This is a genomic window from Streptomyces rugosispiralis, from assembly GCF_024505145.1.
Lineage (GTDB): Bacteria > Actinomycetota > Actinomycetes > Streptomycetales > Streptomycetaceae > Streptomyces > Streptomyces rugosispiralis.
This window is the reverse complement of the sequence record NZ_JANIAA010000023.1, coordinates 1-115,343: the sequence shown is the minus strand read 5'-3', so window position 1 is coordinate 115,343 and position 115,343 is coordinate 1. Positions and strand designations below refer to the sequence as shown.

Here is a 115,343-nt window from a genome sequence, read left to right as displayed (position 1 = left end):
TGATGCGGAAGTTCGCGCCCGAGCGGTTCCAGGGCGACATGCTGCTGTTCCGGGCCGTGGAGGAGATCCCCGGCTACCGGCGTGATCCGCTGCATGTGGCGGACGCCTGGCTCTCCTTCGTGGACGGCGCCCTGGTGGTGCACGGCGTCCCCGATCACCACTACCGGATGATGCGGGAGGAGTCCCTGGACCGGATCGGCCCGGTGGTGGCGGCGGCGCTGGACCGCGCCCGGAGCTGACGGGCCGGGCCTCGATGCCCGGGTCGGGGCCGCTCCCCCGGGGGCGGACCCGACCCGATTTCGCCGATCGGGCCCTCGCCGATCACAATTCAGCCAGGCGACCCATCTCGTTCCCCTGCTCTCCTACGCAGGTGAGCAGGGTGGGCGCCTTCATGTGGAGAAGGAGATGAGCTCCCAGCGAGGAGGCACGTAGTTGGAAGGAAGGCTGGCCATGACAGTGGACGCAACGGACGAGGTGGAGCGGTTCATCCTGGGGGACCGGTTCGCCTGCCTGGCGGGACGCTCCGCCTGGCGCAAGGGTGGCATCACCCATCGTCACTACGACCTGATGGGATCCGACGATTCGGCCCGGCTGATGGCACTCGATCTCGCGGATTTCGTGGCCTCGGCCGACTGGAGCCACCGGTCGTTCACGAGCTTCATCGCGACCTTCGAGCAGCCTCGCGGGGTGGATGAGCTGCGGTTCGAGGAGCTGCTGTGGGAACAGCTCCAGCTACTCCACGAACAGGACGCCCGGTCCTATCGCTGGGCCGAGGGCCGTTCGTCCGACCCGCAGACCAGGGAGTTCGCCTACAGCGTCGCCGGGCACCCCTTCTTCGTCATAGGTCTGCACGAGACCCACCGCCGCTGGGGCCGCCGCCCTCCCTTCCCGATGCTGGCCTTCAACTCGCATGAGCAGTTCGACCGCATCAAGGGCGCCAAGATGTGGGACCGGCTCGCGGAGAAGATCCGCAAGCAGGACATCCAGCTCCAGGGCGACATAAACCCCAACCTGCTCGAGTACGAGGAGCTCTCCGAGGCCCGCCGCTACTCCGGCCGCCCGAAGCCGGCCGACTGGCAGTGCCCGTTCGCCGCCCGCGAGGACGAACGCGAACCCGCTCTGACGGGCCGGCCCCCGGCCTGAGCGGAGCACCTGTCACCGGCGGGCGGACGGCGCCCGCCGGTGACGGACCCGGCACTGGCCCGGTGGTGCGAGGCGTGGCCCGGACGGACGGCCGTCAGCGCACGGGGAAGCCGAAGTCGTAGCCCTGCTGCTTCAGCCACGGCAGGACCTGGCGCAGGGCCTCGACGGTCTGGCCGCGGTCGCCGCCCGCGTCGTGGAAGAGCACGGTGGGGCCGCTGGAGATCTCGTTCTTGACGGTGTTGACCATGGCCTCGACCCCCGGCTTCTCGAAGTCCTTGGAGTCCACGTTCCAGCCCAGCGGCCGCATGCCCTGGGAGGCCGCGATCTGGCGGCTGTACGGGGTGAACGCGCCACCCGGGGCGCGGTAGTAGAGCGGCTTGACGCCCCCTGACGCCTTGGTGATCAATCGCTGGGCGTCGAGGATCTCCTTGGACTGGTAGGCGGATGACTTGGTGTCCATCGTCGTGTCGTGCGACATGGAGTGGTCGCACAGCCGGTGCCCGTCCGCGACCACGTCCTTGACCAGGTCCGGATGGGCCTGGGCCTGCGGGCCGACCATGCAGAAGGTGGCCTTGACGCCGTTGGCCTTGAGCACCTGGAGGACCTGCGGGGTCCAGGTCGGGTCCGGACCGTCGTCGATGGTGATGTTGACGCCCTTGTCGCCCTTGTCGGAGGCGTGGGCCAGGTCCATGTTGACCACGGGGGCGGGCAGTTCGGGGTCCGGCTTGGAGGTCTGGCCCACGATCGGCGTCGGCTTCCGCGTCGGTGACGCGCCCGACCCGGCCTCGGCGGTTCCGGCCTGGGCGGTCCACACGGCGGCCAGGGCGGTCACCCCCATCACACCGAACGCCGCCACCAGTATTCGGCTGTTCGCCCCCAGGACCCGGTGCCGTGCCATGTCCGCCTCGCTCCCCATGTCTCCTGTGCCGCTTTCGCAACCATGAGGATGGAGTTGGGGCGGGAAGGGATCCCTCTGTTACACGTCTCGGACAATTCCGCGCCCGCACGCGTCTGGCGCATTTCCGCGCCGGGGAAGGCGAGGCGCGGGCGGCGAGCCCTCCCGCGGCCTCTTCCGCCGGGCGCCCTAGGGCCTGTCTGGGGTCGTGATCTGGGCTCGCGGGGCGTGGCACGTACGCTCGCGGCGTTGCCGAAACGCCCTAGTAGCTCCGCTACGAGGGCCTTCCGGCGCCTTGCGATCGCACGCACCACGCCCCGCTCCCTGATCCAGATCACAACCCCAGACAGGCCCTAACCCCGGTTGACGACCGCCGCCTGGGGGCGGATCGGGAGGCGGTTGACCGGGCGGCCGGTGGCCGCGCGGACCGCCGCCGCCACCGCCGCCGGGGTGGTGACCACCGGCACCGCGCTGGCCGGTTTGGCGCCGAAGGGCGCCACCACGTCCCGCTCCTCGACCAGCTTGACGATGCGGACGTCGGGGACGTCCAGGGCGGTCGGCAGGGCGTAGCCGGTGAGGTCCGGGTGCCGGACCACACCGCGTGAGGTGCGCAGGTTCTCGGTGAGGGCCGCGCCGATGCCCTGGGCGACACCCGCCTCGATACGGGCCTTGAGCTGACGCGGGTTGAGGACCCGGCCCACATCCTGGGCCACCGTCATGTCGACGACCCGTACCGCACCGATCTCGATGTCGACGTCCACCACGGCGCGCACCGCGCAGTAGGCGAGCCCGACGAAGGCGTCGCCCTGGCCGGTCTCGTCCAGCGGCTCGGTGGGGTGCGGGCGGCACTGCGCGGTGGCCCACAGCTCCTTGCCCTCCAGGGCCTCCTCGACGGTGGTGCTGAGCACCCCGTCATACGAGGTGATCTTGCCGTCGGCGATGCTGAGCAGCTCGGTGGACATGCCGAACGTATGCGCCAGCGGCTGCAGCAGCTGGGTGCGGACCATCTTCGCGGCGCGCTCGACCGCACCGCCCGAGACCCAGGTGTGGCGGCCGCGCGAGGCGGGCCCGGCCGGGGGCTGGTCGGTGTCGATGGGCGCCACATGGACCTCCTCGATACCGAGGACGTCCTGGACGATCTGGCGGGCCAGGGTGGTGAACCCCTGGCCGGTCTCGACCGCCGCGCAGATGACGGTGGCCACCGGCCCGGTGACCTTGACGGTGGCGGTGGAGACCTCGTCGGTCCCCTCCGCGCCGAGCATGTGGACCATGCCCAGGGCGTAGCCGACCCCGCGCCGCACCGCGGCCGGTTCGCCCGCGCCCTCCAGGCCGCCCGGCAGCAGCCACTCCTCCTCGGGGTCGTCCTTGGGGAGGGGGGGCAGCGGTGCGTCCCTTACGGCCTGCAGCAGCTCGGCGACCGGGGCCGGGCAGGTGACGGTCTGTCCGGTGGGCAGCAGATCGCCGGTGGCCATCACATTGCGCATCCGGATCTCGACGGGGTCGAGGCCCAGCTTGGCCGCCAGCTTGTCCATCTGGCCCTCGTACGCGGCGCACACCTGCATCGCGCCCTCGCCGCGCACATGGCCGGAGGGCGGGTTGTTGGTGCGCACCGCCCAGCCCTCGATGAAGGCGTGCGGGACGACATAGGGGCCGCAGGCGAAGGAGACGGCGGCGGCCAGCGTGTCCGAGGAGGAGTCGGCGTAGGCGCCCGCGTCCAGCAGGATCTGCGCCTCGACCTTGACCAGCTTGCCCTGGGAGTCAGCGTGGTGGCGGTAGCGCAGCAGGGTGGGGTGGCGGTGGGCGTGGCCGAGGAAGGACTCCTCACGGGTCGCGGCCAGCTTCACCGGATGGCCGGTGCGCAGCGCCAGCAGCCCCAGCGGAAGCTGCATCCCCGGGTCCTCGCGCTCACCCATGGCGCCGGGGACACCGGTGACGACGACCTTCACCCGCTCCGGCTCAAGACCGAAGCAGGCGGCGGCCAGATCGCGGTCGGCGTGCGGATCGGTGGAGGCGGTGTAGATCTCCACCCCGCCGTCGGGGCGCGGCACGGCCAGGCCCGCCTCGGCGCCGATGGGCGCCGGGTCCTGGCGGCCGATGCGGTACAGCCCCTCGACGATGACCTCGCCGACCACGTCCGGGTCGCCGAAGGACAGCGGGATGTGGCGGACCAGATTGCCGTCGGGGTGCAGCGGCTCGGCGGAGAACGCCTGCTCGGGGTCGGTGACCGGCTCCAGCACCTCGTACTCGACGGCGATGGCGGCGGCCGCGAGACGGGCCGTGTCGGGGTGGTCGGCGGCGACCGCGGCGATGGGCTCGCCGTGGTGGCGGACCAGGTCCTTGGCGAACACCGGACGGTCGGCGACCCGGCGGCCGTGCGAGGCGTCGCCGGGCACGTCGGTGTGGGTCACCACGGCCCGTACGCCGGGCATCTCGACGGCCTGCTTGGTGTCGATGGAGACGATGCGGGCGTGCGGGTGCGGGGCGCGCAGCACGGCGGCCCACAGCAGCCCCTCGGCCCACAGGTCGGCCGCGTACGGGAAGGTGCCCGAGGTCTTGGCCGCCGAGTCGGTGGGCGGCAGGGACACACCGAGGCCCATGGTGGACGGGGTCTTGACGGGCGTTCCGGCGGCTGGGGTGGCGGTGACGGCGCCCGCGCCGTCCGCGATTCCGGTCATGCCGATGCCCTTCCGCTGCCGCTTCCGTTGACGCTCCCGTTGCCGGTGATGCCGTGCGGTCCCGTCTGGTGCGGGATGCGGGCCGGGTCCTGGTGGGCGTCGTGTCCCTCGTCCGCCTCGGCGTCCTCGGCGGCCTCGCGGCCCGCGACGACCTCGCGGACGGCGTCGAGGACCCCGCGGTAGCCGGAGCAGCGGCAGAGGTTGCCGGAGATCGCCTGGCGGGTCTCCTGGTCGGTCGGGGCGTGGTTGCCCTCGAGGAGGTCGTGCACGGTCATCGCGAGTCCGGGCACGCAGAAGCCGCACTGCACGGCCCCGCACTGGGCGAGCGCACGCTGGACGTCGGAGGGCTGTCCGCCGGTGGCGAGGCCCTCGACGGTGCGGACCTCGCTGCCCGCCGCGGTGGCGGCGGGCACCAGACAGGAGGCGACGAGCCGCCCGTCCACCTGGACCGAGCAGGCCCCGCACTCGCCCTGGGAGCAGCCGTCCTTGGCCCCGGCGAGGCCGAGGCGCTCGCGCAGGACGTAGAGCAGCGACTCGCCGATCCAGACGTCGGTGACGGGGCGGTCGGCGCCGTTGACGTGCAGCACGTACGAGGCGAGCGGATGCTCGCTGTGGCTCGGGCCCTCGTCCGCGGCCGCGGCGGCCTCGGCGAGGACGGGCTCCGCAAGGGGCTCGACGGGGGTGTCAGCGGCCTCGGGGACGTCGGCGGGGGTCCCGGCCGAGGCGGAGGCTCCGGCGGCGTCAGGCGCGTCCGTGAACTCGCCCTCGGCGGCGGCCGGTTCGGGCTCGGCCGCGGGCTCGGGTTCGGCGTCGTCCGGCACCGTCCCGGCGGGGGCCTCGGCGGCGCCCGGCGCGGCGTCGGCCGCGTCGGTGTGGCCCGTGCCGTCCTCGGGGCCGGGGTGCGGGGCGTGCCCATGGGCGTCCCCCGCGAGGTCCCCAGCGAAGGGGGCGCCCGGCAACCGGTCGTCCGCGAACCGGTCGTCCGTCAGCCGGTCGTCCGTCAGCCGGTCGTCCGTCAGCCGGTCGTCCGTCAGCCGGTCGTCCGCGAACGCACCATGCCAGGACGCCTCCTGGGGCAGCCCGGGTGCCGGGCTGCCGTGCGGCGGGGTCTCCAGCCCGGCGTGCTGCCCGTCGACCGGGAAGTCGACCGGGAACTCGCCGGAGTCCCCGGCGGCCGGATCGCCCGGCCGCCGGCCGGGGTCGTCGGCGGCGGGCCGCCGCTCACCGGGCGCGGGGCCGCCGTGCGGCGGGGTGCCGTGCGAGGGCGTGCCGTGCGGCGGGGTGCCCCGGGGCGGGGTGTGCAGCCCCTGGTGCCCGTCGGTCGCGAACTCGCCGGAGTCCCCGGCGGCCGGGCCCGGCCACGCCGGGTCCGCGGCCGGGGCCCGGTTCGGCTCGTCGCGGTCGGGCATGCGCAGCCGACGGCGGGCGGGCGGCGGCATGGGCGCGGCCGGCGGCGCGGACGCGGCCGGGCCCGGGTGGCCCTCGACCGCGTACTCCCCGGAGTCCTCCGCGCCCTCGTCGACGGCCGGGACCGACCACTGGCCGGAGTGCCCCTGCTGCTGCCCGGACTGGGGCTGGTGCGCTTGATGGGGCTGGTGCGCTTGATGGGGCTGGTGCGCTTGATGGGGCTGATGGGGCTGCTGCCGGGGCGGCGCCTGCCCGGCGAACGGCATCCGCAACTGGGCCGTCGTCTGCGGGTCCTGGGGGCCGTCCGGGTGGCCGCCGTACGGAGGGGCGGCCGGGCCTGGGTGGTCGTCGACGCGGTACTCACCGGTCTCGTCCACACCGTCGTCGCCCGCGACTGGGATGGTCCACTGGCTGGTGTGCACGGGCCCGCCGGCGCCGTCGTCGGACGGGGCGGGCACCGGCCAGTCGTCCACCGGCTCCTCGGCCGCCGGAGCCGGCCAGTGGCCGGTGTGCGGCGGGTGGTGGCCCTGCTGCCGGCCCTCGGCGGGCACCGGCCACTGGCCGGAGCCGTGATGGGGGTCGTGGTGGCCGCCGTAGAGGTAGCCGGCGTCGGTCTCGGCGGTGGTCCAGTGACCGGTCATGCCCTGGTCGTGGGGCGCGCCCTGGCCATGGCCGGACGGCTGCCAGTGGCCGCCCTGGGACGGGTCACCGTGCCCGGCGTCCATGGGCGGGGGCGCGTAGCCCGTACCGGGCGCCGCGAGCGGGTCCCAACGGCCGGAGGGGTCGGTCGGGTCCGGGTGGGCGTAGTCGGGCGGCAGTTGGACGAAGGCCGTCGACTCGGCGTCGTACTCCGGGCCGTGCGGCATCGGCTGCCATCCGCTCCCCGGCTCCGGCCGGTGCGGCTGCTGTTCGTCACTCACGCGAGTGCCCTCCCCAGTGCTCGGCGGGCCAAGGCTGCCACGGTACGCCTCAGATGGATCGCGGCAGGCGGCAGGGGGATCGGCTCGCCGCCGTCCTGCGGGGGCGGCGGATCGGGGATGCACGCGGCGGCGACGTACTCGCCGAAAGCGGTCGTGACCTGCGGGTCCAGATGGCCGCGGTCGCCGTCCCAGTCGATGAGCGAGGCGACCCAGCGCTCGGCCTCCAGGGGGCGCAGCGGCATCGGCGCGACCGCGCCGACGGCACAGCGCACCCCGCGCCGCGCGGGGTCCAGGACGAGGGCGACGGAGGCGGTGGACCGGCCGGGCCCGGTGCGCCCGGTGGCCTTCAGGAAGGTCTGCGGGGCGTGCAGCAGCGGAACCCGGACGAATCCGACGAGTTCGCCGGGGTTCAGCAGATCGACCCCGGCGAGCAGATGGCTGACCGGGATCTCGCGGCGGGCCCCCTCGGGCCCGGCAATGATCACCGTGGCCTCCAGCGCGGCGAGCACCGGCAGCGCGTCGCCGGTGGGGGCGGCGGTGACGATGTTGCCGCCCAGGGTGCCCGCGTTGCGGATCTGCGGGGGCCCGGCGGCACGCGCGGCCGCGGCCAGCGCCGGGATCAGCGCGGCGAAGTCGGGGCGGCCCATCCGGGCGTGGGTGAGTCCGGCGCCGAGGAGGGCGTGCCCGTCCAGATAGCGCCAGCCGCGGATTTCGCTGATCCGGCCGAGGCCGACGAGCGCGGCGGGCCGCAGCAGGCCGGAGTTGACCGCGGCCATCAGATCGGTACCGCCCGCCACGGGCACGGCGGCGGGCATGGCGGCCAGTGCCGCCACGGCCTCGTCGAGCGTGCCCGGCAACGTCACCGTGTGCGCCGCCTGCGGTGCGTGCGTGGTCAACCCAGCTGCCCCTTCCCCGGTGTCCCGGCTGTTGCGCCGTACGGTACGTGCTGACAGCCCGGACGTGGCAACTCTGGCACATCTTGCGAGCCCGCCGTCGCGGGGGTCCGTGATCCGTGGATCCGTCCCTGACCTGGGGGATGGTACGGGTTTCTTACGACGTCTCCGTCGGGAGTGGATTGCCACGTTTCAGGGACCCTTGTGCGATTTGGGCTTGCGCCGGTGGGACTACGCTCCCAGGGGCGGCGGAGCGCGGTGCGCACCTTACGGGCGGCTCACACGATCGGGGGCGCCCCCTCGCGCGGGCGTCCGAGAAGGCCGGGGCGCCGCTGCCAGGGAAGCGGCCCGGCGGGCGGGCGGTAGCTCACGCCCAGCGCGTCCAGGCGCGCGTAATGCGCCTCCATGCGCCCCTGGAACGCCTCGAAGTCCCGTTCGGGAGAGGGCGGCAGCGCCGACCAGACGACCTCGGCGAAGGCGGCGAGCCGGGGGAACGCCTGGTAGTCCACCCGCCTGCGGTCCTCCATCACCTCGGTCCAGAGGTTGGCCTGGGCGCCCAGCACCCGGTCCGCGTCGGCGCCGGTGAGCTGCGGGGGAACCGGTTCGAAACGGTAGACGTCCTCCAGGGTGCGGACATAGCCGATCGGCACCGGCTCGTCCTCGCCCGGGGCCTGCCGGTGGTCGAAGTACACCTGCTGCTCGGGGCACATGACGACGTCGTGGCCGGCCCGCGCGGCGGCGATCCCACCCGCGTAGCCACGCCACGAGGAGACCGCGGCGCCCTCGGGCAGCGGGGCGTCGGCCGCGCCGCCCTCGAGGATCTCGTCCCAGCCGATCAGCCGGCGGCCGCGCTCGGCGAGCCAGTGGCCGAAGTGGCGGATGAACCAGCTCTGCAGCTCGTCCTCGTCGGCCAGGCCCAGGGCACGGATGCGCTCCTGGGCGGCCGGGGACGCCTTCCACTGGTCCTTGGGGCACTCGTCGCCGCCGATGTGGACGAAGCCGCCGGGGAACAGCTCCAGGACCTCTTCGAGCACGTTCTCGTAGAAGTGGAGCGTGTTGTCGGTGGGGGCGAGTACGTTCGGGTTGATGCCCCAGGTGGTCCAGACTCCGAGGGAGGCGGTGTCGATGACGTCGGTGTTGCCCAGCTCCGGGTACGCGGCGATGGCGGCCTGCGAGTGTCCGGGGATGTCGATCTCGGGCACGACGGTGATATGCCGCTCGGCCGCGTAGGCGACGATCTCGCGGATGTCGTCCTGGGTGTAGTGGCCGCCGTGCGGCCGCTCGTCCCACAGCGGGGACGCCCGGTGGCCCAGCTTGGTGCGCTCGCGCCAGCCGCCGACCTCGGTCAGCTTCGGGTAGCGGCGGATCTCCACGCGCCAGCCCTGGTCGTCGGTGAGATGGAAGTGGAACACATTGAGCTTGTGGGCGGCGAGCAGGTCCAGATAGGCCAGGACGCCGTCCTTGGGCATGAAGTGGCGGGCCACGTCCAGCATCAGCCCGCGCCAGGCGAACCGCGGCGCGTCCTCGACCGTCCGCTCCGCCAGCTCCCAGCCGGTCTCCGCGCCCCTGACCGGGGCGCGGCGGAAGGCGTCGGGGCCCAGCAGCTGACGGAGGGTCTGCGTGCCCCAGTGGACGCCCGCGGCCGTGCCGCCCGCGATCTCCACCCGGCCGTCGGCCACGGTGAGCCGGTAGCCCTCGGGCTCCAGCTCGGCGTCGATCCGCAGGCCGATGGTGTCGTCGCCGCCGGGCTCGCCGTCCGGCAGGGACAGGCCGAGCGCCTGGCCGAGGGTGGTGCGCAGCAGCCGCGCCACCCCCTCGGTGCCGGGGCCCGCGGCCAGGGCGGTGCGCCGCGGGTGGATCCGCGCGCCCGCGCGGCCGGGACGGCTCTGGTCATGGCGGGGCGCGGGGATCAGCCCCGCGGCGTCGTGAGTCATCTGCTCCCCTGTCGGCGCCTCGTCAGCTCTTGTCGGCGCTCTTCGGTTCTTGTCAGTGCTCTTCGGCTCTTGTCAGTGCTCTTCGGTGCTCGTCGGTCCTCGGTACCCGTCAGTCGGTCCTCGGTACCCGTCAGTCCTTCACCGCGCCGCCGAGCCCGGAGACCAGCCGGCGCTGGACGAGTACGAAGAAGATCAGCACCGGGATGGTCATGACGGTGGACGCCGCCATGATCCCTCCCCAGTCGTTCCCCTCGTCCTTGAAGAAGACCAGCAGCGCCATCGGAAGGGTGGAGTTCTCGGTCGCGCTGATGATGAAGGACTTGGCGAAGAGGAAGTCGTTCCAGGCGGAGATGAAGGAGAAGACGCTCGTCGCCACGAGTCCGGGGAAGACGAGGGGGAAGAGGATCTGCCACAGGAAGCGGGAGCGGCTGGCCCCGTCCAGATAGGCCGCCTCCTCCAGCGCCTCGGGCACCGCCTTGACGAAGCCGCGCAGCATCCAGATGGCGAACGGCAGCGAGAAGGCGATATGCGGCAGGATCAGCGAGCCCAGCGTGTTGAGCCCCACCCCGGGCACCGACTCCCCCAGATCGCGCATCAGGAAGAACATGGGGATGGTCAGCGCCTCGATCGGCACCATCTGGGCGACCAGGAACATGATCAGCAGCGTGGTGCGGAAGCGGAAGTTGAAGCGGGTGACCGCCGTGGCCGCCAGGAAGGCGATCAGCGCCGAGGCGACCACCACCACCCCGGCCACGAACAGGCTGTTGAGGAAGTAGCGCCCGAAGTCCTCCTGCTGGAAGACGCGCCGGAAGGAGTCCAGCGACGGGGACGCCGTCCACGGCCGGGGCTCGGTGGACTGGATCTCCCCCTCCGGCTTGAAGGCCGAGAGCACCATCCAGTACAGCGGGAAGGCGACCACGGCCGCCACGGCCAGGGCGGTGGCCTCGGCGGCGAACCGCCAGGGACGGCGGATGCGCAGCGAGACGCGCGAGTGGCTCACAGTTCTTCTCCCTGGCGTCGCAGCAGCCGCAGATAGACCAGCGTGACGGCCAGCAGGATCAGCAGCATCACCACGCCGATCGCCGAGCCCAGGCTGTACTGCGAGGACGCGAACGCCTTCTGGTACGCGTACACGTTGAGCACCATGTTCTGGCCGGCGATCCCGCCGCCGTTCGTCATGACGTAGATCTGTGTGAAGACCTTGAAGTCCCAGATGATGGACTGGATGGTCACCACGACGAGGATCGGCCGCAGCATCGGCGCCATGACCGTGCGCCAGATCCGCCAGGTGGAGGCGCCGTCGAGGGCGGCGGCCTCCAGCACCTCGGTGGGGATGGCCCGGATGCCCGCGTAGACGGTGACCATGACGAACGGGAACGAGCACCACACGACCTCGAACAGCACCAGGGCGAAGGCGCTGTAGCGGTCGTAGGTCCAGGAGTAGTCCTCGAAGCCGGAGAGGCCGAACCACACCAGGACCCTGTTCACCGGCCCGAAGTCGGGGTCGAAGAGGAAGACCCAGACCGTCGAACCGGTGATCGCCGGGGTGGCCCAGGCGCCGAGCGCGGCCAGCATCAGCGCCAGCCGCGGAATCGCCCGTACGCGCGTCAGCAGCACCGCCAGCGCACAGCCGACCGCGAGGGTGGACACCACGCAGACGGCGGCGAAGAGCAGGGTGGCGACGACGACGTTCCAGAACTCGCGGTCGCCGAACAGCTCGGCGTAGTTGGCGAACCCCTGGAAGGTGGTCGGTTCACCGCCGCTGACCTGCGCCTGGGTGTACTCCAGGAAGGAGATCAGGCCGAGCTGGTAGATGGGGTAGACGAGCAGTCCGCCCAGGACGACGAGCGCCGGGGCGAGATAGAGCCAGGGGGTCCAGGTGCCGCGCCGGGAGCCCTTCCCGGACCGGCGCCCGGCCGGGACGGTGGCTCCCGGCCGGGACCGGCGGCCCTTGGTGGGGGCTCGCCGGGCGTGCTGTGCGGTGCCGGCGCTCACTGCTTGAATGCCTCGTCCATCTTCTTCGCGGCGTCCTGGGTGGCGGCCGGCACGCTCTTACGGCCGCTGACGATCTCCTGGAACATGGTGGGCAGGACGAGCTGCGCGTCGATGGACGCCCAGCCGGGCGAGGCGGGCACGAACTTGGCGCTGTCGTTGAGGGTCTTCACGAAGGGCTTGACGAAGGCGTCCTTGGCGGCGACGTCGCCGCGCACATCGGTGAAGGTGGGTAGGAAGCCCATGGCGTCGTAGAGCTCGCGCTGGGTCTGCTTCCCGGCGAGCGTCTTGAGCAGGTCCACGGCGATCGTGCGGTGCGAGGTGCTCTTGAGCACCCCGAGGTTGTTCCCGCCCGCGAAGGCCGGTGCGATGTCGCCCGCCTTCACGCCCGGCAGCGGCACGACCTTGTACTTGCCCTTGGCCTTGCCCTCCTCGATGGCCTGGCGGCTGAAGTCGCCGCCGATCGCCATGGCCGCCTTGCCCGAGGCGAACGCCTCGACGGTGTCGTTGCCGCCCCACTGGGCGCACTTGGCCGCCGGGCAGTTGTCGTTGCCGAAGAGTGAGGTGTACGCCTTGACGCCCTTCTGGGCGTTCGCGCTGTCGATGGCCGCCGAGTACTCGTTGGAGCCGAACTTGCCCTTCTCGTCGGCGAGGTCGCCGCCGTTGGCCCAGATGAAGGGCATCGCGCCGTAGGTGTAGGCGCCGCCGACCGCGAGACCGTACAGATCCGGCCGCTCCGAGCGGATCTTCTTCGCGGTCGCAATCAGTTCGTCCTGGGTGGCCGGCGGCTTCAGGTCGAGCTCCTTGAAGACGTCCGTCCGGTAGTACAGCGCCCGTACGCCGACGAAGAGCGGGGCGCCGTAGACCTTGCCGCCGATGGTCAGCGAGTACTTCGCGGTGGGGTCGACATTGGTCGAGTCGACCCAGGCGCCGAACTCCTTGCTGATGTCCAGCAGCCCGCCGTCCTTGACATAGCCGGCGGTGTCGGTGTTGCCGAACTCGATGACGTCGGGAGCGCTCTTGGGGTCGTTGAAAGCCGCCTTGATCTTCTGCGCCCGGGTGTCGACGGGGATGTAGGTCACCTCGACATCGGTTCCGTCGTGCTCCTTCTCGAAGCCGGCGACCGCCGCGTCGATCACCTTTTTCTTGGGCGCGTTATTGACCTCCTGGAAGAGCCAGACACGCAGCTTGCCGCTCTTCTCGTCCTCCTTGGAGCTGTTGTCGGAGGTGGAGGGGGCGCATCCGGTCACGGCCAGCCCGGCCAGGGCGAGTGCCACCACGGGCACGGTGACGCGGGAGGACAGCCGGGAAACGGAGAGATGGGACGGCTTCATGGGAACCCTTAACCATTTGGCGTTGCAAGTAATGCAACGCATGTTTCGCTCAGCACAATATGCGTGAGGCTAGGGAACCTTGAGCGACCCCACAAGAGGTCTGAACCACTCGGCGAGAAAACGAACCGAACCACTCCGCGACAAAAGGGAATTCGCGCTAGCGACGCGGCAACTCCTCGCCCGGATAGGCGGGTTCAACATACGGCACGGCCTCAACCCGCGCACCCGCTTCGGCCAGGCACTCGACCACCCGGTCCCAGTCCGGCCAGGTCTTCCGGAACCGCTCCAGAACGCGGTCGCTGGCCACCAGCACCACCTCGGCGCCCGGGTCCTCCGCCCACTCCAGGAGCCTGGGAAGGGTCGGCTGGGCGACCGACATCACGCAGCCGCCGGAGAGCCGGTAGCCCCGCTCGGCGGCCAGCCGCCCGCACCGCTCCAGCTGGGCGTCCCAGTCCTTCTCGAACTGACAGTAGGCGCTGGCGCCTTCCGCTTCGGGCTCGTCGACCTCACGCGCCCCGAACACCAGATAGGCGGCCCGCGCCACCCCGTTCTCCGTACGCCCGCTCATGGGCCGACCCTACTGGGGCCGTCCGGCGCGCGGCAGGGCGCACAAGGCACGGCACGCCCGGCCCGCGACCCCGTCTCGGGGTCGCGGGCCGGGCGCGCCGTCTGTTCGCGCGAGGCTTTTCGTCAGCGCCCAGGGCCGACGGACCGGCTACTTCTTGCCGTCGCCGTCCTTGCCCTTGTCGCCACCGGCGCCCATGCCCTCGAAGATCTCCTTGCACATCGGGCAGACCGGGTACTTCTTCGGGTCACGACCCGGGACCCAGACCTTGCCGCAGAGTGCGACGACGGGAGATCCGGAGAGGGCGCTCTCCATGATCTTGTCTTTCTGCACATAGTGGGCATAGCGCTCGTGGTCGCCGTCACCGTGCGACACCTGTGGTGTCGGCTCAACGAGGGTCCCCGTGCCTGCCCCGCGCTCGGGCTCAAGAGTGCTCATACAGCCCTAGGGTACTCATGCCTAGTTGAGAGAAGGGTCGTCCGGATACGTGGCGACCATGGCCAGCTCACTGCGCTGGCGGCGGAGCACCGCCCGCCACAGCCGCTCGGGGGCGGGCGAGGACACATCGCCCGGCTCGGACTCCACCACGTACCACGCGCCCTCGGCCAGCTCCTCCTCCAGCTGACCGGGCCCCCAGCCCGCGTAACCGGCGAAGATGCGCAACGAGCCCACGGCCGCCGCCAGCAGCTCGGGCGGCGCCTCCAGGTCCACCAGGCCGATCGCGCCGTGCACCCTGCGCCAGCCGAGTGGCCCGTCCTCGGTGCGCGCCGAGGACCTGCCGGACTCGCCCGGTACGACGGCCACGCCCAGCGCGGAGTCCAGCGAGACGGGACCGCCCTGGAAGACCACCCCCGGCTCCCCGGCAAGCGAGGCCCACGACTCCAGGATGTCGCCCACCCCCACCGGGGTCGGGCGGTTCAGGACCACGCCGAGCGAGCCCTCCTCGTCATGGTCGAGAAGCAGCACCACCGCACGGTCGAAATTCGGGTCAGCAAGCGCCGGTGTCGCGACAAGCAGCCGTCCTGTGAGCGAGGACACCTCGGTCATGGCCACATGATCCCCCATTTCCGGGCCGGAGGGGGAGTGGAAGTCGAGTCCCGTATGAGAGCAGGTCGGGGCGCAAGACAGCAGATGCGGCGCACATGACCGTGGGCCTTCCGGCCGAAACGGAACGTGTTCTGTCGCCTACGGGGTGACGCAAAGGGTGCAAGAGCCTTACGGAGGCGGTCTCCGGGGCTATTACTCTTGCCCTTTGGCCCTTGTGCCTTTTGGCCCTTGCCCGTCTCAGGAACGCGAGACCAGATGACCCGCTCGAACGATGTCCTGCTCGTCCATGGCGGCACCCCGCTCGAAGGCGAGATCCGTGTCCGCGGCGCGAAGAACCTCGTGCCGAAGGCCATGGTCGCCGCCCTGCTCGGCAGCGCGCCGAGCAGGCTGCGCAACGTCCCCGACATCCGCGATGTGCGGGTGGTGCGCGGGCTGCTGCAGCTGCACGGCGTGACGGTGCGCCCCGGTGACGAGCCCGGTGAGCTGGTGCTCGATCCCACGCACGTGGAGAGCGCCAATGTCGCCGACATCGACGCACACGCAGGTTCCTCGCGGATCCCGATCCTCTTCTGCGGCCCGCTGCTGCACCGCCTCGGCCACGCCTTCATCCCGGGCCTGGGCGGCTGTGACATCGGCGGCCGGCCGATCGACTTCCACTTCGACGTGCTGCGCCAGTTCGGGGCGACGATCGAGAAGCGGGCGGACGGCCAGTACCTGGAGGCCCCGCACCGGCTGCGCGGCACCAAGATCCGGCTGCCGTACCCGTCGGTGGGCTCCACCGAGCAGGTGCTGCTGACGGCGGTGCTCGCCGAGGGTGTGACGGAACTCTCCAACGCGGCGGTCGAGCCGGAGATCGAGGACCTCATCTGCGTGCTGCAGAAGATGGGCGCCATCATCTCCATGGACACCGACCGCACGATCCGGATCACCGGTGTCGACCAGCTCGGCGGCTACAACCACCGCGCCCTCCCGGACCGCCTGGAGGCCGCCTCCTGGGCCAGCGCGGCGCTGGCCACCGAGGGCAGCATCTATGTGCGCGGCGCCCGCCAGCGCGAGATGATGACCTTCCTTAACACCTACCGCAAGGTCGGCGGCGCCTTCGACATCGGCGACGAGGGCATACGGTTCTGGCACCCGGGCGGCAAGCTCAACGCGATCGCCCTGGAGACCGACGTCCACCCCGGCTTCCAGACCGACTGGCAGCAGCCGCTGGTGGTGGCCCTGACCCAGGCGTCGGGCCTGTCCATCGTCCACGAGACGGTCTACGAGTCCCGGCTGGGCTTCACCTCGGCGCTCAACCAGATGGGCGCGCACATCCAGCTCTACCGCGAATGCCTGGGCGGCTCCGCCTGCCGGTTCGGCCAGCGCAACTTCCTGCACTCCGCGGTCGTCTCGGGCCCCACCAAGCTCCAGGGCTCCGACCTGGTCATCCCCGACCTCCGCGGCGGCTTCTCCTACCTGATCGCGGCCCTGGCCGCCCAGGGCACCTCGCGGGTCCACGGCATCGACCTGATCAACCGCGGCTACGAGAACTTCATGGAGAAGCTCGTGGAACTGGGCGCGAAGGTGGAGCTCCCGGGCGACGGCAACGCCGTGTAGTGCCTCCCCCCCGGCCCGACAGCCGGACCCCAACTCCACCTCAGCCCGCCCCGGCACCCCCCGGGGACGGGCTGTCCCATCCCACGCCCCCGAGCCACGACGACGCCCCGGCTGGGGGTCCGGGGGTTATCCCCCGGGGGGACACAGCATGGAGAAGCTCGTGGAACTGGGCGCGAAGGTGGAGCTCCCGGGCGACGGCAACGCCGTGTAGTGCCTCCGCGGGCCTCGTAGCGGCTCATGGACGGGCCTCAAGGGCCCGTACGAGCGCCAAAGGGGCGGCCACCCTCCCGGGTGGCCGCCCCTTTCATTCGCGGGGGCTTACTTGCCCTTGGCGGCTTCCTTGAGCTTGGAGCCCGCGGAGACCTTCACGCTGTAGCCGGCCGGGATCTCGATCGGCTCACCGGTCTGCGGGTTGCGCGCGGTGCGAGCGGCACGGTGGGTGCGCTCGAAGGTCAGGAAGCCGGGGATGGTGACCTTCTCGTCGCCCTTCGCGACGACCTCACCAGTCACCTCGGCGAGGGCGGCCAGCACGGCGTCGGCGTCCTTTCGGGTCACCTCGGCGCGCTCGGACAGAGCGGCCACCAGCTCACTGCGGTTCATGTTGTACTCCCGTGTTCATCTTGCCAATGAGGCGTGAGATCGAAGCCGATGCTGCCAGGGCCCTCGGACAGTCCCCGGACCCGGGTCTGCTGTTCAGACCCTCGCGCCCGGAACGCATCCTGCCCCCACCTGTGGCGGGAAAGCCAATCCGGAGCCCTGGAGAGTCACACGAAAAGCGCCGTGGCGGTCGTTTTCCTGCCCGCCACCCTATGGCCGCTTCCGGGACCCCGGAGCGCGCGACGCGCCGTGCCCCGCCTAGACCGCAGTGGTACCGGTCACAGCGCGGGCCGCGTCCCGCACGGCTCCGGCCACCGCCCCCGCGACCTTGTCGTTGAAGACGCTCGGAATGATGTAGTTGGCATTGAGCTCGTCGTCGTGAACGACGTCGGCGAGCGCACCGGCAGCAGCCAGCATCATCTCGGTGTTCACCGTACGCGACTGCGCGTCCAGCAAACCACGGAAAACGCCCGGGAACACCAGGACATTGTTGATCTGGTTCGGGAAGTCCGAGCGTCCGGTGGCGACCACCGCGGCGGTCTGGCGGGCGATCGCCGGGTCCACCTCGGGGTCCGGGTTGGCCAGTGCGAAGACGATCGCGCCGTCCGCCATGGCGGCCACGTCGTCGCCGGAGAGCACGTTCGGGGCCGAGACGCCGATGAAGACGTCCGCGCCCCGCACGGCCTCGCGCAGGGTGCCCGTGACGCCCTCCGGGTTGGTGTTGTCGGCGATCCAGCGCAGCGGGGACTCCGGGTCGGCGGCGACCAGGTCCTGGCGCCCGGCGTGCACCACACCGTGGATGTCGGCCACCACCGCGTGCCGCACGCCCGCGGCGATCAGCAGCCGCAGGATGGCCGTGCCGGCGGCGCCCGCGCCGGACATGACGACCCTCACATCCTCGATCTTCTTGTCGACCACCCGCAGCGCGTTGGTGAGGGCGGCCAGCACCACGATCGCGGTGCCGTGCTGGTCGTCGTGGAAGACCGGGATGTCCACGGCCTCGCGCAGCCGCGCCTCGATCTCGAAGCAGCGGGGGGCGGAGATGTCCTCCAGGTTGATCCCCGCGAAGCCGGGGGCGATGGCCTTCACGATCGCGACGATCTCGTCGGTGTCCTGGGTGTCCAGGCAGATCGGCCAGGCGTCGATGCCCGCGAACCGCTTGAAGAGGGCCGCCTTGCCCTCCATGACCGGCAGGGCGGCCTTGGGGCCGATGTTGCCGAGGCCCAGCACCGCGGAGCCGTCGGTGACGACGGCCACACTGTTGCGCTTGATGGTGAGGCGGCGGGCGTCCTCGGGGTTGTCCGCGATGGCCTGGCAGACCCGGGCCACGCCCGGGGTGTAGACCATCGAGAGGTCGTCACGGTTCCGGATGGGGTGCTTCGACGACATCTCGATCTTGCCGCCGAGGTGCATCAGGAACGTACGGTCGGAGACCTTGCCGAGCGAGACACCCTCGATGCCCCGCAGCTTCTCCACGATCTCCTGGGCGTGCGCGGTCGAGGTCGCGGCGATGGTCACGTCGATACGGAGCTTCTCGTGGCCGGACGCGGTCACATCGAGGCCCGTTACCGAGCCACCGGAGGACTCCACGGCCGTGGTCAGCTGGCTGACCGCGGTACCGCTCGCGGGCACCTCCAGCCTGACCGTCATCGAGTACGAGACGCTGGGCGCCGTTGCCATGGCCTGCTTCCTCTGCTTTCCCTTGTTCATGCTCTCCGGGCCGCGGGATACCGGGCCACGTCCTCAGATGGTTACACCTACCTCTGGGTACGGGGTAACCCGGCCCGACTTTCGGACATATTGTTCTGACATAGCAGAGTGGGGTCACCCGAGTGGAAACCCCCACTCCTTCGCGGGAACGCCTGGCGAGGCGGGCCGTCCGCCGCAGCCGCCGCCCTAGGCTCTGGCGCGCTACAGCGTCGTAAGGACGTCGAGGAAGAGACAACGAGGAGCGCGGGCATGGCTCAGGGCACCGTGAAGTGGTTCAACGCCGAGAAGGGCTACGGCTTCATCGCCCAGGAGGACGGCGGACCGGATGTCTTCGTCCACTACAGCTCGATCGACGGCAGCGGCTACCGCAGCCTGGTCGACGAGCAGCGGGTCGAATTCCAGATCGTGCAGGGCCGCAAGGGCCCCCAAGCGGAAGAGGTCCGCGTCCTGGGCGGCTGATGCCGCCGGGCGCGGACCTCACGGAAGAGATGAAAGGTGGCACCGACCCGCCATGCTCGCCTCGCGGCAAGTGGTCGCTCGAAGCGACGAAGGTTGGGCCCGGGGGCTTGGATCGGGCCGGTGCCACATCAAGGCTAACAAACAGGCCCGGGAAGGGATTCCCCTCCCGGGGGTGGATTTTGGAGCGGCTGAGGAGCGCCGGGCGCCGGGGTCCTCCGGCCGGGGTGGTGGTCAGTCCCGCAGCAGGTCGGGGACGGCGTTGCCGTCCGGCTCGTCGCGGTCGCCCGACACGACCGTCAGCCGCTGGGTGGCGCGGGTGAGCGCCACGTACAGCACCCGGAGCCCCGCCGGGGACTCGTCGGCGATCTCGGCGGGCGAGACCACGACCGTCGCGTCGTACTCCAGCCCCTTCGCCTCCAGGCTGCCCAGCGCCACCACCCGGTCGCCCAGGCCCGTCAGCCACTGACGGGCCTGGGCGCGCCGGTTCATCGCGACGACGACGCCGACGGTGCCGTCCACCTCGGCCAGCAGCCGGACCGCCTCGCGGCGCGCGGCCGCGCCGAGGCCGCCGTCCGCGCCGGGTACGAAGCGCGGCGCCACACCCGTGGAGCGGACCGCCTCCGGGGCGGGGGTGCCGGGCATGGCGAGGGTGAGGACCTTGCTGGCGAGTTCGGCGATCTCCGCCGGGTTGCGGTAGTTGACGGTGAGGGTGAAGCGGCGGCGCGGGCGGCTGCCGAGCGCCTCGTCCCGGGCCCGCCCCGCCTCGTCCGGGTCGGACCAGGAGCTCTGGGCCGGGTCGCCGACGACCGTCCAGGTGGCGTGGCGGCCCCGCCGTCCGATCATCCGCCACTGCATCGGGGTGAGGTCCTGCGCCTCGTCGACGATGACGTGGGCGTAGTCGGCGCGCTCCCGCTCGGCCCGCTCGGCGCGGCTGCGGCGGGGGCTGACCCGGTCGGCGTACGTGGTCAGCTCGTCCAGACCGGTGAGCTGGTCCAGCGGGTCGGCCTCGCGGGCGGCCGCGGGGCGGGCCGGGGTGCCCAGGAGGGTGATCAGCTCGTCCAGCAGCGCCACGTCGTGGACCGACAGCGCGCCCTGCCCGTCCGGGCCGAGCCGTCCGAGCGACCGGGCCACCTGACGGACCTCACGGGGGTTGAGCACCCGCCGTGACCAGCGGCTCAGCCGCCTCTCATCGGCCATGGCGGCGAGGACGGAGCGGGGGGTGAGCTCGGGCCACCAGGCGTCGAGGAACTCCTGGAAGGAGTCCTCGGAGGAGATGTCCTCGTCGAAGCCCTCCCGCGCCTCGGCGGCCAGTTCGGGGTCGGTGTACCGCCTGGGGGCGCCGGAGCGGGTCCACAGCGCGTCCAGGAGCAGCCGGCGGGCGCGGGGGCGCAGCAGATTGACGGGCGCGGTGCCGCCCAGCACGTTCTGGCGGATGGCGCGCAGTTCCTCGGCTTCCAGCTCGATCCGGGCGCCGAAGGCGACCACGCGCAGCCGCTCGGGCGGGCCGCCGGGTCTGGCTCCGGAGCCCGCGCCGGGTCTGCCGCCGTGGGCGTCCAGCGCCCCGTCCACCGTCAACTGGCCGTTGTCGGCGGACGAGGGCGAAGTCGGCGACGAAGCCGAGCCGGTGGGCGCGGCGGCTCCCCGCGGCAGCTCCAGCGCGCCGCGGGCGGCCTTGCGGAGCACCCTCAGCATCCGGGACGAGCCCTTGACGCGGGCCACCGCCGGGGTGTCGTACGTGGTGGCCTCGGCGCCCTCCACCAGCGAGCCCACCGCCCGGATGGCCACCTGGCCCTCCTCGCCCAGCGAGGGCAGCACGCCCTCGGTGTAGGCGACCAGCAGCGGGGTGGGGCTGACCACGAGGATGCCGCCCGCGTAGCGCCGCCGGTCCTGGTAGAGGAGGTACGCCGCACGGTGCAGCGCGACCGCCGTCTTGCCGGTGCCGGGGCCGCCCTCGACCTCGGTGACGGAGGCGGCGGGGGCGCGGATCACCTGGTCCTGCTCGGCCTGGATGGAGGCCACGATGTCCCGCATGGTGTGGCCGCGGGCCTGGCCGAGCGCGGCCATCAGGGCGCCGTCGCCGACCACCGGCAGCGCCCCGCCGTCGAGGGTGGCGCTGAGCTCCGGGCGCAGCAGGTCGTCCTCGACGCCGAGCACCCGGCGGCCCTTGCTGCGGATCACCCGGCGGCGGACGACCCGGCCGGGGGCCACCGGGGTGGAGCGGTAGAAGGGCGCGGCGGCGGGCGCCCGCCAATCGATCACCAGCGGGGCGTACTCGGCGTCCAGCACGCCGATGCGGCCGATGTGCAGCGTTTCGGCGATCTCCGCGCGGTCGCCGTCCGGGCCGGTGCGGATGGCGTCGTCGGCGGGCTCCACGGAGGTGTAGGCGCCGTCGGGGCCGCGCCGGCCGTCCTTGCCCGGCAGCAGATCGATGCGGCCGAAGAGGAAGTCCTCGAACTCGCTGTTCAGCCGGTTGAGGTGGACCCCGGCCCGGAAGACCTGGGCGTCCCGTTCGGCGAGCGCGCCGGGCGTGCCGACCTGACCGCGCTTGGCGGCGTCGTCCATGAGGAACTCCGCCTCGTGGATCTTCTCCTCGAGGCGGTGGTACACCCGGTCCAGATGCGCCTGTTCGATCCGGATCTCGCTGTCCCGGACCCCGTCCCCGCGGTCCTCCCGCGGTGCCGTCCGGTCGTCATGCGTGGCGTTGTGCGCGGCCACCCAGGGCCCCCTTCTGTGTTCTTAAGGGCAGCCGTCAACCGTACACCTGAAGGGGAGGGGGTTTCTCAGAGCCTGACCTGCGCCAGGCGCCGGCCGTCCAGGGTGCGGACCTCGAACCGCTCGATCTCGTTGGTGTTCATGGCGGCGCCGCCCTGGGCGTAGAGCGGTTCCTTGCTCCAACGGGAGCCGTCCCCGTCCTTGACGCCGTAGCCCGAGGTGGGCACGGCCCAGGTGGTGATGGTCTCCTCGTGGCCGTCCTTGCCGATGGCGACCAGGTCGCAGGTGCGCGGCCCCTTGAGGTTGCCCAGCTTGAGGGCGACGGAGGTGCCCCAGCCCTTCTGCTGCACCGAGACGGAGGCGTCCACCTTGGTGACGGGGTCGACCGCGCTGAACTTCTCGCCCTGGTCGTACACCTGCTTGGAGGAGGAGGCCACCACCTGTCCCTTGCCCCCGCCGTCGTCGGAGTTCGCGGTGATGGCCGCTCCCGCGAGCGGGCCGCCGACGATGAGGACGGCGGCCGCGGCGACGAGGAAGAGACGCCGTCTGCCGGAGGCTTTCCGGCTCGCCGCGACATCGTCCAGCAGCCGGTCGAGCAGTTCGGGCCCCGGGCGGGCGGTGACCACCGCCGGATCCGGGAGCGCGGTGCCGTCGGCGGCGGTGGCGTACTCGGCCAGCAGCGGCGGGAGGCCCATCAGCTCGTCGAGCTCGGCGGCGCACCGCTCGCACCCGATGAGGTGGTCCTCGAAGCGCGCCGCGTCGGCGGGGTCGAGCACCCCGAGCGCATAGGCGCCGACCGCGGTGTGCTGCTGGTCGTCCGCTGCCGGCATCATGCCGTGACCCCCCGTTCCTCGAGCGAAAGCTTCAGGGAGCGCAGCGCGTAGAAGACCCGGGACCGTACCGTCCCGGCGGGAACGCCCAGCACTTCGGCCGCCTCACTCACCGTCCGTCCCTTGAAGTATGTCTCGACGAGCGCCGCTCTATGTGCGTCGGTGAGGTCATTCAACGCGTCGGAAATGGTCATCTGACGCAATGCGCGGTCGATGTCGTCCGCGGCGGGCATCACATGGAGCGGCGCCGCGTCCACTTCGTGGGGGCGTGCGCGGCGTTGGCGGTGGCCGTCGATGACGATGCGGCGGGCCACGGTCACCAGCCAGGGCCGTAGCGATCCTCCGGAGCGCCGCAGTTGGTCGGCGTTGCGCCAGGCGCGCAGGAGGGTCTCCTGGACCACGTCCTCGGCGCGGTGCCGGTCGCCCGCGACCAGGCGCAGGACGAAGGCGAGAAGCGGGCCTGCGTGCTCCGCGTAGAGCGCTCGCATGAGCGCGTCGTCCGGTGTCGTCCTCTCGGTCACGAGGGCATCTTTGCGTACGCAAGCCGTCGGGTCGAGGGGGGTACGGGCTGGAAACGCTCGGCGTTCATCGACCATCGTGTGATGTACATCCCATTTTCCGGCTGAACATCTCCCGCTGTGCGGTGCGTACTTGAGTCCGAGTAAGGCCGACGCCGGGCGGGCGACGGCCGCCAGGAAGGGCTCCCTCCCCAAATCCGCCCCGCAGGCCCCGGTCCCCCCATCCGGGGCCTGCGTCATGTCCGGGTCGTGTCCGGGTCATGACTGAATATCGCTCATGTTTTGCTGATGCTCGGGTTTACCCGACGGCGGTGACGGGCAACCCGCTCGCGGTTTCCGCAGACCTCGCTGGAGCACCAGCGCCTGCGGCGGCCGCGCGAGGTGTCGAGGTAGACCAGCGAGCAGGTCTCCCCCTCGCAGCGGCGCAACTGCCCGCGCGCCACCGGGTCGGTGAGCAACTGCACCGCGTCCCGGGCGATCTGGGAGAGCAGCGCGCCGCAGTCCGGCTTCCCGGCGAGGGCGCGGGCCAGGGCGCCGTCGGGGGTCCGTACGGCGCGCAGGGCGGGCGGGGCGGTGGCGGCCAGCGCGTTCATCCGCTCCAGATCGGCGGCCGCGGCACGGCCCTCGACCTCGTTGTGGACGATACGGTGCAGCAGGTCGCGGGCGGCCCGGAAGCGGATGAGCCAGCGGTGGTCCACACCCTCGAGCGAGGTGCCACCGGGCACCAGACCGGCGCCCAGCAGCCACGCTCTGAGGGGCTCCACCCCGCCGAGCCGCTCGACGGGCGCCTCGCTGAGCCGGCCGCCGACCGTGGCCACCAGGTCCAGGCAGATCCGCCCCGAGTCGAACCGCAGGTCGTAGGCCGACGACGCCGACGCCATGTTCCCGTCACTCCTTCGGGGAAGGCCCGATCCGGTCACCCCTCAGAGTGCCCGCCCCGCCTGTCCCCCGTAACCCCTCGGGGGCTGAACTCCAGCCCCTCGGGGGCGGAACACCAGCCCCTCGGGCGGAACCCCAGCCCCTCCGGCGTTTGAGGAGCGGGGCCCGGGGCGGAGCCCCGGCAAACAGCTACGCGCCGCCCCCATACTTCGTGTCGGCCGAAGGATCGAGCGCCAGCCGATACCCCCGCTTGACCACCGTCTGGATCAGCTTGGGCGACCCAAGAGCCGTCCGCAGCCGAGCCATCGCCGTCTCCACCGCATGCTCGTCCCGCCCCGCCCCCGGCAACGACCGCAGCAGCTCCGACCGCGCCACGACCCAGCCGGGCCGGCGGGCCAGAGCCCGCAGCAACGCCATCCCGGCGGGCGGCACCGTACGCAGCTCACCGTCCACGACCACCGCGTGGCCACGGATCTCCAGCCGCCGCCCGGCGACCGGCAACGGCCGCACCCGCCCCGGAAGTTCCGCGGTCAGCAGCTGCGCCAGCGGCCCGAGCCGGAACCGTTCGGGCTGGGAGGTGGGAATGTCGTGGGCCTCCAGCGGCAGCGCGGTGACCGGCCCGACACACGCGGGCAGCACATCATGGCGGAGCGCGTCCACCAGCTCCTCACGCATCCCGCGCCGCCCCGCCCGGTCCAGCAGACTCGCGGCGGCGGGCGCGCTCGTGAAGGTGACGGCGTCCAGGGCCCGCGCGACCGTCGCGTCCAGCAGCCGGTCCACCGGCCCGATGTCCTCCGGTGGCATCCAGCGGTACACCGGCACCCCGACCACCTCCGCTCCCCCGGCCCGCAGCGACTCGACGAAGCCGGGCAGCGGCTCGCCGTGCAACTGGACGGCGATGCGGTGCCCCTCGACGCCCTCCTCCAGCAGCCGCTCGAGCACCTCGGCCATCGACTCGGAGGCCGGGTACCACTCCTCGGTCAGCCCGGCGGCCCGGATCGCCCCGCGCACCTTGGGCCCGCGGGCCAGCAGCCGCACCTCGCGCAGCCGGTCGAGCAGGGCGTCGCCCAGGCCCCAGCCGTCGGCGGCCTCGACCCAGCCGCGGAAGCCGATGGCGGTGGTGGCGACCACGACATCGGGGGCGCTGTCGATCAACTGCTTCGTGGCCGCGAGGAGTTCGGAGTCGTCGGCCAGCGGCACGATCCGCAGCGCGGGCGCGTACATCACCTCCGCGCCGCGGCGCCGCAGCAGGGCGCCGAGCTCATCCGCGCGGCGCGCGGCGGTGACCCCAACGGTGAATCCGGCGAGAGGGCCGACGGGCACCTCGTCGCCCGCGGCTCCGGTCTGTTCTCGGTGCATGGCTCTCGTCCCGATCTCCCGTTCTCCCGTTTCACTCGGGTATGGGCGCCTTCGGTTCCGCATCCTGTCGCCGTCCCGTGTCGGTGGCGGTTCACGGAGGTTTCCCAGGCGTAACGGAGTGGACGGCCGGGGGCTTCCCCAACCCGCCGTACGGGCGTTCCCCGACCCGCCGTACGGGCTCCCCCGGCCGACCGTACGGGCTTCCGCCCGGCCGTACGGACTCCCCCGGCCGACCGTACGCCCCGAGCCGCGGGGGACGCCCGTCCAGACGCCCCCTCAGCCGCCCCGAGCCGTCCGCTCAGACGTCCGCTCAGACGTCCGCTCAGACGTCCGCGTAGGCGGGTTGCCGCTCCGTCCGCGGATCATGCGCACCCGCCTGCGCGCCGGACACCGTGGCCGGGCGGCGGGCGCCACGGAGGTATACGGCCCAGGTGACCGCGGAGCACACGGCGTAGAAGGCGAGGAAGGAGACGAAGGCGGGGGTCCCGGAGTGGGCGCCCGCGAACGACTCCCGGAAGGCGAGGTTGATCCCGAGCCCGCCGAGCGCGCCGACCGCCCCGATCAGCCCCATCGCCGCGCCCGACAGCCGCCGCCCATAGGCCGCGGCCTCCTCGCCGGTCAGGCCGCGGGCCACGGCCTTCGCCTGGAAGATGCCGGGGATCATCTTGAAGGTGGAGCCGTTGCCGAGCCCGCTGAGCACGAAGAGGGCGATGAAGCCGACGAGGAAGACGGACAGCGACTTCTGCGCGGAGGCATAGACCACCACGACGGTCGCGGCGGCCATGGCGGCGAAGGTCCACAGCGTGATCTTCGCGCCGCCGTGGGCGTCGGCGAGCCGACCGCCGACGGGGCGGATGAGCGAGCCGAGCAGCGGGCCGATGAAGGTGAGCGAGGCGGCCTGGAGCGGGGTGCGGTCGAACTGGTTCTGCAGCACAAGACCGAAGGCGAAGCTGTAGCCGATGAACGAGCCGAAGGTGCCGATGTAGAGCAGCGACATGATCCAGGTGTGGGCGTCCCGCGCCGCCTCCCTGGCCGCCCCGGCGTCGTTGCGCACGGGCGCCAGGTTGTCCATGAACAGCGCCGAGAGCGCCGCCGCGACGACGATCAGCGGGATGTAGACGGCGAGCACGAGGCGCGGATGGGCCGCCCCGGCGGTGCCGATCACCAGCAGCCCGACCAGTTGGATCACGGGCACGCCGATGTTGCCGCCGCCCGCGTTGAGCCCGAGCGCCCAGCCCTTCCTGCGCAGCGGGTAGAAGGAGTTGATGTTGGTCATGGACGAGGCGAAGTTGCCGCCCCCGACCCCGGTGAGCGCCGCGACCACCATGAACGTGGTGTACGAGGTGCCGGGCTCCATCACCACGGCGGCGGCGATCGCGGGCACGAGCAGCAGCCCCGCGCTGACGATCGTCCAGTTGCGCCCGCCGAACCGCGCGACGGCGAAGGTGTACGGCACCCGCAGCACCCCGCCGACCAAGGTGGGCATAGCGACCAGGAAGAACTTCCCGGCCGGGTCGACCCCGTACTCCGGCCCCATGAACAGCACCATCACCGACCACAGGCTCCAGATCGAGAACCCGATGTGCTCGGAGAGGATGGAGAAGACCAGGTTCCGGGCGGCTATCCGCTCCCCCTTCTCCCGCCAGAAGCTCTCGTCCTCCGGGTCCCACTGCTCGATCCAGCGGCCCCCCTTGCGCGCGGTGGTGGTGGTGGTGGTCGGGGCAGTCATCACGCCTCCACAGTTCTCGGTGTCGCTGCTCGACGGTAGGGACGGTGGATTTCCGGGCTGTGGCGGCAGGTGACGCGGACGAAACCTTGCTCTCACCCGGGGGGCCGGGCGGCGGTGAGGGGTACCACATGCGGTGGGTGGAGACTGATGCGCTCACCGTGTCGCGCGGTTCCCGGTACCGTACGCGGTGCACCGCCCGCCCGCCCCGCCGGAGGACCGCATGAGCGCTCAGCCGGAGCACCCGCACGCGCCCGTCATCCCACAGCCGCCGATGACTCGGGACGCCTTGCGGGAAGCGGTCAAACGGCTCGACCTCGTGCGCATCGCCGAGTTCGACCGCGAACTGGGCGAGGCGTTCGACCGCGCTGTACAGACCGCCTCGACCACGCCGATGCGGCTGTTCCTGGAGAAGTGGGCGACCGTCGTCGCGATTGAACGCCATCCCGGCAGGTTCTACGCCATGCGCGAGGCGGAGCGCGTCACCGGCGATCCGCAAGCCACGGAAGAGGAGTTCCGGGCCGCGCAACAGACCATCGCCCGCATCCTCCGCGAGGCGTCCGCCGAGACCGGGGCCGCCGGGTGAGCGCACGCGGCGAAGGCGTCGAGGACGCCGTCGGCTGGGCCTGGGAGTACAGCCCGACGCCGAGTGGGTCCTCGGCGGCATGAAGGAGACGGACCGGTGCGCGGTCGAGGTGATCGGCAGCGCTCTGGCCGATCTCGCGGCCCAGGGGCTCGGCCCGGACGGTGTCCTCGACGACGACCCCGAACCCCATCGGCTGCGCACGTACAGCGTCGAGACGATGCTCGTCTGGTACCAGGTGATTCCGCATCGCGAGCGCGTTTACATCAACCGCGTCAATCTCTGATCATCACCCCCGCCTCGGGGCGCGGCAGCCAGGAGCCCGGTGGCCGGTGCAGCCAGCCGGACGTGGTGGCGAGCGCACGGGCCGCCGCGTGGAGGGCGTCCAGGCCGGGGTGGACGAGGCCCTTGCGCCACACGATGGAAACGGGTGAGAGCGGAACGGGCTCGGCGAGCGGCCGCAGCACCGCGCCGGGCAGGTGGGTGAACACCTCACTGGCCAGCACCGACCAGCGGCGCTTGGTCACCACCCGGATGAACTCCTCGTCCCCGTCGATCTCCGGGAACGGCTCCGCCATCGCGATCCCGCGCCCCGCGAAGAGCTGGGCGGCCAGGTCCGTCCACTCGGTGGTGGTGTCGTTGCCCGCCGCCGCGTACAGGGGCTCGCCCGCGAGCGCGGCCAGCGGGATCTCCTCGAGCCGGGCCAGCGGATGGTCCTCGCGCAGGACCACGGCGATGCGTTCGTAGCGGATCAGCCGGTGGTCCAGCCGGGCGAGCACGGCGGGGTCGAGGCCGCGGGCCCGGCCGAAGGACACGTCGAGGCGTCCGGCGAGGAGCTCGGCGGCGGCCCCGGCCAGCCCGCTGTGGAAGCGGGCCACCAGCTCGGTCTCGGGGCCGATGCGCCGCCGCGCCTCCGCCACCACCTGGCTTCCGGTGCTCACCGGGGCGCTCACATCCACCAGCAGCGGACGGCACTCGGCCCCGCTGAAGGCCGCCGCCAGGTCGTCCTGGGCCTGGAGCACCCGCCGGGCGTACGGCAGCAGCCGTTCGCCCGCGGCCGTGAGGGCGACCTGGCGGGTGGTACGGACGAACAGCTCCGCGCCCAACTCCCGCTCCAACCGCCGGATGTCGCGGCTGAGGGCCTGCTGGGCGATGTAGAGGCGGGCGGCGGCGCGGGTGAAGTGCAGCTCGTCGGCGACGGCGGTGAAGGCGCGCAGCAGGCGCGGTTCGATGTCCCGGTTCACCCGCACATGGTGACCGACGCGCCCCTCGATCCCCACCCCACCAGCATTGACAACGGAGATGCGTGAATGGCCCCCGATCAGGTGTTGGACCGCCCCCGGCCGGGCCCGGGACCGTAGTGGCATGATCCTCTTCCTCGCCTCCCGCCCCGTCGTCCCTCCCCGCCCCGGCACCACCCCGCCGCGCCGCCGCCGCTCCCCGCTCACCACCCTCGCGGCCTTCGCCCGACGGCTGCGTCCCTAGAACCGCAGCCGCGCGGCCGAGCCGTCCCCGCGTGGTTGCTTGGTGATCACACCCGAAGCGTCAGGGCGGCAGGGACCGCCCTCCGCCGCGTCGGCCTCCGCCAGGAAGGGCCTGAGCAGGGACAGCAGCGGGCCGGGGCGTTCCTCGGGAAGGAAGTGGCCGCTGTCGTCGATCACCGCGCCGCGGGTCGCCGGGGCGACCCGGCCGAGGCTGTGGACGGGGGCCGCGCCGCCGGCCCGGCCGCAGCCGATGGCCAGGGTGGGCATCGGGAGCGGGGTGCGGCCGAGTTCGGTGAGGGCGGCGGTGTCGGCGGGGGCGTTGCGGTAGTACGCGAAGCCGTTGGCCAGCCGGCCCGGCCGGGTGTAGGTGCGCAGATAGGTGTCGACATCGGCGGGGCGGATGGCCCCGGTCTCCAGGGCGTGCCCGTAGAAGTGCTCCAGCAGGATCCGCTCCCGGCCCTCCGCCAGTTTCTCCGCGAGCCCCGGCACCGAGAAGAAGCCAAAGTGCCAGAGCCCGGCGCGGGCGATCAGCTCGCTCAGCCCGAAGCCGTGCAGTGGCACGGCGAGCAGGCTGAAGCTGCGGACCCGGGCGGGGTGGGCGGCGGCCCACGCGTAGCCGATGGGTCCGCCCAGGTCGTGGCCGACGACATGGACCCGGTCCAGGCCCAACTCGGCGCGCCAGGCGTCGAGCAGGCCGGCGGCGATCCGGACCCCGTGGCCGCGCGGGGAGGAGCCCGAATCGCCCAGGCCCGGCAGGTCCACCGCGAACACCTCGTGGTCGCGGGCGAGTTCGGGGATCACCTTGCGCCAGGCGTACCAGGTCTGCGGCCAGCCGTGGAGCAGCACGACGGGGGTCCCCGGCCCCGCCGCCCGCACCCAGTGCAGCCGTACGCCCTCGATCGTCGTCTCGCGGTGTTCCAGCGTTTCCCGGTGTTCCAGCGTTTCGCTCATGCGGGCCAGTCGAGCACCGGCGCGACGATGCTTTCCTCTTTGATATATGAGAGGTGAAGGGATTATTCGCGATCAGATATAGGCTTGACCCTTATGGAGCTGCGCCACCTCCGCTACGCGCTCGCCCTCTCCGAGCACGCCCACTTCGGCCGCGCCGCCACCGCGCTGGGCATCCGGCAGCCCCCGCTGTCCCAGCAGATCAAGGCGCTGGAGACCGAGCTGGGCGTACAGCTCTTCGACCGCACCGGGCACGGGGTGCGGCCCACCGCCGCGGGTGAGGCGTTCCTGGCCCGGGCCCGGCAGGTGCTGGACCATCTCGACCTCGCCGTACGGGACGCGGCCGACGCCGGGCGGGGCGAGACCGGTTCGCTCGCCATCGGCTTCCTCGGCACCGCGCTGGCCGCCGTGCTGCCCGAGGTGCTCACCGCCTTCCGGACCCGCCGTCCGCAGGTCCGGCTGGAGCTGCGGGAGCTGCCCAGCGCCCGGCAGATCGAGGCGCTGCTGGACGGCAGCCTGGACGCCGGGGTCATCTGCGGCCCACCGCCCGCGGCCGCCCGGCGGCGGCTGACCAGCCTGCCGCTGGGCCGGGAGACCCTGGTGGCGGCGGTGCCGTCCGGCCACCCGCTGACCAGCGCCGCGGCCGTGCCCGTACGGGCACTGGACAGCGAGCCGCTGATCCTCTCCTCGCGGCAGGCCGAGCCCGCCGCCGCCGATGTGGCGCTGGCCGTATGCCGCGCCGCCGGGGTCGAGCCGCGGATCGCGCATGAGGCGCACAATCTGCACACCCTGCTGGGGCTGGTCGCCTGCGGGCTCGGCATCGGCATCGGACCGGCGGGAATGCGGCGCTTCCGGCATGTGGGGGTGACCCTGCTGCCGCTGGAACCGGCCGCCGCCGGGCTGGAGTTCCACCTCGCCCACCGCTTCGGCCCGGTCCCGAGCGTCCTGGGCGCCTTCCTCCGCACGGTGCGCCAGGTGCATCGGGGCTGAGGCCCCCGGCGCTTCCGGGTGTGCCCGTTTTGTCAACGGCATTGACATATCTCTACCACCCCTCGTATACCTCTCCCCATCGAAGCGCTTCGACGAACGTTGCACCTGCGCCCTTCCTTCCAACCCTTCCGGAGGCAGCGGATGTTGACGGCACGGAAACGAACGAAACGAACGGTGGCCCTCATCGCGGCCGCACTCGCGGCATCCCTGGTCATGGCGGGTTGCGGGGACGGCGGGGACGAGGCCGGGGACGGCAAGTCGCTCAAGCTGTGGCACTACGAGGCACCCAACAGCGCCATGGGCATCGCCTGGAAGCAGGCGATCGAGGAGTTCAAGAAGAGCCATCCGGGCGTCACCGTGAAGGTCGAGGAGAAGGGCTTCGAACAGATCCAGAAGACCGCCTCGATGGTCCTCAACTCCGGTGACGCACCCGATCTGATGGAGTACAACAAGGGCAACGCCACCACCGGGCTGCTCTCCAAGCAGAGCCTGCTCACCGACCTCACCCCCGAGGTCACCAAGCGCGGCTGGGACAAGCCGCTCAGCCCCGGCGTGCGCACCACCAGCCGCTACGACGCCCAGGGCGTGATGGGCTCCGGCAATTGGTACGGGATCCCCAACTACGCCGAGTACACGATGGTCTTCTACAACAAGACCCTCTTCGCCAAGCACCACATCGAGGTCCCGACGACCTTCGCCGAATTCACCGCCGCCCTGAAGGCGTTCAAGGACAAGGGCGTCACCCCGCTCGCCGGCGCGGGCGCCGAATACCCCGCCCAGCAGTACGTGTACCAGCTCGCCCTCTCCAAGGCCGACCGCTCCTGGGTGGACGCCTACGAGCAGTACCAGGGCAAGCCGGACTTCCACGACGCCGCCTGGACCTACGGCGCCACCACCTTCGCCGACTGGGTGAAGAAGGGCTATATCGCCAAGAGCTCGAGCGGCGCCAAGGCCGAGGACGCGGGCGCGGCCTTCATCGCGGGGAAGTACCCGATGTTCTTCTCCGGCAGTTGGTGGTTCGGCCGCTTCAAGTCCGAGATGAAGGACGAGTGGGGCACGTTCCCCTTCCCCGGCTCCAAGCTCACCCTCGGCTCCGGCGGCAATCTCTGGGTCGTCCCCAAGGGCGCCAAGAACAAGGAGCTGGCCTACGACTTCATCGACATCACGATGAAGAAGGGCATCCAGAACACCCTCGGCAACAACGGCGGAGTGCCCGTGGCCGCCGATCCCTCAGCGATCACCGACCCCAAGTCGAAGGCCCTGATCAAGGACTTCACCAGCTACGCCGACGGCGACGGCCTGGCCTTCTACCCCGACTGGCCGGTCCCCGGCTTCTATGACGTCCTCGTCTCCGAGACCCAGAAGCTGATCACCGGCGACGCGGGGCCCGACGCCTATCTGGACGCGCTGAAGAAGGCGTACGACGCGGGCGCGCCGAAGGGGTGAGCCCCCGATGAGTTCCCACAGCAAGGCATCGCCGCTACGGCGCCGCGAGTATCCGTACGCCCTGTTCCTGCTCCCCGGGGCGCTGGCCTTCCTCGCCGTCATCGTCATCCCGTTCCTGATGAACACCGGGATCAGCCTCACCCACTGGCAGGGCGTGGGCAGCCCGAAGTGGGCCGGGCTCGCCAACTACCGTGAACTGCTGGACGACTCCGCCTTCTGGGAGTCCTTCCGGCACAGCCTGGCCATGGTGGTGGCGATGGCGGTACTCCCCACCGCCCTCGGCCTGGTGCTGGCCGCCGCACTCTTCGACTACATCGCCAAGCACATCGGCACCCGCGCCGCGAGCGTGCTGCGCGCCTGCTTCTATCTGCCGCAGGTGCTGCCGATCGCGGTGGCCGGAATCGTCTGGAGCTGGATCCTCGCCCCGGAGAACGGCGCGCTCAACGAGGCGCTGGGCGCCGTCGGCCTCGGCTCGCTGCGCCAGGACTGGCTGGGCGACCCGGACTTCGCGCTCTACAGCGTGATGGCCGTGATGGTGTGGGTCCAGCTCGGCTTTCCGCTGGTGGTCTTCATGGCGGGGCTGCAGCGCGCCGATCCGTCCCTGCACGAGGCGGCCGAGCTGGACGGGGCCTCGTGGTGGCGGCGGTTCTGGCATGTGACGCTGGTGCAGATCCGCCCGGAGATCTATGTCGTGCTGCTGTGGTGCACCATCGCGGCGCTCAAGGTCTTCGGCGCGGTGTATGTGCTCACCAAGGGCGGGCCCGGTGGGGCCACCAACGTCCCCTCGTACTTCTCCTTCCAGTCCTTCTTCGAGAAGACGCAGGTCGGGTACGGCTCCGCGGTCTCCACCGCCCTCACCGTGATCATCCTGGCGCTGGCCCTGGTGGCGTTGCGCCTGCAAACCCGGGCGGAGGACCAGTGAACGCCGTCAAGCGACATCAGGCCCCGGCCCGCTTCCCGGTGCTGGCCGCCCTCATCGTGGCGGCCGCCCTCATGGTGCTGCCCTTCCTCGTGGTGGCACTCAACGCCGTGAAATCGCCCGCCGACTACTCCGCGAACGGCCCGCTGAGCCTGCCCGAGGGGATCCACCTCGACGGCCTGCGGGACTTCTGGCAGCGGGTCGACTTCGGCCGGAAGCTGTTCAACTCCGCGCTGATCTCCGGCTCGGTGGCGGTGCTCGCCGCACTGCTTTCGGTGCTCAACGCGTACGCGATCGGCATCGGGCGGGTCAGGGGCCGCCCCTGGGTGCTGGCCTTCTTCGTGCTGGCCAACATGCTGCCGCAGGAGGCCCTGGTCTACCCCGTCTACTACCTGTCCAAGCAGGCCGGCCTGTACGACACCCGGCTGAGCGTGATCATCGTCTTCACCGTGATCCAGTCGGCCTTCGGCACCTATCTGCTCTCCTCCGTGCTCGGCGCCTTCCCCAAGGAGGTCATCGAGGCGGCCCGGATCGACGGCGCCACCAAGTGGCAGGTGCTGTGGCGGGTCGTGGTGCCGGTCAGCCGCCCCACCATCGGGGTGCTGCTGGTCTTCTTCTTCATCTGGACCTGGAACGAGTTCCTGCTGCCCCTGGTGATGCTGATCTCCAACGACAACCAGACGGTCTCGGTGGCGCTCGGCGTCCTCCAGGGCCAGCGGCTGATGGACGCGACCATGACCAACGCGGCCGCCCTGCTGGGGGTGCTCCCCGCGTTCTGCTTCTTCCTGATCTTCCAGCGGACCCTGACCCGTGGCATCGCCATGGGCGCGGTCAAATGACGAGGAGGGCCGCATGAAGTTCAGCGACGGCTACTGGAGACTGCGCGAGGGCGTCCAGGCCGCGTACCCCCAGGGGGTGCTCGACGTGGAGACCGGCCCCGGCACCCTCACCGTCCACGCCCCCACCCATCCCGTACGTCACCGAGGCGATCTGCTCAAGGGTCCCGCCCTCACCCTGACCTGCACCGCCCCCATGCCCGATGTGATCGCCGTCCGGATCACCCACTTCGCGGGCCGGGTCGAGCGCGGCCCGTCGTTCGAGATCGCCCGCGAGACGTACGACGCCGAGGTGAGCTGCGACGACGGGGAGGCCCGGCTCACCTCGGGCGCGCTCTCGGTGCGCTTCGCCCGCACCGGGCCCTGGCGGATGGACTTCGAGGCCGCCGGGCGTGCGCTCACCAGCAGCGGCGTCAAGGACATGGGCATCATGGAGACCGCCGACGGCGGCCACCACCTGCGTGAACGGCTCGCGCTGCGGGTCGGCACCTCGGTCTACGGGCTCGGCGAGCGCTTCGGCCCGCTGGTGAAGAACGGCCAGGCCGTGGACATCTGGAACGCCGACGGCGGCACCGCCACCGAACAGGCGTACAAGAACGTCCCGTTCCTCCTCACCGACGCGGGCTACGGCGTCTTCGTGGACCACCCCGGCCGGGTCTCCTTCGAGGTCGGCTCGGAGGCGGTCTCCCGGCTCCAGTTCAGCGCCGAGGACCAGGAGCTGACGTACTACGTCATCCACGGGCCCACCCCCAAGGAGATCCTGCGCCGCTACACCGCGCTCACCGGTCGCCCCGCGCTGCCGCCCGCGTGGTCCTTCGGGCTGTGGCTGTCCACCTCCTTCACCACCTCCTACGACGAGGAGACGGTCACCGGATTCGTCGACGGCATGGCGGAGCGCGCACTGCCGCTGTCCGTCTTCCACTTCGACTGCTTCTGGATGCGCGAGTACCAGTGGTGCGACTTCACCTGGGATCCACGGGTCTTCCCCGACCCGGCGGGCATGCTGCGGCGGCTGCGCGAGCGGGGCCTGAAGATCTCCGTCTGGATCAATCCGTACATCGGCCAGCGCTCCCCGCTCTTCGCCGAGGGCAAGGCGGCCGGGCATCTGCTGAAGCGGCCCGACGGGTCCGTATGGCAGTGGGACCTGTGGCAGCCGGGCATGGCGCTGGTGGACTTCACCAGCCCCGCCGCCCGCGCCTGGTACGCGGCCAAGCTGACCGCGCTGCTGGACATGGGCGTGGACTGCTTCAAGACCGACTTCGGCGAGCGGGTGCCGTTGGACGTGGTCTACGCGGACGGCTCCGACCCCGAGCGGATGCACAACTACTACACCCACCTCTACAACCGCACCGTCCACGAGGCGCTGAGCGAGCGGCGCGGGGAGGGCGAGGCGGTGGTCTTCGCGCGCTCGGCCACGGCGGGCGGCCAGCGGTTCCCGGTGCACTGGGGCGGCGACTGCGAGTCCACCTACGAGGCGATGGCCGAATCGCTGCGCGGCGGGCTCTCGCTGGGTCTCTCCGGCTTCGGCTTCTGGAGCCATGACATCGGCGGCTTCGAGGGCACCCCGGACCCGGCCCTGTTCAAGCGGTGGATCGCCTTCGGGCTGCTGTCCTCGCACAGCAGACTGCACGGCTCGTCGTCGTACCGGGTGCCGTGGCTCTTCGACGAGGAGTCGGTCGAGGTGCTGCGCCACTTCACCCGGCTGAAGCTGCGGCTGATGCCGTATCTGTACGAGGCGGCGCGGCAGGCGCACACCGAGGGCCTCCCGGTGATGCGCGCCATGGTCCTGGAGTTCCCGGACGACCCCGGGTGCGCGGGCCTCGAGCGGCAGTACCTGCTCGGCGGGGATCTGCTGGCCGCCCCGGTCTTCGACGACGAGGGCGAGGTGACGTACTACGTGCCCGAGGGCGTCTGGACGCATCTGCTGAGCGGGCGGACGGTGCGCGGCCCGCGCTGGGTGCGCGAGACCCACGGCTTCCTCAGCGTCCCGCTGCTGGCCCGCCCCGGTGCGGTGATCCCGTTCGGGGCGGCCGACGACCGCCCCGACGCCGACTGGGCGGACGGGATCACGCTACGGGTGTACGAACCGGCGGCGGGCCCGGTCACGGTGCGGGTGCCGCGCCCGGACGGCACGACGGCCGCCACCTTCACCGTCGTCCGGGACGGGGCGGTGCTGCGCGCCGAGGCCACCGGCACCTCGGCGCCGTGGCGGCTGGAGGTGGCCGGCGGTCCCTCCGCGGAGGCGGCGGCGGGGACGGCGGTGCTGACGGTGCGGCTTCCGCCTGGCGGCGGCGGGGCCTGACCTCAGCTCAGCGCTGGGGCTTGGCCTCAGCAGTTCCGGGGCCTGACCTCAGCGCCGGTGGGGCCTGACCTCACCAGCGGCGGGGCTTGGCCTCAGCAGCGGTGGGGCTTGGCCCAGGAGCACTCGCGTCCGGCGTCGGCCGTGGCGGCCGTGGCACCCGTGGCGTCGTCCCGTACGGCACGGGGCCGCACCGCCTCCGCATGGCCCGCGCCGGACGTCGCGAGCGTCACCACGATCGCGTCGTTGTTGGACAGCTTCTTGACTTCCTCCCCCGCGTAAACGAGGGGGATTCCTACGGCTCGCGCCGTGGCGCTTCCTGCTTCGTCACCGACTGCCCCGTCCGGGAGGACTCCCGTTGAGGTCTTACACCGGCTCCACAGGCCGACACCGCCAGTCCGGCGGCCAGAAGGTTCTTCGCCGCGTTCACGTCCCGGTCGTGGGTCGCACCGCAGTCGCACGTCCAAATGCGGATGCCCAGCGGCATCCTATTTTGCAGGGTGCCGCATACGGAGCACAGCTTGGAGGAGGGGAACCAGCGGTCGACCGCGATCACTTCGCGGCCGTACCAGGCAGCCTTGTACTCCAGCATGCTCCGGAACTGCGACCATGCCGCGTCGGAGATCGCCCGGGACAGCTTGCCGTTCTTGAGCATGTTCCGGACGGTGAGATCCTCGATCACGAGCGTTTGGTTTTCACGCACGAGTCGAGTGGTGAGCTTGTGCAGATGGTCACGGCGCCGGTCGGCGATGCGGGCGTGGACCCTGGCGACCTTGCGGCGTGCCTTGGCCCGGTTGGCGCCGTCGCCCCTGGCCTTGCGGGCGAGGTCGCGCTGGGCGCGGGCGAGGCGGACGCGGTCGCGCCGCTCGTGCCGGGGGTTGGTGATCTTCTCACCCGTGGACAGGGTGAGCAGGTGGTCGAGCCCGGCGTCGATACCGACCGCCGAGCCGCCGGCGGGAAGCGGCTGGACGGCGGGGTCCTCGACCAGGAGGGAGACGAACCAGCGCCCGGCCGCATCCTGGGAGACGGTCACCGTGGACGGGAGGGCGCCGTCCGGCAGGGGACGCGACCACACGATGTCCAGCGACTGGGCCATCTTCGCCAGCGTCAGCTTCCCGTCCCGAAACCGGAACGCGCTGGAGGTGTACTCGGCGGACTTGCCGGACTTCTTACGCGACTTGAACCGCGGGTACTTCGACCGCCGAGCGAAGAACGCGGTGAACGCCGCCTGGAGGTGCCGCAGGGCCTGCTGAAGCGGAACCGAGGACACATCATTGAGGAAAGCCAGTTCCTCGGTCTTCTTCCACGCCGTCAGCATGGCCGACGTTGCGTTGTAGTTGACCCGCTCCTGACGCAACGCCCACGCCTCAGTGCGGGCCGCGAGCGCCATGTTGTAGACCTTCCGCACGCATCCGAACGTGCGCGACAGCTCCGCTGCCTGCGCATCGGTCGGATAGAAGCGGTACCGATACGCCCGCTTCACGTGAGTGGCCACGGCTCACAAACTAGCACATCAGCATGTGACTACCTGACATATCGTCAGCGGCGAAGACGGATTTACCCCGGCGACCATTCGCCTTTCCCCGCCCTGCTCCGCAAGAGTCCGGTACTTCCGCCGCCCGAAGGCGGCGGCTCCCCTCGGAGGTCCCCGATAAAGGGGACGAGCGGAACGGCTGCCAGGCCACGGATCACCGGGGTGCGCCCGCAACGGCGTCCGCCGGGACCAGCGCGTGGCGCGGCCGTCAGCGGGGCGTGACCGTCAGGGCGAGACCGCCGGGGAGGGCGGCGACGGCCTCGCGGAGGCGGTCGGCCAGGTCGTCGATGGTGGGCGGCTCGATACCGCTCACACCGCCCGCCGCCGCCTCATCCACCCGCGCCACCCAACTCGCCAGCGCCCCGTGGAACGCGGCGACCAGCATGTCCACGGCCAGCCGCGGCCGGAGGTCGCCCGGCGCCCCGAGGCCGAACCGGCGGTGCAGGATCGCCAGCGCCTCCTGCGTGGTGGCCTCGCAGAACTGCAGCCCGTGCGCGCCCATCGACGGCGTCCGCTCAGCCAGTCGCCGGCTGAGCAGCATCCGGTGGGCCCAGCCCTCGTCGTCCATCCGCGCCAGCGCGGCCAGCAGCGCGTCCCGCCCCAGCTCAACCACCGGGAACCCGGCCGGGTCCACGGTCTCCAGCTCCTCCAGGAAGGCCCGCCACAGGTCCTGGTCGGGGGCCATCGCGACATCTTCCTTGCTGGTGAACGTGCGGAAGAAGGTGCGCTTGGAGACCTCCACCTCCTCGCACAGCTCATCCAGCGTGACCCCGCCGAAGCCGCGCTCGGTGAACAGCTCCAGCGCGGTGTCGATCAGCGCCTGGCGGGTGCGCCGCTTCTTGCGTTCGCGCAGTGAGGAGTTGGGAGCGGCAGTCACGGCGAAAAGTCTAGCCGTCACCGGTGATGCCACTTGCGCGCGTTTGCCACTCAGTGGCATAACTGATGCCGCCACCATTCACCGGAAAGGCGAACCGCCATGCGCGCCCTGCTCGTTGACCACTCCGCCCCCTCCGGCCTCCGCCTCGGCGCGGCCGCCGACCCCGAACCCGCCCCCCACCAGGCACTGGTCCGGGTGACCGCCACCTCCCTCAACTACGGCGAGGTCGCCCACCGGACCGAGGCCCCCGACGGCACCGTGCTGGGCTGGGACGCCGCCGGAGTGGTCGAGCGCGCGGCCGCCGACGGCTCGGGACCGGCCGCCGGAACCCCCGTCGTCACCCTGGGCACGGACGGCGGCTGGGCGGAACTGCGCGCCGTGGACACCGGGCTGCTCGGCGTCCCGCCCACCGGCGCCGACCCCGGCGCGATCAGCACCATCCCGGTCGCGGGCGGCAGCGCCCTACGCGCACTGCGCCGGATCGGCGACACCCTCGGCCGACGCATCCTGGTCACGGGCGCCACCGGCGGGGTCGGCCGGTACGCCGTCCAGCTCGCCCACCTCGGCGGCGCCCATGTCATCGCCACCACCGGCGACCCCACCACCCACGGCGACGCCCTACGGACACTGGGCGCGCATGAGGTGCTCGCGGACCCGGAGGAGATCGGCGAGCCGGTGCACGGAGTGGTGGACATGGTCGGCGGACCGCAACTGGTGTCCGCGTACGACAAGCTCGCCGCGCACGGCACCCTGGTGTCCGTCGGCCATGTCACGGGCCAGCCCGAGACCTTCCCGTTCGGCGCCCTCTACGGCAACGAAGGCCGCCACAACCGCTCCATCGTCACCTTCTACCTCCTGGACCGCCCCGACATCGGCGCGGACCTCGGCTGGCTGGCGGAACGCGTCGCGACGGGCGACCTCGACCCCCAGATCACCTGGCGCGGCGGCTGGGACCGAGCCGAGGAGGCCGTCACCGCCCTCCTGGACCGCCGCCTCCACGGCAAGGCGGTCCTGGACATCGGCTGACCATCACCGTGAGAACAGGCGCCTCCGGCGATGACTGCGCGGTGCCCACCGCCCGATATCCCCACGCCACGTAGAGCGCCCGCACCTTCCCGTCCCGGTTCAGGGGGTTGACCATCAGCGAAGCTTGCGACTCGGGCCGCCCGGCCAGCAGGACGTCATGCAGCCCACGGGCGATCCCCTGCCTCCGCCACTGCTGGCGAACCATCATCTCTTTCACCGCGACGGTCGAAGCACTCGCGATGCCCGGCTCGGGCTCCGGGCGCGTGCGGCGCCACCAGCGGTCCTCCGCTCCGGTGAGCCGGTTGGCGTAGATATAGCCGATGGGCTCACCGGAGGCGTAGGCCACCACGGCCTCCCAACCCGGTTCGGCGGCGTGCCGGTGCAAGCGCTCCCCGAATGCCTCCGGGGCGTAGTGCGGCAGGGGGCGTGCGGTGGGGAGATCGCCGCGACGGTGAGAGGAAACACCCATCCAAGCCGCGAGACAGCGGGAAGCTGCTCAGCGCCTCGTCTCATACCTGGTCAGGACCACGCCGCCGGAAAGCGTCCGCGTCTCCACCAGGTTCAGGTTCACCCAGCTGTCCAGCGCCGTGAAGAACGGCGTGCCGCCCCCCACCAGGACCGGATGGGTGGCGATCACATACTCGTCGATCAGCCCGGCGCGCATGGCCGCCCCGGCGAGCGTTGCGCCGCCGATGTTCATGGGGCCGCCGTCCTCGGCCTTGAGCCGGGTGATCTCGGCGATCGCGTCGCCGGTGACCAGGCGGGTGTTCCAGTCGACCTTGTCGATCGTCGAGGAGAACACCACCTTCGGCGTGTCCCGCCAGTTCCGCGCGAACTCGATCTCCGCCGGGGTGGCGTTGGGCCGCTGGTCGCCGGTCGGCCAGTAGGAGCTCATCGTCTCCCATAGCTTGCGCCCGTACAGCGACAGGCCACTCGCCCGCTCGTGGTCGAGCCACCACTGGAACAGCTCGTCGCTCGGCGGTCCGCTCCAGCCGATGTCGTCGCCGGCCGCGGCGATGTAGCCGTCCAGGGTCAGGTTCATGCCGTAGATCAGTTTCCGCATGGCCCAGCCTTCCGTCCGTGGGTGTCCGGCGTATAGACCGGCGCGGCGCGGGAAACTCATCGGTGCGCGATCTGGGCTCGCCGGTAGTCCTCGTGCTCGGAGGCTCGGCTGAGCACCGAAACGCGACGAGGGGCCCCGCCATCCGGCGGGGCCCCTCGTCGTACATGGGATGAGTGGAGATGGCGGGAATCGAACCCGCGTCCAACGGTGCGGAATCAGGGCTTCTCCGAGCGCAGTCCGCTGTGATTTTCTCGGCCCCGGAGATCACGCGGACAAGTCTCCGACGGGCTCAGTCACTGTTTGATTTCCCACTACACCCCGTGACCGGGTCTAGTGGTTTAGTTCCCTAGTCGATGCCAGGATCCGGGTCGGGAACAGCCCCGGGCTGACACTTCGCAAAGTCGCTACTTAGGCAGCGAGGGCGAAGGAATCGCGCTTGGTGTTGGCGATTATTGGTTGCGACATATGGTTAACGAGATCATTGCCGCTTCCTCGGCTCGCTTCCCCTGCTTCGACAGCCGCTGTCGAAACCGATCATCCCCATGTGTATTTTTCAAAGGTGGTGCCGCGCCCTCGTAGGGGCACAACGCCATCATAGGTGAACAACGCGCGACGGGGCCACACCATTCCCGCCGCCCGGGGCGCGCCTTCCGGCTGGTCAGGCCCGCTGCCGCCGCCGCACCGCGGAAATCGCCCGCTCGGCCTCGCGGCGGTCCTGCTTCTCGCGGAGGGTCTGGCGCTTGTCGTACTCCTTCTTGCCCTTGGCCAGCGCGACCTCGACCTTGGCCCGGCCGTCCTTGAAGTAGAGGGCCAGCGGCACCAGGGTGTGGCCGGTCTCCTGGGTTTTGCCGAGGAGCTTGTCGATCTCCGCCCGGTGCAGCAGCAGCTTGCGCCGGCGGCGGGCCGAGTGGTTGGTCCAGGTGCCCTGGCTGTACTCGGGGATGTGCACGTTGTGCAGCCATGCCTCGCCGCCGTCCAGCTGGGCGAAGCCGTCAGCGAGCGAGGCCCGCCCCTGGCGCAGCGACTTCACCTCGGTCCCGGTCAGCACCAGACCGCACTCGTAGGTGTCCAGGATGTGATAGTCGTGCCGCGCCTTCTTGTTCTGCGCGATCAGCTTGCGACCCGTCTCTTTAGCCATGGTCAGGCCATTCTCGCACTAAGCCCCGCCCCCGAGGCCACTCAATACCGTGCGCGCCCGCGCCTCCGCGGACGGGCCGTCGTCGCCCTTGACCGTCAGGTCCGGGTCGATGCCCGCGCCGTCGACGTTACGCCCGGCGGGGGTCCGGTAGTGGCCGACGGTGAGCTCGGCGACCGAGCCGTCGGGAAGCTCGCTGGGCATCTGGACCGAGCCCTTGCCGAAGGTCCGGGAACCGACGACCACGGCGCGACCGCGGTCCTGGAGGGCGCCGGTGAGCAGCTCGGCGGCGCTCATGGTGCCGCCGTCGACCAGCACCACCAGCGGGGTGTCGGTGTCGCCGCCCGATCGCGCGTCGAGAACTCGCTGGTCACCGCGGACGTCATAGGTGGCGACCAGGCCACCGTCGAGGAAGGAGGAGGCGGCGGTGACGGCCTCGGAGACCAGCCCGCCGGAGTTGCCCCGCAGGTCGAGCAGTACGCCGTCGCCCCGGGGGATGGAGCGCACCGCGTGCCGGATCCGCTCTCCGGTGCCCTTGGTGAACGAGTCGACCTTGATCCGGACGGTGCCGGGTCTGTGGTCGTCGTAGCCGCTGAGCCGGTCGACGGTGACCGGGTCCGTGGTCAGCCGGGCCCGGCGGAGCTCCTGCGTCCATTCGTGGCCGCCGCGCCGCAGCCCGAGCTCCACCCGGGTGCCCGGGGAACCGTCGGCGGGGCCGCGCAGCAGGGCCACGACCTCGGTGACGGGCCGCCCGGTCACGGCTCTGTGATCGACCGTGCGCAGTCGGTCACCGGCCCGGACCCCGGCCTTCTGGGCGGGGCTGCCGGGCTCGACGCGCTCCACCGCGATCCGGCCGTGGGCGTCCCGGCGGGCGGAGATCCCGACGCCGACGTAGGCGCCGTCCAGGGTCTGGCGGTAGCCCTCGTACTCACGGGCGCTGTAGACCGCGCCCCACCGGTCTCCGCTGCGGCTCACCACCTCGCGGGCGGCCTGGGAACCGGACTTCCCGTCCTCCTGGGCCGCGGCCGCGGCCGCCTTGACCTGGTCGCTCTCGACCGCGCCGACGTAGGCGCGGGCCGGTATCCGGGCGGCTTGGGGGGCCCGGCGCGAGCCGGGCTCGATCCCCCAGGAACCGACGGCCGCCCCGGTGGCGAGCACGCTGGCGAAGACCAATGTCAGGGCGGCCCCGCGGCGAATGCGGCGGGGCTGGACGAACAAACACGGGCCCGACATGCCGGTGAGTGTAGGGCACCAAAAGGCGCCGTACCGGGGGTTGTCCGGTACGGCGCCCTAGGCGAATGTCACACCTTGAGGTACTTGCGGAGCGCGAAGAACGCCGCGAGAGCGGGCATGAGCAGGCCAATCGCCAGCACCAGTGGCAGCTTCGCCAGCACCGCGTCCCAGCCGATGAAGTTGATCACATCGATCTTGTCCACCAGCCAGTTGTTGACCAGGAAGTACTGTCCGCTCACCAGCAGTACACAGGCGAAGCCCGCGCCCAACAGCCCCGCGATGGCGGCCTCCATGATGAACGGCATCTGGATGTAGAAGCTGGACGCGCCGACCAACCGCATGATCCCGGTCTCCCGGCGGCGGCTGAACGCCGACACCCGCACCGTGTTGACGATCAGCATCAGCGCGACGATCAGCATCAGCGTCATCACGCCGAGCGCCGCGAAGTTCATGCCGTTGAGCAGATTGAACAAGTCGTCGACCAGGGCCTTTTGGTCCTGGACCTCCTGCACACCGGGCCGGGCGGCGAAGGCCGTGGAGATGACGTCATAGCGCTCGGGGTCCTTCAGCTTGATACGAAAGGACTCCTGCATCTGGTCCGGGGTCAGGGAGTCGGCCAGCGGCGAGTCGCCGAACTGCTCCTTGTAGTGCTTGTACGCCTCCTCACTGGTCTCGAAGTGCACCGACTCGACGATGTTCATCTGCTTGAGCTCGGACTCGATCTCCTGCTTCTGCGCCTCGGTGACCGCGCCCTTGGCGCAGTTGGCGGAGGTCTCCTTGTCGTTCTTGTTGCAGAGGAAGATCGAGACGTTGACCTTGTCGTACCAGTAGCCCTTCATCGTGCTCACCTGCTCGCGCATGAGCAGGGACCCGCCGAACAGGGCGAGCGAGAGGGCCACGGAGACGATGACCGCGAAGGTCATCGTGAGATTGCGGCGGAGACCGACGCCGATCTCCGACAGGACGAACTGGGCGCGCATGGCGTCCTTTCAGTGCTGGTAGCCGTAGACGCCGCGGGACTGGTCGCGGACGAGGCGGCCCTTCTCAAGTTCGATCACGCGCTTGCGCATCTGGTCCACGATCTGCTGGTCGTGCGTGGCCATGACGACCGTGGTGCCGGTCCGGTTGATCCGGTCCAGCAGCTTCATGATGCCGACGGAGGTCTGGGGGTCCAGGTTTCCCGTCGGCTCGTCGGCGATCAGCAGCATCGGACGGTTGACGAACGCGCGGGCGATGGCCACCCGCTGCTGTTCACCACCGGAGAGCTCGCCGGGCATACGGTCGTCCTTACCGCCAAGACCCACGAGATCGAGCACCTCGGGGACGGTTTTCCGAATGGCGCCGCGCGGCTTGCCGATCACCTCGAGCGCGAAGGCGACATTCTCCCCGACCGTCTTGTTGGGGAGCAGCCGGAAATCCTGGAAGACGGTCCCCAACTGGCGGCGCATCTGCGGCACCTTCCAGTTGGACAGCCGTGCGAGATCCTTGCCCAGCACATGGACCGCGCCATGGCTGGCGCGCTCCTCGCGGAGCAGCAGCCGGAGGAAAGTGGATTTTCCCGACCCCGAGGAGCCCACCAGGAAGACGAACTCGCCCTTCTCGATCTCGAGCGAGACATCCCGGAGTGCGGGACGGTTCTGCTTGGGGTAGGTCTTGGATACGTTGTCGAATCGGATCACTGGAGCACCACGGTCGACCTGGGTAGCGGTACGGGCTGCAGCCGAAGCGGCTCCCGTCGGTGAGCGTGACCATACGCGAAGCGCGCATGGCCGCGCAGTCCGCCGTCCGGCGTGGGTGGGTTTCTTCACTGCACTATTGGGGTCAAACGGTTGACAAACCGCCGGTCGGCGCGGCTGAAACGGCCACGAAACCGGTACGGATGCGGCACGGAATCGTGCGGGGCGCGCCGAACCGGACGGAAGCTGGCACAGTGGAAGGGGAACCAACCCATTTCCCTGAGCGTTGGCCCCGTGTCTACTGCGGCACCGCCGCGCGGGAGGAGAAAGCGCATGACGTACGACAGGCTCGTCTGCGCCAACTGCGCGAGCCCCGTCAGCGAGGGCCGCTGCCCGGTCTGCCGGGCCAGCAGGGAGCGGCTCCAGCACGAGGGCATGTTCGGCGGGCTGAACCCGGCCGCGCTGATAGCGCTGCTGGTGGCGCTCATCGCGGTGGCCGTGCTCGCGCATGAGATGGCGACGGCGTAACGGAACGTAACGGCACATCAACGCACAAGGGGCCCGGAGCGCTGAGCGCTCCGGGCCCCTTACCGTGCGTAGGGCGCCCGATCAGGCCACGTTGTTGCGGTTCACCAGACGCGGCACAAAGCGGAAGCCGATACCACCGGCGATCATCGTCGCGGCGCCGACCAGCAGGAACGTGGTCTCGGAGGCACCGGTCTCGGCCAGCTGCTCCTTGGCCTTGCCCTGCTCCACCGGCTTGGAGCCGACGTTGTCGGTGCCGGTGTTGTCGTCGCAGTTGGTGCTGTCGAGATCCACCGTGCAGGTGCTGTCGTCGCCACCGGCACCGCCGGTGCCGCCCTGGCCGGGCGTGCTCGGCTGGGCGGTCGGGCCGTCGGTGGGCTCGCCGGTCGGCGGCTGAGTCGGTTCGCCGGTCGGCGGCTTGGTGGGCTCGCCGGTCGGCGGCTTGGTGGGCTCGTTCGTCGGCGGCTTGGTCGGGTCTTCCGTCGGCGACTGAGTCGGCGGAGTCGGCTCGGGAATCCCGGTCGGCTCGTCGGTCGGCGGCTGGGTCGGGTCCTCGGTCGGGTCGTCCTTGCCGATGCCGACGCCGACGTCCAGGCCCTTCTCGTCCGCGTTGGCCGAAACGTTCACGCCACCGATACCGACATCAACACCAACGGCCGATGCGGCGCCGGCGGCGGTGAGCGACGCGCCGGCGGCGATCACCGCGCCGGCTGCTATTCGCGCAACGCGCAGCCGCGTCTTCTTCGTCATCTGCCTGCTACCCCCAGTAGCTGTACTCGTCAATGGAGCAGCTATGCACGGGGCAACGGCTCGGGGTTCTCAGTCTCCGCGGGCCCCTATCCCTCCGAGGCGGTCCGCCGGCCCCCGTTCACACGCGCCCCAGTCATACGCATGCCGCGCGTCAGCCTTCCCAGTTTTCAAACCACCGTCAAGGCCATTGCATGCGAGATGTCCGCTATGGAAGCGCTTGCCGCATGCATGGGTACAGGACTGTGACCAAAAACGCGGTGGTCGCGGCCCGTTGGGGCGAGCGGGAAGGTTACTTCTCCTGCTCCTGCTGCTTGCGCCAGCGGATTCCGGCCTCCAGGAAACCGTCCAGCTCACCGTCGAGCACCGCCTGCGGATTGCCGACCTCGAATTCGGTGCGCAGGTCCTTGACCATCTGGTACGGGTGCAGGACGTACGAACGCATCTGGTTGCCCCAGGAATTGCCGCCGTCGCCCTTGAGCGCGTCCATCTTGGCCTGCTCCTCCTGGCGGCGCCGCTCGAGCAGCTTGGCCTGGAGGACGTTCATCGCGGTGGCCTTGTTCTGGATCTGCGAGCGCTCGTTCTGACACGAGACGACGATGCCGGTGGGGATGTGGGTCAACCGCACCGCGGAGTCGGTGGTGTTGACGCCCTGGCCGCCGGGGCCCGAGGAGCGGTAGACATCCACGCGCAGCTCGGACTCGTCGATCTCGATGTGGTCGGTCTGCTCGACGACCGGCAGCACCTCGACGCCCGCGAAGGAGGTCTGGCGGCGGCCCTGGTTGTCGAACGGCGAGATCCGCACCAGGCGATGGGTGCCCTGCTCGACCGAGAGCGTCCCGTAGGCGTACGGGATCTGCACGGCGAAGGTGGTCGACTTGATGCCGGCCTCCTCCGCGTACGACGTCTCGTAGATCTCGGTCTTGTAGCCGTGGCGCTCGGCCCAGCGCAGATACATCCGCTGGAGCTGCTCGGCGAAGTCGGCGGCGTCCACCCCGCCCGCCTCGGCGCGGATGTTCACGACCGCTTCACGGGAGTCGTACTCGCCGGACAGGAGGGTGCGCACCTCCATCTCGTCGACCGCCTTGCGGACGGCCTCCAGCTCGGCCTCGGCCTCGGCACGGGCGTCCTCGTCGTCCTCGTCGGAGGCCAGCTCGAACAGCACCTCGAGGTCGTCGATCCGGCCGCGCAGTTCCTCGGCCCGGCGCAGCTGCCCCTGGAGATAGGAGAGCTTGCTGGTGATCTTCTGCGCGCTCTCCGGGTCGTCCCACAGGGACGGGGCCGCCGCCTGCTCCTCGAGCACGGCGATGTCGGCCCTCATCTTGTCGAGGTCCAGGACGGCCTCGATCGACCCCATGGTCGAGGAGAGGGACTTCAGCTCTTCGGATACATCGACGACTGCCACGGGACCAGCGTAACCGCTACGGAAGACTGGCCGTCCCCGGTCATGGCGTACCGGGGTCCTGGGAGGCGGAGTGCTCACCGCCCTTGGGCGGGTCGCCGCCGTCGTCGCCGCTCGCCGCCAGCCATCCGCCGAGCGCCACCGCGACCAGCACGGCCAGGATGACCGCGGCCACCTTCAGCCGGCGGCGGCGCAGCGCGCCCGCGACCGCGGGGTTGCGGGCCGAGCCCGCCCGGCGCTGGCCGTGCACCCGGGGGGCGCGTGCGGTGCCGTGGGCGCCGCCCGCGAGCTCGTCCGCGCTGGGCACCCGCATGCTGGTGTGGGTCTCCCGGCTGGAGTCCGGCACCGCGCCGGGGACCAGCGGCACCGCGCCGCGCCGCCGCGGCGGCGTATGCGGCGCGGGCCCGGAGGCGGGGACGGAGACGCCGCGGTGCGGGGTCTCGGCCTCCGCGCCCTCCCGCTCGCCGCCCTCCTGCTGCTCATCGGGCTCGTCGATGTCCAGCGGCGGATATCCGGCCAGGCCGGGCAGCAGCTCGCGCAGCCGGGCGGCCAGCTCGGAGGCGCGCAGCCGGGAGGCGGGCGCCTTGGCCAGGCACTGCAGCAGCAGTTGCCACAGCTCGTCGGGGATCCCGGGCAGCGGCGCCACGGTCTCGGTCACATGGCGGCGCAGGATCGCGCCCGGGTGACCGCCGCCGAAGGGCGTGAAGCCGGCCAGCATCTCGTACAGCACCGTCGCCAGGGCGTAGACATCCACGCTGGCCCGGGGCGGCAGCCCCTCGACGATCTCGGGGGCGAGATAGTCCGGAGTGCCGATCACGCTGCGCGGGTTCGGCGAGCGGCCCTGGGAGGACTGCCGGTCGCGGGCGGGCTGGGCACGGATCGGGGTCGGCTCGTCGACCAGCCGGGCGATGCCGAAGTCGGTGAGCAGGGCGGGGTGCGCACCGCCGGGGCCGAGCGGGCCCTGCATGTCCAGCAGCACGTTCTCCGGCTTGACGTCGCGGTGGACGACCCCGGCGGCGTGCGCGGCGGCCAGCGCGTCGGCGACGTCCGCGGCGATCGCGACGGCGGCCTCGGGGGCGAGCCTGCGCTCGCGGTCGAGGCGGGTGCGCAGATCCGTACCGCGGATCAGGTCCATGACCAGTGCGAGGTCATTGCCGTCGACCACCAGGTCGCGCACCCCGACCACCCGGGGGTGGTCGAGGCCGAGCAGTGCGGTGCGCTCCTGGACGAAGCGTTCCACGAGCTCCTGGTCGGAGGAGAGGTCCTCACGCAGGAGCTTGATGGCGACGGGTCCCTCGGGCCCGTCACCCAGCCACACCGCGCCGGCGCTGCCGCGCCCCAGGAGCTGATGCGCGGTGTACCGACTGCCGATCTTCCGTGACAAGACTGCTCCGAATCCTCCGACAAGGGGGGCACGTTGGCGACAAAGCTACGCGGCTACTGGCGCGTTGGGTGCACCAGACAACGCCAACTGTCACTTCTGCGGCGGAAAACACCCTTCGGATGTCGACAAATCACCGCAGTGGAAGGTACGGAGGCGGAGATACGTGGTCACAAACGGGCCCGGGACCCGGAACCTGACACGGGCCCGGGACCTGACACAGGCCCGGGCCCGGACACGGGCCCCGAAACCGGGCCCGAATTGCGCCGGGGTGGGGCGGATCAGCCGCCGGGGCCGCTGGGCCCGCCGAGGTCCTTGATCCACTGGCCGATGTCGCTGGCCCAGCCCGAGACCGCGTCCCAGTAGCCCTTGCCGTCGGCGATCCAGTCCTTGAGCGGGCTCAGCTCCCAGACCAGCCAGGAGCCGATGACCAGGACCACGATCACGAACAGGCAGCCCTTGAGGCACCCCAGGCCCGGGATCTTCATCCGGTTGGGGTTGGAGCTCCGCTGCCGGGGCTCGCGGCGCGGCTCCGGCTGCTGCGGCGGCGGGGCGTAGCGCTGCGGCTGGGGCTGCTGCGGATGGTGCGGCGCCGGGGCGTACTGCTGCGGCTGCTGGGCGTACGGCGGCGGCTGCTGGCGGCCCCGCTGGCGCTGGGGCGGCTGCTGGGGCTGCTGGTACTGCTGCGGCTGCTGGTACTGCTGTTGCGGCGCGGGCCGGTGGGGGCGGCGGCGCAGCGGGTCCTCGCTCGGGTCGAGGTACTGGACCTGGGTCTGCTCATTGCGGTCGCGGGCCGCCCGCATCTGGTTCTGCCAGGGGTGCGGATCGTCCTGGCCGGGCCCACCGGGCGGTACGGGCGGCATGGCGCGCGTCGGGTCGGCGCCCCCGGCCGGTCCGGAGCCGCTCGGCAGCACCTGGGTGGGGTCGGCGTTGGCCCCGGCGTTCGCGCCCGTGGTGGGCATCACATTGGTGGGCGCGGCGGGGTCGTACGAAGGGGTGCCGCCCGCGGCGTTCGTGGGGAGCGCCTGGGTCGGGTCGGCCGCGCCCGCGGGCGCGGTGTCCGGGACCGGCGCGGGCGCCGGGTCCGGGGCGAGCAGCGCGGCCACACCGAGCGCCGCCTCGGCCTGCGCGGCGGAGGCGTGCACCCCGACACCGGCGGCGACCACGCGCAGCGCCTGGGCCAGGTTCTCGGCGCTGGGGCGCTCCTCGGGCCGCTTGCGCAGACAGCGCTCTATGACGGTCCACAGCGGCTCGGGCACGGTCGAGGGGCGGCGCGGCTCCTCGCTGAGGTGGCGGTGGAGCACCTCGAGGGCGGTGTTGCCGGCGAACGGCGGACGGCCGGTGACCAGCTCGTAGAGCATGATGCCCGCGCCGTAGATGTCCACCGCGGAGGTCTGCGGACGGCCCTCGGCGGACTCCGGCGCCACATAGGCGGGGGTGCCGACGAACTCCTGGGTGCGGGTGAGGCCGGGCGAGTCGGCGAGGCGCGCGATGCCGAAGTCGGTCAGCATCGGGTGCATCTCCTGGCCCTCGCCGGTGCCCGCGAGCAGCACGTTGGCGGGCTTCAGATCGCGGTGCACCACGCCGTCGGCGTGGCTGGCGGCGAGCGCGTCGGCGATCTGGGCAGTGAGCAGGGACGCGGCCACCGGGGTGAACGGGCCGTTGCTGCGCAGGTACTTGTGCAGGTCCGGGCCGTCGATCAGATCCATGACCAGGGCCAGCAGATCACCCTCGACCACCAGGTCGCGGGTGCGGACGATATTGGGGTGGGTGAGCCTGAGCAGCACCGAGCGCTCGCGGAGAAAGCGCATGACGATATCCGCGTCGTTCGCGAGCTCCTCCTTGAGGACCTTGATCGCGACGGTCTCGCCGGGCTGCCCGGCCACGGCCGCCTCGGCCCCCGCCGTCTCCCGCTGGCTGGCTCGCCAGACGGTGCCCGTGGCTCCGCGCCCGAGCGGCTCCTCGAGCAGGTATTTGCTGCCTACCGGCCGCACGTCATGCGCTCCCTGATCGTGGTCTTACATCGGTGGACTGCGATGGTCTGCTGGGTGTTCTGCTGTGTGGGTCTGCTCTGATGCTCGTCTTGTGATGCTCGTCCGCCCCACTGTAATGGCGACGCACGGTGAGCCCTATCCGATCACCACACGAGGGTCCGGAACGGGGTCCGGCGCGGGTGTCCGGCGCGGGTGTCCGGCAAAGGTGTCCGGCAAGGGTGTCCGGCGCGGGGGAAGACGTGTGATCCGGCCGGATGGTTGCCAACGGTGGTCCGGGTCGCTCGTTGACCGCTCAATCGCCGCTCAAACGGGCGCGGAGGGGCGCGATCGGGCGGCTTCCGTCACCTCGAGGGCGACCCGAGGACGGCCGTTCCGGTCGCAAACAGCCAGTTTCGGCCGACTAGCCGACCAATCAAGATCATGTAGCGCCGGGCGGCGGGCGAAGTGTCGGTGGCAGGTGCGAGGATGCAGGCAGCACGGAAGCGCCGAGCGGCGGGAGGCTCACGCTCCGTGACCCGTACGACCCCGTACGGACCTGTACGTGCCGAAGGGCCTGGGGGCGGTGGTGGGGGTCGGCACCCCTGCCCGGCCCCCCGGACAGAAGGGACCGTTGACGGCGATGCAGATTCGGCTGACCGTCCTCGGGCCGCGCAGCGCCCACCCGGGCCGTTCCGGCCACCATCCTGCGCCCGCGTCCGGGCCGCACGCCCTCGTGGGCGCGGTGGACGTCCTGGTCACCGCCCCCGTCGGCACGGCCCTCGCCGCGGTGGCCGGCGGGCTGGCCGACGCGGTCGCCGCGGCCGGGTACGAGGCGGGGGGCGGCAGCGGTGGCGGCGGCACGGCGGTGCTGTACGCGGGGGGCGAGCGGCTGGACCCGCAGCGCTGTGCGCTCGGCGAACCGCCGCTGGTGGACGGCGCGGTGCTGTCCCTGCACGGCCCGGCCGCCCCCGACTCCGACCACTACCCCGGCTATCCCGGCCTGCCCGAGACCGCCGTCGCCGACGCCACGGTCCACCTGGACGTGGTCGCGGGGCCCGACGCGGGCGGCGTCCATCTGCTGCACGGCGGCCAGGTCCGCATCGGCCGCTCCGCCGACGCGGACGTCCCCCTGGACGACCCCGACGTCTCCCGGCTGCACTGCGCCGTCACGGTCGCCGAGGACGGCCGCGTGACCATCGCCGACCTGGGCTCGACCAACGGCACCGCCGCCGACGGCGTCCCGGTGGGCCCCCAGCCGGTGCCCCTGGAGCCCGGGGCGCTGCTGCGGATCGGCGAGTCCGCCCTGCGGCTGCGCGTCCCCGCCACGGCGGCGGCGACCTCGGCCCCCACCCGCCTCCCCGTCCGGGCGGACGGCGAGGGCCACCTCCGCGTCACCCCCGCCGGTGACCATCCCACCCACGCCAAGGCCCCCTGGACCGGCGCCCCTCAGCCCACCACCCCCACCCACACCGCCCAGGGCCCCTGGACCCCTCCCGCCCGCCACCCGGGCACGGGCTGGACGAGGGTGGGCCAACCCGGTGACGAGCCTCACGCGGCATACGACCGGCCCGCCGCCCACGGGGATGCCGACGGCTGGGGCCAGGGCACGGCTGCGGCCCCCGGGCCGCGCGGCGACGCGGGCACCGGGGCCCCCGACGGACCACGTTCCGGCCGCCGGAACGACGACGGGTGGGGGCCCGGTGCGGGCGCGGCCCCCGGGCCGCGCGGCGACGCCGCCGGACGCGGCCGGGGCCCCTCGGCCGCCGGCGACCAGCCGTACGAGGACCCGTCCACCGCCCGCACCCGCCGCACTGAGCGCGCCCCCGGGGCCGGAGCCGCCGGGCAGGGCCCGGCGGGGCAGCCCGCGCGAGGCGCCCAGGGCCGGTCCGGCGCGGGCGGCGGCGCGCATCAGGGCCACGGCCCGCGGCCGACCGGCAGCCGCCGCCCGGACGCCGCCCAGGACCACCGGCCCACACCGCGTGGAACCACTGGCGACCCGGCGGGTCCCGGTGGTGCCCCTTACGACGGCGCGGCCGCGGGCCGCGGCGGGCCGGGCGAGGCCGAGGCGGGTTACGGCCCGGCGGGTTACGGCGACGCCCGGCGCGGCGGTCAGCCGTACGGCCGAGGACGCGGTCAGGAGGGCCCGCAGGGGGCCTCCGCCGACGGAGGCTACGGCGGGGCGCCGTACGGCGGCCGTACCGCCGGTACGGGCCACGGCGGCGCCCCCGGGCAGCGGGGCGCCGGGGAGCGTACGCATGGCGCGGGGTATGCGCTGGACGCGCCGGGGGCGCAGGCCCGGCGGCGGGGGATAGGGGCCTGGGTGCGGCAGTTGGCCGGGGGGAAGGCGGCCGAGCGGGGCACGGGGGTGCCGGAGGACCGGGGCGCGGCGGCGCGTGCGGCCGCCGAGGCGGAGGCGCTGCAGCGGCGGTGGCCGGATCCGGCCACCCTGCTGATGACGGCGCTGGGGCCGGGCTCGCGCCTCTGGGAGCGCGCCCCCGGCCATCCGGACGCGCTCACCGTGCGGCTGGGCTCCGCCGACCACCTGGCGGCCGACGGCGGGCTGCTGGCCGCCGCGCCCGTGACCGTCGATCCGCGGCAGTGCGGTTCGCTGGGGCTCGCGGGCCCCCGGGCGCGGGTCGCGGGGCTCGCCCGGTCCGTGGTGGCGCAGCTGGCGGCCCTGCACTCACCGGCCGCGCTGGAGATCGTGCTGATCAGCGGCGAGGAGCGGCTCGCCGAGTGGTCGTGGCTCGGCTGGCTGCCGCACGTCCAGCCGTCGCGCGGGCAGGACTGCCGGCTGCTGCTCGCGTACGACGTGGAGCAGGCCACGGCCCGTACGGAGGAGCTGACCCGGCGGCTGGAGGACGGGCCGCTGGGCCCCGGCTGGGCGAGTGCCTCCCCGGCCGCCGCGCAATCCGTGGCGGCGCGCCACTTCGGGCCGTACACCGTGGTGGTCGTGGACGGCGCCCCCGGTCCGGCGGCGCTGCACAACACGCTCGCCCGGCTGGCGGTGAGCGGTTCCGCGGCCGGAATCCATCTGCTCTGTCTGGCCGAGGCGCCCGCCGCGTCGCCCACGTCCCCGCTGCCCATGAGCTATGAGGCCGCGCGTTCCGCGTCCGCCGCCTTCGCGGCGTGCGGGGTGGCGGCCGTGCTGAGCGGCGACGTGGCCACGGGTCTCCAGATCGTGCACGGGAACGGGACCGCGCCCGGCACGAGTGGGGTCGACGGGATCACCGGCGCGACCGGCGCCACCACGACCGTGACCGTGGACGCGGTGTCGGCGGCGTGGGCCGAGCGGTTCGCGCGGGCGCTCGCGCCCCTGCGCCCGGCCGCCTCCGCGCAGGACGGCGCGTTCGGCGGCTCCGAGGGCCCGCCGACCGTCCCGCTGCCGGACTCGGCGCGGCTGCTGGACGAGTTGGGGCTGGCGCGGGCCACGCCCGCGTCGCTGCTGGCCCGTTGGGCGGCCGCGGCGGACGAGGTCCCGGCGGGCGGCCGGGCGCTGGCGGTGCTCGGCGCCGGGCCGCGCGGCCCGCTCGCGGTCGATCTGGCCGCCGAGGGGCCGCACGCGCTGATCGACGGCGCGGCGGGCACCGGTAAGACGGAGCTGCTGCGCTCGTTCGCCGCCTCGCTCGCGGCCGCCGAACGGCCGGACCGGCTGGAGCTCATCCTCATCGACGGCGCCGGGTCCGGGGCCGGGTCCGGAGCGGGCGAGGGGCTGCGGGTGTGCACGGACCTGCCGCATGTCTCGACGCATCTGTCGGCCACCGACCCGGTACGGATGCGGGAGTTCGCGCAGGCGCTCAGCTCGGAGCTCAAGCGCCGCGCCGAACTGCTGGGCCGGGAGGACTTCACGGCTTGGCACGACCGGCCCCACCACCCCGGCGACGGCGAGGGCATCACGGATCCGGGCGGCACCATGGGCGCCAACACGGGCGCGCCCGGCCCCGGCGCGCCGGGCGCGGCCGGTGGGCCCGGTACACGCCGTACATCCGGGGTGCCCGGTGCAGCCGGTACGCCCGGTACGGCCCGCGCAGCCGGTGCGCCCGGCTCACCCGGTACATCCGGCGCCAGTTCGCCCGGTACGCCAGGTGGAGCCGGCGCACCCCGTACAGCCGGTTCGTCTGGCGCACCCGTCGCCGGTTCGCGCGGTTCATCCGGCGCACCCGGCACTGGTACGCCCGGCGCACCCGGCTCAGCCGGTACACCCGGCCCAGCCGGTACCCCCGGTGTCGCCCGCGCCGCCCACACGGGCGGTGCGCCCCGAGTCGTCGCGCCCCGCCCGCCCGGCGATATCGACCCTCCCCCGAGCGACACCCTCCGCACGCTCAATCTGCGCGCCCAGCGCGCCGCGAGCGCGGCGCCCGCCCGTCCTCGTTCCCTCCTCCCCCGGCTCGTCGTGCTCGTCGACGACTTCGACGCTCTGGTGGCCCCGGCCCTCGGCAGCCCCGGCCGTCCGGCGTCCGGTTCGGTCGTCCGCGCGCTGGAGGCGATCGCCCGCGACGGCGCACGCCTCGGGGTGCATCTGGTCGTGGCGTCCGGCCGTCCGGACCGTACGGCGGACACGGCGGCCGTCGAGCGGGCCGCACTGCGGATCGCCCTGGACGCGCGCCCGCTCAACCCCGCGCCCTCGGCGACCTCCGCGCGTCCAGCCGGCTCCGCCCACCCCGGCGAGCCCGAAAGATCCGAGACATCCCCCGCCGCCTCGACACGCTCGGTCACCTCCACCCCCGGCGCCGCAGCCGCCCCGGGCGGCGACCCGGCACCGGGCCGTGGGCGGCTGTTCCGCCCGGATGACACCGCCGGAACGCCGTTTCAGGCGGGTCGGGTGACCGGACGGATACCGCGCACCGCGACCCAGCGGCCCACCGTCGTACCGCTGGAGTGGCGGCGGATGGGCGATCCGCCCGCCCGCCGGCCGCTGCGCGAGCTCGGGAACGGCCCCACCGACCTGGCGCTTCTCGCCAGTGCCCTGCAGCGCGCCGCGCAGTCGGCGGACGCGCCCACCGCACCCGCGCTGATCTGACCGACCCCGCCCGCCACCGCCCACACTCTGCCCGATATCTGTCCGATTCCCGCCCGTTTCGCGCCGGTTGCCGTCACCCCTGGCCGGGTTTCCGATCCGTTCCGGCCATCCCCATCCTCCCGTCTGTCCCACCTGTACCGTTTCACGGCCGACCCTTCATCACGGCCCGGTCACGATCCGTGAGTGAACGCCGGACGCAGTATTGCCACGTTCGGTGACCGGGCGTAGGACTACTCAGCACGGGACACGGCCGCGCGGGGGCGGCCGGCATCGGAGGGAACACGGGGATGCACGTATCGCTTCCTGCGAAGCGTTCGACACGAGCCGCGGTGGCCCTGCTGGCGGCGGGAGCACTCATGCTCACCGCCGCGGGCTGCGGCGGCGACGACGGAGACACGGTCAGCGGCGGCCCACCGCCCAACACCGTGCGGCTGCCACCTCTGAAAGGGCAGAAACTCCAGGTCACAGCGGTCTGGACGGGCACCGAGCAGGAGAACTTCACCAAGGTGCTCAAGGAGTTCGAGAAGCGCACCGGCGCCAAGGTCTCCTTCGTACCCAGCGGTGACGACATGGCGGGCTTCGTCGGCTCGAAGGTCGCGGGTGGCGCCCCGCCGGATGTCGCGATGGTCGGACAGGTCGGCGTGATGCGCGAATTCGCCCAGAAGGGCTGGGCGAAACCGCTCGACGCCGCCGCCAGGGCCGAGTTGGCCAAGAACTTCGCCAAGGGCTGGCAGGACCTCGGCTCGTACCAGGGCAAGCCCTACGGGGTGTATTTCAAAACCAGCAACAAATCCCTGCTCTGGTACAACACCTCCGCGTTCGACTACGCGGGTGCCAAGGTGCCCAAGACCTGGCGGGAATTCCTGGAGCAGGCCCAGCTGATCTCCGACTCCGGCACCGACGCGGTCGCGATCGGCGGCCAGGACGGCTGGACGCTCACCGACTGGTTCGAGAACGTCTATCTCTCCCAGGCGGGCGCGGAGAAGTACGACCAGCTCGCCCAGCACAAGATCAAGTGGACCGATCCGTCGGTGAAGAAGGCGCTCGAGACGCTCGCCGAACTCTGGGGTACCAAGGGCCTGGTCGCGGGCGGCCGGAGCGGCGCGCTCCAGACCGCGTTCCCGGACTCCGTCACCAAGGCGTTCGGCAACAAGGCCGAGCCGGACGCGGGCATGGTCTTCGAGGCCGACTTCGTCGCCGCCAACGTCGCCGACGCGGGCGCGGAGCTGGACCAGGACGCGAAGGTGTTCCCGTTCCCGGCGGTGGGCGAGGACGCGCCGGTGGTGACCGGCGGCGACGTCGGCGTGGCGCTGAAGAACAGCAAGGCGGCGCAGGCGCTGCTCACCTTCCTCGCCTCGCCCGACGCCGCGACCATCTGGGCCCAGTCCGGTGGCTTCATCTCGGCGAACAAGAACGTCAAGTTCAGCGCCTATCCCAATGCTTCGATGCGCAAAATCGCACAGGCGCTGATCGCGGCGGGCAACAACTTCCGGTTCGACATGTCCGACCAGGCGCCCGCCTCCTTCGGCGGCAAGCCGGCGCAGGGTGAGTGGAAAGCGCTCCAGGACTTTCTCAAGAACCCGAGGAATGTCGAAGGCATCCAGCGCCAGCTGGAGCGGGATGCCGCCAAGGCATACAAGAACTGACGACTCGACCGGGAGAACCACATCATGTCGACCGCGACAGCGGACGGCGCGGCCACACCTGGCCGGGCATCGTCCTCCCCACCGGCCAATCGGCCGAGCGCAAGTGCGCGGAAGAGCCTCATGGGCACCCGGCCCTGGCTGGCGGCGGTCTTCCTGCTGCCCGCCCTGGTGCTGCTCGGGGCGCTCGTCGTCTATCCGATCGTCTACTCCGTCTACCGGAGTTTCTTCGACGCCTCGGGCAATGGCTTCGTCGGCCTGGACAACTACCAGGAGATGTTCTCCGACGACGCCACCAAGACGGCCATCAAGAACAATGTCATCTGGCTGATCCTGGCCCCGACCGTCTCCACCGCGCTGGGCCTGATCTTCGCCGTGCTCACCGAGCGGGTGCGCTGGGCCACCGCCTTCAAGCTGGTCGTCTTCATGCCGATGGCGATCTCCATGCTGGCGGCGGGCATCATCTTCCGGCTGGTCTACGAGCAGGATCCGGACAAGGGCGTGGCGAACGCCATGTGGGTGAGCGTGCATGACTCCTTCAGCGAGTCGCCGCCGTTCCCCGGCGCCCATCCGCGTCCCACCGCCGGGCTGACCGAGGCGCCGAACGGCTCGTTCACCACCAAGGACACCGTGCGCGCCGGCACCCCCGCCTCGCTGCCGCTGGTCGCGGCCAAGCGCGGGGACATCAGCGGGGCGCAGGACGCCAAGGCCGCCAAGGCCGAGCCCGGGAAGATCACCGGCACCGTCTGGTTCGACTTCACCCGGGGCGGCGGTGGCGAGCAGGGCGTCCTCGACAAGGGCGAGAAGGCGATGGCCGACCTCAAGGTGGAGGCGGTCAAGAACGGCAAGGTGGTCGCCAGGACCACGACGGCGGCGGACGGCACGTACTCCCTCCCCGCCAAGGCCGAGGGCGCCCAACTGCGGCTGCCCGCCTGGAACTTCTCCGAGCCGTACAACGGCGTGGACTGGCTCGGCCCGTCCCTCGTCACCCCGGCCATCATCGGCGCGTACGTCTGGATCTGGGCCGGTTTCGCGATGGTGCTGATCGCGGCGGGGCTCGCGGGGGTGCCGCGTGAGCTGATGGAGGCCGCGCGGATGGACGGCGCCAATGAGTGGCAGGTCTTCCGGCGGATCACGGTGCCGATGCTGGCGCCGGTGCTCTCGGTCGTCGTCGTCACGCTGATGATCAACGTGATGAAGATCTTCGACCTCGTCTACATCATCGCGCCCGGCCCCTCCCAGGACGACGCCAACGTCCTCGCCCTTCAGCTCTTCCAGTCCTCCTTCGGCACCGACGTCAACCAGGGCCTCGGCAGCGCGATCGCCGTGCTGCTGCTGTTGCTCGTGCTGCCCGTCATGTTCATCAACATCCGCCGGATCCGAAGGGAGAGCCGCCGATGACCAGCGCGGACACGGTCGTACAGGCGAAGCAGTCCCCGGTCGCGCGGATCGCCGCCCGCGCCGGCGGCGGGGCCCTGCGGGTCGTCCTGATCCTGGTCGGCCTGCTGTGGCTGATGCCCACCGCCGGACTGCTGCTGTCCTCCCTGCGGGACCCGTCGGAGGTGGATCTCTCCGGGTGGTGGAAGGTCTTCACCGACCCCGGACAGCTCACCTTCAGCGGCTACGACCATCTGCTGGGCAACCAACAGATCACCGACTCCCTCTGGACCACCCTCGCGATCACCGTCCCGGCGACCCTGCTGGTCGTGGTGATCGGCGCCCTGGCCGGCTACGCCTTCGCCTGGATGGACTTCCCCGGCCGCGACGTGTGGTTCCTCATCGTGGTCGGCCTGCTGGTGGTCCCGGTCCAGGTCGCGCTGATCCCGGTGGCCAAGCTCTTCGGCGAGATCGGCATCTTCCAGACCACCACCGGTGTGGTCCTCTTCCACACCGCCTTCGGCCTCCCCTTCGCGATCTTCCTCCTGCGCAACTTCTTCGCGGAGATCCCCCGCGAACTCCTGGAGGCCGCCCGCCTGGACGGCGCGGGCGAACTGCGGCTCTTCGTGCGCGTCGTCATGCCCCTCGGCGGCCCGGCCATCGCCTCGCTGGGCATCTTCCAGTTCCTCTGGGTCTGGAACGACATGCTGGTCGCCCTGATCTTCGCCGACAGCGGCAACCCGCCGATCACGGTCGCCCTCCAGCAGCAGGTCCGCCAGTTCGGCAACAACATCGACATCCTCGGCCCCGGCGCCTTCGTCTCGATGCTGATCCCGCTGGCGGTCTTCTTCGCCTTCCAGCGCCAGTTCGTGGCGGGCGTGATGGCGGGCGCGGTGAAGTAACGCACCCCGCGACGGCAGGCGGCCCGGCACCCCTTCGGGGGCGCCGGGCCGCCCCTTTTCACCTCACGGCGCACCGCACTCCGCCCATACCGTCTTGCCGACGGGGATACGAGGTGTCGTCCCCCAGCGGGTGGCCAGCAGATCCACCAGGAGGAGCCCACGGCCCGATTCGTCATCGGCCGTCAGCGTCGCTGGAATGGCCGGGAGCCGGTCCTCGCGGGCGTCCGAGACCTCGATACGGATGATCCGCGTCGCGGTCGCGCAGGCGAGGCGGAACCGGAAGTCCCGCCCGGTCACCCGGCCGTGCCGTACGGCGTTCGAGGCCAGCTCCGCCACCAGCAGGGCCACCGTGCAGGACGCGTCCGACGCGGGCGGATAACCCCACTCCTCCATCCGCCGCACGGCAAGCCGTCGAGCGAGACGCGCTCCGCGCGGCGTGGCGGGTAACTGCTGGGTGAGTTCCCGGAGTTCGGGCTCGGGGTCCGGCGCCGTGGTCGTCTTCAGCACGGTGTTGTCCATTTCCGTCCGATCGATCTTCCGTACGATTCGCAGCGTGTGCGCATCGTGACGTTCCGTGCCCAAGGATCGCGGCGCTCGGCTCGTCGATGGCGGCGCTCTTCGGGTCCCGGGTCCGCAGACTCCGCACGGCCGCCGGTCTGACCCAGGCCGAGCTGGGCGAGCGGACGCATGTGGTCAGCACCCGGATCACCCAGATCGAGCGCGCGTCCGGGGCGAAACCGACATTCGAGCTGGCGTGCACGCTCGACTCCGTCCTCGAGGCGGACAGCCTGCTGGTGGACATGTGGCCGTACGTCTACCGGGAGGCGTTCCCGGACTGGTCGCGGGCGTTCATGGCCTACTCGGAGCGGGCCGTGTCCATTCGTGAGTACGCCGCGCAGGTGGTGCCCGGTCTGTTGCAGACGAGGGACTACGCGCGGGCAGTACTGAGCCTCGATCCCTTACTCAGTGGGGAGCAGCAGTTGGAGGAGCGCGTCACCGCTCGCCTCGGACGACAGGAGCGGCTGCGTTCACCGGACCGGCCCGAGCTATGGGTCGTCCTGGACGAGGCGGTGTTACGGCGCCCGATCGGTAGCCACTCGCTCATGCGAGCCCAGTTGTACCGGTTGCTGAAAGCAGCCGCCGAACCAGGCATCACCGTGCAGGTGCTGCCGTTCGACCAGGGCGGACACGAGGCGATGGGCGGGTCCCTCACCCTGCTGACCCTGCCGGGCGACGACGAAGTCGCCTACAAAGAAGGTGCTGACTTCGGTCAACTCGTCGAGGAACCAAAGGATGTGAAGCACTACGCGCTGTCCTACGATCGGCTGCGGGCGGCGTCTCTGCCCCCACTCATGTCGCTGGACATGATTCGATCCGTGATGGAGGGCAACCACCGTGGAGCGAGTGTCCCGTCCCGATCTGAACGGCGCCGCCTGGCGCAAGAGCAGCTACAGCAATCAGGCGGGTGGCAATTGCGTGGAGGTGGCCGACGGCATACCCGGCGTCGTCCCCGTCCGTGACAGCAAGCGGCCCGACGGACCGGTGCTGGTCTTCCCGGCGTCCGCCTGGACCGCCTTCGTCGATGAACTGACGACCGGCCACAGCCTCTGATCCCCGTTTTGCCTGGTCGCCGTTGCGGTGTCCGCCCCACGACGCCGCAACGGCCCGCACCGGGTGAGTCCTCGTAATTCGGCCACGCTTGGGAGCCTGAATGTCCGAAATAGGCTCCCCGGCACGCGGAACCTCCCCCGGGCACCGCACATCTTCCGGTGCGCAGGCGCCAACTGACATCGCGCGCCGATTCGTATGCGAGGGGAACCAAAAACTTCATGAAGAGCAAGCTGACCGCCGTGGCCCTTGCGGCCCTCGTCGTCGCCGGCACTGCCGCCACGGCCATCCCGGCCTCGGCCGCCACCACCGCCAAGGCCGCGCCGACCCGCTGCCACACCGCCGACCTCAAGGCCGGCTTCGCCACGGGGGAGGACGCGAAGCCGGAGATGGATCAGACCGAGCGGCAAACCCAGGCGTACATCTGGTTCACCAACCAGAGCAACCGCACCTGCACCCTGTCCGGCTTCGCCGGTGTCGACATGATCGGCGCTCAGAGCACCGACGGCACCTGGTCGCTGGCGCGCTCCTCCAAGACGCCCGAGAAGATGATCCTGGAGCCGGGAGACACGACGGACTTCAGCATCACCCTGCTCCCGGTGGCCGCGTCCACGCCGCAGAAGGAGAAGTTCGTCCCGGCGAAGTTCCTGGTCACCCCGCCGAACGAGACGGCACACTTCACCCTGAAGTGGCCGTTCGGCGGCCAGATCCTCAAGCAGGACGGCGCCACCCACCCGGGCACCTACCTCAACCCGGTCGGGCTGTAACCAAGCTGGACAGCCTCTGAGCTTCCTTGAAGACCGCCACCGTCCCTGAGTCGGCCAGGAACCGGTCGTGTCGTCATTCCGGGTCCGCCGGGTCCTCGTACACGAGGGCCCGGCGGGCCCCGGACTCCCCCAAAGAACTGGGTTGAAGAACTACCCGCCCACCCACCCTTCCTCCTGGTCACCCGTACGAGTGACCAGCTTGCGGGCAAAGCACGCCAGTCGTTACGTTCACGGCAACACGACCGTAAACAGACGACGGCCCCCGGCCGGGACTGGCATCCCGAACGAGGGCCTGACCGATCAGGAAGAGAACGCTTCCCGATGGCTGGCCCGCAGTCTAACGTGCCCACACGCGCCGACGCCGGAGTTCCGACCTCCGGCGTGATCCACGTCCGTACCCGCCTCACCGCCGACTTCACCGTGATCGCCAACGCCCTCGCGCAGCGGCCCGGAAGCGCGGTCACGATCGGCGTCGCGGCGTACATCTCCTCACTCCCCGACGGCACGCCCGTCAGCATCGCCGCCCTGTGCGAGCACTTCACCGAGGGCGAGATCCTGATCTCGCGGGCCTTAAGGGAGTTGGAGTCCGCCGGCTACCTGGAGCGGCGACGGGAACGCGGCCCCGGAGGCACCATCCGCACCCGGACCTACTTCTACGACGTTCCAAATGGCGATGACTCGCCCACCCCACCGCGTCCCCGCAAACCCCGGTCAAACACGGCTCAGGACGCATCCGCCACGCGTACGGCAGCACACACGCCCGAGCCGGAAGCCGCTGCCGACACCAGCCCCAACGTGCCCTCACTCGCCGACGCCGACGAACAGGCCGTAGCCATCCTCACCTCGCTGCGCATAGCCGACCCCCGGCTCATTCTGTCCCGCCACGACGTGGCCGAACTCGCGCCCGCCGTCACCCAATGGCTCGCCGCAGGGGTCGGGCCCGCGCAGATCACCCGTGCGCTCACCACCCGCCTCCCCGACCGCCTCCTGACCCGCCGGGCCCGCATCCTCGCCTTCCGCCTCAGCGAGGCTCCGCTGCCCGTACCCACCCCGGTCCTCCCGCCCAGCACACCGCCCGTTCTCCCCTGGCGGACCTGCGACGGCTGCGACCGCGCCTTCCGCTCCGCGAACAGCGGCCGCTGCCGCGACTGCCGCGCCACATCCGACGCGCCCACGGCCATCCTCTCCGGCGAGGACCCGCGAGTGGCCTGCTGAGCGAAGGTCTCAATGAGCAACAGCCTTCCCCCGGCGGAGTTCTGGAGATTTCTCCAGCCCTACACGGGTCCCGTGACCGACGTGGAACCGGATCAGCGCGCTCGATCTGCCCGAGGTCGCGTGGGACTGGCCCGAGACGCGCTGGGACCGGTTCGCGCGTGACAAGGCGGAGGCGGATCTGTTCCGAGGCGACGGGCTGCTGCACACGAACATCAACCCGAGCAACCTGATCATCGGCCGGAACGGCACCTGGGCCGTGGATTGGGCGTGGCCGACGAGAGGGGCCGCGTTCATCGACGTGGCCTGCCTCGCCATCCAGCTCATCGCGGCCGGGCAGGCGGCCCAGGGGGCCGAGTCCTGCGCCGGTCGCTGTCAGGCATGGGGGAATGCGGACCCTGCCGCGATCGACGCGTTCGCCGCCGCCACCTTGCGCATGTACCAGTCGCGGGCCCGCCGGTTCCCTGATGTCTCCTGGCTCGACGACATGGCCGGGGCCGCTCGGGCCTGGGCGGTTCACCGAGGGGCGGGCGCGTAGGAGCTGGGCGGACTTCCGTTCAGGTGTCGCGCCGCTCCGCCGCCCGCTGGGACTCCTCGACGACGCGGTGCAGTGCCGCCACGTGTCTTTCGAGGGCGGCGCGTCCGGTCGGGGTGAGGGCGAGCCACGTTCGGGGGCGTTTGCCCACGTAGCCCTTCTTCACCTCGACATAGCCCCGGGTCTCGAGCGTGCTGACCTGCTTGGAGAGTGCGGAGGGCGACATTCCCACCGACTCGCGCACCCATCCGAACTCGGCCCATTCCACGCCCACCAGCAGCGACACGATCGACAGCCGCGTCGGGTCGAGCAGGGCGGTGTCGAAGTCAGCGGGATCCATGGGCGAGACCGTTCATGCCGTCCTTACGGTCGCCGCGCATCGCCAGGGAGTTCAGGCCCCGCTGAAGACTGCGGCCGAAGAGGATGAGGGTGGCGCCGAGCACGGCGCCCGCCACCGTCCCCGCGTACGGGAACAGGTGGTCCGGCAGGAAGGGCGCGCCGACGAGGCCGAGCAGCACGACGGCGACGATCGTCATCTGGGCCACCCGTGCGAACCGCGGGGAGATCTCGCTCCTGCGTACGCGGGTGGGCCGACCCAGGAGGGCTCCGCCGCGAGGGGTTCGCAGCATCACCGCGTACGCCACGATCAGCGCGGTGACCGCCAGGGAGATCCCGGAACGCACGCCGTCACCGAAGAAGTCGCGCGCCGCCAGCTCGGCGAAGATCGCGACGCCGAACACGACGCCGACCCAGCGGGATTGCTGCTCCGATGCGCGGGCCAAAGCGGAATAGTCAACGCCAGGACAGTCATGTCCTCCCTGGCGGACCCGCGACGGCTGCGACCACCCAGCGGTGAGGCCAATCGCCTCGGCTTTGCAGTGGCAGGGGCCCCAGCAGCACTCGCCGAAAGAACAACGGAGTAGCCCCTGACCTGGCCCGTTGCTGTGGAGCCGGTGGCTCGTTGGGCTTGAACGAGTGAATCCGGCGGCGAGAGACGCGACGGACGCCGCTCGTTACAGCCTGGGTTCGGCACCGCCGATCATGCGCCGCACATACTCGAGGAAGGCGCGGGTGGCGGGATGCGTAGGGGTGCGCGGCCAGAGCAGGCGCACCGCCACGGGGGCGGAGTCCGCGAGGGGCAGGTAGCGGACACCGGGATGCGGGTGGCTGTGCTCGGTGGCCTCCGTGGTGACGCCGACCGCTTCCCCGGTGGCGATCGTGGTGAGCCACTCGTCGACGTTCGCCACCTCGATGGTGGCGGGCCGCTGCCCGCGGGGCCAGAGGTCGGCCGTGCTGGCGGCAGTGGCGCAGAGCACGACCAACCGGTCGGCAAGGTCGGCCAGACGCACGACGGAACGGCCGACCAGCGGATCGCTGTCCGACACGGCGGCCAGACGGCGCTCCCGGTAGAGCTCCTCGGTCATCAGCTCGGCATCGGTAGTGAGCGGAGTGCGCAGGAAGACGGCGTCGATCTCGCCCCGGCGGAGCGCCGCTTCGGGATCGTCCCGGCGGTGTACCCGCACCGGGACGTCGGGGTGCTGGTCACGCCAGGCCCGCAGCAACGGCACGGTACGGTCGCCGAGAGCCGCCCAGGCGAAGCCGATCCGCAGCGGCCGCGGCCCCGCCTGGGCCTCCGACAGCGCATCGTCCAGTTGCTTGAGGATCAGGTGAGCGCGCTCGTGCAGCAGGCGACCGGCGTCGGTGAGGGAGAGGCGGCGGGTGGTGCGCTCCACCAGGCGCGTGCCGAGCCGGTTCTCCAGTTGCTCCAGGGTCCGGGACAGGGCGGGCTGGCTGATGTGCAGAGCGGCGGCGGCGCCGGTGATGGTGCCCTCGTCGCCGATCGCGGCCAGTGCTCGCAGATGCCGCAGCTCGACATTCATAACCGCCAAGCATAAGCGCTTCGCAAACGGCATTTCCCTGCGCCGGTGGGCCGGGCCTAGCGTCGCTGACATGAAGATTCTGCTCATCGGTGCCACTGGCACGCTCGGCACGGCCGTGCACAAGGAACTGTCCGCCCGAGGCCATGAGGTCCTGGCTGTCGGGCGCACCGGCGGCGACCTGCGGTACGACGTCACTGACCCCGCCCAGATCGCCGCGATGTACGAGTGCGCCGGCCGTGTGGACGCGGTGGTCAGCGCTGCTGGCGACGTGCCGTTCAAGCCGGTCACGGAGATGACACCCGAGGACTATCTGGCCGCCTTCCAAGGCAAGGCGCTCAGCCAGATCGACCTGGTCCGGCAGGGCCTACCCCGCATCACCGAGCGGGGCTCCTTCACTCTGATCACGGGCGTACTGGCACGCGAGCCGATCCCCACGGGCGCCGCCGCCTCCATGGCCAACGGCGCGGTGGAGGCGTTCGTGCGCGCCGCCGCCATCGAGATCGCCCCGCAGCGCATCAACGCGGTCAGCCCCACCGTCGTCACCGAGAGCCTCTCCACCTACGGGGACTACTTCCCCGGCATGGGATCGGTTGATCTCGCCGACGTCGCCCAGGTCTACGTCCGCTCCGTCGAGGGCGCCCAGACCGGCCAGGTCTACGCGCTGTAGCGGCGAGTCACCCGGGCCGCGTTTGGCCTCCCGGCGCTTTTCGGAGCCGTCCACGACGCGATGGACCTCACCGCCCGCCGCCCGCGTACCGGAGAGCTGCTGTCCACGGTGAAGTTCATGGTGCGGACCCTCGCGGCCGCCGGCGAACTCCAGCGCGACCTCCAGCGCGAGCTGACGTACGACGGACTGCGGGCTGCCGAGGCGGCGGGGCGTTGGGCTGGGGCACCGCCACGCGCTCAGGGTCTTCTGTCACCCGCGGAGATTGAGCGATCTCATCGCGCCTCGAAGTGCTGCCGTGAGACCGACGCCACGGGCGCCGACCAGTGATGGCCACGATCCGGTCGAGGAGCGAAGCGCCTGTGGGGACCTCGACGGCCGGGCCCCACAGGCCCTCGACAGGAGCGTTCGGGACGAATGTGGCTACGTGGGCGTAGCAGGCTCAGCCCAGTCACCGCCGCGCGGCGCTGGGAGCGGCTCGCGGAGGCCCGGCCGGCCTGGGTGACCGCGTACGGCGGCGGCTCCTCACCGACGTGATCGGCCGCCTGGACGGGGTGCTGGCCACCCGCAGTCAGATCGTCACCGAGCTGCTCACCGAGGGGTCCCGCTGGGACTTGCGGGCGCTGGACCGCGACCAGCGGCAGGTCATGCTCGATGGCCGCGACGACCCGGCGGTCCAGGAGCCCGACCCCACCCCCGCGCCCGAGGACATCCCGCTGATGCCGGCGCTCGGCCACGACGGACGGCTCGGCTACCAGGAACTGGCACAGCGTACGGGGATGAGCGAGTCCACCGCGCGGCGGCGCACCTCGCGGCTGCTCCGCACCGGCGTGCTGGTGCCACGGTGCGAGATCGCGCACTCACGGTCCAACTACCCCGTGTTCGTCACCTACCGGATGAACGTTCCTTCGGCCGCGTTGGCGAGAGTGGGCTCCGCGTTGTCCGGGGTGTCGGCGGTGCGGATGTGCGCCTCGATCTCCTCGGCGCACAACTTGGTGGTCAACGGCTGGGTACGGTCGGTGCCGGACAGCCGGCGGCTGGAGGAGTACCTGGTCGAGCGGTTCCCGGAGATCACAATGGTCGACCGGTCGCTCACGCTGGCGAACTTCAAACGGATGGGCTGGATTCTGGACGACGAGGGCCGGGCGGTGCGCCCCGTCCCCATCGACCTGTGGCGTGCCCCTGCCACAGTGTGACGGCGGCGCCGTTCACCTTCCGAAAAGTGCCGTTGCGGGCTGGGCCGAACGGGGGGCTTTGCGGGGCGCCTCGCCATGGCGTCGCCCTATTCGGTGGGCGTTCAGATGATGGTGTGAGGAACCATCCGTGCCGCTTCGACCGATGGGATCCGCCATGCCCCGGTTCAGCGTCATCGTGCCCGCATACGAGGTCCAGCCGTATCTGAGTGACTGTCTGCGGTCCGTGCTGGAACAGGACTTCACGGACCTGGAGCTGATCGCGGTCGATGACCACTCGCCGGACGCCTGTGGCGCGATCATCGATGAGGCCGCCGCGCGGGACCCGCGGGTGCGGGCCGTGCATCTGGCGGAGAACGCGGGGCTCGGGCGGGCGCGGAACGCTGGGATTCGGCGGGCCACCGGGGACTATCTGCTCTTCCTCGACGGGGATGACACCCTCGCCCCCGGCTCGCTGCGCGCCATCGCCGACCGGCTGGCGCGGACCGGTGAGCCGCAGGTGCTGGTCTTCGACTACGCGCGGGTGGACTGGACGGGTGACGTCGTGCGGAACGTCCGGGCCGAGGCGCTCCGGGAGGGGGATCCCGGATACGTCCGGCAGGTGTTCCGGCTCGATCAGCGGCCGGAGCTGCTGCGGCTGCTGATGGTCGCCTGGAACAAGGCGTACCGCAGGGACTTCGTCCGCGCGGAGGGCTTCGCCTTTCCGCCGGGGTTCTACGAGGACACGCCCTGGACCTTTCCGGTGCTGCTCAGCGCGGAGTCCATCGCCGTCCTTGACCGGGTGTGCGTCCACTACCGGCAGCGGCGGCGCGGCGGGATCCTGCGCACGACCAGCCGGCGCCACCTCGATGTGTTCGACCAGTACGACCGGGTGTTCCGGTTTCTCGACGCCCGGCCCGAGCTGGCCCACTGGCGCCCCGCGCTGTTCCGCCGGATGGTCGATCACCTCGGCGTGATCGCCGCCGCGCCGGACCGGCTGCCGGTGCGGGCCCGGACCGAGTTCTTCCGCCGGGCGGGCGCGCACCACCGCCGCTACCGGCCGTACGGCGCGGCCGCCCCGCCCGGACGCGCCCGGTGGCGGTATCTGCTGCTGCGGTTGGGTGCCGGCCGCGTGTATCAGCTGCTGCGGGGCGGCGATCGGGCGCGGCGGAGCGTCGACAAGTGGGCCCGCGTCGCGTACGGGCAGGCGCGTGCCGCCGCGTTGTGGGTGCACTACCGGGTCCAGCTGTGCCGCCCCGTCGATCCCCGGCTCGCCGTCTTCGCCGCGTACTGGCACAAGGGCTACGCCTGTCACCCGGCCGCCATCGAGGCCAAGGTGCGCGAGCTGGTGCCGGGGGTGCGTACCGCCTGGATCACCACCCCCGCGTACGCCCACTCGCTGCCGCCCGGGGTGCGCCGGCTGCACCCCGGCTCGGCCGCGTACTGGACGGCGCTGGCCCGTGCCCGCTTCCTGGTCAACAACGTCAACTTCACGCCGGGGATGCGGAAACGAGCCGGGCAGATCCATCTCCAGACCCACCACGGCACCCCGCTCAAGCACATGGGCCTGGATCTGCGGGACCGGCCGGCCGCCGCCCGCGGCATGGACTTCGGCAAGCTGCTGGAGCGGGTGGACCGCTGGGACTACAGCCTCTCCGCGAACCGCCACACCACCCTGACCTGGGAGCGGGTCTACCCCTCCGGCTACACCACGCTCCCCTACGGCTCCCCGCGCGACGACGTCTTCCAGCACGCCACCGAGGACGACGTGGCCCGGCTGCGCGCCCGGCTCGGCATCCCCGCGGGCACCGTGGCCGTGCTGTACGCGCCGACCCACCGCGACTACCAGCGCCGCCCCGTGCCGCGGCTGGACCCGGAGCGGATGGCCCGCGCGCTGGGGCCCGGGTTCACGCTGCTGGTCAGGCCGCACTACTTCCACGCTCCGGACGGGGCCGTGGGGAGCGCCGGCGGCCGGGTGCTCGACGTCTCGGGGCACGGCCGGGTGGAGGAGCTGTGCCTGGCGGCGGACGCGCTGCTGACGGACTACTCGTCCATCATGTTCGACTACGCCAACCTCGACCGCCCCATCGTCATCCACGCCGACGACTGGGACGCCTATCGCGCCGCCCGCGGCACGTACTTCGACATCACCGCCGCCCCGCCCGGCCCGGTCTCCCGCACCGAGGACGAGCTGATCGCCCTCTTCACCACGGGCGCCTGGTGCGGTCCGCGCTCGGCCGCGCTGCGCGCCACGTTCCGGGCCCGCTTCTGTCCGTACGACGACGGGCGGGCGGCCGAGCGCGTGGTGCGCCGGGTGTTCCTCGGCGAGCGCCCCGAACTGCTGCCGCCCGTCGTCCCGCTCGCCGAGCGCCGTCCCGCCCCCGTCGCTCCGGCCAGCCATGACCATCCCGACCCCGTCGCTCCGGCCGACCATGACCGGCCCGCCCCCGCCGCTCCGGCCGACCATGACCGGCCCGTCGAGGCCCCGACGGCGGCGCCACGGGCCGGGGTCGTGTGCACCCCACCAGCCGCCTCACCCGCCCCCGCATCCGCATCCGCACCCGCACCCGTCGCCTCACTCCCGCACCGGAGCCGCCCCCACTAGCCCCCACCGGCCCCCGCGCCCCCGCCCCGCCCCGTCCCGACGCACCCCAGCGCGGCCCTTCGCGCACCGTCCCGACGCCCCGACCCAGGACGCACGATGCCCCTCACCGCACCGCCCGCCGCCCCCCGCCCCTGGCTCGCCGATCCGCCGCCGCTGGTGCGCGGATACCGGCGTACGGTCCCGCTGCCACTGCGCCGCGCGGTCGTCGCCATGACCGGCCCCGGGCTGCGGCGGGCGGCCATGCGGGGGCTCGGCGGGCTGTCGGCCGCCTCCGGCGCGCTGCGGCTGCGCCGGGCGCGGCGCCGGATGCGCCGGGCCGGGCTGCTGGCCGGATCCGGCCGGATGGTGATCGCCGACCGCCGGGGTGGCGCCCTCGTGGCGACCCTGACTCCCTCCCCCACCCCGCTGTTCGCGCGGGCCGAGAATCTGCGGCTGGTGTGCGAGGCGCTGGACCGGGCCCGGATCGACCACTTCGTGGTCCGCTGCTACGGCAACGTCGGCTCGGCCGTGGGCGTCCGGGCCGATCAGCGGGCCGAGGTGGTCAAGGCGCTGGCCGCGCTGTGCGCCGACGAGGCCGGTTACGTCTCACTGCCCCCGCGGCGCGGCCACCCGGCGGCCCCGCCCCGGCTCGGCGGTACGCGACGGGCCTGGCGGCGGCTGGCCGCCGCCCCCGTGGTCCGCTTCACCCGCTTCCACGCCGGGCCGGGCGGACGGCTGGTCCTCGGCCCGGCGCACGGCTGCGACATCGAGTTCTGGGAGCCGGGCGGGCAGGGCGAGGAGCGGGTGCTGATCGCGCCGCGCTTCAACCGCACCACCGCGTCCGTACCGCTCGTGGGCGAGCCGGTGCGCGCCCCCGACCAGCTGTTCACCCGGCTCGCCCCGCCCATCGGCTGGCAGCCGGGGCCGCTGGTGCGCACCCGCCCGGAGTTCCTGACCCGGCTGCCGGACGAGGTCCGCTTCCCCATCGACGTCGTCTACACCTGGGTGGACGGCTCGGATCCGCAGTGGCAGCGGCGGCGGGCGGCCCTCGCGGGCACGGGCTATCACGCCCAGGCCGCCAACGCCGCCCGCTACGCCAACCGCGACGAGCTGCGCTATTCGCTGCGCTCGCTGTACCTGTACGCCCCCTGGGTGCGCCATATCTATCTGGTGACCGACCGCCAGGTGCCCGACTGGCTGGCCGCCTCGCACCCGGGGATCACCGTCGTGGACCACCACGACATCTTCGACGACCCCGATGTGCTGCCGACCTTCAACTCCCACGCCATCGAGACCCGGCTGCACCACATCGACGGACTCGCCGAGCACTTCCTCTACTTCAACGACGACGTCTTCCTCGGCTCGCCGGTCACCCCGCAGGACTTCTTCCTGGCCAACGGCATCTCCAAGTTCTTCCCGTCCCGCGCGCTGATCCCGCTGACCCCCGTCGGCCCCGGCGACGTGCCCGTATCGGCCGCGGGCAAGAACAACCGGGCGCTGCTGGAGGAGCGGTTCGGCCCGGCCGTCACCCAGAAGATGAAGCACACCCCGCACGCCCTGCGCACCAGCGTGCTCGCCGAGATCGAGAAGGAGTTCCCGGACCCGGTCCGCGCGACCATGGCCAGCCGGGTGCGCTCGACGTCGGACATCTCCGTACCGTCCTCGCTCCACCACTACTACGCGTTCCTGACCGGACGCGCGGTCCCCGCCCAGCTCCGCTACGACTACTTCGACCTGGCCCAGCCCACCATCCGCACCCGGCTGGCCAGACTGCTGCGGGCCCGCCACTGCCAGGCGTTCTGCCTCAACGACACGGTCTCCTCCGAGCACGACCTCGAGGACCAGCTGGCGCTGGTCCGCCCCTTCCTCGACGCCTACTTCCCCCTCCCCAGCCCGCTGGAGCGGGCCGTCACCCGACAGGAGACGCGGCAGCCATGCCCCTCGCCATCACTCTTCCGCTGAACCCGGACGTCCTCGAGGCGGGCGGGCCGTATCCGCGGGCGCTCAATGTGCTCAGCCGCAAACAGACCGCCGTACAGCGGCAGTTGCGGCGCGCCGGGCTCGCGGGCTACGAGCCGACCACCCAGGCCACCTTGCTGGCCCTGGCCCAGCAGGCGCCCGAGGGCAGCGCGGTGTACGACATCGGCGCGCACATCGGGCTGTACTCGGCGCTGATCAGCGCGGTGTACGGGGACGGCGGGCGCGGGCCGCGGGCCATCGCGTTCGAGCCGACGCCGGAGACGGCCGCGCTGTGCCGCCGGATCCGGGAGTGCAACCGGCTCGGCTTCGAGGTGCAGCAGACCGCGCTGGCGGATGAACCGGGCACCGCCGAGCTGTACTTCTCGCTCAAGTCGGAGTCCTCCAACTCGCTGAACCCGGCCCACCGCCGGCACACCGAGTCGGTCACGGTGCCGGTCACGACGGTCGACGCGTTCACCGGGGAGCGCGGTCTCGCGCCGCATGTGATCAAGATCGACGTGGAGACGTTCGAGGCGGCGGTGTTGCGCGGGTCGTACGACACGATCCGGCGGCACCGGCCGTGGATCGTGTGCGAACTGCTGCCGGGGGCGGACCACAACGCGCTGCGCACCGCGCTGGCGCCGCTGACCGCGATGGACTACGGCCTGCATCCGATCACCCCGGAGGCGCCGTGGCACCGCTACGACGAGACGACGTACCGGTCCGCGGTGAGCGGGCAGTGCCGCGACTGGCTGCTGGCGCCGCGGCCGCTGACGCCCGCCTTTCACCGGGTGGTGCGGCGGTGGCTGATCGCGATTCTGGCGTGCGACGAGACGACGAACATCATCACGACCGACAAGGCGTCCTTCCCGTACGGCTGGAACGCGCCGTACCGCTCGCCGCGGGTGCCGCGTACGGGGCCGCGTGGTGCGGCGCGCGTCCCTCTTACGGGGCTGCTGCGGCTGGCGGGCGCCGCCGCGCTGGCGCGCCGCGCCGCTGTTCCGGCTCGGCGGGCTCCGGGGGCGGAGGCCACGGGGAGTGGGTCGTTGCGGGGGTGAGGTGGGTGGGGTGGTTTTTCCACAGCTGATGGGCTCCGCCCCGGTGACGACCTTGCCCGTCGTTGCCGGGGCTTTCTTGTGGGCCGACACTTACGGGCTCTCCCGCCCGACCGTCCGCCGCGCCATTGCCGCGCTAACTGCGGAAGGACTCGTGTACGCGGTGTCGGGGCGCGGTACGTACGTGGCCGAGCAGCAGCCCGAAACGCCTGCCCCTGGCGCGTGAGAGAGGCCCCTGCCCGTCCGCCACGGGGGAACGGCGGACAGGCAGGGCGGTCATGCGGCGGATGGACTCAGAGGGTGAAAGTCCATGTGCCGTCCGGGGCTGTCAGCGTGCCGCCGCTGTCCGGGTTGAGTTCGACAGTCATCGAGTGGAGCGAGAAGCGGTTCCGCTCCTCCCACATGCGCCGGACGCGTTCTAGGCCGTCCCAGAGCCGACGCGAGCCGCCCTGGTGAACCAGGTCGGCCGCTCCGTCTTCGCTTTCCTCCGCGCACGCCCACGAGCCGTCCGCGGCGAGCAGCCAGAGGACGCGTCGGCCGTCCGGCATCTTAACCGCGCGGGTCTCAACGCCGGGCGTGTCCAGCTCGTACAGCCATCGGAGCGGCCATTCCTGCCAGAGGTCTGGGATAGGGCCAACGGCCGCCCGTACTTGCTCCCCGTCGCCCTCGCGCGCCAACGTGAACACGTCGTTCAGCTTGGGCGGGTAGTCGGCTTCCTGCCGGGTCTCCATGAACGTTGCCGGGTCTGGCTGAACGCTCCCTCGTGCGACGCCGTCGTCTCCCATGTCGGCCGTGATCAACAGGGCCGTGTGAGCAATCGTGGTGACGATCCTGCCGCCCGGACGCAGCGCATGAAGCCACGTTTCCGGAACGGGGCGCACTGAGACCGTGGCCATGATCCGGTCGTATTCGGAGTCGGGGAGAGCCCTGGTCGCGTCGGTCGCCTCGATGCGCGGAGTTCGGCCGAATGCAGCCAGGCGGGCGCGGGCGGCCTCCACGAGATACGCGTCTACGTCCACGCTCGTCACGTGGTCGTCTCCAAGGCGGTGAGCGAAGAGGGCAAGCGCGTAGCCGGAGCCTGTGCCGACGTCCAAGACCTTGTGCCCCGGCTTTGCGTCCAAGCGGTGCATCATGGACACGACCAGGCCCGGCAGCGTTGATGACGACGTGGGGCTACCGGTCGCCTTCTCGTCCGGCTTGGCGTGGTCGGCATGGCGGGGGCCGACGCGGGTGACGAGGGTCGCATCGCTGTAGGCCGTTGCGACCCGGGCCGGGGCATCTTCAGTGTGAGCGACCAGTTCCCATTCTTCGGCGGGGCTGTTCGGGATGCGTTCCCACCATTGCGGCACGAGCAGATGACGGGGCGTCACGCTGACGGCTTCATGCCATTCAGCGGCGTTGGCGGTCACCTTGTCGGCCAGCGCCCTCGCGGCGTCGGTCCACGGGTCGGTTACAGGCATTCGGCTTCTCCTTGCAGTGCGTCGGCCATGGCTCCCACGAGCGGAACGTTCGCCTTGACAGCGATCCAGTGCCATTGGCCGTTGGGGTTAACCTCCAGAAACTTCCACCGCCCGTCAGGGGTGACGACGAAGTCCAGCGCGCCGAAGAAGAGCCCCAGCTCATCCATGAGCCTGCGCACCCCCTTCTCTACCTCCGAAGGCAGCTCCACGCGTTCGTACGTCAGCGAGCGGTAATCGGTGCGCCAGTCGAGTTTGGCGGCTTCGCTCCCGGCATGGATGGCGACCGGGAACATGCGGGTTCCGATGACGGTAAGGCGGACTTCATACGCCTTCTCGACGTTCTCTTGGAACAGGTGCGCGGTCCCGGTGACTCCGTCGTCCAGGTCGCCGGCGGAGGCGCGCACGACGGGAAGGAACTGCCGCTGTCTATCCGGCCCGAGCACGCCCCCGCCGAGCCCTTTGTAGATCACTTCGTCCGCGCCCATGAACACGCGTGCGTACTCCGGATCGGACGTGATGATGGTGCGCGGGGTGTCCAGCCCTACGCGGGCCGCTACGGCGAGTTGCCGGGGTTTGTAGCTCGCGGCGGAGTCGTGGGCGGGGTGATTGATCCAGCGCACGGGCAGGGAGCCGAGCACGCCGAGCACGCCGGATCGGGCTTCCGAGACGGCGAGAGCCTGCGCATGGCCCGGCCAGTCGTCGGGGGTGACGAACTCGTTGGGTCGGCGCCACCACACCGACTTCACGGTCTCAAGGCGGAGCGTGCGGGAACCAGTGAGGGAGCCCGCCCAGCCGTCCCCCGTGAGGGAGACGGCCAGGCGGGAAGCGGTGGGAAAGTCGGCCGTGTCGTACCGGACGACGTTCTCACCGCGCTTCGCCAGTTCCTCAACCACCGCGTCGGCCGTCAGATCGTCCCGGCCGGTGAGGATGAGGACGGTACCCATGTCAGTACAGGTCGGTTCCGCTGTCGGAGCCCGGCGCGCTGCCGTCGCCGTTGCTGGTCTCTGTCTGCGTCTCCGGCTTGTTCGCGGATAATGCGTGCCACGGGTTGCCCTGGGCGGACACGTTGAGCTGAAGCGACTCGCTGAACGTGATGACCAGGGCTTCCGACGTGTTCGGCGGCGGCGATACCAAGTGCCGTACACCAAACGGGATTGCGGGAGCGGTCGCGGTGCTCATGCTGCGTACCTCCGTGGTGTCGATTTCAACGCTGCATGTGACCCGCCCCGGTGGCGCTCGACCTGTCCAAGGGTCACGGGCGGTGATCCAACCGGGGCGGGGCGGTACCCGCTCCCCTGCCGGGGGTTCGGTGTGGGAAACCCGGTCAACAGGCCATCCCCGGCAGGGGGCGGAGTCTTCAGCGGCGGGGCAGTCGGTGACGGCCCCCGGACGCGCCTGCGGGCAGAGCGCGCGGTGGGAGTGTGCGCGGTGGGAGTGTGCGCGCGGGCACGGTGAGCGTGGCGGACTGTACGGCGCGGTCGGCGATTCGGTCCCGGTCATGAGACTGAACGCGCACCATGTGGTCAAGCTCCGCGATGCACGGGCCGCACGCGTACACGTCGCCCGTCGCACCGGGCGTGGTCACGGAGCCGACCCACAGCACGCGCACGCCCTCCCGTCGGCAGTACAGCCAACAGACACCGGTCACCCACTGGTTCCCGTCGTCCGCCTGCGCGATGAGCGGCCATACATCGCGCCACGGGCGCGCGACGGCCGGGGCGAACGTCACGCCGTGCCCCCGGTCAACCGCGCAAGTTCGGCAAGTTCCGCCGGGGGCCGCATCACCGCGTAGCCGCCGAAGTTGCGGCGGTAGCGCCGGTGTCCGGTCTCCTGCGTGCGCCTACGCTGCCACTCCTCGACCGGCCCCGGGTCGCGGTGCGTGCCGGACTCCGCACCACACTCGGTTTCGTCACCGGATACGCACCGAGCCTCGTACTCCGGCTCTGCCGTCTGGTCCTGCTCGATGGTGAACGGGACGTAACGGAACACGCGCCGGGTCACCGCGCTGCCCCCTGCTCGTTGCGCGCCGAGTCCTTGACGTGCAGGAAGCCGCCCGCCTTCTCGATCTCGCGTGCTACCTCGTCGTACTCCTGCGGAACAGACGAGATCATCGAGCGCCACGCCGTGAGTACCGCCCCGGCCTCGTCGCTCTTGATGCACTCGACGGCCTGCCTCAACCCGTCACGCCCTTGCGGCGGCAGCAACCCCACGCGTTCCTCGATCACGTCCGTGATCTCCCACCCGAACGCCTCGGCGTACTCCGTGCACTCCTGGCGAGGTCCCGCGATGTTCGTGTTGGGAGCACCGCACAGGTAGAGCACGCACCGGAACCGCTCGATCTTCGCGGCCTCGGCCGGTACAGCGGCCTCGCCCGGCGAGATACCCGCCGCCGCGTCAGCGAGTGCCTGGCGCCGTCTCAGGTCACTGCCAGTTCGATGGGACCTGGTCTGTCCCTGCCTCTGCTCGATCGTGTTGCTGACCATGCATCAATCGTGCTCGAATGACCACCCACAGTGAAGGGATGCCGGGTAGGGCCGGGCGAGGTCGCCCGGCCTCAACTCGTACGCTCCGTAGGAATCACGCGATCAAGGGCACGCCGATCACTTCACCGATCCTCCGGACGCGCGCCGTTGAGACCTTTGCCAGACGCTTCCCGATGACCCCGGGCAGGGCCTGATGCTTGACCCACTCCGGAGCGTCGAGCCCTACCTCGATCAGCGTGTCGCCCGCCTGGTCGTGAAGGCCAACGGCGCACTGCGCGAGGGCAACGTCAAGCTTGTAGCGGTTGCGGACGACCCTTGGCATGGCGCCAGGCAGCTCAGTACGTGAGATGAGCTTCAGCGCCTGTCCATAGTTCCCAAGCGCCACAGCGATTCCCACGGCCTCGGTGTTCGCGGTAGTGGGGCCAAAAAAGGTGCCGTGCACCAGCTCGTCGCGACCGAGCCGAGCCGCTGCGGCCTGCGCCTGCGACAGATAGTCATCTGCGGATGCGGCGTCACCACAGCGTGAGGCACCAACGGCCGCAGAGATCATGAGGTGACCATACGCAAACAGCTCAGGGCGGGGCGTTTTGCTGAGTGACGGCTCGATCCGCGAGGCCGCACGCTCCGCGACGGCAATCGCCCGAGGAACCTTCGCACTCCGTAGGTGAATCCATGACAGCGTCGATCCCAAGAGCGCGACCAACACGGCATCTCCGGAGTCCTCTGCCAGGCGATACGCTGAGGTGAGCGCGCTCAGCGCGAGATCACGCTGCCCCAACAGGATCGCGGTCGAGGAGACGAACCGGTAGCTATCGGCCAGGACCACGGCCAGCCGCTCACGTTCGTGTCCCGTCGCTTGCCCGTACTGAAAGCTGCCTTCAAGTAACACCCTGGCGACGAGTTCGCTCAACTCCACGTAATGGCCCTGCCAGTAGGCGGCGCACACGCGATCGCCGACAGCCGACAGTTCATCAACCGGGCTCGGCTCCCCGGTGCCGTCCCAGTCCCCGAGAGCGCTGTCGTGCACCGCGTCGGAGAGCCGCCGCAGAGCGACCCTGGTGTCCTGGTTCATCCCCCGGCGCGGCGCCTGCTGGCCCAGGATCACGGATACGTCCGTATTCAGCGCGTGGGCGAGCTTGAGCAGAGAACCGACGGACAACTCGCCGCGGTCCTGCTCGGCTTTCTGCACCAGGGCGAGGGACAGCCCCGATGCATCGGCGAGTCCCTGCTGCGTCAGATCGGAGCCCCGCAGGTGCTTGATGCGCTTGCCGTTCGTAAGGTCCGCCCAGTTGCTCACGATCACCCCAGTGCGTTCGCTCCGGCTGCTGTATTCCGATGGTAGGTCCAGACGCCCGGACGCCCAGGGCGAACGGAACAGGCGCAGGACCCGAGCGCACTCGGCCCAGCTCTCACAGGGAACCTGCCCGCCCCACGGCGACCCACAACACCGCGCCGCCTCGCTCGCTTCCGTGACTTCCCGGTGCCGAGGGGCCGCCAAGAAGGGTTGGCAGCGTCACAGCCCGGTTGACCTGCGAGTTTCGTCCGGCCAGTACACGGGGGTTGCCAAGAAAGGTCAGCGACATCCCGCCCCTTCCCGAAAGAGGGGGCTCCGCCCCCTCACCACCGCCGGGGCTCCGCTCCTCAGACGCCGGAAGGGCCTGGATAACGGCGGTTCGCTGCGCGGGGGCGCTTACTGGCGGCGCTGGGCGAGGACGCAGAACTCGTTGCCTTCGGGATCCGCCAATACGATCCACGATTGCTCACCCTGGCCGATATCGACACGCTGTGCGCCATGCGCCACCAGACGAGCCACCTCGGCGTCCTGGTCATCAGGCCTGAAGTCGAGATGCAGTCGGCTCTTGGCCTTCTTGCTCTCAGCGATCCGGACGAAGTCCAACCCTGGCAGGCGATCCGGCTCCGGACGGATCTCGAACTCGTCATCGGAGGAGTAGACCACAACCCAGCCAAGAGCCTCGGCCCACCACTGCCCCAGGGCCACCGGATCTTCCGAATGAACGATTACCTGTTCCCATTCCAAGGTCATCCGCAGAGCTTAGACCGCCCGCACGTAGCGCTCCAGGCGAATACCGGGCAGGCACAGCGAGTACGCCAGCCGGAAGTGCCCCGTCAGCACGGCCGCCTTCGAGCGGCGTGCCTCCGGTTCATCGGCCGCGATCAGCCATGCCGAGCGCGCCCCGGCCAGCCGTCGCAGCAGCTCGGCGGGGCCGACGTCCACCCCGTAGAGCGTGCCGGAGGCCGGGCCGGGGGTGCTCAGCGCGATGTCGCGGAGCCCGGCGAGGGGGCGTGGGTAGGCGATCGCGATCCGCCGTTCCTTGGGCGGGTCGTACAGCACCGGCTCACCCGGCCGGGTCAGCCGCCCCACCGCGGTGGACAGCGCCGCCAGGTCGTCCTGACGGCTCAACGGCTCCCGCTCCCGCTGGTGCAGCGGGAGCTGCCAGACGAACGCGCAGCCGACCACGAGGGCCCCGGCCGCGGCGGCCACGGCGCGGTGGCGCCGGGCCTCCGCCCCGACCAGCCGGCCCGCCGCCGCCCCCGCCAGCCGGTCCAACCCCGCCGCGGCCAGCAGGGGGACGCCCGCCAGGGCGAAGAGGAGGTAGCGCTCGTGGAAGCAGGGGCGGTGGAGGGCCAGGGCGAAGAGGAGGACGGGCGGGACGCAGATCAGGGGGAGGGCGACCGCGGTCAGCGCCGTCCGGCGGGGGCGGATCACGGCGGTCACGATCAGCAGGAGGTTGACGGCGAGGACGAGCGCGCTGGGGCCCGCGAACTTCTCGACCACCGCCCACAGCCGACCCGGCGTCGGATGGCTCATCCAGGCGAGCTGCGCGCTCTGCCGCCGTGCCACCACCGCCAGCGGCACCACCACCCCCACCGCCCCGGCCGCCGCGCTCCCCCAGCCCCACCACACACGGCGCGGGGCACGCGAGAGGAGCAGCGTCAACGCGTGCGCGGTGAGCATGAGCACCGCGAAGACGTGCAGCAGCGCGGTCGCGGCCACCACGCCCCCGTACGCGGCCCAGCGCCACCCTGCCGCGTGCCCCCTCGCTTCGGGCCCGCCCGGACCCGGCGCCAGGCGGGGCACTTCGTCGCGGACCGGTACGGCCGAACCGACCCGTGTGGCCGACGCCGCCTCGTCCGCGGGCCCAGCCGGGCGGGACGCCGCGTGGGGACCGGGGGCGGGCGTGGGCGTGGGCGTTGGCGCGGGGGTCGCACCCGGCACGGGACCGGGCCCGAGGGCCGGCCCCCTCGCGGACCGGTCCGCCCGGCCGCCCGCCCGGCCGTCCCGCCGGCCGTCCGCCCGGCCGTCCGACCGGCCGGTCGCCAGCCCCGCCGCGCCCACCAGCAGGTACGTCGCCCCCGCCGCGCTCGCCGCGACCATCGCGTAGGAGCGGCCCTCCTGGGCGTAGTGAGTGACCACCGGCGTGGTCGCGTAGAGGAGCCCGGCCCATAGGCCCACCCGGGGGCGGGCGAGGCGGCAGCCCAGGGTGGCGACGAGGGCGGTGGCGGCCACGGCGGCGAGTACCGAGGGCAGACGCAGGGTCACCTCGGAGGGCCGCAGGGCCAGGATCGGGTGCATCAGCAGGTAGTAGAGCCCGTGGACGGCGTCCACCGTGCCGAGCGCGTCGCGGATCTGAGGGACGGTCCGCCGGGCCATCTGGTACGTCGCGGACTCATCGCGCCACATCGTGCCCCGGTCCAGGCCCCACAGCCCCAGCCCGAGCATGACGGCCGTCGGGAGCACGACCGCCGTTGGTTCGGAGATCCCGCGCTTCCGCACGCTCAGCCTCACCTCGCCCACTCCACACCGCAGCACGCCACATCACACCAAAAGGCATAAATAGGACTATTCACCTACAGTGTGCAGTCAGAACGACTCATCCGCCGCGAAGGGCACGCGTCATGAACCGCCTCGGTATCGAAAGCCCCCGCGATCTCGTGGCCTTCGCCGCGCTGACCGGGTGTCTGGTGGCCATGGCGGTGGCGGCGCTCACCGGCGCCGGAGGGGTCTTCGCGGCCGCCGGGCTGGCCGGATGCGGCTGCGAGCTGCTGCTGCACCGCACCGCGCCGGGGCTGATGACCCGTCTGGGGCGGCTCCACATGGGCGCCACGTCACGCTTCGAGTTCCGCTGCGTCCTGCTGCTCCTGCTGCTCGGCCGACTCCATGTCACCGGGCCCATCGGGCTGGCCGCGGCCATGACGCTGGTGCTGTGTCTGCTCGCCGGGCAGGCCCTGCACGCCGCGCTCACCACCCTCATCCGGCGCCGCCGCGCCCTCGCGGTCGCGGCCCGCAACATCGATCTGCGCCGACTGAACATCAGCGACCGGCCACCCCGCAGACTCACCGAATGGCCCGGTCAGCGGATCCTGGTCTACGAGCTGTCCGCCCTGCTCGGGCTCACCGCGTCGCTGACGACCGGTGACGCCCGCTGGGTGGTGGCGGCGCTCACCCTCGCCGCCGGGTCCTCCCTGATCACGGTGGTGGCACTCGTCCCGTATCTCGTCCGGGCCACCCGCCGGCTGCCCGGCGCCGCCGAGGTGCTGGCCGAGGTGGACGCCTGGCTGATCGGTCACCGCCCCCGCACGGTGCTCTACTTCTCCGGCCCGCGCGAACGCGCCGACCAGGTCACCCGATGGCTGGGGCCCGTGGCCGCGCTGCACACCCCGTCCCTGGTCATCCTGCGCGAACGGGAGCTGCTGGAGGCCCTGGAGCCGACCCCGCTGCCGGTGCTGTGCGTGCCGAGCGCCGCCCATCTGTCGCAGCTGGACCTGAGCGGGGTGCGGGTCGCGCTCTACCCCGCCAACACCGGCCGGAACATCCACCTCCTGCGGATCCCCACCATGCAGCACGTCTTCCTGGCCCCCGGCGACGGCGACGAGACCGCGGCCGTGGATCCGTACAGCAAGGTCTACGACCAGGTGTGGGTCGCGGGCGAGGCGGGCCGCCGCCGCTATGTGCAGGCCGCGGTCGGTGTCGAGGACGCCGACATCGTGGAGATCGGCCGTCCCCAGCTCGACGGTCTGCGCGTCGCGGGCCCCGGCCATGCCCCCGGCCCCGCGCCCACGTCCACGTCCATGCCCGCACCCGCGCCCATGCCCACCGTGCTGTACGCGCCCACCCGTGACCTCGCGGCGGGTGAGCCGATCGTACGAGCCCTGCTGGCGAGCGAGCCCCCGGTCCGGCTGCTCTACCGGCCGCATCCGCCCACCGGCCACCGCTCCCCCGAGGACCTCGCCGCCCACCGCCGTATCGTCGCCCTGATCCAGGCCGCGAACGAGCGGCGCGCCGCGAACGCCCTCGGTGAGGGCACCTTCGCGGCCGACGCCCTCAGCGCGGACGCCCTCGCCGCCGAAGCCCTCGGCGGGGACGCCGTAACCGCGGACGCCATCCGCGAGCAGCCCGACGACACCCAGGCCCCGCACACCGGCACCCCGCACACCGAAGCACTCCGCGCCGAAGCCCTCCGCACCGAAGCCGCCCGCCACCGCGCCGAGTTGACCAAGCGCATCGCCGCGCTCGACGCCCGGCTGCGCCGGGCGGACGCCGACGAGGCCATGCTCACCAGGGACCGCGCCGCACCCGACCCGGCCCTGCTCACCGAGGCGGAGGGGCTGCGCCGGGAGTGGCACCAGGCCCACTGGGCGGCCTCACCGCCCTGGCTCCACCAGGTGATCGAGGGGGACACCCCCACCCTCCACTCCTGCTTCGACCAGGCCGATCTGCTGATCGGCGACCCCTCCGACGTGGTCGGCGACTTCCTCGCCACCCTCAAGCCGTACGCCCTCACCGCCCCGGCGGGGCTCGGCGAGGAGGAGTTCCGGCGGCAGAACGTCATGGCCAGGGCGGCCTATCCGCTCGGTCCCGGGGCATCAGCAATGCAGAACCTCCTGCGCCCGCTCTTCGACCCCTCCCTCGACGAGCTGCGCACCGCCCGCCGCGAGGTGAAGGAGTTTCTCCTCGGCCCCGCCACACCACCGTCCATCCAGCGCTTCACCGACGCCGTCGACGCGCTCGCCGAGAAGGGAGAGGCGGTCGTCCGGCTGCGCGACCTCCACACGGCCCCGCCGCCCGGCGCCGGACGCTGGTCCATCACCCGGTAGCGAGACATCCACCCGGTAGCGAGACATCCACCCAGTGGCGAGACATCCACCCAGTGGCGAGGCATCCCCCATGTGCGTCACGCGGTAACACGACACCCCACCCGTACGGCACCCGGTAACACGACACCCCACATGTACGTCACCCGGTAGCAGCACTTCCCACACCCGGACCTCACCCCAGGCCCTCACCATGAGCTTCCACCCCAGGCCCCGCCCCCAGGAGCCCCCCTCTCTCACGCCTCCTGAGCCCCCCGCACACTCTCCGGAGCCAGCATGCCGCGCAATCACCGCCCCGGCCCGCCTCCCCGTGTCAGCGTGATCGTCCCCGCCCGTGACGCCATGCCCGGAATCACCCGGGCCGTCACCTCCGCCATGGAGCAGACCCTCGGGCTCAGCCGCCTCGACATCATCGCCGTCGACGACGGATCGGCCGACGGCACCGCGGAGGAGCTGGACCGGCTCGCCGCCGGGTGCCCCTCGCTCCATGTGGTCCGCGACCCCCACCCCTGCCGCGGCGGCGCCGGCGGCCCCCGCAACACCGGACTTGCCCGCGCCACCGGCGACTTCGTCTTCTTCCTGGACGCCGACGCCCGGCTGGCGCCCGACGCGCTGCGCCGCATGGTCGCGATGGCCGACCAGAACGGCACCGACGTGGTCCTGGGCAAGATGGTCTCCCCGGACGGGCGCGGCGTCCCCAAGGCGGTCTTCCGCCACAACCAGCTCCGCACCGACATCCACAGCTCCCACGCCTACGCCAGCCTGGAACCCTGCAAGCTCTTCCGCCGCTCCCTGATCGAGCGGCTGCGGCTGCGCTTCCCGGCCCACCTCCGCCACGGCGAGGGCAAGCCCTTCACCGCGGCCGCCTATCTCAACGCCTCCGGGATCTCCGTCGTCGCCGACTACGACTGCTACCACCTGGGCCCGAACCCGGGCCGCGCCGCCCCCGGTCTCGCCGAGCGCGTCGAGGCCATGCGCCCGCTGTTCGAGACCGCCGCCCGGCACACCCGGACCGGCACCCGCCGCGACGCGGTGATGCGCCACCACATCCGGCGCGAGCTGTGCCCGGCCCTGCGCGCACTGCCGCACGAGGACGAGACCGAGGTCCGCGAGCGGTTCCTGCCCGAGCTGCGCCGCTGGGCGCTGGCCCACTGCTCCGACGCGCTCTTCCGCACCCTCACCGCGCCCGAGCGGCTGATGGTCCATCTGCTGCGCACCGGCCGCTTCGAGGATCTGCTGTCCGTCGTGCGCACCGCCAAGCGGGACGCCCGGTGCGGCCACCTGGTGGAGAAGGGCAGCGTCTACTGGCTGCACCCCTTCTTCCGCGACCCCGACGCCGAGGTCCCCGACGCCTGCTTCGACGTCACCGACCGGCTGCCGGTCCGGCACCACCTCGCGGGCGCCGGCTGGCACGGCCGCAGCACCCTGCGGGTGCGCGGCCGGGCGGCCATCGACGGGCTGGCGGCCGACCCCGAGGAGGACCGCGCCGAGCTGGTGCTGCGCCGCCGCGAGGCGTGGGACGAGGTGCGGATCCCGGTGGAGGCCACGGCCGAGGACGACCCCGCGCGGTTCGAGGCGGACGTGGACATCGCCACCGCCGACGGCGGCACCCCGCTGCGGCCCGGGGTCTGGGACGTCTTCCTCGACGTCCGCGCCCAGGGCATCAGCCGTACGGTGCGGTTCGGCAACCACCACGACGACCTGCTCGACATCGGCACCGCGCGCCGGGTGGTGGCCGCCGGGCCGGGGCTGCGCGCCCGGGTCACGCCGTACTTCACCAGCCCGTACCGCAATCTCTCCCTCGACATCGGCCCGGCCCCGCGCGGGGCGCCCTGTGAGGTGACGGAGGCCGTGTGGCACCCGTCGGACAAGGGCACCCTCGTCGTCGCCGGACGGCTGCTGCCGCCCGGCACCCCGGCGCGCGGGCGGCTGCTGCGGCTGCGCGCCGAGCACACCGACGGACGGATCTTCGACCAGCCGGTGCGGTTCGCCGCGGGGCATCCGGCGGGCGCCTTCACCGCCCGGCTGCCGGTGCGGGACCTGGGCCGCGGCCGGTGGACGGTGACGCTGGCCGTCGTCGCCCCCGGCGACGACGGCCAGGCCCCGGGGCGCACCGCGCCCGCCGCGCCCGTGCCACCGCCCGCCCGGCTGCCCGGCGCCCGCTGGGTGCGGCGCGGGCGTCCGTACTACGCCAAGCCGCTCATGGGGCGCGGCGAGGTGACCCTGGAGCTGCGGGTGGCCCCGGTCCGGCTGCTCGCCGCCGTACGCAACCGGCTGGGGCTGAACCAGTGAGCCCGGCGGCGCGGCTCACCGTCCCAGCCGCCGCCGCACCCCCGTGACGACCTTGATCGGAGCCACCTCCAGGCCCAGGGCCCGGGTCGGGCCCAGGGCCACCGGCTTGGCGTAGTACGGACGGCAGCCGAAGCGGAGCCAGCGGGTGGCGGGCAGCCGGTCGAAGTACGGCACGATCGCGGTGCGGCGCGGCGCGTCCTCCCCGGGTCCTTCCATGATCAGCGTCAGCGTCCAGCAGCCCGGTCCCAGGCGCCCGATCGGCAGCCGGGCGGTGAAGACGTTCACCGAGCCGCCCTGTTCACCGCGCGCCGGCACCTCGTGCACCGCGCCCGTCCCGGTCTCGGCGCGCAGCCGCAGCGCCCCGCCGTCCCGCACCGCCTCCTCGGTCAGCCGTCCGCCGACCAGCAGCGTGCTGCGGGTGCGCCAGATGGTCCGGAGCACCTGGCAGGGCGGGTCGACGGGATGGGCCACCTCGCCGACGTCGAGCGAGATATTGCCGTACGGGGTGAAGTACGGCACCACCGTCACCGGGCCCTGGGAGGTGGTGACGCGGCGCCGGGTGGGATGGGTGACCTCACCGCCCTCGCGGCGGTTGCCGAACCGCACCGTACGGCTGACGCCCTGGGCGCGGACGTCCAGGTAGATGTTCCACAGCCCCCGCTCCAGCGGGGCGCCGCCGTCCGCGGTGGCCGGGTCGATCTCGGCGGTGAAGCCCGCCATCTCGTACCGCCGCCCCTCCCCCGGCAGCGGATGGGCGGACAGGCAGGGTGTGGTGGGCAGCCGGACCTCGGGGCGGTCGGCCCGGTACTTGCGCAGCACGATCTCGGTGGCCGGGTCGAGGGAGTCGACGTCCTCGACGTACGCGTGCCCGGCGAGCCGCAGCACCCCGCCGTGCCAGCTCGCCGCCTCCAGGTGGTGCTGGACCGGCAGCCGGTCGGTCACGTCGAAGCAGATGTCGGGGACGGCGGCGGCGTGGTCGCGGAAGAACGGGTGCAGCCAGTAGACCCGGCCCTTGTCGACGAGATGGCCGCGCCGCTCGTCCTCTCCGGCGTTCCGGGCCACGGTCAGCACATCGTCGAAGCGGTCGGCGCGCAGCAGATGGATCAGCAGCCGGTCGGGGGCGCCGAGCCGCTGGAAAAGGGCGTCGGTCACCCAGGTGCTCGCCCAGTGCCGGAACTCCGGGAAGAACGTCTCCCGCGCGTCCCGTTCGCTCTCGCGGGGCAGCAGGGCGCGCAGCGGACCGCACAGCTCCCACTCCACATGGCGGCGCATGATCTGGTCCCGGCGCGGGCCCGGTTCCAGATAGCGGGCCACGGTCTCGAAGCACAGCCGGGTGCCGTCCATGCGGTGGGCGAGGTCGGAGGCGGTGAGGGTGAGGTTGGTGCGGTTCTCGCGGTAGCGGACGTAGTAGCAGTCGTAGTCGGCGACCACCGAGATACCGGAGGCGTTGAGGTAGGCGGCCGCGGTGAACGGCTTGTCCTCGCAGTTGCGGTAGGGCGGGAAGCGCAGCCGCAGCCGCTCGATGAGGGAGCGGCGGAACAGCTTCCACGGGCCCAGGGTCAGATAGGCGTGGGAGGAGAAGATGTCCGTACGGGGCTGATTGCGCTGGAAGACGGCCCGGGGCACGGCCCGTCCGCCCACCGAGGCGATCTTGCCGAGGACGATGTCGGTGCCGTGGGCGTCGGCCATGGCGACCATGCGGCGCAGCGCGTCCGGGCCCAGATAGTCGTCGGAGTCGAGGAAGAAGACGAAGTCGCCCCGGGCGTGGTCCAGGCCGGTGTTGCGGGGGACGCCCGCGCAGCCGGAGTTCTCCTGGTGGATGACGTGGAGCGCGGCGCAGGTGCGGGCGAGCCGCTCCAGCTCCTCGCCGGTGCCGTCGGTCGAACCGTCGTCCACCGCGATGATCTCGACCCGGTCCTGGCCGAGAGTCTGGTCCATCGCGGAGGTGACGGCCCGGGTCAGCTCCGGCAGGGCGTTGTAGGCGGGGATGATCACACTGACACGAGGTCGGGACAGAGCGGACATGACGGCCTCCTGACTCCGGGCTCTCGACGGGTGGGTCGGGGGCGGGGGCGGGGTCACTCGGCGGTGAGAACGCCGCCGCGCGGCCCCGCCGGGGCGCTGCCCGCGCTGTCCACGCTGCCCGCGCTGTCCGCGCAGTCCGCGCTGTCCGCGCAGTCCGCCAGGGGCCGCGGCTGCGGCTGTGGCGTGGGGGCGAGCGGGAGCGCGAGGTCCTGGCCCAGCATCAGGGCCCGCACCACCCGCTCGGCCGCGTGGCCGTCGTCGAACCGGCAGAAGCGGGCCCGGAAGGCGGTGCGCAGCGCGGTCGCGTCCGCGTCGCGCCAGCGGCCCTCGCGGAAGACCTCGGCCAGCTCCCGCTCGGTGCGGGCGACGGCCCCCGGGGTCTCGCCGGGGGACCCCGACAGCAGGTCGAAGTAGACGCCGCGGGAGGAGCGGTAGACGTCCCAGTCGTCGGCGTAGATCACGACGGGCCGGTCCAGCACGGCGTAGTCGAACATCATCGACGAGTAGTCGGTGATCAGCGCGTCGGCCGCCAGGCACAGCTCCTCCACCGACCGGTGACGCGAGACGTCGATCACCAGCCCGGCCTCCTGGAGCCGGGCCAGATCGTCATCCGGCCGGTAGGAGTAGTGGGCCCGCACCAGCAGCGTGGTCTCCGGGCCGAGTTCGCGGCTGAGCCGCTCCAGGTCCAGCCGGGGGGTGAACCCCTTCTGGTAGTCGCGGAGGGTGGGCGCGTAGAGGAGGGCGGTGTTCCCGGCCGGGATGCCCAACTCCTCACGGATCCGCCGGATGTCCTCCTCCGTCGCGGTGAAGAAGACGTCATTGCGCGGATATCCGTATTCCAGCAGCCGGTACGCGGCGGGGTAGACCCGCTCCCAGATCTGGCTGGAGTGCGGATTGGCGGAGAGGGCGAAGTCCCAGCGGTCGATGCGCTTGAGCAGATTGCCGAAGCTCATCCCGCCCGCGGCGGCGGGATAGCGCTGCTGATCCAGGCCCATGCATTTGAGCGGGGTGCCGTGGAAGGTCTGCAGATGCACCGTGCCCGGCCGCTTCACCACCTCATTGGGGAAGTTGACATTGTTGATGAGGTATTTCGCGCGGGCCACCGTGCGATAGAAGTCGCGGGTGCCGGTGACGACGTAGTCGACGCCCTCCGGAAGGTTCTCGATCTCCGACTTCCTGACCGCCCACACCCCGTGGACCTCCGGCGCCAGTTCCCGCGCCTTGTGGTAGATCGCGCCCGGATTGCACAGCACCCCACGGCCCCAGTACGCGGAGTAGACGGCCAGGTGGGGGTCGACGGGCCGCTGCCGGTGCAGCCGGTACAGGCCCCGCTTGGCACGCGCCGCCAGCGGCGGCCGGACGGTCCGGCGCAGCTTGCGGGCCCCGGCGGCGGCCCGTACGGCCAGTTCGTGCTCCCGGTAGCGGAGGAACGAGCCGGACGACAGCGCCTCGAAACGCCAACGGCCCTCGACCGGCGGGGTGAACCCGGCCGGGAGATGGGCGCGGTACCACTCGGCGGCCCGTGCGAAGAAGCGCGGCCGGTCCGCCGACGCCACCCGGGACGTGCGGTCCAGACAGAACAGGAAATGCGATACGGCCCGCTCGAAGAGCAGCGGGCGCAGCGGATTCAGCTGCGGCCGGTCGTCGAGGAAGTCGAAGAGCCGGGCGTACTGCTGGAAGATGACGAAGTGTTTCTCGCCGGGGCTTCCCGTACTGGCCCCGACCCGCCGCTGCCGGTATTCCAGGCCCACCAGGTCCACACAGGCTATTCGCCGCGCGGTGAGCATCGTCTTGTACGAGAGCAGGGCGTCCTCGTAGATGCCCTCGCTGAACGCGAAGCCGTGCCGGATGTAGAAATCCCGGTGGTAGACGCGGTTGGACGACATCGCGAAGAGCCGCAGGAATTCCGGGCGTTCGACGGCGGAGAAGACGTCGGTGCCCGCCGAGGCCAGCAGTTCCCCGAAGAGGCTGGGGGCCCGGCGCTCCGACCAGTAGGTGCGGACGTGGTTGAAGTAGAGGATCTCCGGGTCGTGGGTGAGCGCGAGCCGGTCGGCGAGGCCCTGGAGGGTGCCCGGGGCGAGGGTGTCATCGCCGTCCAGGAAGAGCAGATAGTCCCCGCTCGCCCGCTCCACCCCGGCGTTACGGGCCCGGCCGGGGCCGGAGTTGACCCGCTGGTGCACGGGCACGACCCGGCTGTCGCGCGCCGCGTACGCGTCGATGATCGCGCCGCAGTGGTCCGGTGAGCGGTCGTCCACGGCGACCACCTCGAGATCGGTGTACGACTGCGTCAGCACGGAGTCCAGGCAGGCGCTCAGATAGCCCTGGACGCGATAGGCGGCGATGACGATGGTGAAGCGGGGCATAAGGCTCCTCGGGACGCGGTGGCGGTTCGAGGCGCGAAGCACTCACTGACCACCCACGCTAGGTGGGTTCGTCCCGATACGCCCGCCCGGTCGACGGAGGGGCGGCCAAGCGGGTGACAAACGCCCCCAGCGGACATGAAGTCCACCGGGGGCGCGTTGAGCCGTACGCGGATGGCGTCAGCTGTGGGTGCGCAGCAGCGTCCGCATCGTCCGCATCGCGACCGACAGGTTGGCCAGGTCGAAGGTCTCCGACGCCTGGATCTCATCGAGGGTGGTGCGGGCCCGCTGCAGGATCGCGGCGTTCTTCTCCTCCCACGCCTTGAAGCGCTGCTCGGGCGTGGAGCCGCCGTTGCCCACCGACAGCACATCGGAGGTCAGGGCGGCCTGGGCCGCGTACAGGTCCTCACGGATGGAGACCCGGGCCATGGACTGCCACCGGTCCGCGCGCGGCAGTTCGATGATGCGGTCCATCAGCTGGCTGATCCGCAGCCGGTCGGCCAGGTCGTAGTGGACCTCGGCGACCGCCAGCGGGTCCTTGCCGGTGCGGTCCGCGATGGCCACGATGTCCAGCGTCGGGAAGGCCGAGGAGAAGCCCGCCACCCGGGTGGCCAGGTCCTCCGGGACGTGCGCCCCGGTCAGGTCGTCGTAGATCCGCTGGTACCACTCGATGTCGGAGCCGCGCAGCAGCTTGGGCAGCTGCGCCCGGACCGTGCCGACCCGCTCGCTGAAGAAGTCGATCGTCTCGGCCAGCGCGAGCGGCTGCGGCCGGTTGTTCAGCAGCCAGCGGGTGCCGCGCTCGACCAGCCGCCGCGAGTGCAGCCGCATCCGGGTCTGGATGTCGGCGTCGACGACCGTGTCCAGCGCCTCGACCTCGTCCCACACCTGGTTCAGCTCGAAGATCGCGCGGGCCGCGGTCTGGGCGCGCACGACCTCCTCGGTGGAGGCCCCGGTCTCCTCCCGCATCCGGTGCAGGAAGGTCGACCCGGCGCTGTTGACGGTGTCGTTGACCAGCACCGTGGTGATGATCTCGCGCCGCAGGGCGTGGCCGTCGATGTACTCGGGGAACTTCTGCCGCAGCGCCTGCGGGAAGTACGCGTGCAGCAGCCGCTGGAGGTACGGGTCGTCGGGCAGCCCGGTGGTGATCAGCTCATCGGCCACCGTGATCTTGACGTAGGCCAGCAGCACGGCCAGCTCGGGCTGGGTCAGACCGCGCCCGGCGGAGAGCCGCTCGCGGATCTGGCGGTCGGTGGGCAGGAACTCCAGTGCCCGGTCCAGCCGCCCCTCGCGCCCCAGGCGGCGCATCAGCCGCTGGTGGGCGTGGAGCAGGCTGGAGGACTGGACGACGGAGTTGGCCAGCGCCACGTTCTGCGCGTAGTTGTTGCGCAGCACCAGCGCGCCGACCTCGTCGGTCATCTCGGCGAGCAGCTTGTTGCGCTGCTTGAGGGTGAGGTCGCCCTCGGTGACCAGGGCGTTGAGCAGGATCTTGATGTTCACCTCGTGGTCGGAGGTGTCCACACCGGCGCTGTTGTCGATCGCGTCGGTGTTGATCCGGCCGCCGTTGGAGGCGAACTCGATCCGGCCGAGCTGGGTCAGGCCCAGGTTGCCGCCCTCGCCGACGACCTTGACCCGCAGATCCTGGCCGTCCACCCGGATCGCGTCATTGGCCTTGTCGCCCACATCGCCGTGCGACTCGGTGGACGCCTTGACGTAGGTGCCGATGCCGCCGTTCCACAGCAGGTCCACCGGGGCCTTGAGGATCGTCTTCATCAGATCGGCCGGGGTCATCTTGGCGACCCGCTTCTCGATCCCGAGCGCGGCCCGCACCTGCGGGGTGATCGGGATGGCCTTGGCCGTACGGGGGTGGATGCCGCCGCCCGCCGACAGCAGCTCGGCGTTGTAGTCCTCCCACGAGGAGCGCGGCAGCTCGAACAGGCGGCGGCGCTCGGCGTAGGAGGTGGCCGCGTCCGGGTTCGGGTCCAGGAAGATGTGCCGGTGGTCGAAGGCGGCGATCAGCCGGATGTGCTCGCTCAGCAGCATCCCGTTGCCGAACACGTCACCCGACATGTCGCCGACGCCCACGACCGTGAAGTCCTCGTTCTGGGTGTCATGGCCCAGCTCCCGGAAGTGGCGCTTGACCGACTCCCAGGCGCCGCGGGCGGTGATGCCCATGCCCTTGTGGTCGTATCCGGCGGAGCCGCCGGAGGCGAAGGCGTCCCCGAGCCAGAAGCCGTACGCCTGCGCCACGTCGTTGGCGATGTCGGAGAAGGTCGCGGTGCCCTTGTCGGCGGCGACGACGAGATAGGTGTCGTCCCCGTCGTGGCGGACCACGTCCTTCGGCGGCTCGACCTGCCCGGCGACCAGGTTGTCGGTGATGTCGAGCAGACCGGAGATGAAGGTCTTGTAGCAGGCGATGCCCTCGGCCATCCAGGCGTCGCGGTCCACGGACGGGTCCGGCAGCCGCTTGCCGACGAAGCCGCCCTTGGCGCCCACCGGCACGATGACCGTGTTCTTCACCATCTGCGCCTTGACCAGGCCGAGGATCTCGGTCCGGAAGTCCTCACGCCGGTCGGACCAGCGCAGACCGCCGCGCGCGACCTTGCCGAACCGCAGATGCACACCCTCGACCCGCGGCGAGTAGACCCAGATCTCGTACGCCGGGCGGGGCGCGGGCAGATCCGGCACCGCCTGCGGGTCCAGCTTGATCGACAGGTAGTCGTGCGGCCTGTCGTGGGCGTCCTTCTGGCCCCTCTTGTCGCTTCCATCGCTGGCGCTCTGGCCCCTCCTACCGCTTCCATCGCTGGCGCTCTGGAAGTGATTGGTCCGCAGGGTGGCCTTGATCAAGGTGAGGAAGGAGCGCAGGATGCGGTCCTCGTCCAGCGAGGCCACCTGGTCCAGCGCCGCGTCCAGCTCCTCCAGCAGGGCGTCGGTCAGCTCCAGGCCCGCCCGCTGCCGCTCCGGCGACATCCGCGCCTCGAAGAGCGAGACCAGCAGCCGGGTGGTGTGCACATTGTTACGGAGGGTGTCCTCCATGTACGACTGGCTGAAGGTGGACCCGGCCTGCCGCAGGTACTTGGCGTAGGCCCGCAGCACCATCGCCTGCCGCCAGTCGAGACCCGCGCCCAGCACCAGCTGGTTGAAGTCGTCGCTCTCGGCCTGGCCGGTCCACACCGCGGCGAACGCGTTCTGGAACCGCTCACGGGCGTCGTCGGCCAGGGCCTCGCCCTCGCGCAGCGGCAGCCGCAGCCCGAAGTCGTAGATCCAGGCGGTGGTCTTGTCCGAGCAGCGCAGCTCGTACGGGCGCTCGTCCACCACCTCGACGCCGAGGGTGTTGAGCACCGGGAGCACCGCGGACAGCGAGATCTGGGCCCCGGCCCGGTAGATCTTGAAGCGGCGCTCGGCGTGGGCCGCGCCCACCGGCTCGTAGAGGCTGAGCGCGAAGTCCTTCCCGCCGTCCTTCAGCCGCTCCAGGTGCTGGAGGTCGGCGACGGCGCCGCGCGGGGTGTGGTCCGCCTTGTAGCCCTCGGGGAAGGCGTGCTGGTAGCGGCGGAGCAGCTCGGCGGCGCGCTCCTCGCCGACCTCGGAGACCAGCGCGTCGGTGAAGCCGTCGGCCCAGGAGCGGGCGGCCTCGATCAGCCGGCCCTCGATCCGCTCCACATCGGAGTCGGTGAGGTCGGGCAGCTCGGTGCCGGGCTGGACGCGGACCACGAAGTGCAGCCGCGAGAGCACCGATTCGGTGTGCAGGGCGGTGAAGTCGACCGGCGGGCGGCCGCTCAGCTCCTCCAGCAGGATGTCGGTCAGCCGCAGCCGCACATCGGTGGTGAAACGATCACGCGGAAGGTAGACCAGCGCGGAGTAGTAGCGCCCGTACTCGTCCTGGCGCAGGAACATCCGCAGCCGGCGGCGCTCCTGGAGGTAGAGCACGCTGGTGGCGATCGAGCGGAGCTGGTCGACCGGGGTCTGGAACAGCTCGTCGCGCGGGTAGGTCTCCAGGATCTGCAGCAGGTCCCGGCCGTCGTGGCTGTTGGCCGCGAAGCCCGCGCCCTCGAGCACCTCGTCGACCTTGCGGCGGATCACCGGCACCCGGCGCACCGACTCGGTGTACGCGGCGGACGAGAACAGCCCCAGGAAGCGGCGCTCGCCGATCACATTGCCCTCGGCATCGAACTTCTTCACGCCGATGTAGTCGAGGTACGACGGGCGGTGGACGGTCGCGCGGCTGTTCGCCTTGGTCAGCACCAGCAGCTTGCGCTCGCGCGCCTTGGCGCGGGCGTCGGCCGGAAGCCGGTTGAAGGCCTGGGACACCGGGGTGCCGGGGCCCGCGTGGGCGCTCTCGTCGGCGTCCTTGTGCTGCGGGTCGGAGCGGAGGATGCCGAGGCCGGTGCCGGGCACCGCGGTCAGCGCGTCCTCCTCGCCACCGGCCTCGGTGGGGACCTGCGTCAGCTCGTACTCGCGGAAGCCGATGAAGGTGAAGTGGTCATCCGCGAGCCAGCGCAGCAGCTCACGGGCCTCCTCCACCTCCTCCTCGCGGACCTCGGCGGCCTTCGGCTCGTCCGGCAGGCCCTCGGCGATGCGCAGCGCGGAGTCGCGCATCTTCTCCCAGTCCTCGACGGCCTCGCGGACATCGGACAGGACGCGCAGCAGATCGGCGGTGATCTGCTTCAGATCGCCGCGGTCGGTCTCGCGGTCGGTCTCGACATGGATCCAGGACTCCACGACCGCGTCATGCGGGAGCTTCTTCCTGTTCCTGACCGGGCCGTCCGAGGAGATGTCGAGCAGCTCGATCAGCTTGCCGGTGATGTCACGGCGCACGATCACCTGCGGGTGGATCACGACATGGATGCCGCGCCCCTGACGGGTGAGCTCATTGGTGACCGAGTCGACCAGGAACGGCATGTCGTCCATGACCACCTCGACCACGGAGTGGCTGCAGGTCCAGCCGTGCTCCTCGACGGTCGGGGTGTGCACCCGGACGTTCGCCGTGCCCTGCGGACGCACCTCGGCGAGCCGGTAGTGGGAGAGCGCCGCCCCGAAGACATCAACCGGGTCACGGTCGGCGAGGTCCTCGGGAGGCGTGTGCAGGTAGTAGTGCTGGAGGTATGCGGTCAGAGTCTCCGGTCCTGGGCCCTGCACCGGTTGCCCCCCGGCAGGGCTGTTCTCAGCGACCCGGGCGGCCCGTTCGAGCAACTCGGCCTTGGCTTCGTCCAGCTTGGTCTGCATGTCCTCTGGCTCCTGTCGCGCGCCGTTGCGTGACATCGATGGCGGTGGCATGACGCCGCGACGCGAAAAATCCGGTCGTGAACGACGGTATGCCGGATTGGGGAATGGCCGGGGTGTACTCGGCCGTAAGTGACCAAGACCCCACGCGCCACGGGTCAGCGGCGGCTCGGGCCCGGCCCTGGTGGGGCGCCGGGCGCGGAGCGAGGGCCTCGTTGCCCTCACGGACTATCGCGCTGATCACGCAGTAAGGCTATCGCTCCTCCCCAGGGGGTCGTCATGAGCCGTTCGTGTACAAAACCGGGCCCTGAAGTTTGACGAAATGGACAGCGACCGGGAGGGGCGCACGGGCCGATGATGCGCCGCTCATGCCCTCTTGGCAAAGCGCGGGCGCGGATGCACCGTGATCTGGTGCACCGTGATCCGCACGGTGGTAAGCACGGTGGTAGGCGTGGACCTGGAGGTGCGTGGCATGGCTGCGAAGATCCTGCTGGTGACCGGCGACGCGGCCGAATCGCTGGAGGTGCTCTACCCGTACCAGCGGCTGCGCGAGGAGGGGTACGAGGTCCATATCGCGGCCCCGAGCCGCAAGACGCTGCGCCTGGTGGTCCATGACTTCGAGGAGGGCTTCGACACCTACACCGAGAAGCCGGGCTATACGATCCCCGCCGACCTGGCCTTTTCCGAGGTGGACCCCGGGCAGTACCTCGCCCTGGTGATCCCGGGCGGCCGGGCCCCGGAGTATCTGCGGAACGACCCCGAGCTGCGCAAGATCTGCAAGGCGTTCTTCGACGCGGACAAGCCGGTGGCGCAGATCTGCCACGGCCCGCTGCTGACGGCGGCCGTGGGCGGCCTGAGCGGGCGGCGGGTCACCGCGTATCCGGCGCTGGAGCCGGACATGCAGGCGGCGGGGGCGGACTACCAGGACGCGGAGGTCGTGGTCGACGGCACGCTGATCTCGTCGCGGGCGTGGCCGGACCATCCGGCGTGGATGCGGGAGTTCCTGGCGGCGCTGCGGTCGAAGGCGCCGGTGGTGTGACCGGTGGTAGGAGGGGCGCGGCCCGGAGGTTGAGCCCCGGGGCTGGGGCCGGGGTCGGGGGCTTGGCCCGGGGCCGGGGCCGGGGGCTTGGCCCGGGGTCGGGGCCGCATGGGGGGCGTATGGGGGCGAGAAGGGGCGCATATGGCGCGGTGAGCGCCTGAACGGGCTTCCGGCCGAGGAGGCGGGACGACTCAGAACGGGGCCCGGCTCACACCACTCGGCTCACTCGTCGCACCCGGCTCGTCCGGCTCACTGGTCCCACCCGTCTCACTGGTCCCACCCGGCTCACTGGTCCCACCCGGCTCGTCCGGCTCGCTGGTCCCACCCGGCTCACTCGTCGGCCATGCGCTCGGCCTTCCGTACGGCCTCCTCGAGCGTGTCCACGACCGGCACCCCGGCCGCCTCCAGGCTGGCCCGGCTGTGCGAACCGCCCGTGTAGAGCACGGCCCGCGCCCCCACGTGCCGCGCCGCCACCGCGTCGTCCAGGGCGTCCCCGATCACCACCATCCGCTGCGGCGGCACCCCTTCGAGCGCGGCGATATGGCGCATCATCTGCTCGGCCTTACCGGTGTCGCTCTGCCCTGTGCGGCCGTCCACCCGGACGAAATGGCGCTCGATGCCATGCGTCCGCACCAGCGGGAGCAGATACTCATGCGGGGCCAGCGAACACAGCGACTGGGTGAGACCCGCCTCCTGCCACTCGATGAGGAGCTGCCGGGCGCCGATCGCCAGCCCGGCGGTCTCGGCCAGTGCCCAGTAGTGCCGGTGGAACGTCTCGTCCATGACCACCCACTCCTCGTCGGTGGGCAGCCGCCCCATCAGCCGCTCGTAGAAGCGGGGCACCGGGACGCAGTACAGGTCGCGATAGCGCTCGAGGGTGATCGGCGGCAGCCCGATCTCCTGGAACGAGGCGTTCGTCGCCGAGATCACGGCGTCGATGTCGTGGAGCAGCGTGCCGTTCCAGTCCCAGACGAGGTGCGTCACGTGGTTCTTCCCCATCCCACGACCGTACCCGGAGGGTCGGACAGCGGGCATCACTCGATCAGATTGGGGATCTCCTGGGTGGCGTACCAGAGGAGTTCGTGGTCCTCGGCGCCGTCCACGGTGAACTGCGCGTCGTCGTCACCGAGGTCCGCCGCGCCGAGCGCGTCGGCGGCCTCGGCGATGTCCCGCTCGGCATCGTCGGCGTCAAGGTGCACGGCGGCGGCCTTCGCGAGCGGTATGGCGGCCTTGATCCGCACCTCGCCCAGCGCGGACTGGTCCAGCCCCCGGTCCGGATCGGCGACCGCCTGCCCGTCGGGCACGTCCACGGCCACCACGACCCGACGGCGGGGCGCCCGGGGGTCCACGGCGAGCAGCCGCAGCGACGCCTGCGCGGCCCGGCTCAGCGCCGCGTACTCCAGCTCCTCGATGTCGTCGGACAGATACCACTCGCGGAGCGCCGGGGTGACCGCGTAGGCGGTCAGCGGCATCGGCCCCAGGTGGCCCTCCTTGTACGCCTCGGCGAGACCGGAGAGGGTCAGGGGGACGTAGACGCGCATGGCTGCCGCTTTCATCAGAGACCAATAGGCCCCCAGCATACGATCGCCCGTCCCCTCGCCCGAGCCTTCCGCGAAGGGCCGGTGGTCCCCTTTCGGGGGACAGGGGCCGACGGGGGCGTACGAAGACGAGCGCGAGCCGCGCTCGAGCCGATGACCGGGACCGATGAGCCGCCGCATGCCCCGAATAGGTGAACCGCGGTGTAGGCGCGAAGGGGGCTCGGCGCTGATTGCGGAGGCCGAAAAACCGCCGGTAGAAGACTCTCCGACGAAAGCTACCGCCCGGTATTCGGCCGGGCCGCGGAGAACGGGGCGAGCAGCATGGGTGAGGGCGTCCGGGCGACGGACCGGTCCACGAACCGGGCCACGACGGCCGGGGAGGCCGTACGACGGCGCGGCGGCGGCGGGCGGCCGGGGCGAAGCGCCCCACCCGGCCGCAAAGACCCCCGCCGCCCCCGCACCACCCCCACAACAACGGCCACACCACCCACGCCCCCACCACCCCAGACACCCCACACAACGGCCCCGGCGCCCACGACCCCACCGCTTCGGGCACCCCGCACAACGGCCACACGGCGCGGCGCGACAACAGGCACGACGGCCGCACCACCCACGACGACGGCACCACGCAGCGCCGCACCCCCTGCCCCGGCCGCGCCGCCCACGACGGCCGCCCCGGGCATCACCACGCCCCCTGCCCCTGCCCCGGCCGCGCACCGCGCGCCCCCCGCGTCCCGCGCCGCGGCCGTATCGCGGTCCGCGGCGGCCGCCGCGGCGTGGCGGGAGCGGGATCGGCTGCCGCGCTACTGGTTCGCCAACCGGCTGGTGCTCACCCTCAGCGGTCAGCGCCCCGTCCACACCCTCCTCGGGCACGCCCTCCCGGCCGCCTACGACCAGCTGATCGAACTCGCCCCGCGCGCCCCGCTGCGCCCCGCCGGAGAACGGGCCACAGCGCCCCTGGTACGGCGCTGTGGCGAGTACCAGCCCCGGCACGGGGTCATCGAGGCGTTCGCCCGGATCGCCTCCGGAGACCGGCTCACAGCGCTCGCGTTCCGGCTCGAACTCGGCGCCGACGCCCGCTGGCGCTGCGCCGCCATCGACCTCGGCCCACTCGCCTAGGACTCGCTCGGCCCACTCGCCCGGGCCCCGGGACGACCCAGGACCAGGGAGCCAGGACCCGGGACCCGGGACGCCGGGAGCCGACCCCGTGGGCCGATCGCGGGCCGATCCGATCCGCGCAACCCGGCCCGATCCACCGAACCCGCCCCACAGGGGCGGCGGGCACAACGCGACGGGCCGGGGTGCCGCGCTCTCGCGCGGCGCCCCGGCCCGTTCACCCCAGCCCGGTCACTACTTCTTGCGGCGGCGGCCCTTCTGCGCCTTGCGCCGCTCCGCCCGCGTCAGCCCGTCGGCCTCCGACCGCGGCGGCGGGGGCGTCTCACCGTTGGGGAAGTCGCCCTCGACGACGCCACCCTCTCCGTCCACGGTCGGGGCGGAGAAGTGCAGCCGGTCCGGCCGCTGCGGGGCCTCCAGGCCCTTGGCGCGGATCTCGGGGCGGCCCGAGGAGCCCGCGGACGGCGCGCCCGCCGGCACCGCGTCCTGCACGTCCTTCTCGAGAGCGACCTGCTCCTCCGCCGCCTCGACCGGGACCTCCTCGACCTGCTGCTCGACCTGGACCTCCAGGTTGAACAGATAGCCGACGGACTCCTCCTTGATGCCCTCCATCATGGCCTGGAACATGTCGAAGCCCTCGCGCTGGTACTCGACCAGCGGGTCCTTCTGGGCCATCGCGCGCAGCCCGATGCCCTCCTGGAGGTAGTCCATCTCGTAGAGGTGCTCGCGCCACTTGCGGTCCAGGACGGAGAGCACGACCCGCCGCTCCAGCTCACGCATGATCTCGGAGCCCAGCTGCTCCTCGCGCGCCTCGTACTGCTGGTGGATGTCGTCCTTGATGGACTCCTCGATGAACTCGGCGGTGATCCCGGCGCGGTCGCCGGCCTCCTCCTCCAGCTCCTCGATGGCCACGCTGACCGGGTAGAGCTGCTTGAAGGCGTTCCACAGCCGGTCCAGGTCCCACTCCTCGGCGAAGCCCTCGACCGTCTCCGCCCGCACATAGGCCTCGATGGTGTCGTCCATGAAGTGGCCGACCTGGTCCTGAAGGTTCTCGCCCTCCAGGACGCGGCGGCGCTCGCCGTAGATGACCTCGCGCTGGCGGTTGAGGACCTCGTCGTACTTCAGGACGTTCTTACGGGTCTCGAAGTTCTGCTGCTCGACCTGCGACTGGGCCGAGGCGATGGCCCGCGTGACCATCTTGTTCTCGATCGGGACGTCGTCCGGGACGTTCGCCATCGCCATGACGCGCTCGACCATCTGCGCCTTGAACAGCCGCATCAGATCGTCGCCGAGCGAGAGGTAGAAGCGGGACTCGCCGGGGTCGCCCTGACGGCCGGAGCGGCCGCGCAGCTGGTTGTCGATCCGGCGCGACTCATGGCGCTCGGTGCCCAGCACATACAGCCCGCCGAGCTCCTTGACCTCCTCGAACTCGGCCTTGACCGCGGCCTCGGCCTTCTCCAGGGCGGCGGGCAGCGCGCCGGCCCACTCCTCGGAGTGCTCCACCGGGTCAAGACCGCGCTGGCGCAGCTCGGCCTCGGCGAGGTCGTCGGGGTTGCCGCCGAGCTTGATGTCGGTACCGCGGCCCGCCATGTTCGTCGCGACGGTCACGGCGCCCTTACGGCCGGCCTGGGCGACGATCGTCGCCTCCCGGTCGTGCTGCTTGGCGTTGAGCACCTCATGCGGCACCCCGCGCTTGGCGAGCTGCTGGGAGAGGTACTCGGACTTCTCCACGGAGGTGGTGCCGACCAGGACCGGCTGGCCCTTCGTGTGCTTCTCGACGATGTCCTCGACCACCGCGTCGAACTTCGCGACCTCGGTGCGGTAGATCAGGTCGGACTGGTCGAGCCGGGCGAGGGGGCGGTGGGTCGGGATCGGGACCACACCGAGCTTGTAGATCTGGTGGAACTCGGCGGCCTCGGTCATCGCCGTACCGGTCATGCCGGAGAGCTTGTCGTAGAGGCGGAAGAAGTTCTGGAGGGTGATCGTGGCGAGCGTCTGGTTCTCGTCCTTGATCTCCACCCCTTCCTTCGCCTCGATGGCCTGGTGCATGCCTTCGTTGTAGCGGCGGCCCGCGAGGATACGGCCGGTGTGCTCGTCGACGATCATGACTTCGCCGTCCATGACGACGTAGTCCTTGTCGTTCTTGAAGAGCTCCTTGGCCTTGATCGCGTTGTTGAGGTAGCCGACCAGCGGGGTGTTGACCGACTCGTAGAGGTTGTCGATCCCCAGCCAGTCCTCGACCTTGGTGACCCCGGACTCATGGATGCCGACGGTGCGCTTCTTCTCGTCGACCTCGTAGTCCCCGGTCTCCTCCTGGCCCTTCTGCGGCTCGGCGGCCTGGCCCCGGGTGAGCCGGGTGACCAGCTTGGCGAAGTCGCCGTACCACTTGGTGGCCTGGTCGGCCGGGCCGGAGATGATCAGCGGCGTACGGGCCTCGTCCACCAGGATCGAGTCGACCTCGTCGACGATCGCGTAGTTGTGGCCGCGCTGGACCAGCTCGTCCTTCGACCACGCCATGTTGTCGCGCAGGTAGTCGAAGCCGAATTCGTTGTTGGTGCCGTAGGTGATGTCGCACGCGTACTGCTCACGGCGCTGCGCCGGGGTCATGTTGGCGAGGATGCAGCCGACCTCCAGGCCGAGGAACCGGTGCACCCGGCCCATCCACTCGGAGTCGCGCTCGGCCAGGTAGTCGTTGACCGTGATGAGGTGGACGCCCTTGCCCGAGAGCGCGTTCAGATACGCCGGGAGGGTGCCGACCAGGGTCTTGCCCTCACCGGTCTTCATCTCGGCGACATACCCGAGATGCAGCGCCGCGCCGCCCATCAGCTGGACGTCGTAGTGACGCTGTCCGAGCACCCGCTTGGCCGCCTCGCGCACCGTGGCGAACGCTTCGGGCATCAGGTCGTCGAGGGTCTCACCGTCGTCGTACCGCTGCTTGTACTCGTCGGTGAGGGCGCGCAGCTCGGCGTCGGAGAGGGACAGGAAGTCCTCTTCGATGGAATTGACCTGGTCCGCGATGCGGTGCAGCTTGCGCAGGATCTTTCCTTCGCCTGCACGCATGAGCTTGTTGAGGACGGACACGTAGGCTGGCTCCTTGCCGGTCGGGCCTGGCACGGTCGGGGTGCGCTGGCGCGGCATTGTCAAGGGGCGCAGGCCCCGCCGCAACGGCCATCGTAAGACAGACCCCGGCACGCCGGGAGGTCCGTCACCACGAGGACCGGATGTCACCTCACCGTGTCAACGCCCGAGAGGCCCTCCGGGTGCCCTCCAATTCGCCGAAACCGCTCGCGGTGAGTGACGACGGCGGCGCAGACTCGGTTCGCATGGAGCCTGTCACCCTCACCACCGAGCGCCTGGTCCTGCGCCCCTTCCGCCCCTCCGACACTGACGCGGTCTTCGCCGCTTGTCAGGACCCGGACATCCAGCGATGGACCAGCGTGCCCTCCCCGTACGAACGCGCGCACGCGGCGGACTTCACCGGCCGGATCTGCCCCGAGAACTGGCGTGACGACGTGACCTACGACTTCGCGGTGGTCACCAGGAGTGACGGCGCCCTCGTGGGCGCCATGGGCCTGGTGCGGCTGGCCCATCTGCGCACTCCCGAGCACCAGGCCGAGCTGGGCTACTGGACGGCGCGCCGGCACCGGCGGCACGGCTACACATGCGAGGCGGCGCGGGCCGTGATCGAGTGGGCGTTCACCCGGCTCGGGGTGGAGCGCCTGGAGTGGTGCAGCGAGGCCGGGAACGAGGGCTCGCGGGCGGTCGCCCTCGGCGTGGGCTTCCGGATGGAGGGGACGGACCGCGCCCGGATCGTCCACCAGGGGACCCGGCGGGACGCCTGGCGGGGCGCGCTGCTGCCCTCCGACTGGGGGCTGCCCTCGACGACGCCGTATCTGCCCGCCAGGGCCTCCGAGGCGGACAACGCGTCCCACGAGCCGGAGGCGCCCGGCCGAGGTTCCGGCCGGGCGTCCGGCCGGACATCCACGGCGCCGACGGTCGCCTGAACGGCCCGGCCGCTGGGCCGTCCCGCGGGCTCGGGCGGCATCGGCGGCGTTGTCAGTGGGTGCTACTACGGTGGCGCCCATGACGAACGCCGCCACCGGGTCCGCCGTGGACCGCACGCCCGAGGTCACCCTCTCCGCCGACGAGGCGCGCCGGATGGCGCTGCGCGCCCAGGGGCTGCTGGGCGCCCCCGACCGGCGTGGCGGGGTGCGGGGCGTGCTGCGCCACCTGGGCGCGGTGCAGCTGGACACGATCTCGGTGCTGGCCCGCTCCCATGAGCTGATTCCGTACGCACGGCTGGGCGCGGTCGGCCGTAAGGCGGTCGAGTCGGCGTACTGGACCAACACCCACGCCTTCGAGTACTGGTCGCACGCCGCCTGTGTGCTGCCGATCGAGGAGTGGCCGCACTTCGCCTTCCGGCGCCGCGCCTACCGCTTCCGTCCGCACTGGAACCACGAGCTGCCGGACGGGGTGTACGAGACGGTGGTGAAGCAGTTGCGCGATGAGGGCCCGCTGACCGCGACGGAGCTGGGCGGGGCCAAGAACGGCGGGCCGTGGTGGGACTGGTCGGCGGCGAAGATCGCGGTCGAGCGGGCGCTGATGTTCGGCGAGGTGGTGTGCGTCGAGCGGCGCGGCTGGAAGCGGGTGTACGACCTGGCGGAGCGCGCCGTGCCGGACGACCTGCTCCATGACGATCTGGACGACCGGGAGTGTCTGCGCCGGCTGGTCCGGCTGGCCGGGCAGTCCCTGGGCGTGGGCACGCGGGCGGACATCGCCGACTACCACCGGCTCAGGGGCGAGCAGGTGGCGGCGGTGATCGCGGACTCGGGGCTGGTGCCGGTGGCGGTCGAGGGCTGGGACAAACCGGCCTGGGCGGACCCCGAGGCGCTGGCCACCCCGCCGCGCGGCCGGCACCGCACCACCCTGCTGTCGCCCTTCGACTCGCTGATATGGGACCGGGCGCGCACCGAGCGGATCTTCGGCTTCAGCCATCGGCTGGAGGCGTATGTGCCCAGGCCCAAGCGGGTCTACGGCTACTTCGCCATGCCGCTGCTGTCGGGCGGGCGGCTGCTGGGCCGGGTCGATCCGGGCCGGGAGGGGACGACCCTGGTCGCCCGGCAGGTGTCCCTGGAGTCGCCGAAGGCCGTGGCCCCCATGGCGCAGGCGCTGCGGGAGGCGGCCGAATGGGTGGGCTGTGACGCCGTACGGGTCGAGCGCGTGGACCGCCCGGAGCTGGCCGCACCGCTCGTGGCGGCGGTCTCGGCGGCGGCCGCCTGACCGATCTCGCCGATCTCGGCTCGCCCGGGGCTCGGGGCTCGGGGCCGGGCCCCGGGGTCGAGGTCGGGCTCCGGCTCCGGCTCCGGGCTCCGGCCCCCGGGCTCGAGGATCATGCCCCGGCCCCCGGGCTCGGGCCCCGGCCCCCGGGCTTGAGGCCCGGGGCTCAAGCCCGAGCCCCGGGGCTCGGGACTCGGGACTCGGGACTCGGGGCGAGAGCCGAGGGGCAAAGGGCGACGGGCGAGTGGCCCAGCCCTCACCTGATCTCGAGGATCTTCTCCCGCATCGCGTACACCACGGCCTCCATCCTGGAGTGCAGCTGCAATTTCTCCAGAATGTTGCGCACGTGGTTCTTCACGGTGTTCTCGCTGATGAACAGCTCCTTGGCGATATCCCGGTTGTTCATTCCGGTCGCCACCAGCTTGAGCACCTCCAGCTCCCGGTCGGTGAGCCGGGGCGCGGGCACCAGCCGCCGCTCGTCGGTGCGCTGGATCATCGACTTGAACTCGGTCAGCAGCTTGGCCGCCATCGACGGGCTGATCTGCGACTGGCCGTCCGCCACCGCCCGGATCGCGGTCGAGACCTCGTCGGTCGAGATCTCCTTCAGCAGATAGCCCGTGGCCCCCGCCTTGATCGCGTCGTAGAGATCGGCTTCCTCATCGCTGATCGTCAGCATGATGATCTTGGCGCTGGGTGCCACCTCCTTGATGGCGGTGCAGGCCTCGATCCCCCCGCGCTTGGGCATCCGCACATCCATCAGGACGATGTCCGGCAGCAGATCCGCCGCCTTGTCCACCGCCTCGGCCCCGTCCCCCGCCTCGCCGACGACCTGGATGTCCTCCTCCTGGGCCAGGACGATCTCCAATCCACGCCGGAAGAGCGCGTGGTCGTCCACGACGAGGACCCGAATCGGCTCCTTGCGCGGTTCGCCGCGCGGCTCGCCCCCGTCCGGACCGACGCCATGGTCTTCACCGGCGTCGGACACGGGCCCGAAGCTGTCCGCCATCGTTCCTCCCCCTGAAGGCCATGGCCCTTGCGGTCCGCGCCCTGGGTGCACTCGGTCTGGCGTCAACCGGTGCTCTCAGTACACCGGTTGGCCGCCGGGCCATGATTTCATGCCCGGGCGGCGGAATGGTCCCGCCGTGGTCGCACGGAGGTGCCCCGGGGGGCGCGCGGGCGCTCCGGGGCACCACTCACTTCTCAGACTGGATTCGGCTGAATTTCTCGGTCAGCCACCGAGTGCGCCTCCGGCGCCGCCGGCTGCCTCTCCGACGAACGCTTCCGGCTGAAGATGAATCACCCCGTAGTCATAGCCATGCCGCCGGTAGACGACGCTGGGTCGATTGGTGTCGGAGTCGACGAACAGATAGAAGTCGTGCCCGACCAGCTCCATCTCGTAGAGAGCCTGGTCGAGCGTCATGGGAGCCGCGGCGTGAGTCTTCTCCCGGACCACCAGGGGGCCCTCGCCCTGGACTTCCAGGGGGCCCATCCGGGTGGTGGGGACGGTCTCCGTCGTGCGCTGGGGGGCGATATCGCCATGCCCGTTGATGCGCGCCGCGTTGGGCACGGTGATGGCCACGTCGCTGGCCGGAATGCGACCGTTGCCACGGCGCGTATGGCGCTTGTCGTGCTGCTTGCGCATCCGTGCCTCCAGCTTGCTGGCCGCCAGGTCCAGCGCTGCGTACGGATCGGCCGCGGCGGCCTCCGCCCGGATCACCGGGCCCCGCGAGCGGAGCGTGATCTCCACTCGGTCGGCGCGGTCGGACTGCCGCGGGTTGTGCTCCTTGGACACCTCGACGTCGAGGCTGATCACCTTGCCGTCGAGCTTCTGGATCTTATCCAGCTTCAGCTTCTCGGCCACGTGCTTCCGGAACCGCTCGGGCACCTCAGTTTTACGGCCCTTGACGACGATGTCCACGCAGAACTCCGTTCCCGGGTAGCTCCAGTCAGTATCGGAGCTGTCATCCCTTGTGCACTTGGCTCCGGCGTCTTCCGGAGCCACCGGCTTGGCGCTTTCAGCTCCTCCTTCCCACGGGGAGGATCTCAATCCCGTTTGTTCCAAGCCTCACCAGAATGCAGGCAAAACACGCCAAGCGGATGAGTGAGTCATAGCACTCGCCATTCCTCACAACCGAACATAGCTCGACCGGTCGGAAGTCGGCACCCCCTACCGGTCCGTACCTCCGATCAGGTGCTTTGCCGTGCTTATCACCTGCAACGACGCGGCTTCGTAATCAGTTCCGGTTGGTGGCCGTCAGGGTGCGGCGACCACGGCAGCGCCGATGACCAGCCCGCCGGTCGCCGTCACCGCCCGCGCCGCCTCCGCGAGCGAGGCTCCTGTGGTCATCAGATCGTCCACCACCACTACCGGGCCCGCCACCAGCAGCCGTCCGCTGCCGGGGGCCGTCCCCAGCGCCCCGGTCACATTCGCCCGCCGCTGCCGCGCGTCCAGCCCCGACTGGTCGGTCACCCGGCGCCGCTGGCACAGCACGGCCGAAACCCTCGCCGGGCGCCCGCCGGCGCGCAGCACGCTCGCCGCGGCGAGCGCGATCCGCCGAGCCGGGTCATGCCCCCGGGCGCCCACCGAGCGCCGGGCCGACGGCACCGGCACCAGCAACAGCGGCCCTCCGCAAGGTCTCGTCCCCGGTCTCGTACCCGATCCGGCGACCGGTCTCGACCCGGTTCCGGCGCTCGATCTCGACCCGGTTCCGGCAACCGATCTCGACCCGGTTCCGGCACCCGGTCCGGTACTCGCTCTGGCCCCTGGTCTCATCCCGGATCCTGTACCCGGTTTCGCCCCGCATACCGCGCCCGATTCCATGGCCGCCCGCCCTCGGGGCCCCGCACCTGGCCCGCCGCCGGGGCAGGCCGCCCGCACGGCTCTCGCCAGCGCCTCGCCCAGCGGCCGCGCCAGCCGCAGCGCTCCCCGCTCCTTGTGCGCGAGCAGCACCGCCCGCGCCTCGTCCACGTAATCCACCGCCGCATGAACCACCGGCAGCCCCGGCGGTGCCGGGCTCGGCTCCACCCGGCGCGCCCCGGTCCCCCGCAGCGCTCCACGACAACGGTCACACAGCGTGCCGCCCGGCCGACCGCATCCGGCACAGTCGGCCGGCAGCACCAGATCAGAGATCTCCTGCCACCAGCCCCGCATGAACACCACTGTCCCGGTGGTCAGGCCACCGCGCCACCCCTTGTGGACAACCGCGCACATGTGGACAACCAGCCACCCCCGATCGGTGTCCTGGCCTAAGAGCCTGTGTCATATCCCCGGCCGGGCGTGCGACGCCTGGCACGCACGCTCGCCGCGTTAGACGCCGCACGCTGATCCGACCGGGGATACGACACAGGCTCTAAGCGCCGCCGTCCCGCTCAGCCGGGGTAGACCGGAGCCGAGCCGTCCTGGTCCACGGTCTTCCAGTCGGTGTTCGGCAACAGCCGCACGATGCCGTTCTCCCTGGTCTCGGCGATCAGCGGCCGGGTCTGGTCCTCCGAGGCGCCGATCGACTGCACACCGTTCGGCCCCGGCACCTCCGGGACGTTCGCCGGGGAGCCGTCCGATTCCACGTACTGGAGCTGCTGCACCCCGTCCGACTCCCGGCCCGCGACCACCAGCCGGCTGTCCCCGGCCCAGGAGAAGGTGTCCACGTCCTCCAGCTTCGGCGCGACCGCCCGCAGCGCCCCCACCGACAGCTCCGGGGCTTCCGCGGTGCCCCGCCGCTCGATCCGGCCGAGCCGCAGCGTGGTGTGGCCGGACCGCTTGACCAGCATCGCGATCCTGGAGCCGTCCGCGGACACCCGCAGCGCCGTGATCCGGCCACCGTCCAGCTTGGGCAGCCGCACCTCGTCCGCCGGTCCGGTGCCGCCCCGCAGCCGCAGCAGCCTCGGCTGCTGCGGGTCCCGGTCGGCCACCCACAGACCGCCCAGCCCGTCCCAGCTCGGTGCCGTCAGACCGTCCTCCACGCTGCCGCCCCGGCTGCGCACCCGCACCTTGCCGCGCTCGGCCCCGGGCGCCAGCTCGGTCACATACAGCGCCGAGCCGTCGGCGGTGACCCCCGCCGTGTCCCGCTCGTCGCGGGAGACCGCCACCGAGCCCAGACCCGCCTCATCGGTGCCGAACGGCCCCGGAACCGGCTGTGGCCGGTCCTCGTCGTCTGACAGCCGGACCATCCGGTGTTCGGAGTCCACGAAATACTGGTGCCGCGGATGCCCCTCGACCCCGTCCGGGGCGTAGGCACGCGCCGCGTCACTGGAGAGGGCGCACAGCTCCGAACCGTTCTGCCGCTCCAGCCGCACCGCACTGACCTTGGACGATCCCTCGCCGAGATCCTGGACCGTGAACAGCGTCTGGGCCGCCATCCGGGCGCAGCGCGCCGCGCTGATCTGCGCGGCCCGGTCGTTCAGCCGGATCTTCAGCGCGTTCGAGTCGTCCAGCGACAGCCGCTCGTCCCGGCGGCCGAGCGCCGCACCGCGCGGGAAAGTGCTGCTGACCACCGGCTGCAGCCACCCCGTGGGGCCGTCCAGCAGCGCCTTGACGGTCGCGGTCACCGGGTCGATACGGCGCCGCACATAGACCGGATCGGCCACCAGCACGTTGTCCCCGGCCTTTGAATCCTCGGCGTCCGGGCCGAGATCGGCGAAGTAGTACTTGTTGACCGAGCGGTAGATGCGCTGGAAGTCGGACTCGCCGAGGATCAGCCCCCGTGGCGGCCCGTCGATCCGCCACTCCGAACCGCTCAGCGTGAGGTGGATGCGCTCCTCGTACGGCTGCTCATCGGGCTTGTACGCGTGGGTCTCGTCCACGACCGCGATCCGCTTGCCCGACAGCACGACCGTCTTACCGTTGCCGTCCCGGTCGCCCGGATCCGTCTCCACTCGCACGTCAGGCGCCTGCTCCAGCACAGTGGTGGCCGCGAACGGCTGCCACCGCTTGACCGCGCTCTTGGTCAGGTACTCCTTCGCCGTGCCGAAGTTCTCCTCGTCGCTCGTCGTGGCCTCCAGGAAGCCGGAGACCAGCTCCGCGGGCTGCTCGCCCTTGCCCGGGCTCACCCCGTACACCCGGACCTGCGAATCGACGTCGGAGCGCGGTGAGGAGTCCACCCGCCGCACATCGCCGCTGTCGGGCATCGAGGCGCAGCCGGACAGCAGCAGGGCGCCACAGGCCAGCAGCACGGGCGCGCTCAGGCCCCGGCCGCCCGGGCGGCGCCCACGGCGGCGGAAACGGCGACGGTCGGCACGGTCAGCGCCCACGAGGGCGGCCCTCCCCTTCGTTCGATGGCGTCGGCCGGGTGGACGCCTCCTGGCCGCCCAGCGGCCCGTCGGACGGCGTCTCCGGGGTGCCACGCACCACCCGGGCCCCATTGCCCGGCAGGGCCGTCGGATCGGCGGACGGCGCCGCGGCGTCGGCGGGCAGTGCGGACCGCGGCTGCGCGGGCACCGCCGCCAGCCGCTCCGCCGCGGGCTGCGGGGTGGCATCACCCGGACGGCGGTTGCGCCGGGAGTCCTCGGGTTCCAGGGGGATCGGCGAGCCGCGCAGCACATCCCCCGCGGTGCGCGGCAGCGTCAGCCGGAACTGCGAACCGCCGCCGGGCTCGCCCCACGCCTGGAGCCAGCCGCCGTGCAGCCGCGCGTCCTCCACCGCGATCGACAGGCCCAGACCGGTGCCGCCGGTGGTGCGCGCACGGGCCGGATCGGCCCGCCAGAAGCGATTGAACACCCGCGTGGCCTCGCCGGGCTTGAGCCCGACGCCGTAGTCCCGCACCGCGACGGCCACCGCGCCACCCGCCGTCGCGAGCCGTACGACCACATCGCGGCCCTCACCGTGCTCCACGGCGTTGACCACCAGATTCCGCAGCACCCGCTCGACGCGACGGGTATCCGCCTCGGCGATCACCGGCGCCTCGGCGCCCCGCACCAGGATCCGGGTGCCCTTGGCCTCGGCGAGCGGCTCGGCCCCGTCCACCACCCGGTGCACCACATCGCGCAGATCGATCGGCTCGGCCTCCAGCGCGGCCGCGCCCGCGTCGAACCGGCTGATCTCCAGCAGATCGCTGAGCAGCGACTCGAAGCGGTCGACCTGCCCCCACAGCAGCTCGGCCGAGCGTGCGGTGATCGGGTCGAAGTCCTCACGCGCCTCATGGATGACGTCCGCCGCCATCCTTACGGTCGTCAGCGGGGTGCGCAGCTCATGGGAGACATCGGAGACGAAGCGGCGCTGCATCCGGGAAAGCTCCTCCAGCTGCTGGATCTTGAGCTGGAGGTTCTGCGCCATCTTGTTGAACGACTCCCCCAGGCGGGCGATGTCGTCCTCCCCGGTGACCTTCATCCGCTCCTGCAGCAGCCCGGCCGCCAGCCGCTCGGAGATCCCCGCCGCCATCCTTACGGGCGTCACGACCTGCCGGACCACCACCCAGGCGATGGCCCCGAGCAGCACCACCACGAACACCCCGGCCGTGGCCAGGGTGCCCTTGACCAGGCTCAGGGACTTCTCCTCCTGCGAGAACGGGAAGAGGTAGTACAGCTGGTAGGCATCGCCGTTGTTGTCATCCAGACGCTTGCCGATGATCAACGCGGGCTCGGAGTCCCCGGAGCCCGCGTGCACGATCTTCCCGTAGCGCTCATACGGCGCCGTCCGGCCCTCGTCCACCCGACGGCGCAGATCGCCGGGCACACTGTCCGGCTGCACATCGCCGGAGGCCCGCGGCCCCCGGCTGGCCACATAGGGCGTCTCGCCGGAGTCGGAGCTGAGCGCCACCACCGAATAGGCGCCCTTGCCGCCGCTGGAGAGCTGTTCCACCAGCGCGTTCAGCCAGGCGCCGGAGTCCTGGGCACCGGCCCCGGCACCGGCACCGTCCTGGCCACGGTTGTCGCTCTTGCGGTCGGCCATCTGCTCGGCCACTTCGAACCCACCGACGGCCTGACCCTGCGCCGCGTGGCGCTTGGCGTCCAGCAGGCCGTTGCGCACCTGCCCGATGACCACCAGGCCCAGCAGCAGCACCACACCGAGCGACATCAGCAGCGTGGTGGCCACCACCCGCAACTGGATGTTCCGCCGCCACAGCCGGGCAGCGGGCAGTAGCGGACGGCGCACCCACCGGCCGAACAGTCGGATCACCGGGTGGGCCGGCCCTCCGGACGCCCCGTCGGGCAGCAGATGCCCGCCGCTCCACAACCTGCGCAGCAGCGGTATCTCGCCCGCCGGGTCGGGCCGCCCCATCCGGGCACCCTCCGGAGCCCCGCCGCCCGGTCCACCGGGCTGCGGCGCCGTACCACCGGTCATCTCAGCTGGGCCCGGCCTTGTAGCCGACACCACGCACGGTCACGACGATCTCCGGCCGCTCCGGATCCTTCTCGACCTTCGACCGCAGTCGCTGCACATGCACATTGACCAGCCGGGTGTCGGCGGCATGCCGATAGCCCCACACCTGCTCCAGCAGCACCTCGCGGGTGAACACCTGCCACGGCTTACGGGCCAGCGCCACCAGAAGATCGAACTCCAGCGGCGTCAGCGCTATCGACTGGCCGTCCCGCTTCACCGAGTGCCCCGCCACGTCGATCACCAGATCGCCGATGGCCAACTGCTCCGGCGCCGGTTCCTCGGAACGCCTCAGCCGCGCCCGGATCCGGGCCACCAACTCCTTCGGCTTGAACGGCTTGACGATGTAGTCATCCGCCCCGGACTCGAGCCCGACCACCACATCGACCGTGTCGCTCTTGGCCGTGAGCATGACGATCGGCACCCCGGACTCGGCCCGGATCAGCCGGCAGACCTCGATGCCATCCCGTCCGGGCAGCATCAGATCGAGCAGCACTAGATCGGGCTTGGTCTCACGGAAGGCGGCAAGAGCCTTGTCGCCGTCCGACACGAACGACGGTTCAAAGCCTTCGCCGCGCAGCACGATGCCGAGCATCTCTGCCAGTGCGGTGTCGTCGTCGACGACAAGGACGCGTCCCTTCATACCGACATCATCCCATTACCCGATCGTGACCTGGCCCACAGCTCGGCGATACCGTCCGCGGTGACCGGAGAGATCACACCGTCCTCGGTGACGATCGCCGTCACCAACTCAGGTGGTGTGACGTCGAAGGCCGGATTGTGGGCCTGTGTGCCCAGCGGAGCGACCGGCACTCCGGTGCCCGCCTCCTGCCCGGCGATGGGAACATACGGAATTGTGATGTCTGTCACTTCATATCCAGGGCGCTGTTCGACCTCGATCGCGGCTCCGTCGGGGGTGGCCGGGTCCACCGTGGTGGTCGGGGCCACCACCACGAACGGCACATGGTGGTAGCGGGCCAGCACCGCGAGCGGATAGCTGCCCACCTTGTTGGCCACCGAGCCGTCCGCGGCGATCCGATCCGCGCCGATCAGCACCGCGTCCACCTCACCGGCCGCGAAGAGCGAGCCCGCCGCGTTGTCGGCGAGCAGCGTATACGCCATACCGGCACGCGCCGCCTCGTACGCGGTCAACCGCGCCCCCTGGAGCAGGGGCCGGGTCTCGTCCACCCAGAGTCGCCGCAGCTGCCCCGCCCGGTGCACCGCCTTGACCACGGCGAGGGCGGTCCCCTCGCCTCCGGAGACCAGTGCGCCGGTGTTGCAGTGGGTGAGAATCCGATGTCCCCCGGCAGGCAGCAGCTCCTCGAGGAGCGCCTGACCATGGGCGGCCATGCGCCCGCTGGCCTCGGCATCCTCCCGGTGCAGGGCACGGGCCTCGGCGAGGGCTGCGGCGGCGGCCTGAGCGTCGCCCGCGTCGTCCCGGAGCGCGGCGTGATACGCGGCGACGGCCCGGCGAACGCCATAGGCGAGGTTGACGGCCGTGGGACGGGCATGGGCGAGCGATTCGGCGGCCTCGTCCACATCGAAGCCGCGGGCCGCGGCGAGCGCGATCCCATATGCCCCGGCGAGGCCGAGCAGCGGGGCGCCGCGCACGGCGAGGGAGCGGATCGCCTCCACCAGCGCCGGCACATCGGTGCACACCAGATCGACCTCTTCGGCGGGGAGCCGGGTCTGGTCGAGAAGTACCAGTACGGGTCCCTCCGGGGGCTCCTCCCAGCGCAGCGCCAGGGCGGTGGGAGGTATGGAGCCTTCCGGGGACACCGGATGCTGATCAGCCATCCGCCCAGTTTGCCCTGTGCGCCACCGACTATTGAAGTGCCGGACCGCCCCCAGTGACCGGTACGGGGTGGAAGGCACCGTGACACGATGGCTGACATCCGCCCGCCGCGGACGCCGCGGCCGGTCAACGAACAACCTACGGAGCGACGATGAATGACTCTCCGGGCTGGGCCCCGCCCGGATCGTCCCCTTCCGACGAACCGGACCACGGCGCTCAGCAGCAGGGCGAGCCCGGCGATCGGCCCGCCCCGGAGCAGCGAGCATGGGGCGAACAGTGGGCCCGCCGCCAGCCGCCGCCCGGCCGCTGGGCCGCGACGGGACGCCGCACGCCGCCGCCAGTGCCGCCCGCTCGCACGCCGGGTGGAGGATGGGGCTCCGGCCGGCGTCAGCCGACCGCTCCCCGCCCCGGTGTCATTCCGCTGCGGCCGCTGGGCGTCAGCGAGATCCTGGACGGCGCGGTGGCCATCATGCGCGCCCACTGGCGCACGGTCCTCGGCATCTCGCTGATCGTCTCGATCGTCACCCAAGGTCTGATCACGGCCGCCACGGGACTGTGGTTCAACGACGGCCGCGGGAACGAGGGCAATGTCCTCGACGATCCGAACGCCACTGTTGGCCAGGCGCTCCGCGCTGTCGGCGACACCCTCGGGGACAGCGGAGTCACCCTGCTGCTCGGCGTTCTCGGAACGATCGTCACCACCGCCCTGCTGACCGTGGTCGCCGCACGGGCGGTGCTGGGCCGGAACGTGTCCACCAAGGAGGCATGGGCCGGTGCCCGGCCGCACCTCCTTCAGCTCTGCGGACTGCTCCTGCTGATCCCCGCCATCGCCGCGGCCGTCATCGCCGCCGGTATGACGCCGGGTCTGCTGCTGGCCGTCGCGGGCGTGCCGAGCGAGGGCGCCGCGCTGGCCTCTCTGGGCGGGCTCGCCGCGGCATGCGTCGCCGCTTGGCTCTGGGTCCGCTTCAGCCTCGCAGCCCCCGCGCTGATGCTGGAGAAGCAGGGGATCATCAAGGCCCTGCGACGCTCCTTCAAGCTGGTGCGCGGCTCGTGGGGCCGTGTCTTCGGCATCCAACTGCTGGCCGTCGTCCTGGTCTTCATCGTCGGTGCCATCGTCGAGATTCCCACCAGCCTGGTCGCCATGGTGATCGGCGGGGACAACGCGATGGACTGGCTGTCCGGCGAATCCGTCTCCGTCGGCTGGACCTTCCTGATCGTGGTCGGCATCGGCGGAGTGATCAGCTCGACCATCACCTTCCCGATCAGCGCGGGTGTGACGGCCCTCCTCTACATGGACCAGCGCATCCGACGCGAGGCCCTCGACCTCGAGCTCGCCCGCGCCGCGGGGATGCCGGGAGACTCGGCAGAGGGTCATGGCGAGGACCAGCCGACCGTCGGCTCCACGTCCTGGAACTGACGGCGTCACACCAGGCGAGGACGAACGGGCCGTCAGCCTACGCCCCCTCACCGCACAGCCCGTCATGCTCACAGGCCCTCACCTCCCCCTCCGCCCGCTCAGCGCATACGTCTGCTGCCTCTTGGGCCTCTTGACTGGTCGTCAACGGGCCGCCTGACCGACCCTCACTGACTACTCTGCGTGACCCCACCCACGTCACGCCAGAGCGCTGATGCCTTTTCACTCGATCCGGTGGAACATCCGATCGAGTGG

The 115,343-nt window shown here is 71.6% G+C and carries 95 protein-coding genes and 1 other RNA gene (1 of these 96 running past the window's edge); 36 read left to right on the top strand and 60 right to left on the bottom strand.

The genetic code is table 11. The annotated features are described in order from the left end of the window. Together NP777_RS28970 and gntA are read left to right on the top strand one after the other, a co-directional pair. Nucleotides 1-239, top strand: the 3' portion of a protein-coding gene (locus NP777_RS28970; protein WP_256653106.1) for an amino acid adenylation domain-containing protein. Its footprint begins 3,790 nt before the window's first position; the window shows 239 of its 4,029 coding nt (coding positions 3,791-4,029); its start codon lies off the left edge, out of view; the stop codon is at nucleotides 237-239. Nucleotides 240-450: 211 nt separating this feature from the next. Further along, nucleotides 451-1,143 carry a guanitoxin biosynthesis heme-dependent pre-guanitoxin N-hydroxylase GntA gene (gntA, locus tag NP777_RS28965; protein WP_256653105.1) on the top strand — a complete coding sequence of 231 codons (693 nt, stop codon included), beginning with the start codon at nucleotides 451-453 and terminating at the stop codon, nucleotides 1,141-1,143. Nucleotides 1,144-1,237: 94 nt separating this feature from the next. Here gntA and NP777_RS28960 read toward each other — a convergent pair whose 3' ends face one another. From NP777_RS28960 to NP777_RS28910, 11 genes are all read right to left on the bottom strand, one after another. After that, nucleotides 1,238-2,041, bottom strand: coding sequence for a polysaccharide deacetylase family protein (locus tag NP777_RS28960; protein ID WP_256653104.1), 804 nt, complete (start codon nucleotides 2,039-2,041; stop codon nucleotides 1,238-1,240). 350 nt (nucleotides 2,042-2,391) lie between these two features. Further along, entirely contained in the window at nucleotides 2,392-4,713 is a 2,322-nt protein-coding gene (locus NP777_RS28955; RefSeq protein ID WP_256653103.1) for a xanthine dehydrogenase family protein molybdopterin-binding subunit, read from the bottom strand. Next, a complete protein-coding gene (locus NP777_RS28950; RefSeq protein WP_256653102.1) occupies nucleotides 4,710-7,040 on the bottom strand; it encodes a 2Fe-2S iron-sulfur cluster-binding protein in 2,331 nt (776 codons plus the stop codon). The genes NP777_RS28955 and NP777_RS28950 overlap by 4 nt, the downstream gene beginning before the upstream one ends. Further along, complete coding sequence (locus NP777_RS28945) at nucleotides 7,037-7,936, bottom strand: FAD binding domain-containing protein (RefSeq protein ID WP_256653101.1); 900 nt, start codon at nucleotides 7,934-7,936, stop codon at nucleotides 7,037-7,039. The genes NP777_RS28950 and NP777_RS28945 overlap by 4 nt, the downstream gene beginning before the upstream one ends. 275 nt (nucleotides 7,937-8,211) lie before the next feature. Next, on the bottom strand, nucleotides 8,212-9,867 hold the full coding sequence (locus NP777_RS28940) for a beta-N-acetylhexosaminidase (RefSeq protein ID WP_256653100.1): 1,656 nt from the start codon (nucleotides 9,865-9,867) through the stop codon (nucleotides 8,212-8,214). Between the two features lie 130 nt (nucleotides 9,868-9,997). Beyond that, the gene (locus tag NP777_RS28935) at nucleotides 9,998-10,867 is read right to left on the bottom strand and encodes a carbohydrate ABC transporter permease (RefSeq protein WP_256653099.1); all 870 of its coding nucleotides are present in this window, start codon (nucleotides 10,865-10,867) and stop codon (nucleotides 9,998-10,000) included. Then, entirely contained in the window at nucleotides 10,864-11,862 is a 999-nt protein-coding gene (locus NP777_RS28930) for a carbohydrate ABC transporter permease (protein ID WP_256653098.1), read from the bottom strand. Before NP777_RS28930 ends, NP777_RS28935 begins: the two co-directional genes overlap by 4 nt. Next, nucleotides 11,859-13,193 carry an extracellular solute-binding protein gene (locus NP777_RS28925; RefSeq protein WP_256653097.1) on the bottom strand — a complete coding sequence of 445 codons (1,335 nt, stop codon included), beginning with the start codon at nucleotides 13,191-13,193 and terminating at the stop codon, nucleotides 11,859-11,861. The genes NP777_RS28930 and NP777_RS28925 overlap by 4 nt, the downstream gene beginning before the upstream one ends. Nucleotides 13,194-13,350: 157 nt before the next feature. Next, nucleotides 13,351-13,761: a hypothetical protein gene (locus NP777_RS28920; RefSeq protein WP_256653096.1), complete on the bottom strand. Its 411-nt coding sequence runs from the start codon at nucleotides 13,759-13,761 to the stop codon at nucleotides 13,351-13,353. A gap of 147 nt (nucleotides 13,762-13,908) precedes the next feature. Continuing rightward, complete coding sequence (locus NP777_RS28915) at nucleotides 13,909-14,196, bottom strand: DUF3039 domain-containing protein (protein ID WP_075200572.1); 288 nt, start codon at nucleotides 14,194-14,196, stop codon at nucleotides 13,909-13,911. A gap of 21 nt (nucleotides 14,197-14,217) precedes the next feature. After that, nucleotides 14,218-14,805 (bottom strand): YqgE/AlgH family protein, encoded by a 588-nt coding sequence (locus tag NP777_RS28910; protein WP_256653095.1) that lies wholly within the window; start codon nucleotides 14,803-14,805, stop codon nucleotides 14,218-14,220. Nucleotides 14,806-15,060: 255 nt separating this feature from the next. Here NP777_RS28910 and murA point away from each other — a divergent pair, with 255 nt between their 5' ends. Further along, nucleotides 15,061-16,404, top strand: a complete 1,344-nt coding sequence (gene murA, locus NP777_RS28905; protein ID WP_256653094.1) for a UDP-N-acetylglucosamine 1-carboxyvinyltransferase — start codon at nucleotides 15,061-15,063, stop codon at nucleotides 16,402-16,404. Between the two features lie 318 nt (nucleotides 16,405-16,722). Here murA and NP777_RS28900 read toward each other — a convergent pair whose 3' ends face one another. Together NP777_RS28900 and NP777_RS28895 are read right to left on the bottom strand one after the other, a co-directional pair. Further along, on the bottom strand, nucleotides 16,723-17,004 hold the full coding sequence (locus NP777_RS28900) for an HU family DNA-binding protein (RefSeq protein WP_009717479.1): 282 nt from the start codon (nucleotides 17,002-17,004) through the stop codon (nucleotides 16,723-16,725). Nucleotides 17,005-17,259: 255 nt separating this feature from the next. Next, the gene (locus NP777_RS28895) at nucleotides 17,260-18,681 is read right to left on the bottom strand and encodes an NAD-dependent malic enzyme (protein WP_256653093.1); all 1,422 of its coding nucleotides are present in this window, start codon (nucleotides 18,679-18,681) and stop codon (nucleotides 17,260-17,262) included. Nucleotides 18,682-18,960: 279 nt separating this feature from the next. Here NP777_RS28895 and NP777_RS28890 point away from each other — a divergent pair, with 279 nt between their 5' ends. Further along, nucleotides 18,961-19,170, top strand: a complete 210-nt coding sequence (locus NP777_RS28890; protein ID WP_020870916.1) for a cold-shock protein — start codon at nucleotides 18,961-18,963, stop codon at nucleotides 19,168-19,170. Nucleotides 19,171-19,401: 231 nt separating this feature from the next. Here the strand turns inward: NP777_RS28890 and NP777_RS28885 are convergent, their stop codons facing one another. The 6 genes from NP777_RS28885 to NP777_RS28860 all read right to left on the bottom strand — a co-directional run bounded on the left by NP777_RS28885 (nucleotide 19,402) and on the right by NP777_RS28860 (nucleotide 27,197). Then, nucleotides 19,402-21,885: a HelD family protein gene (locus tag NP777_RS28885; protein ID WP_256653092.1), complete on the bottom strand. Its 2,484-nt coding sequence runs from the start codon at nucleotides 21,883-21,885 to the stop codon at nucleotides 19,402-19,404. 65 nt (nucleotides 21,886-21,950) lie between these two features. Then, the gene (locus NP777_RS28880) at nucleotides 21,951-22,715 is read right to left on the bottom strand and encodes an anti-sigma factor family protein (protein WP_256653091.1); all 765 of its coding nucleotides are present in this window, start codon (nucleotides 22,713-22,715) and stop codon (nucleotides 21,951-21,953) included. Next, the gene (locus NP777_RS28875; RefSeq protein WP_391858597.1) at nucleotides 22,712-23,200 is read right to left on the bottom strand and encodes a sigma-70 family RNA polymerase sigma factor; all 489 of its coding nucleotides are present in this window, start codon (nucleotides 23,198-23,200) and stop codon (nucleotides 22,712-22,714) included. The genes NP777_RS28880 and NP777_RS28875 overlap by 4 nt, the downstream gene beginning before the upstream one ends. Before the next feature lie 305 nt (nucleotides 23,201-23,505). Further along, the gene (locus NP777_RS28870; RefSeq protein WP_256653089.1) at nucleotides 23,506-24,111 is read right to left on the bottom strand and encodes a CGNR zinc finger domain-containing protein; all 606 of its coding nucleotides are present in this window, start codon (nucleotides 24,109-24,111) and stop codon (nucleotides 23,506-23,508) included. A 187-nt stretch (nucleotides 24,112-24,298) separates the two neighbouring features. After that, entirely contained in the window at nucleotides 24,299-25,468 is a 1,170-nt protein-coding gene (locus tag NP777_RS28865; protein WP_256653088.1) for a uroporphyrinogen-III synthase, read from the bottom strand. Between the two features lie 322 nt (nucleotides 25,469-25,790). Then, complete coding sequence (locus tag NP777_RS28860) at nucleotides 25,791-27,197, bottom strand: nitrate/nitrite transporter (RefSeq protein ID WP_256653087.1); 1,407 nt, start codon at nucleotides 27,195-27,197, stop codon at nucleotides 25,791-25,793. Nucleotides 27,198-27,417: 220 nt separating this feature from the next. Here NP777_RS28860 and NP777_RS28855 point away from each other — a divergent pair, with 220 nt between their 5' ends. Beyond that, a complete protein-coding gene (locus tag NP777_RS28855) occupies nucleotides 27,418-27,780 on the top strand; it encodes a DUF6247 family protein (RefSeq protein ID WP_256653086.1) in 363 nt (120 codons plus the stop codon). Between the two features lie 79 nt (nucleotides 27,781-27,859). Beyond that, nucleotides 27,860-28,063, top strand: a complete 204-nt coding sequence (locus tag NP777_RS28850) for a hypothetical protein (RefSeq protein ID WP_256653085.1) — start codon at nucleotides 27,860-27,862, stop codon at nucleotides 28,061-28,063. Here the strand turns inward: NP777_RS28850 and NP777_RS28845 are convergent. Together NP777_RS28845 and NP777_RS28840 are read right to left on the bottom strand one after the other, a co-directional pair. Then, nucleotides 28,053-29,021: a LysR family transcriptional regulator gene (locus NP777_RS28845; protein WP_256653084.1), complete on the bottom strand. Its 969-nt coding sequence runs from the start codon at nucleotides 29,019-29,021 to the stop codon at nucleotides 28,053-28,055. The two genes, NP777_RS28850 and NP777_RS28845, sit on opposite strands and share 11 nt — an antisense overlap. 237 nt (nucleotides 29,022-29,258) lie before the next feature. After that, nucleotides 29,259-30,212 (bottom strand): alpha/beta hydrolase, encoded by a 954-nt coding sequence (locus NP777_RS28840; protein ID WP_256653083.1) that lies wholly within the window; start codon nucleotides 30,210-30,212, stop codon nucleotides 29,259-29,261. 93 nt (nucleotides 30,213-30,305) lie between these two features. Here NP777_RS28840 and NP777_RS28835 point away from each other — a divergent pair, with 93 nt between their 5' ends. From NP777_RS28835 to yicI, 5 genes are all read left to right on the top strand, one after another. Continuing rightward, nucleotides 30,306-31,199 carry a LysR family transcriptional regulator gene (locus tag NP777_RS28835; RefSeq protein WP_256653082.1) on the top strand — a complete coding sequence of 298 codons (894 nt, stop codon included), beginning with the start codon at nucleotides 30,306-30,308 and terminating at the stop codon, nucleotides 31,197-31,199. A gap of 141 nt (nucleotides 31,200-31,340) precedes the next feature. After that, complete coding sequence (locus tag NP777_RS28830) at nucleotides 31,341-32,645, top strand: extracellular solute-binding protein (RefSeq protein ID WP_256653081.1); 1,305 nt, start codon at nucleotides 31,341-31,343, stop codon at nucleotides 32,643-32,645. A 7-nt stretch (nucleotides 32,646-32,652) separates the two neighbouring features. Next, nucleotides 32,653-33,567: a carbohydrate ABC transporter permease gene (locus NP777_RS28825; RefSeq protein ID WP_256653080.1), complete on the top strand. Its 915-nt coding sequence runs from the start codon at nucleotides 32,653-32,655 to the stop codon at nucleotides 33,565-33,567. A 71-nt stretch (nucleotides 33,568-33,638) separates the two neighbouring features. Beyond that, nucleotides 33,639-34,403, top strand: coding sequence for a carbohydrate ABC transporter permease (locus NP777_RS28820; protein WP_256653133.1), 765 nt, complete (start codon nucleotides 33,639-33,641; stop codon nucleotides 34,401-34,403). Between the two features lie 13 nt (nucleotides 34,404-34,416). Beyond that, the gene (gene yicI / locus NP777_RS28815; RefSeq protein WP_256653079.1) at nucleotides 34,417-36,702 is read left to right on the top strand and encodes an alpha-xylosidase; all 2,286 of its coding nucleotides are present in this window, start codon (nucleotides 34,417-34,419) and stop codon (nucleotides 36,700-36,702) included. A gap of 92 nt (nucleotides 36,703-36,794) precedes the next feature. Here the strand turns inward: yicI and NP777_RS28810 are convergent, their stop codons facing one another. From NP777_RS28810 to NP777_RS28800, 3 genes are all read right to left on the bottom strand, one after another. Next, the gene (locus NP777_RS28810) at nucleotides 36,795-36,935 is read right to left on the bottom strand and encodes a hypothetical protein (protein WP_256653078.1); all 141 of its coding nucleotides are present in this window, start codon (nucleotides 36,933-36,935) and stop codon (nucleotides 36,795-36,797) included. A 59-nt stretch (nucleotides 36,936-36,994) separates the two neighbouring features. Further along, complete coding sequence (locus NP777_RS28805) at nucleotides 36,995-38,194, bottom strand: RNA-guided endonuclease InsQ/TnpB family protein (protein WP_256653077.1); 1,200 nt, start codon at nucleotides 38,192-38,194, stop codon at nucleotides 36,995-36,997. Nucleotides 38,195-38,441: 247 nt separating this feature from the next. Further along, the gene (locus NP777_RS28800) at nucleotides 38,442-39,110 is read right to left on the bottom strand and encodes a TetR/AcrR family transcriptional regulator (RefSeq protein WP_256653076.1); all 669 of its coding nucleotides are present in this window, start codon (nucleotides 39,108-39,110) and stop codon (nucleotides 38,442-38,444) included. A gap of 99 nt (nucleotides 39,111-39,209) precedes the next feature. Here NP777_RS28800 and NP777_RS28795 point away from each other — a divergent pair, with 99 nt between their 5' ends. Continuing rightward, on the top strand, nucleotides 39,210-40,136 hold the full coding sequence (locus NP777_RS28795) for a zinc-binding dehydrogenase (RefSeq protein WP_256653075.1): 927 nt from the start codon (nucleotides 39,210-39,212) through the stop codon (nucleotides 40,134-40,136). On the opposite strand, the gene NP777_RS28790 is transcribed toward NP777_RS28795, so the two are convergent. The 7 genes from NP777_RS28790 to ftsE form a co-directional block, all read right to left on the bottom strand. Then, nucleotides 40,081-40,605: a GNAT family N-acetyltransferase gene (locus NP777_RS28790; protein WP_256653074.1), complete on the bottom strand. Its 525-nt coding sequence runs from the start codon at nucleotides 40,603-40,605 to the stop codon at nucleotides 40,081-40,083. The two genes, NP777_RS28795 and NP777_RS28790, sit on opposite strands and share 56 nt — an antisense overlap. A gap of 27 nt (nucleotides 40,606-40,632) precedes the next feature. Continuing rightward, nucleotides 40,633-41,199, bottom strand: a complete 567-nt coding sequence (locus NP777_RS28785; RefSeq protein ID WP_256653073.1) for a dihydrofolate reductase family protein — start codon at nucleotides 41,197-41,199, stop codon at nucleotides 40,633-40,635. Nucleotides 41,200-41,370: 171 nt separating this feature from the next. Further along, nucleotides 41,371-41,741: a transfer-messenger RNA gene (ssrA, locus tag NP777_RS28780) on the bottom strand. Nucleotides 41,742-41,857: 116 nt separating this feature from the next. Then, complete coding sequence (smpB, locus tag NP777_RS28775; RefSeq protein WP_256653072.1) at nucleotides 41,858-42,337, bottom strand: SsrA-binding protein SmpB; 480 nt, start codon at nucleotides 42,335-42,337, stop codon at nucleotides 41,858-41,860. A gap of 18 nt (nucleotides 42,338-42,355) precedes the next feature. Next, nucleotides 42,356-43,567, bottom strand: coding sequence for a S41 family peptidase (locus tag NP777_RS28770; protein WP_256653071.1), 1,212 nt, complete (start codon nucleotides 43,565-43,567; stop codon nucleotides 42,356-42,358). Nucleotides 43,568-43,635: 68 nt separating this feature from the next. Continuing rightward, complete coding sequence (gene ftsX, locus NP777_RS28765; protein ID WP_020870885.1) at nucleotides 43,636-44,547, bottom strand: permease-like cell division protein FtsX; 912 nt, start codon at nucleotides 44,545-44,547, stop codon at nucleotides 43,636-43,638. Nucleotides 44,548-44,556: 9 nt separating this feature from the next. Beyond that, entirely contained in the window at nucleotides 44,557-45,246 is a 690-nt protein-coding gene (gene ftsE, locus NP777_RS28760) for a cell division ATP-binding protein FtsE (protein WP_069863504.1), read from the bottom strand. A gap of 330 nt (nucleotides 45,247-45,576) precedes the next feature. Here ftsE and NP777_RS28755 point away from each other — a divergent pair, with 330 nt between their 5' ends. Continuing rightward, complete coding sequence (locus tag NP777_RS28755) at nucleotides 45,577-45,771, top strand: hypothetical protein (RefSeq protein ID WP_256653070.1); 195 nt, start codon at nucleotides 45,577-45,579, stop codon at nucleotides 45,769-45,771. A gap of 81 nt (nucleotides 45,772-45,852) precedes the next feature. Here NP777_RS28755 and NP777_RS28750 read toward each other — a convergent pair whose 3' ends face one another. From NP777_RS28750 to NP777_RS28735, 4 genes are all read right to left on the bottom strand, one after another. Beyond that, nucleotides 45,853-46,518, bottom strand: a complete 666-nt coding sequence (locus NP777_RS28750) for a hypothetical protein (protein ID WP_256653069.1) — start codon at nucleotides 46,516-46,518, stop codon at nucleotides 45,853-45,855. Between the two features lie 289 nt (nucleotides 46,519-46,807). Then, nucleotides 46,808-47,920: a peptide chain release factor 2 gene (gene prfB / locus NP777_RS28745; RefSeq protein WP_256653068.1), complete on the bottom strand. Its 1,113-nt coding sequence runs from the start codon at nucleotides 47,918-47,920 to the stop codon at nucleotides 46,808-46,810. A 40-nt stretch (nucleotides 47,921-47,960) separates the two neighbouring features. After that, nucleotides 47,961-49,301 carry a serine/threonine-protein kinase gene (locus NP777_RS28740; protein ID WP_256653067.1) on the bottom strand — a complete coding sequence of 447 codons (1,341 nt, stop codon included), beginning with the start codon at nucleotides 49,299-49,301 and terminating at the stop codon, nucleotides 47,961-47,963. 278 nt (nucleotides 49,302-49,579) lie between these two features. Next, nucleotides 49,580-51,292 (bottom strand): serine/threonine-protein kinase, encoded by a 1,713-nt coding sequence (locus tag NP777_RS28735; RefSeq protein WP_256653066.1) that lies wholly within the window; start codon nucleotides 51,290-51,292, stop codon nucleotides 49,580-49,582. 619 nt (nucleotides 51,293-51,911) lie between these two features. Between NP777_RS28735 and NP777_RS28730 the strand changes: the two genes are divergently transcribed. The 4 genes from NP777_RS28730 to NP777_RS28715 all read left to right on the top strand — a co-directional run bounded on the left by NP777_RS28730 (nucleotide 51,912) and on the right by NP777_RS28715 (nucleotide 60,213). After that, the gene (locus NP777_RS28730; protein ID WP_256653065.1) at nucleotides 51,912-56,291 is read left to right on the top strand and encodes an FtsK/SpoIIIE domain-containing protein; all 4,380 of its coding nucleotides are present in this window, start codon (nucleotides 51,912-51,914) and stop codon (nucleotides 56,289-56,291) included. 287 nt (nucleotides 56,292-56,578) lie between these two features. Beyond that, nucleotides 56,579-57,937: an ABC transporter substrate-binding protein gene (locus NP777_RS28725; protein ID WP_256653064.1), complete on the top strand. Its 1,359-nt coding sequence runs from the start codon at nucleotides 56,579-56,581 to the stop codon at nucleotides 57,935-57,937. Between the two features lie 24 nt (nucleotides 57,938-57,961). Beyond that, complete coding sequence (locus tag NP777_RS28720) at nucleotides 57,962-59,335, top strand: carbohydrate ABC transporter permease (RefSeq protein ID WP_256653063.1); 1,374 nt, start codon at nucleotides 57,962-57,964, stop codon at nucleotides 59,333-59,335. After that, on the top strand, nucleotides 59,332-60,213 hold the full coding sequence (locus NP777_RS28715) for a carbohydrate ABC transporter permease (RefSeq protein ID WP_256653062.1): 882 nt from the start codon (nucleotides 59,332-59,334) through the stop codon (nucleotides 60,211-60,213). Before NP777_RS28720 ends, NP777_RS28715 begins: the two co-directional genes overlap by 4 nt. Before the next feature lie 63 nt (nucleotides 60,214-60,276). On the opposite strand, the gene NP777_RS28710 is transcribed toward NP777_RS28715, so the two are convergent. Further along, on the bottom strand, nucleotides 60,277-60,732 hold the full coding sequence (locus NP777_RS28710) for an ATP-binding protein (RefSeq protein WP_256653061.1): 456 nt from the start codon (nucleotides 60,730-60,732) through the stop codon (nucleotides 60,277-60,279). An 86-nt stretch (nucleotides 60,733-60,818) separates the two neighbouring features. Here NP777_RS28710 and NP777_RS28705 point away from each other — a divergent pair, with 86 nt between their 5' ends. From NP777_RS28705 to NP777_RS28685, 5 genes are all read left to right on the top strand, one after another. Further along, the gene (locus tag NP777_RS28705) at nucleotides 60,819-61,733 is read left to right on the top strand and encodes a helix-turn-helix domain-containing protein (protein ID WP_256653060.1); all 915 of its coding nucleotides are present in this window, start codon (nucleotides 60,819-60,821) and stop codon (nucleotides 61,731-61,733) included. Continuing rightward, nucleotides 61,696-61,824: a DUF397 domain-containing protein gene (locus tag NP777_RS28700; protein WP_256653059.1), complete on the top strand. Its 129-nt coding sequence runs from the start codon at nucleotides 61,696-61,698 to the stop codon at nucleotides 61,822-61,824. The genes NP777_RS28705 and NP777_RS28700 overlap by 38 nt, the downstream gene beginning before the upstream one ends. A gap of 218 nt (nucleotides 61,825-62,042) precedes the next feature. Then, complete coding sequence (locus NP777_RS28695; RefSeq protein WP_256653058.1) at nucleotides 62,043-62,588, top strand: DUF4232 domain-containing protein; 546 nt, start codon at nucleotides 62,043-62,045, stop codon at nucleotides 62,586-62,588. A 321-nt stretch (nucleotides 62,589-62,909) separates the two neighbouring features. Beyond that, a complete protein-coding gene (locus NP777_RS28690; RefSeq protein WP_256653057.1) occupies nucleotides 62,910-63,803 on the top strand; it encodes a hypothetical protein in 894 nt (297 codons plus the stop codon). Between the two features lie 256 nt (nucleotides 63,804-64,059). Further along, nucleotides 64,060-64,338, top strand: coding sequence for a hypothetical protein (locus NP777_RS28685; RefSeq protein ID WP_256653056.1), 279 nt, complete (start codon nucleotides 64,060-64,062; stop codon nucleotides 64,336-64,338). A 19-nt stretch (nucleotides 64,339-64,357) separates the two neighbouring features. Here the strand turns inward: NP777_RS28685 and NP777_RS28680 are convergent, their stop codons facing one another. The 3 genes from NP777_RS28680 to NP777_RS28670 form a co-directional block, all read right to left on the bottom strand. Next, the gene (locus NP777_RS28680; RefSeq protein ID WP_256653055.1) at nucleotides 64,358-64,675 is read right to left on the bottom strand and encodes a winged helix-turn-helix domain-containing protein; all 318 of its coding nucleotides are present in this window, start codon (nucleotides 64,673-64,675) and stop codon (nucleotides 64,358-64,360) included. Then, on the bottom strand, nucleotides 64,662-65,117 hold the full coding sequence (locus NP777_RS28675) for a hypothetical protein (protein WP_256653054.1): 456 nt from the start codon (nucleotides 65,115-65,117) through the stop codon (nucleotides 64,662-64,664). The genes NP777_RS28680 and NP777_RS28675 overlap by 14 nt, the downstream gene beginning before the upstream one ends. A 231-nt stretch (nucleotides 65,118-65,348) precedes the next feature. Then, complete coding sequence (locus NP777_RS28670; RefSeq protein ID WP_256653053.1) at nucleotides 65,349-66,215, bottom strand: LysR family transcriptional regulator; 867 nt, start codon at nucleotides 66,213-66,215, stop codon at nucleotides 65,349-65,351. Nucleotides 66,216-66,285: 70 nt separating this feature from the next. Here NP777_RS28670 and NP777_RS28665 point away from each other — a divergent pair, with 70 nt between their 5' ends. The 7 genes from NP777_RS28665 (at nucleotide 66,286) to NP777_RS28635 (ending at nucleotide 73,875) form a co-directional block, all read left to right on the top strand. Beyond that, nucleotides 66,286-66,882 (top strand): short chain dehydrogenase, encoded by a 597-nt coding sequence (locus NP777_RS28665; protein ID WP_256653052.1) that lies wholly within the window; start codon nucleotides 66,286-66,288, stop codon nucleotides 66,880-66,882. Nucleotides 66,883-66,942: 60 nt separating this feature from the next. Next, nucleotides 66,943-67,209 (top strand): hypothetical protein, encoded by a 267-nt coding sequence (locus NP777_RS28660; RefSeq protein ID WP_256653051.1) that lies wholly within the window; start codon nucleotides 66,943-66,945, stop codon nucleotides 67,207-67,209. A gap of 203 nt (nucleotides 67,210-67,412) precedes the next feature. Continuing rightward, the gene (locus NP777_RS28655; RefSeq protein WP_256653050.1) at nucleotides 67,413-68,075 is read left to right on the top strand and encodes an Lrp/AsnC family transcriptional regulator; all 663 of its coding nucleotides are present in this window, start codon (nucleotides 67,413-67,415) and stop codon (nucleotides 68,073-68,075) included. Nucleotides 68,076-68,229: 154 nt separating this feature from the next. Continuing rightward, nucleotides 68,230-70,656 (top strand): bifunctional glycosyltransferase/CDP-glycerol:glycerophosphate glycerophosphotransferase, encoded by a 2,427-nt coding sequence (locus NP777_RS28650; protein WP_256653132.1) that lies wholly within the window; start codon nucleotides 68,230-68,232, stop codon nucleotides 70,654-70,656. A gap of 96 nt (nucleotides 70,657-70,752) precedes the next feature. Continuing rightward, complete coding sequence (locus NP777_RS28645; protein ID WP_256653049.1) at nucleotides 70,753-72,597, top strand: stealth family protein; 1,845 nt, start codon at nucleotides 70,753-70,755, stop codon at nucleotides 72,595-72,597. Then, nucleotides 72,570-73,652: an FkbM family methyltransferase gene (locus tag NP777_RS28640; RefSeq protein WP_256653048.1), complete on the top strand. Its 1,083-nt coding sequence runs from the start codon at nucleotides 72,570-72,572 to the stop codon at nucleotides 73,650-73,652. Before NP777_RS28645 ends, NP777_RS28640 begins: the two co-directional genes overlap by 28 nt. Before the next feature lie 28 nt (nucleotides 73,653-73,680). Next, the gene (locus NP777_RS28635) at nucleotides 73,681-73,875 is read left to right on the top strand and encodes a GntR family transcriptional regulator (protein ID WP_256653131.1); all 195 of its coding nucleotides are present in this window, start codon (nucleotides 73,681-73,683) and stop codon (nucleotides 73,873-73,875) included. Between the two features lie 67 nt (nucleotides 73,876-73,942). On the opposite strand, the gene NP777_RS28630 is transcribed toward NP777_RS28635, so the two are convergent. The 8 genes from NP777_RS28630 to NP777_RS28595 form a co-directional block, all read right to left on the bottom strand. Further along, the gene (locus tag NP777_RS28630) at nucleotides 73,943-75,109 is read right to left on the bottom strand and encodes a methyltransferase domain-containing protein (RefSeq protein WP_256653047.1); all 1,167 of its coding nucleotides are present in this window, start codon (nucleotides 75,107-75,109) and stop codon (nucleotides 73,943-73,945) included. After that, complete coding sequence (tgmB, locus tag NP777_RS28625) at nucleotides 75,100-76,053, bottom strand: ATP-grasp ribosomal peptide maturase (RefSeq protein ID WP_256653046.1); 954 nt, start codon at nucleotides 76,051-76,053, stop codon at nucleotides 75,100-75,102. Before tgmB ends, NP777_RS28630 begins: the two co-directional genes overlap by 10 nt. 1 nt (nucleotide 76,054) lies before the next feature. Beyond that, a complete protein-coding gene (locus NP777_RS28620) occupies nucleotides 76,055-76,288 on the bottom strand; it encodes a hypothetical protein (RefSeq protein WP_256653045.1) in 234 nt (77 codons plus the stop codon). Between the two features lie 546 nt (nucleotides 76,289-76,834). Further along, nucleotides 76,835-77,110, bottom strand: coding sequence for a DUF7848 domain-containing protein (locus tag NP777_RS28615; RefSeq protein ID WP_256653044.1), 276 nt, complete (start codon nucleotides 77,108-77,110; stop codon nucleotides 76,835-76,837). Next, complete coding sequence (locus NP777_RS28610) at nucleotides 77,107-77,592, bottom strand: hypothetical protein (RefSeq protein WP_256653043.1); 486 nt, start codon at nucleotides 77,590-77,592, stop codon at nucleotides 77,107-77,109. The genes NP777_RS28615 and NP777_RS28610 overlap by 4 nt, the downstream gene beginning before the upstream one ends. A 94-nt stretch (nucleotides 77,593-77,686) precedes the next feature. Then, a complete protein-coding gene (locus tag NP777_RS28605) occupies nucleotides 77,687-78,889 on the bottom strand; it encodes a helix-turn-helix domain-containing protein (RefSeq protein WP_256653130.1) in 1,203 nt (400 codons plus the stop codon). A gap of 393 nt (nucleotides 78,890-79,282) precedes the next feature. Beyond that, the gene (locus tag NP777_RS28600; RefSeq protein WP_256653042.1) at nucleotides 79,283-79,636 is read right to left on the bottom strand and encodes a VOC family protein; all 354 of its coding nucleotides are present in this window, start codon (nucleotides 79,634-79,636) and stop codon (nucleotides 79,283-79,285) included. Nucleotides 79,637-79,645: 9 nt separating this feature from the next. Further along, the gene (locus NP777_RS28595) at nucleotides 79,646-81,334 is read right to left on the bottom strand and encodes a glycosyltransferase family 39 protein (RefSeq protein WP_256653129.1); all 1,689 of its coding nucleotides are present in this window, start codon (nucleotides 81,332-81,334) and stop codon (nucleotides 79,646-79,648) included. 176 nt (nucleotides 81,335-81,510) lie between these two features. Here NP777_RS28595 and NP777_RS28590 point away from each other — a divergent pair, with 176 nt between their 5' ends. Together NP777_RS28590 and NP777_RS28585 are read left to right on the top strand one after the other, a co-directional pair. Then, nucleotides 81,511-83,709 carry a hypothetical protein gene (locus tag NP777_RS28590; RefSeq protein WP_256653041.1) on the top strand — a complete coding sequence of 733 codons (2,199 nt, stop codon included), beginning with the start codon at nucleotides 81,511-81,513 and terminating at the stop codon, nucleotides 83,707-83,709. 273 nt (nucleotides 83,710-83,982) lie between these two features. Continuing rightward, complete coding sequence (locus tag NP777_RS28585) at nucleotides 83,983-85,998, top strand: glycosyltransferase (RefSeq protein ID WP_256653040.1); 2,016 nt, start codon at nucleotides 83,983-83,985, stop codon at nucleotides 85,996-85,998. Nucleotides 85,999-86,013: 15 nt separating this feature from the next. On the opposite strand, the gene NP777_RS28580 is transcribed toward NP777_RS28585, so the two are convergent. The 3 genes from NP777_RS28580 to NP777_RS28570 all read right to left on the bottom strand — a co-directional run bounded on the left by NP777_RS28580 (nucleotide 86,014) and on the right by NP777_RS28570 (nucleotide 95,603). Continuing rightward, entirely contained in the window at nucleotides 86,014-88,023 is a 2,010-nt protein-coding gene (locus NP777_RS28580; protein WP_256653039.1) for a glycosyltransferase family 2 protein, read from the bottom strand. Between the two features lie 53 nt (nucleotides 88,024-88,076). Then, a complete protein-coding gene (locus NP777_RS28575; RefSeq protein WP_256653038.1) occupies nucleotides 88,077-90,386 on the bottom strand; it encodes a bifunctional glycosyltransferase/CDP-glycerol:glycerophosphate glycerophosphotransferase in 2,310 nt (769 codons plus the stop codon). A gap of 177 nt (nucleotides 90,387-90,563) precedes the next feature. After that, the gene (locus NP777_RS28570) at nucleotides 90,564-95,603 is read right to left on the bottom strand and encodes an NAD-glutamate dehydrogenase (RefSeq protein WP_256653037.1); all 5,040 of its coding nucleotides are present in this window, start codon (nucleotides 95,601-95,603) and stop codon (nucleotides 90,564-90,566) included. 469 nt (nucleotides 95,604-96,072) lie between these two features. Here NP777_RS28570 and NP777_RS28565 point away from each other — a divergent pair, with 469 nt between their 5' ends. After that, nucleotides 96,073-96,639, top strand: coding sequence for a DJ-1/PfpI family protein (locus tag NP777_RS28565; protein ID WP_256653036.1), 567 nt, complete (start codon nucleotides 96,073-96,075; stop codon nucleotides 96,637-96,639). 330 nt (nucleotides 96,640-96,969) lie between these two features. On the opposite strand, the gene NP777_RS28560 is transcribed toward NP777_RS28565, so the two are convergent. Next, the gene (locus NP777_RS28560; RefSeq protein WP_256653035.1) at nucleotides 96,970-97,638 is read right to left on the bottom strand and encodes an HAD family hydrolase; all 669 of its coding nucleotides are present in this window, start codon (nucleotides 97,636-97,638) and stop codon (nucleotides 96,970-96,972) included. Nucleotides 97,639-97,673: 35 nt separating this feature from the next. Next, complete coding sequence (locus NP777_RS28555; protein ID WP_256653128.1) at nucleotides 97,674-98,180, bottom strand: DUF6912 family protein; 507 nt, start codon at nucleotides 98,178-98,180, stop codon at nucleotides 97,674-97,676. Between the two features lie 822 nt (nucleotides 98,181-99,002). Between NP777_RS28555 and NP777_RS28550 the strand changes: the two genes are divergently transcribed. Then, complete coding sequence (locus NP777_RS28550) at nucleotides 99,003-99,296, top strand: Rv3235 family protein (RefSeq protein WP_391858596.1); 294 nt, start codon at nucleotides 99,003-99,005, stop codon at nucleotides 99,294-99,296. A 231-nt stretch (nucleotides 99,297-99,527) separates the two neighbouring features. Here NP777_RS28550 and secA read toward each other — a convergent pair whose 3' ends face one another. Further along, nucleotides 99,528-102,371 (bottom strand): preprotein translocase subunit SecA, encoded by a 2,844-nt coding sequence (gene secA / locus NP777_RS28545; RefSeq protein ID WP_256653034.1) that lies wholly within the window; start codon nucleotides 102,369-102,371, stop codon nucleotides 99,528-99,530. Nucleotides 102,372-102,613: 242 nt separating this feature from the next. On the opposite strand from secA, the gene NP777_RS28540 reads away from it, so the two are divergent. Both NP777_RS28540 and NP777_RS28535 read left to right on the top strand, forming a co-directional pair. After that, nucleotides 102,614-103,294 (top strand): GNAT family N-acetyltransferase, encoded by a 681-nt coding sequence (locus tag NP777_RS28540; protein WP_256653033.1) that lies wholly within the window; start codon nucleotides 102,614-102,616, stop codon nucleotides 103,292-103,294. A 79-nt stretch (nucleotides 103,295-103,373) separates the two neighbouring features. Next, nucleotides 103,374-104,570, top strand: a complete 1,197-nt coding sequence (locus tag NP777_RS28535; RefSeq protein WP_256653032.1) for a winged helix-turn-helix domain-containing protein — start codon at nucleotides 103,374-103,376, stop codon at nucleotides 104,568-104,570. 253 nt (nucleotides 104,571-104,823) lie between these two features. On the opposite strand, the gene NP777_RS28530 is transcribed toward NP777_RS28535, so the two are convergent. From NP777_RS28530 to mtnA, 7 genes are all read right to left on the bottom strand, one after another. Beyond that, on the bottom strand, nucleotides 104,824-105,573 hold the full coding sequence (locus NP777_RS28530) for a response regulator (RefSeq protein WP_014061176.1): 750 nt from the start codon (nucleotides 105,571-105,573) through the stop codon (nucleotides 104,824-104,826). A 222-nt stretch (nucleotides 105,574-105,795) separates the two neighbouring features. Beyond that, on the bottom strand, nucleotides 105,796-106,485 hold the full coding sequence (gene hpf / locus NP777_RS28525; protein ID WP_198278046.1) for a ribosome hibernation-promoting factor, HPF/YfiA family: 690 nt from the start codon (nucleotides 106,483-106,485) through the stop codon (nucleotides 105,796-105,798). A 336-nt stretch (nucleotides 106,486-106,821) separates the two neighbouring features. Next, a complete protein-coding gene (locus NP777_RS48825; RefSeq protein ID WP_308405238.1) occupies nucleotides 106,822-107,184 on the bottom strand; it encodes a hypothetical protein in 363 nt (120 codons plus the stop codon). Nucleotides 107,185-107,936: 752 nt separating this feature from the next. Further along, complete coding sequence (locus tag NP777_RS28515; RefSeq protein WP_256653031.1) at nucleotides 107,937-109,814, bottom strand: LpqB family beta-propeller domain-containing protein; 1,878 nt, start codon at nucleotides 109,812-109,814, stop codon at nucleotides 107,937-107,939. Beyond that, nucleotides 109,804-111,843 carry an MtrAB system histidine kinase MtrB gene (mtrB, locus tag NP777_RS28510; protein ID WP_391858595.1) on the bottom strand — a complete coding sequence of 680 codons (2,040 nt, stop codon included), beginning with the start codon at nucleotides 111,841-111,843 and terminating at the stop codon, nucleotides 109,804-109,806. Before mtrB ends, NP777_RS28515 begins: the two co-directional genes overlap by 11 nt. 1 nt (nucleotide 111,844) lies before the next feature. Further along, nucleotides 111,845-112,522 (bottom strand): two-component system response regulator MtrA, encoded by a 678-nt coding sequence (mtrA, locus tag NP777_RS28505; protein ID WP_014061181.1) that lies wholly within the window; start codon nucleotides 112,520-112,522, stop codon nucleotides 111,845-111,847. Continuing rightward, nucleotides 112,519-113,676 carry an S-methyl-5-thioribose-1-phosphate isomerase gene (gene mtnA / locus NP777_RS28500; RefSeq protein ID WP_256653030.1) on the bottom strand — a complete coding sequence of 386 codons (1,158 nt, stop codon included), beginning with the start codon at nucleotides 113,674-113,676 and terminating at the stop codon, nucleotides 112,519-112,521. The genes mtrA and mtnA overlap by 4 nt, the downstream gene beginning before the upstream one ends. Nucleotides 113,677-113,825: 149 nt before the next feature. Here mtnA and NP777_RS28495 point away from each other — a divergent pair, with 149 nt between their 5' ends. Further along, the gene (locus NP777_RS28495; protein ID WP_256653029.1) at nucleotides 113,826-115,091 is read left to right on the top strand and encodes a DUF7544 domain-containing protein; all 1,266 of its coding nucleotides are present in this window, start codon (nucleotides 113,826-113,828) and stop codon (nucleotides 115,089-115,091) included. The last annotated feature ends 252 nt before the right edge of the window (nucleotides 115,092-115,343 follow it).

Coding starts and splice junctions, on each gene's coding strand:
- gntA (WP_256653105.1), top strand. CDS start 451: ATGACAGTGGACGCAACGGACGAGGTGGAGCGGTTCATCCTGGGGGAC.
- NP777_RS28960 (WP_256653104.1), bottom strand. CDS start 2,041: ATGGCACGGCACCGGGTCCTGGGGGCGAACAGCCGAATACTGGTGGCG.
- NP777_RS28955 (WP_256653103.1), bottom strand. CDS start 4,713: ATGACCGGAATCGCGGACGGCGCGGGCGCCGTCACCGCCACCCCAGCC.
- NP777_RS28940 (WP_256653100.1), bottom strand. CDS start 9,867: ATGACTCACGACGCCGCGGGGCTGATCCCCGCGCCCCGCCATGACCAG.
- NP777_RS28925 (WP_256653097.1), bottom strand. CDS start 13,193: ATGAAGCCGTCCCATCTCTCCGTTTCCCGGCTGTCCTCCCGCGTCACC.
- NP777_RS28920 (WP_256653096.1), bottom strand. CDS start 13,761: ATGAGCGGGCGTACGGAGAACGGGGTGGCGCGGGCCGCCTATCTGGTG.
- NP777_RS28915 (WP_075200572.1), bottom strand. CDS start 14,196: ATGAGCACTCTTGAGCCCGAGCGCGGGGCAGGCACGGGGACCCTCGTT.
- NP777_RS28910 (WP_256653095.1), bottom strand. CDS start 14,805: ATGACCGAGGTGTCCTCGCTCACAGGACGGCTGCTTGTCGCGACACCG.
- murA (WP_256653094.1), top strand. CDS start 15,061: ATGACCCGCTCGAACGATGTCCTGCTCGTCCATGGCGGCACCCCGCTC.
- NP777_RS28900 (WP_009717479.1), bottom strand. CDS start 17,004: ATGAACCGCAGTGAGCTGGTGGCCGCTCTGTCCGAGCGCGCCGAGGTG.
- NP777_RS28895 (WP_256653093.1), bottom strand. CDS start 18,681: ATGGCAACGGCGCCCAGCGTCTCGTACTCGATGACGGTCAGGCTGGAG.
- NP777_RS28890 (WP_020870916.1), top strand. CDS start 18,961: ATGGCTCAGGGCACCGTGAAGTGGTTCAACGCCGAGAAGGGCTACGGC.
- NP777_RS28880 (WP_256653091.1), bottom strand. CDS start 22,715: ATGATGCCGGCAGCGGACGACCAGCAGCACACCGCGGTCGGCGCCTAT.
- NP777_RS28875 (WP_391858597.1), bottom strand. CDS start 23,200: ATGCGAGCGCTCTACGCGGAGCACGCAGGCCCGCTTCTCGCCTTCGTC.
- NP777_RS28870 (WP_256653089.1), bottom strand. CDS start 24,111: ATGGCGTCGGCGTCGTCGGCCTACGACCTGCGGTTCGACTCGGGGCGG.
- NP777_RS28865 (WP_256653088.1), bottom strand. CDS start 25,468: ATGCACCGAGAACAGACCGGAGCCGCGGGCGACGAGGTGCCCGTCGGC.
- NP777_RS28860 (WP_256653087.1), bottom strand. CDS start 27,197: ATGACTGCCCCGACCACCACCACCACCACCGCGCGCAAGGGGGGCCGC.
- NP777_RS28855 (WP_256653086.1), top strand. CDS start 27,418: ATGAGCGCTCAGCCGGAGCACCCGCACGCGCCCGTCATCCCACAGCCG.
- NP777_RS28850 (WP_256653085.1), top strand. CDS start 27,860: ATGAAGGAGACGGACCGGTGCGCGGTCGAGGTGATCGGCAGCGCTCTG.
- NP777_RS28840 (WP_256653083.1), bottom strand. CDS start 30,212: ATGAGCGAAACGCTGGAACACCGGGAAACGCTGGAACACCGCGAGACG.
- NP777_RS28835 (WP_256653082.1), top strand. CDS start 30,306: ATGGAGCTGCGCCACCTCCGCTACGCGCTCGCCCTCTCCGAGCACGCC.
- NP777_RS28830 (WP_256653081.1), top strand. CDS start 31,341: ATGTTGACGGCACGGAAACGAACGAAACGAACGGTGGCCCTCATCGCG.
- NP777_RS28825 (WP_256653080.1), top strand. CDS start 32,653: ATGAGTTCCCACAGCAAGGCATCGCCGCTACGGCGCCGCGAGTATCCG.
- NP777_RS28820 (WP_256653133.1), top strand. CDS start 33,639: ATGGTGCTGCCCTTCCTCGTGGTGGCACTCAACGCCGTGAAATCGCCC.
- yicI (WP_256653079.1), top strand. CDS start 34,417: ATGAAGTTCAGCGACGGCTACTGGAGACTGCGCGAGGGCGTCCAGGCC.
- NP777_RS28795 (WP_256653075.1), top strand. CDS start 39,210: ATGCGCGCCCTGCTCGTTGACCACTCCGCCCCCTCCGGCCTCCGCCTC.
- NP777_RS28790 (WP_256653074.1), bottom strand. CDS start 40,605: ATGGGTGTTTCCTCTCACCGTCGCGGCGATCTCCCCACCGCACGCCCC.
- NP777_RS28785 (WP_256653073.1), bottom strand. CDS start 41,199: ATGCGGAAACTGATCTACGGCATGAACCTGACCCTGGACGGCTACATC.
- smpB (WP_256653072.1), bottom strand. CDS start 42,337: ATGGCTAAAGAGACGGGTCGCAAGCTGATCGCGCAGAACAAGAAGGCG.
- NP777_RS28770 (WP_256653071.1), bottom strand. CDS start 43,567: ATGTCGGGCCCGTGTTTGTTCGTCCAGCCCCGCCGCATTCGCCGCGGG.
- ftsX (WP_020870885.1), bottom strand. CDS start 44,547: ATGCGCGCCCAGTTCGTCCTGTCGGAGATCGGCGTCGGTCTCCGCCGC.
- NP777_RS28755 (WP_256653070.1), top strand. CDS start 45,577: ATGACGTACGACAGGCTCGTCTGCGCCAACTGCGCGAGCCCCGTCAGC.
- NP777_RS28750 (WP_256653069.1), bottom strand. CDS start 46,518: ATGACGAAGAAGACGCGGCTGCGCGTTGCGCGAATAGCAGCCGGCGCG.
- NP777_RS28730 (WP_256653065.1), top strand. CDS start 51,912: ATGCAGATTCGGCTGACCGTCCTCGGGCCGCGCAGCGCCCACCCGGGC.
- NP777_RS28725 (WP_256653064.1), top strand. CDS start 56,579: ATGCACGTATCGCTTCCTGCGAAGCGTTCGACACGAGCCGCGGTGGCC.
- NP777_RS28720 (WP_256653063.1), top strand. CDS start 57,962: ATGTCGACCGCGACAGCGGACGGCGCGGCCACACCTGGCCGGGCATCG.
- NP777_RS28715 (WP_256653062.1), top strand. CDS start 59,332: ATGACCAGCGCGGACACGGTCGTACAGGCGAAGCAGTCCCCGGTCGCG.
- NP777_RS28710 (WP_256653061.1), bottom strand. CDS start 60,732: ATGGACAACACCGTGCTGAAGACGACCACGGCGCCGGACCCCGAGCCC.
- NP777_RS28705 (WP_256653060.1), top strand. CDS start 60,819: ATGGCGGCGCTCTTCGGGTCCCGGGTCCGCAGACTCCGCACGGCCGCC.
- NP777_RS28695 (WP_256653058.1), top strand. CDS start 62,043: ATGAAGAGCAAGCTGACCGCCGTGGCCCTTGCGGCCCTCGTCGTCGCC.
- NP777_RS28690 (WP_256653057.1), top strand. CDS start 62,910: ATGGCTGGCCCGCAGTCTAACGTGCCCACACGCGCCGACGCCGGAGTT.
- NP777_RS28680 (WP_256653055.1), bottom strand. CDS start 64,675: ATGGATCCCGCTGACTTCGACACCGCCCTGCTCGACCCGACGCGGCTG.
- NP777_RS28670 (WP_256653053.1), bottom strand. CDS start 66,215: ATGAATGTCGAGCTGCGGCATCTGCGAGCACTGGCCGCGATCGGCGAC.
- NP777_RS28665 (WP_256653052.1), top strand. CDS start 66,286: ATGAAGATTCTGCTCATCGGTGCCACTGGCACGCTCGGCACGGCCGTG.
- NP777_RS28660 (WP_256653051.1), top strand. CDS start 66,943: ATGGACCTCACCGCCCGCCGCCCGCGTACCGGAGAGCTGCTGTCCACG.
- NP777_RS28650 (WP_256653132.1), top strand. CDS start 68,230: ATGCCCCGGTTCAGCGTCATCGTGCCCGCATACGAGGTCCAGCCGTAT.
- NP777_RS28645 (WP_256653049.1), top strand. CDS start 70,753: ATGCCCCTCACCGCACCGCCCGCCGCCCCCCGCCCCTGGCTCGCCGAT.
- NP777_RS28640 (WP_256653048.1), top strand. CDS start 72,570: ATGCCCCTCGCCATCACTCTTCCGCTGAACCCGGACGTCCTCGAGGCG.
- NP777_RS28635 (WP_256653131.1), top strand. CDS start 73,681: ATGGGCTCCGCCCCGGTGACGACCTTGCCCGTCGTTGCCGGGGCTTTC.
- NP777_RS28630 (WP_256653047.1), bottom strand. CDS start 75,109: ATGCCTGTAACCGACCCGTGGACCGACGCCGCGAGGGCGCTGGCCGAC.
- tgmB (WP_256653046.1), bottom strand. CDS start 76,053: ATGGGTACCGTCCTCATCCTCACCGGCCGGGACGATCTGACGGCCGAC.
- NP777_RS28620 (WP_256653045.1), bottom strand. CDS start 76,288: ATGAGCACCGCGACCGCTCCCGCAATCCCGTTTGGTGTACGGCACTTG.
- NP777_RS28610 (WP_256653043.1), bottom strand. CDS start 77,592: ATGGTCAGCAACACGATCGAGCAGAGGCAGGGACAGACCAGGTCCCAT.
- NP777_RS28600 (WP_256653042.1), bottom strand. CDS start 79,636: ATGACCTTGGAATGGGAACAGGTAATCGTTCATTCGGAAGATCCGGTG.
- NP777_RS28595 (WP_256653129.1), bottom strand. CDS start 81,334: ATGCTCGGGCTGGGGCTGTGGGGCCTGGACCGGGGCACGATGTGGCGC.
- NP777_RS28590 (WP_256653041.1), top strand. CDS start 81,511: ATGAACCGCCTCGGTATCGAAAGCCCCCGCGATCTCGTGGCCTTCGCC.
- NP777_RS28585 (WP_256653040.1), top strand. CDS start 83,983: ATGCCGCGCAATCACCGCCCCGGCCCGCCTCCCCGTGTCAGCGTGATC.
- NP777_RS28580 (WP_256653039.1), bottom strand. CDS start 88,023: ATGTCCGCTCTGTCCCGACCTCGTGTCAGTGTGATCATCCCCGCCTAC.
- NP777_RS28575 (WP_256653038.1), bottom strand. CDS start 90,386: ATGCCCCGCTTCACCATCGTCATCGCCGCCTATCGCGTCCAGGGCTAT.
- NP777_RS28570 (WP_256653037.1), bottom strand. CDS start 95,603: ATGCAGACCAAGCTGGACGAAGCCAAGGCCGAGTTGCTCGAACGGGCC.
- NP777_RS28565 (WP_256653036.1), top strand. CDS start 96,073: ATGGCTGCGAAGATCCTGCTGGTGACCGGCGACGCGGCCGAATCGCTG.
- NP777_RS28560 (WP_256653035.1), bottom strand. CDS start 97,638: ATGGGGAAGAACCACGTGACGCACCTCGTCTGGGACTGGAACGGCACG.
- NP777_RS28555 (WP_256653128.1), bottom strand. CDS start 98,180: ATGCGCGTCTACGTCCCCCTGACCCTCTCCGGTCTCGCCGAGGCGTAC.
- NP777_RS28540 (WP_256653033.1), top strand. CDS start 102,614: ATGGAGCCTGTCACCCTCACCACCGAGCGCCTGGTCCTGCGCCCCTTC.
- NP777_RS28535 (WP_256653032.1), top strand. CDS start 103,374: ATGACGAACGCCGCCACCGGGTCCGCCGTGGACCGCACGCCCGAGGTC.
- NP777_RS28530 (WP_014061176.1), bottom strand. CDS start 105,573: ATGGCGGACAGCTTCGGGCCCGTGTCCGACGCCGGTGAAGACCATGGC.
- mtrB (WP_391858595.1), bottom strand. CDS start 111,843: ATGACCGGTGGTACGGCGCCGCAGCCCGGTGGACCGGGCGGCGGGGCT.
- mtrA (WP_014061181.1), bottom strand. CDS start 112,522: ATGAAGGGACGCGTCCTTGTCGTCGACGACGACACCGCACTGGCAGAG.
- mtnA (WP_256653030.1), bottom strand. CDS start 113,676: ATGGCTGATCAGCATCCGGTGTCCCCGGAAGGCTCCATACCTCCCACC.
- NP777_RS28495 (WP_256653029.1), top strand. CDS start 113,826: ATGAATGACTCTCCGGGCTGGGCCCCGCCCGGATCGTCCCCTTCCGAC.